Source organism: Novosphingobium sp. (assembly GCF_037133355.1).
Classification (GTDB): domain Bacteria; phylum Pseudomonadota; class Alphaproteobacteria; order Sphingomonadales; family Sphingomonadaceae; genus Novosphingobium.
Genome location: NZ_JBAXOI010000002.1, coordinates 57,147 through 170,779 on the forward strand (window position 1 = coordinate 57,147; position 113,633 = coordinate 170,779).

108 protein-coding genes (2 of these 108 cut by a window edge) are annotated in these 113,633 nt (G+C 64.9%); 48 read left to right on the plus strand and 60 right to left on the minus strand.

The genetic code is table 11. The annotated features are described in order from the left end of the window. Positions 1 to 669: the 5' end (the start) of a TonB-dependent receptor plug domain-containing protein gene (locus WCL10_RS02505; RefSeq protein WP_336894044.1), read on the minus strand. The gene continues 1,737 nt to the left of window position 1, outside the view; only the first 669 of its 2,406 coding nucleotides appear in the window; the start codon lies at positions 667 to 669; its stop codon lies off the left edge, out of view. 369 nt (positions 670 to 1,038) lie between these two features. Next, positions 1,039 to 1,710, minus strand: coding sequence for a TetR/AcrR family transcriptional regulator (locus tag WCL10_RS02510; protein WP_336894045.1), 672 nt, complete (start codon positions 1,708 to 1,710; stop codon positions 1,039 to 1,041). 172 nt (positions 1,711 to 1,882) lie between these two features. Between WCL10_RS02510 and WCL10_RS02515 the strand changes: the two genes are divergently transcribed. The 4 genes from WCL10_RS02515 to WCL10_RS02530 all read left to right on the plus strand — a co-directional run bounded on the left by WCL10_RS02515 (position 1,883) and on the right by WCL10_RS02530 (position 7,003). Then, on the plus strand, positions 1,883 to 2,629 hold the full coding sequence (locus WCL10_RS02515; RefSeq protein ID WP_336894046.1) for a glucose 1-dehydrogenase: 747 nt from the start codon (positions 1,883 to 1,885) through the stop codon (positions 2,627 to 2,629). Positions 2,630 to 2,779: 150 nt separating this feature from the next. Beyond that, a complete protein-coding gene (locus WCL10_RS02520) occupies positions 2,780 to 3,439 on the plus strand; it encodes a TetR/AcrR family transcriptional regulator (RefSeq protein ID WP_336894047.1) in 660 nt (219 codons plus the stop codon). Positions 3,440 to 3,657: 218 nt separating this feature from the next. Continuing rightward, a complete protein-coding gene (locus WCL10_RS02525; RefSeq protein ID WP_336894048.1) occupies positions 3,658 to 5,295 on the plus strand; it encodes an NAD(P)/FAD-dependent oxidoreductase in 1,638 nt (545 codons plus the stop codon). 46 nt (positions 5,296 to 5,341) lie between these two features. Continuing rightward, positions 5,342 to 7,003 carry a class I adenylate-forming enzyme family protein gene (locus WCL10_RS02530; RefSeq protein ID WP_336894049.1) on the plus strand — a complete coding sequence of 554 codons (1,662 nt, stop codon included), beginning with the start codon at positions 5,342 to 5,344 and terminating at the stop codon, positions 7,001 to 7,003. On the opposite strand, the gene WCL10_RS02535 is transcribed toward WCL10_RS02530, so the two are convergent. The 8 genes from WCL10_RS02535 to WCL10_RS02570 form a co-directional block, all read right to left on the minus strand. Further along, complete coding sequence (locus tag WCL10_RS02535; RefSeq protein ID WP_336894050.1) at positions 7,004 to 7,654, minus strand: TetR/AcrR family transcriptional regulator; 651 nt, start codon at positions 7,652 to 7,654, stop codon at positions 7,004 to 7,006. Between the two features lie 55 nt (positions 7,655 to 7,709). Beyond that, entirely contained in the window at positions 7,710 to 8,810 is a 1,101-nt protein-coding gene (gene ribB / locus WCL10_RS02540; RefSeq protein WP_336894051.1) for a 3,4-dihydroxy-2-butanone-4-phosphate synthase, read from the minus strand. 1 nt (position 8,811) lies between these two features. After that, positions 8,812 to 9,597 (minus strand): DUF2889 domain-containing protein, encoded by a 786-nt coding sequence (locus WCL10_RS02545; RefSeq protein ID WP_336894052.1) that lies wholly within the window; start codon positions 9,595 to 9,597, stop codon positions 8,812 to 8,814. Between the two features lie 7 nt (positions 9,598 to 9,604). Then, a complete protein-coding gene (locus tag WCL10_RS02550) occupies positions 9,605 to 10,135 on the minus strand; it encodes a flavin reductase family protein (RefSeq protein ID WP_336894053.1) in 531 nt (176 codons plus the stop codon). Position 10,136: 1 nt separating this feature from the next. Then, positions 10,137 to 10,907, minus strand: coding sequence for an enoyl-CoA hydratase-related protein (locus tag WCL10_RS02555; protein WP_336894054.1), 771 nt, complete (start codon positions 10,905 to 10,907; stop codon positions 10,137 to 10,139). Between the two features lie 2 nt (positions 10,908 to 10,909). Beyond that, positions 10,910 to 11,746 (minus strand): enoyl-CoA hydratase-related protein, encoded by an 837-nt coding sequence (locus tag WCL10_RS02560; protein WP_336894055.1) that lies wholly within the window; start codon positions 11,744 to 11,746, stop codon positions 10,910 to 10,912. A 5-nt stretch (positions 11,747 to 11,751) separates the two neighbouring features. Further along, on the minus strand, positions 11,752 to 12,213 hold the full coding sequence (locus WCL10_RS02565; protein ID WP_336894056.1) for a nuclear transport factor 2 family protein: 462 nt from the start codon (positions 12,211 to 12,213) through the stop codon (positions 11,752 to 11,754). An 84-nt stretch (positions 12,214 to 12,297) separates the two neighbouring features. Further along, a complete protein-coding gene (locus WCL10_RS02570; RefSeq protein WP_336894057.1) occupies positions 12,298 to 12,813 on the minus strand; it encodes a nuclear transport factor 2 family protein in 516 nt (171 codons plus the stop codon). A 98-nt stretch (positions 12,814 to 12,911) separates the two neighbouring features. Between WCL10_RS02570 and WCL10_RS02575 the strand changes: the two genes are divergently transcribed. Beyond that, positions 12,912 to 13,571: a carboxymuconolactone decarboxylase family protein gene (locus WCL10_RS02575; RefSeq protein ID WP_336894058.1), complete on the plus strand. Its 660-nt coding sequence runs from the start codon at positions 12,912 to 12,914 to the stop codon at positions 13,569 to 13,571. On the opposite strand, the gene WCL10_RS02580 is transcribed toward WCL10_RS02575, so the two are convergent. The 4 genes from WCL10_RS02580 to WCL10_RS02595 form a co-directional block, all read right to left on the minus strand. Beyond that, complete coding sequence (locus WCL10_RS02580) at positions 13,572 to 14,831, minus strand: cytochrome P450 (RefSeq protein WP_336894059.1); 1,260 nt, start codon at positions 14,829 to 14,831, stop codon at positions 13,572 to 13,574. An 18-nt stretch (positions 14,832 to 14,849) separates the two neighbouring features. Beyond that, positions 14,850 to 15,935, minus strand: a complete 1,086-nt coding sequence (locus WCL10_RS02585; RefSeq protein ID WP_336894060.1) for a zinc-binding dehydrogenase — start codon at positions 15,933 to 15,935, stop codon at positions 14,850 to 14,852. Positions 15,936 to 16,014: 79 nt separating this feature from the next. After that, a complete protein-coding gene (locus WCL10_RS02590) occupies positions 16,015 to 17,115 on the minus strand; it encodes an LLM class flavin-dependent oxidoreductase (protein WP_336894061.1) in 1,101 nt (366 codons plus the stop codon). A 44-nt stretch (positions 17,116 to 17,159) separates the two neighbouring features. Continuing rightward, positions 17,160 to 18,314, minus strand: coding sequence for an LLM class flavin-dependent oxidoreductase (locus tag WCL10_RS02595; RefSeq protein WP_336894062.1), 1,155 nt, complete (start codon positions 18,312 to 18,314; stop codon positions 17,160 to 17,162). Between the two features lie 164 nt (positions 18,315 to 18,478). On the opposite strand from WCL10_RS02595, the gene WCL10_RS02600 reads away from it, so the two are divergent. After that, entirely contained in the window at positions 18,479 to 18,847 is a 369-nt protein-coding gene (locus WCL10_RS02600; RefSeq protein WP_336894063.1) for a VOC family protein, read from the plus strand. A gap of 99 nt (positions 18,848 to 18,946) precedes the next feature. On the opposite strand, the gene WCL10_RS02605 is transcribed toward WCL10_RS02600, so the two are convergent. Together WCL10_RS02605 and WCL10_RS02610 are read right to left on the minus strand one after the other, a co-directional pair. Further along, entirely contained in the window at positions 18,947 to 21,388 is a 2,442-nt protein-coding gene (locus WCL10_RS02605; protein WP_336894064.1) for a TonB-dependent receptor, read from the minus strand. 111 nt (positions 21,389 to 21,499) lie between these two features. Next, on the minus strand, positions 21,500 to 22,624 hold the full coding sequence (locus tag WCL10_RS02610; protein ID WP_336894065.1) for an LLM class flavin-dependent oxidoreductase: 1,125 nt from the start codon (positions 22,622 to 22,624) through the stop codon (positions 21,500 to 21,502). A gap of 243 nt (positions 22,625 to 22,867) precedes the next feature. On the opposite strand from WCL10_RS02610, the gene WCL10_RS02615 reads away from it, so the two are divergent. Next, complete coding sequence (locus WCL10_RS02615) at positions 22,868 to 23,470, plus strand: TetR family transcriptional regulator (RefSeq protein WP_336894066.1); 603 nt, start codon at positions 22,868 to 22,870, stop codon at positions 23,468 to 23,470. Here the strand turns inward: WCL10_RS02615 and WCL10_RS02620 are convergent. Then, positions 23,467 to 23,889, minus strand: a complete 423-nt coding sequence (locus WCL10_RS02620) for a nuclear transport factor 2 family protein (RefSeq protein WP_336894067.1) — start codon at positions 23,887 to 23,889, stop codon at positions 23,467 to 23,469. The genes WCL10_RS02615 and WCL10_RS02620 overlap by 4 nt on opposite strands. A 176-nt stretch (positions 23,890 to 24,065) precedes the next feature. Between WCL10_RS02620 and WCL10_RS02625 the strand changes: the two genes are divergently transcribed. Continuing rightward, positions 24,066 to 24,812, plus strand: coding sequence for a glucose 1-dehydrogenase (locus WCL10_RS02625; protein ID WP_336894068.1), 747 nt, complete (start codon positions 24,066 to 24,068; stop codon positions 24,810 to 24,812). 247 nt (positions 24,813 to 25,059) lie between these two features. Here the strand turns inward: WCL10_RS02625 and rlmJ are convergent, their stop codons facing one another. From rlmJ to WCL10_RS02640, 3 genes are all read right to left on the minus strand, one after another. Then, on the minus strand, positions 25,060 to 25,890 hold the full coding sequence (rlmJ, locus tag WCL10_RS02630) for a 23S rRNA (adenine(2030)-N(6))-methyltransferase RlmJ (RefSeq protein ID WP_336894069.1): 831 nt from the start codon (positions 25,888 to 25,890) through the stop codon (positions 25,060 to 25,062). 457 nt (positions 25,891 to 26,347) lie between these two features. Continuing rightward, complete coding sequence (locus WCL10_RS02635) at positions 26,348 to 27,643, minus strand: glycoside hydrolase family 130 protein (protein ID WP_336894070.1); 1,296 nt, start codon at positions 27,641 to 27,643, stop codon at positions 26,348 to 26,350. Then, positions 27,640 to 29,901 (minus strand): glycosyltransferase family 4 protein, encoded by a 2,262-nt coding sequence (locus WCL10_RS02640; RefSeq protein ID WP_336894071.1) that lies wholly within the window; start codon positions 29,899 to 29,901, stop codon positions 27,640 to 27,642. Before WCL10_RS02640 ends, WCL10_RS02635 begins: the two co-directional genes overlap by 4 nt. Before the next feature lie 338 nt (positions 29,902 to 30,239). Here WCL10_RS02640 and WCL10_RS02645 point away from each other — a divergent pair, with 338 nt between their 5' ends. The 6 genes from WCL10_RS02645 (at position 30,240) to WCL10_RS02670 (ending at position 37,386) form a co-directional block, all read left to right on the plus strand. Beyond that, positions 30,240 to 30,650: a glycine zipper 2TM domain-containing protein gene (locus WCL10_RS02645; protein ID WP_336894072.1), complete on the plus strand. Its 411-nt coding sequence runs from the start codon at positions 30,240 to 30,242 to the stop codon at positions 30,648 to 30,650. A gap of 83 nt (positions 30,651 to 30,733) precedes the next feature. Next, on the plus strand, positions 30,734 to 30,898 hold the full coding sequence (locus WCL10_RS02650; RefSeq protein ID WP_336894073.1) for a DUF3309 family protein: 165 nt from the start codon (positions 30,734 to 30,736) through the stop codon (positions 30,896 to 30,898). 61 nt (positions 30,899 to 30,959) lie between these two features. Beyond that, a complete protein-coding gene (locus WCL10_RS02655; RefSeq protein WP_336894074.1) occupies positions 30,960 to 31,691 on the plus strand; it encodes a hypothetical protein in 732 nt (243 codons plus the stop codon). A gap of 170 nt (positions 31,692 to 31,861) precedes the next feature. After that, positions 31,862 to 32,542 (plus strand): hypothetical protein, encoded by a 681-nt coding sequence (locus WCL10_RS02660; RefSeq protein WP_336894075.1) that lies wholly within the window; start codon positions 31,862 to 31,864, stop codon positions 32,540 to 32,542. A gap of 151 nt (positions 32,543 to 32,693) precedes the next feature. Beyond that, entirely contained in the window at positions 32,694 to 32,885 is a 192-nt protein-coding gene (locus tag WCL10_RS02665) for a Thivi_2564 family membrane protein (protein WP_336894076.1), read from the plus strand. Between the two features lie 223 nt (positions 32,886 to 33,108). Next, complete coding sequence (locus tag WCL10_RS02670) at positions 33,109 to 37,386, plus strand: CheR family methyltransferase (RefSeq protein WP_336894077.1); 4,278 nt, start codon at positions 33,109 to 33,111, stop codon at positions 37,384 to 37,386. Between the two features lie 68 nt (positions 37,387 to 37,454). On the opposite strand, the gene WCL10_RS02675 is transcribed toward WCL10_RS02670, so the two are convergent. Both WCL10_RS02675 and WCL10_RS02680 read right to left on the minus strand, forming a co-directional pair. Beyond that, positions 37,455 to 38,579, minus strand: a complete 1,125-nt coding sequence (locus WCL10_RS02675) for an OmpA family protein (protein WP_336894078.1) — start codon at positions 38,577 to 38,579, stop codon at positions 37,455 to 37,457. Between the two features lie 388 nt (positions 38,580 to 38,967). Further along, positions 38,968 to 40,383 (minus strand): SLC5 family protein, encoded by a 1,416-nt coding sequence (locus WCL10_RS02680; protein ID WP_336894079.1) that lies wholly within the window; start codon positions 40,381 to 40,383, stop codon positions 38,968 to 38,970. Positions 40,384 to 40,450: 67 nt separating this feature from the next. Here WCL10_RS02680 and WCL10_RS02685 point away from each other — a divergent pair, with 67 nt between their 5' ends. From WCL10_RS02685 to WCL10_RS02720, 8 genes are all read left to right on the plus strand, one after another. After that, a complete protein-coding gene (locus WCL10_RS02685) occupies positions 40,451 to 42,337 on the plus strand; it encodes a beta-galactosidase (RefSeq protein ID WP_336894080.1) in 1,887 nt (628 codons plus the stop codon). Positions 42,338 to 42,498: 161 nt separating this feature from the next. Beyond that, the gene (locus tag WCL10_RS02690; protein ID WP_067905954.1) at positions 42,499 to 42,774 is read left to right on the plus strand and encodes an HU family DNA-binding protein; all 276 of its coding nucleotides are present in this window, start codon (positions 42,499 to 42,501) and stop codon (positions 42,772 to 42,774) included. An 82-nt stretch (positions 42,775 to 42,856) separates the two neighbouring features. Continuing rightward, a complete protein-coding gene (locus tag WCL10_RS02695) occupies positions 42,857 to 43,123 on the plus strand; it encodes a hypothetical protein (protein ID WP_336894081.1) in 267 nt (88 codons plus the stop codon). 65 nt (positions 43,124 to 43,188) lie between these two features. Then, positions 43,189 to 43,968: an enoyl-CoA hydratase gene (locus WCL10_RS02700; protein WP_336894082.1), complete on the plus strand. Its 780-nt coding sequence runs from the start codon at positions 43,189 to 43,191 to the stop codon at positions 43,966 to 43,968. A 75-nt stretch (positions 43,969 to 44,043) separates the two neighbouring features. After that, on the plus strand, positions 44,044 to 44,610 hold the full coding sequence (locus WCL10_RS02705; protein WP_336894083.1) for a helix-turn-helix domain-containing protein: 567 nt from the start codon (positions 44,044 to 44,046) through the stop codon (positions 44,608 to 44,610). Between the two features lie 32 nt (positions 44,611 to 44,642). Further along, on the plus strand, positions 44,643 to 45,119 hold the full coding sequence (locus tag WCL10_RS02710) for a DUF2147 domain-containing protein (protein WP_336894084.1): 477 nt from the start codon (positions 44,643 to 44,645) through the stop codon (positions 45,117 to 45,119). Between the two features lie 10 nt (positions 45,120 to 45,129). Next, complete coding sequence (locus WCL10_RS02715) at positions 45,130 to 45,252, plus strand: hypothetical protein (protein WP_336894085.1); 123 nt, start codon at positions 45,130 to 45,132, stop codon at positions 45,250 to 45,252. Positions 45,253 to 45,257: 5 nt separating this feature from the next. After that, positions 45,258 to 45,782 carry a hypothetical protein gene (locus WCL10_RS02720; protein WP_336894086.1) on the plus strand — a complete coding sequence of 175 codons (525 nt, stop codon included), beginning with the start codon at positions 45,258 to 45,260 and terminating at the stop codon, positions 45,780 to 45,782. A gap of 23 nt (positions 45,783 to 45,805) precedes the next feature. On the opposite strand, the gene WCL10_RS02725 is transcribed toward WCL10_RS02720, so the two are convergent. The 3 genes from WCL10_RS02725 to WCL10_RS02735 form a co-directional block, all read right to left on the minus strand. After that, entirely contained in the window at positions 45,806 to 47,836 is a 2,031-nt protein-coding gene (locus tag WCL10_RS02725; RefSeq protein WP_336894087.1) for an NADPH-dependent 2,4-dienoyl-CoA reductase, read from the minus strand. A 14-nt stretch (positions 47,837 to 47,850) separates the two neighbouring features. Next, a complete protein-coding gene (locus WCL10_RS02730) occupies positions 47,851 to 48,648 on the minus strand; it encodes an enoyl-CoA hydratase/isomerase family protein (protein ID WP_336894088.1) in 798 nt (265 codons plus the stop codon). 97 nt (positions 48,649 to 48,745) lie between these two features. Continuing rightward, positions 48,746 to 49,360: a TetR/AcrR family transcriptional regulator gene (locus WCL10_RS02735; RefSeq protein WP_336894089.1), complete on the minus strand. Its 615-nt coding sequence runs from the start codon at positions 49,358 to 49,360 to the stop codon at positions 48,746 to 48,748. 58 nt (positions 49,361 to 49,418) lie between these two features. Here WCL10_RS02735 and WCL10_RS02740 point away from each other — a divergent pair, with 58 nt between their 5' ends. The 3 genes from WCL10_RS02740 (at position 49,419) to WCL10_RS02750 (ending at position 54,267) form a co-directional block, all read left to right on the plus strand. Next, entirely contained in the window at positions 49,419 to 51,773 is a 2,355-nt protein-coding gene (locus tag WCL10_RS02740; protein ID WP_336894090.1) for a CoA transferase, read from the plus strand. Then, entirely contained in the window at positions 51,770 to 53,278 is a 1,509-nt protein-coding gene (locus WCL10_RS02745; RefSeq protein WP_336894091.1) for an acetyl-CoA acetyltransferase, read from the plus strand. The genes WCL10_RS02740 and WCL10_RS02745 overlap by 4 nt, the downstream gene beginning before the upstream one ends. A 206-nt stretch (positions 53,279 to 53,484) precedes the next feature. Next, a complete protein-coding gene (locus WCL10_RS02750) occupies positions 53,485 to 54,267 on the plus strand; it encodes an SDR family oxidoreductase (protein WP_336894092.1) in 783 nt (260 codons plus the stop codon). A gap of 151 nt (positions 54,268 to 54,418) precedes the next feature. Here WCL10_RS02750 and WCL10_RS02755 read toward each other — a convergent pair whose 3' ends face one another. The 9 genes from WCL10_RS02755 to WCL10_RS02795 form a co-directional block, all read right to left on the minus strand. Next, entirely contained in the window at positions 54,419 to 55,189 is a 771-nt protein-coding gene (locus WCL10_RS02755; RefSeq protein ID WP_336894093.1) for a helix-turn-helix transcriptional regulator, read from the minus strand. 137 nt (positions 55,190 to 55,326) lie between these two features. Then, positions 55,327 to 56,535, minus strand: a complete 1,209-nt coding sequence (locus WCL10_RS02760) for an acyl-CoA dehydrogenase family protein (protein WP_336894094.1) — start codon at positions 56,533 to 56,535, stop codon at positions 55,327 to 55,329. After that, on the minus strand, positions 56,535 to 57,275 hold the full coding sequence (locus WCL10_RS02765) for a ThuA domain-containing protein (RefSeq protein WP_336894095.1): 741 nt from the start codon (positions 57,273 to 57,275) through the stop codon (positions 56,535 to 56,537). Before WCL10_RS02765 ends, WCL10_RS02760 begins: the two co-directional genes overlap by 1 nt. A 22-nt stretch (positions 57,276 to 57,297) precedes the next feature. Beyond that, entirely contained in the window at positions 57,298 to 58,329 is a 1,032-nt protein-coding gene (locus WCL10_RS02770; RefSeq protein ID WP_336894096.1) for an acyl-CoA dehydrogenase family protein, read from the minus strand. After that, positions 58,326 to 59,567, minus strand: a complete 1,242-nt coding sequence (locus tag WCL10_RS02775; protein ID WP_336894097.1) for a cytochrome P450 — start codon at positions 59,565 to 59,567, stop codon at positions 58,326 to 58,328. Before WCL10_RS02775 ends, WCL10_RS02770 begins: the two co-directional genes overlap by 4 nt. Before the next feature lie 97 nt (positions 59,568 to 59,664). Beyond that, the gene (locus WCL10_RS02780; protein WP_336894098.1) at positions 59,665 to 60,408 is read right to left on the minus strand and encodes an SDR family oxidoreductase; all 744 of its coding nucleotides are present in this window, start codon (positions 60,406 to 60,408) and stop codon (positions 59,665 to 59,667) included. Next, complete coding sequence (locus tag WCL10_RS02785) at positions 60,405 to 60,770, minus strand: limonene-1,2-epoxide hydrolase family protein (RefSeq protein ID WP_336894099.1); 366 nt, start codon at positions 60,768 to 60,770, stop codon at positions 60,405 to 60,407. Before WCL10_RS02785 ends, WCL10_RS02780 begins: the two co-directional genes overlap by 4 nt. Continuing rightward, positions 60,767 to 61,552 (minus strand): ThuA domain-containing protein, encoded by a 786-nt coding sequence (locus WCL10_RS02790; protein ID WP_336894100.1) that lies wholly within the window; start codon positions 61,550 to 61,552, stop codon positions 60,767 to 60,769. The genes WCL10_RS02785 and WCL10_RS02790 overlap by 4 nt, the downstream gene beginning before the upstream one ends. A 2-nt stretch (positions 61,553 to 61,554) precedes the next feature. Continuing rightward, positions 61,555 to 62,574, minus strand: a complete 1,020-nt coding sequence (locus tag WCL10_RS02795) for an NADP-dependent oxidoreductase (protein WP_336894101.1) — start codon at positions 62,572 to 62,574, stop codon at positions 61,555 to 61,557. 133 nt (positions 62,575 to 62,707) lie between these two features. Between WCL10_RS02795 and WCL10_RS02800 the strand changes: the two genes are divergently transcribed. Beyond that, positions 62,708 to 64,237 carry a carotenoid oxygenase family protein gene (locus WCL10_RS02800; RefSeq protein WP_336894102.1) on the plus strand — a complete coding sequence of 510 codons (1,530 nt, stop codon included), beginning with the start codon at positions 62,708 to 62,710 and terminating at the stop codon, positions 64,235 to 64,237. A 20-nt stretch (positions 64,238 to 64,257) separates the two neighbouring features. Further along, a complete protein-coding gene (locus WCL10_RS02805) occupies positions 64,258 to 65,871 on the plus strand; it encodes an AMP-binding protein (protein WP_336894103.1) in 1,614 nt (537 codons plus the stop codon). 290 nt (positions 65,872 to 66,161) lie between these two features. On the opposite strand, the gene WCL10_RS02810 is transcribed toward WCL10_RS02805, so the two are convergent. From WCL10_RS02810 to WCL10_RS02820, 3 genes are read right to left on the minus strand one after another with little or no spacing between them, the layout of a single operon-like run. Beyond that, on the minus strand, positions 66,162 to 66,965 hold the full coding sequence (locus WCL10_RS02810; RefSeq protein WP_336894104.1) for an SDR family oxidoreductase: 804 nt from the start codon (positions 66,963 to 66,965) through the stop codon (positions 66,162 to 66,164). A 6-nt stretch (positions 66,966 to 66,971) separates the two neighbouring features. Then, a complete protein-coding gene (locus tag WCL10_RS02815) occupies positions 66,972 to 67,322 on the minus strand; it encodes a putative quinol monooxygenase (RefSeq protein WP_336894105.1) in 351 nt (116 codons plus the stop codon). Then, entirely contained in the window at positions 67,322 to 67,726 is a 405-nt protein-coding gene (locus tag WCL10_RS02820) for a nuclear transport factor 2 family protein (protein WP_336894106.1), read from the minus strand. The genes WCL10_RS02815 and WCL10_RS02820 overlap by 1 nt, the downstream gene beginning before the upstream one ends. 146 nt (positions 67,727 to 67,872) lie before the next feature. Between WCL10_RS02820 and WCL10_RS02825 the strand changes: the two genes are divergently transcribed. The 3 genes from WCL10_RS02825 (at position 67,873) to WCL10_RS02835 (ending at position 70,005) form a co-directional block, all read left to right on the plus strand. Further along, entirely contained in the window at positions 67,873 to 68,634 is a 762-nt protein-coding gene (locus WCL10_RS02825) for an SDR family oxidoreductase (RefSeq protein ID WP_336894107.1), read from the plus strand. Between the two features lie 16 nt (positions 68,635 to 68,650). Beyond that, on the plus strand, positions 68,651 to 69,076 hold the full coding sequence (locus WCL10_RS02830) for a nuclear transport factor 2 family protein (protein ID WP_336894108.1): 426 nt from the start codon (positions 68,651 to 68,653) through the stop codon (positions 69,074 to 69,076). Between the two features lie 143 nt (positions 69,077 to 69,219). Next, positions 69,220 to 70,005 carry an SDR family oxidoreductase gene (locus tag WCL10_RS02835; protein WP_336894109.1) on the plus strand — a complete coding sequence of 262 codons (786 nt, stop codon included), beginning with the start codon at positions 69,220 to 69,222 and terminating at the stop codon, positions 70,003 to 70,005. A 1-nt stretch (position 70,006) separates the two neighbouring features. Here WCL10_RS02835 and WCL10_RS02840 read toward each other — a convergent pair whose 3' ends face one another. Genes WCL10_RS02840 through WCL10_RS02855 form a run of 4 tightly spaced genes read right to left on the minus strand, consistent with a single transcriptional unit; the run spans position 70,007 to position 72,380 of the window. Further along, a complete protein-coding gene (locus WCL10_RS02840; protein WP_336894110.1) occupies positions 70,007 to 70,633 on the minus strand; it encodes an SDR family oxidoreductase in 627 nt (208 codons plus the stop codon). Then, positions 70,634 to 70,786: an NAD-dependent epimerase/dehydratase family protein gene (locus WCL10_RS02845; protein ID WP_336894111.1), complete on the minus strand. Its 153-nt coding sequence runs from the start codon at positions 70,784 to 70,786 to the stop codon at positions 70,634 to 70,636. It abuts the gene before it with no gap. Beyond that, the gene (locus tag WCL10_RS02850; RefSeq protein WP_336894112.1) at positions 70,783 to 71,601 is read right to left on the minus strand and encodes an SDR family oxidoreductase; all 819 of its coding nucleotides are present in this window, start codon (positions 71,599 to 71,601) and stop codon (positions 70,783 to 70,785) included. Before WCL10_RS02850 ends, WCL10_RS02845 begins: the two co-directional genes overlap by 4 nt. After that, positions 71,598 to 72,380, minus strand: coding sequence for an SDR family oxidoreductase (locus tag WCL10_RS02855; protein ID WP_336894113.1), 783 nt, complete (start codon positions 72,378 to 72,380; stop codon positions 71,598 to 71,600). The genes WCL10_RS02850 and WCL10_RS02855 overlap by 4 nt, the downstream gene beginning before the upstream one ends. A 262-nt stretch (positions 72,381 to 72,642) precedes the next feature. Here WCL10_RS02855 and WCL10_RS02860 point away from each other — a divergent pair, with 262 nt between their 5' ends. From WCL10_RS02860 to WCL10_RS02895, 8 genes are all read left to right on the plus strand, one after another. After that, complete coding sequence (locus tag WCL10_RS02860) at positions 72,643 to 73,458, plus strand: LuxR C-terminal-related transcriptional regulator (RefSeq protein WP_336894114.1); 816 nt, start codon at positions 72,643 to 72,645, stop codon at positions 73,456 to 73,458. Between the two features lie 246 nt (positions 73,459 to 73,704). Continuing rightward, positions 73,705 to 74,679, plus strand: coding sequence for a thiamine pyrophosphate-dependent dehydrogenase E1 component subunit alpha (locus WCL10_RS02865; RefSeq protein WP_336894115.1), 975 nt, complete (start codon positions 73,705 to 73,707; stop codon positions 74,677 to 74,679). Between the two features lie 20 nt (positions 74,680 to 74,699). Further along, complete coding sequence (locus tag WCL10_RS02870; RefSeq protein WP_336894116.1) at positions 74,700 to 75,713, plus strand: alpha-ketoacid dehydrogenase subunit beta; 1,014 nt, start codon at positions 74,700 to 74,702, stop codon at positions 75,711 to 75,713. Between the two features lie 11 nt (positions 75,714 to 75,724). After that, a complete protein-coding gene (locus tag WCL10_RS02875; RefSeq protein WP_336894117.1) occupies positions 75,725 to 77,170 on the plus strand; it encodes a dihydrolipoamide acetyltransferase family protein in 1,446 nt (481 codons plus the stop codon). A 61-nt stretch (positions 77,171 to 77,231) separates the two neighbouring features. Continuing rightward, positions 77,232 to 78,239, plus strand: a complete 1,008-nt coding sequence (locus tag WCL10_RS02880) for an NADP-dependent oxidoreductase (protein WP_336894118.1) — start codon at positions 77,232 to 77,234, stop codon at positions 78,237 to 78,239. Beyond that, entirely contained in the window at positions 78,236 to 78,769 is a 534-nt protein-coding gene (locus WCL10_RS02885; protein ID WP_336894119.1) for a VOC family protein, read from the plus strand. The genes WCL10_RS02880 and WCL10_RS02885 overlap by 4 nt, the downstream gene beginning before the upstream one ends. Positions 78,770 to 78,771: 2 nt before the next feature. Beyond that, the gene (locus WCL10_RS02890; RefSeq protein WP_336894120.1) at positions 78,772 to 79,125 is read left to right on the plus strand and encodes a Rieske (2Fe-2S) protein; all 354 of its coding nucleotides are present in this window, start codon (positions 78,772 to 78,774) and stop codon (positions 79,123 to 79,125) included. A gap of 84 nt (positions 79,126 to 79,209) precedes the next feature. Continuing rightward, positions 79,210 to 80,220, plus strand: coding sequence for an NADP-dependent oxidoreductase (locus tag WCL10_RS02895; protein ID WP_336894121.1), 1,011 nt, complete (start codon positions 79,210 to 79,212; stop codon positions 80,218 to 80,220). Between the two features lie 47 nt (positions 80,221 to 80,267). Here the strand turns inward: WCL10_RS02895 and WCL10_RS02900 are convergent, their stop codons facing one another. From WCL10_RS02900 to WCL10_RS02910, 3 genes are all read right to left on the minus strand, one after another. Continuing rightward, positions 80,268 to 80,948, minus strand: coding sequence for an SDR family NAD(P)-dependent oxidoreductase (locus WCL10_RS02900; protein ID WP_336894122.1), 681 nt, complete (start codon positions 80,946 to 80,948; stop codon positions 80,268 to 80,270). Between the two features lie 3 nt (positions 80,949 to 80,951). Next, positions 80,952 to 82,292 (minus strand): aromatic ring-hydroxylating dioxygenase subunit alpha, encoded by a 1,341-nt coding sequence (locus WCL10_RS02905; protein ID WP_336894123.1) that lies wholly within the window; start codon positions 82,290 to 82,292, stop codon positions 80,952 to 80,954. Positions 82,293 to 82,402: 110 nt separating this feature from the next. Continuing rightward, on the minus strand, positions 82,403 to 83,074 hold the full coding sequence (locus tag WCL10_RS02910; protein WP_336894124.1) for a TetR/AcrR family transcriptional regulator: 672 nt from the start codon (positions 83,072 to 83,074) through the stop codon (positions 82,403 to 82,405). A 164-nt stretch (positions 83,075 to 83,238) separates the two neighbouring features. Here WCL10_RS02910 and WCL10_RS02915 point away from each other — a divergent pair, with 164 nt between their 5' ends. Continuing rightward, on the plus strand, positions 83,239 to 84,561 hold the full coding sequence (locus WCL10_RS02915) for an aromatic ring-hydroxylating dioxygenase subunit alpha (RefSeq protein ID WP_336894125.1): 1,323 nt from the start codon (positions 83,239 to 83,241) through the stop codon (positions 84,559 to 84,561). Further along, positions 84,558 to 84,995 (plus strand): nuclear transport factor 2 family protein, encoded by a 438-nt coding sequence (locus WCL10_RS02920; protein ID WP_336894126.1) that lies wholly within the window; start codon positions 84,558 to 84,560, stop codon positions 84,993 to 84,995. The genes WCL10_RS02915 and WCL10_RS02920 overlap by 4 nt, the downstream gene beginning before the upstream one ends. Here WCL10_RS02920 and WCL10_RS02925 read toward each other — a convergent pair. Further along, positions 84,967 to 85,296, minus strand: coding sequence for a DUF1905 domain-containing protein (locus WCL10_RS02925; protein WP_336894127.1), 330 nt, complete (start codon positions 85,294 to 85,296; stop codon positions 84,967 to 84,969). The two genes, WCL10_RS02920 and WCL10_RS02925, sit on opposite strands and share 29 nt — an antisense overlap. 77 nt (positions 85,297 to 85,373) lie before the next feature. On the opposite strand from WCL10_RS02925, the gene WCL10_RS02930 reads away from it, so the two are divergent. Further along, on the plus strand, positions 85,374 to 86,519 hold the full coding sequence (locus tag WCL10_RS02930) for a M23 family metallopeptidase (RefSeq protein ID WP_336894128.1): 1,146 nt from the start codon (positions 85,374 to 85,376) through the stop codon (positions 86,517 to 86,519). Positions 86,520 to 86,540: 21 nt separating this feature from the next. Here WCL10_RS02930 and WCL10_RS02935 read toward each other — a convergent pair whose 3' ends face one another. From WCL10_RS02935 to WCL10_RS02960, 6 genes are all read right to left on the minus strand, one after another. After that, entirely contained in the window at positions 86,541 to 87,539 is a 999-nt protein-coding gene (locus WCL10_RS02935; RefSeq protein WP_336894129.1) for an NADP-dependent oxidoreductase, read from the minus strand. 91 nt (positions 87,540 to 87,630) lie between these two features. After that, complete coding sequence (locus tag WCL10_RS02940) at positions 87,631 to 88,578, minus strand: NmrA family NAD(P)-binding protein (RefSeq protein WP_336894130.1); 948 nt, start codon at positions 88,576 to 88,578, stop codon at positions 87,631 to 87,633. A 16-nt stretch (positions 88,579 to 88,594) separates the two neighbouring features. After that, entirely contained in the window at positions 88,595 to 90,220 is a 1,626-nt protein-coding gene (locus WCL10_RS02945) for an FAD-dependent oxidoreductase (RefSeq protein ID WP_336894131.1), read from the minus strand. 1 nt (position 90,221) lies between these two features. Further along, on the minus strand, positions 90,222 to 90,995 hold the full coding sequence (locus WCL10_RS02950) for an SDR family oxidoreductase (RefSeq protein WP_336894132.1): 774 nt from the start codon (positions 90,993 to 90,995) through the stop codon (positions 90,222 to 90,224). Next, positions 90,992 to 92,281 carry an aromatic ring-hydroxylating dioxygenase subunit alpha gene (locus tag WCL10_RS02955; protein ID WP_336894133.1) on the minus strand — a complete coding sequence of 430 codons (1,290 nt, stop codon included), beginning with the start codon at positions 92,279 to 92,281 and terminating at the stop codon, positions 90,992 to 90,994. Before WCL10_RS02955 ends, WCL10_RS02950 begins: the two co-directional genes overlap by 4 nt. Positions 92,282 to 92,309: 28 nt before the next feature. After that, positions 92,310 to 93,077: an SDR family oxidoreductase gene (locus tag WCL10_RS02960; protein ID WP_336894134.1), complete on the minus strand. Its 768-nt coding sequence runs from the start codon at positions 93,075 to 93,077 to the stop codon at positions 92,310 to 92,312. A gap of 89 nt (positions 93,078 to 93,166) precedes the next feature. Between WCL10_RS02960 and WCL10_RS02965 the strand changes: the two genes are divergently transcribed. The 3 genes from WCL10_RS02965 to WCL10_RS02975 all read left to right on the plus strand — a co-directional run bounded on the left by WCL10_RS02965 (position 93,167) and on the right by WCL10_RS02975 (position 95,280). Next, a complete protein-coding gene (locus WCL10_RS02965) occupies positions 93,167 to 93,628 on the plus strand; it encodes a nuclear transport factor 2 family protein (RefSeq protein WP_336894135.1) in 462 nt (153 codons plus the stop codon). A 120-nt stretch (positions 93,629 to 93,748) separates the two neighbouring features. Beyond that, entirely contained in the window at positions 93,749 to 94,489 is a 741-nt protein-coding gene (locus WCL10_RS02970; protein WP_336894368.1) for a glucose 1-dehydrogenase, read from the plus strand. Beyond that, positions 94,489 to 95,280: a TIM barrel protein gene (locus tag WCL10_RS02975; RefSeq protein WP_336894136.1), complete on the plus strand. Its 792-nt coding sequence runs from the start codon at positions 94,489 to 94,491 to the stop codon at positions 95,278 to 95,280. Before WCL10_RS02970 ends, WCL10_RS02975 begins: the two co-directional genes overlap by 1 nt. Positions 95,281 to 95,350: 70 nt before the next feature. Here the strand turns inward: WCL10_RS02975 and WCL10_RS02980 are convergent, their stop codons facing one another. The 5 genes from WCL10_RS02980 to WCL10_RS03000 all read right to left on the minus strand — a co-directional run bounded on the left by WCL10_RS02980 (position 95,351) and on the right by WCL10_RS03000 (position 100,589). Next, complete coding sequence (locus WCL10_RS02980; protein ID WP_336894137.1) at positions 95,351 to 96,949, minus strand: peptidase S10; 1,599 nt, start codon at positions 96,947 to 96,949, stop codon at positions 95,351 to 95,353. A gap of 224 nt (positions 96,950 to 97,173) precedes the next feature. Beyond that, positions 97,174 to 98,106 (minus strand): NmrA family NAD(P)-binding protein, encoded by a 933-nt coding sequence (locus WCL10_RS02985; RefSeq protein WP_336894138.1) that lies wholly within the window; start codon positions 98,104 to 98,106, stop codon positions 97,174 to 97,176. Between the two features lie 171 nt (positions 98,107 to 98,277). Then, positions 98,278 to 99,048 carry an SDR family oxidoreductase gene (locus tag WCL10_RS02990; protein ID WP_336894139.1) on the minus strand — a complete coding sequence of 257 codons (771 nt, stop codon included), beginning with the start codon at positions 99,046 to 99,048 and terminating at the stop codon, positions 98,278 to 98,280. Positions 99,049 to 99,051: 3 nt separating this feature from the next. Beyond that, the gene (locus WCL10_RS02995; RefSeq protein WP_336894140.1) at positions 99,052 to 100,200 is read right to left on the minus strand and encodes a thiolase family protein; all 1,149 of its coding nucleotides are present in this window, start codon (positions 100,198 to 100,200) and stop codon (positions 99,052 to 99,054) included. Beyond that, the gene (locus WCL10_RS03000) at positions 100,197 to 100,589 is read right to left on the minus strand and encodes an OB-fold domain-containing protein (RefSeq protein ID WP_336894141.1); all 393 of its coding nucleotides are present in this window, start codon (positions 100,587 to 100,589) and stop codon (positions 100,197 to 100,199) included. The genes WCL10_RS02995 and WCL10_RS03000 overlap by 4 nt, the downstream gene beginning before the upstream one ends. Before the next feature lie 195 nt (positions 100,590 to 100,784). On the opposite strand from WCL10_RS03000, the gene WCL10_RS03005 reads away from it, so the two are divergent. The 3 genes from WCL10_RS03005 (at position 100,785) to WCL10_RS03015 (ending at position 106,544) form a co-directional block, all read left to right on the plus strand. Beyond that, on the plus strand, positions 100,785 to 102,074 hold the full coding sequence (locus WCL10_RS03005) for an MFS transporter (RefSeq protein WP_336894142.1): 1,290 nt from the start codon (positions 100,785 to 100,787) through the stop codon (positions 102,072 to 102,074). Positions 102,075 to 102,120: 46 nt separating this feature from the next. Then, positions 102,121 to 103,695 (plus strand): aromatic ring-hydroxylating dioxygenase subunit alpha, encoded by a 1,575-nt coding sequence (locus WCL10_RS03010; RefSeq protein WP_336894143.1) that lies wholly within the window; start codon positions 102,121 to 102,123, stop codon positions 103,693 to 103,695. 338 nt (positions 103,696 to 104,033) lie between these two features. Next, entirely contained in the window at positions 104,034 to 106,544 is a 2,511-nt protein-coding gene (locus WCL10_RS03015) for a TonB-dependent receptor (RefSeq protein ID WP_336894144.1), read from the plus strand. A 161-nt stretch (positions 106,545 to 106,705) separates the two neighbouring features. On the opposite strand, the gene WCL10_RS03020 is transcribed toward WCL10_RS03015, so the two are convergent. After that, positions 106,706 to 108,859 carry a molybdopterin-dependent oxidoreductase gene (locus tag WCL10_RS03020; protein ID WP_336894145.1) on the minus strand — a complete coding sequence of 718 codons (2,154 nt, stop codon included), beginning with the start codon at positions 108,857 to 108,859 and terminating at the stop codon, positions 106,706 to 106,708. Between the two features lie 154 nt (positions 108,860 to 109,013). Between WCL10_RS03020 and WCL10_RS03025 the strand changes: the two genes are divergently transcribed. Then, positions 109,014 to 110,024 (plus strand): NADP-dependent oxidoreductase, encoded by a 1,011-nt coding sequence (locus WCL10_RS03025; protein ID WP_336894146.1) that lies wholly within the window; start codon positions 109,014 to 109,016, stop codon positions 110,022 to 110,024. Positions 110,025 to 110,043: 19 nt separating this feature from the next. On the opposite strand, the gene WCL10_RS03030 is transcribed toward WCL10_RS03025, so the two are convergent. From WCL10_RS03030 to WCL10_RS03040, 3 genes are all read right to left on the minus strand, one after another. Further along, positions 110,044 to 111,468 (minus strand): aromatic ring-hydroxylating dioxygenase subunit alpha, encoded by a 1,425-nt coding sequence (locus WCL10_RS03030; protein WP_336894147.1) that lies wholly within the window; start codon positions 111,466 to 111,468, stop codon positions 110,044 to 110,046. A gap of 268 nt (positions 111,469 to 111,736) precedes the next feature. Beyond that, positions 111,737 to 112,165, minus strand: coding sequence for a GFA family protein (locus WCL10_RS03035; RefSeq protein WP_336894148.1), 429 nt, complete (start codon positions 112,163 to 112,165; stop codon positions 111,737 to 111,739). A gap of 58 nt (positions 112,166 to 112,223) precedes the next feature. Next, positions 112,224 to 113,633 carry the 3' portion of a class I adenylate-forming enzyme family protein gene (locus tag WCL10_RS03040; RefSeq protein ID WP_336894149.1) on the minus strand. It continues 333 nt past the right edge of the window, so only the last 1,410 of its 1,743 coding nucleotides appear in the window; its start codon lies off the right edge, out of view; the stop codon is at positions 112,224 to 112,226.

A 113,633-nucleotide genomic window follows, 5' to 3' on the forward strand; every position in this document is an offset into this window, starting at 1 on the left:
GAACAGGTTGCGCTGATAGCCGTCGCGCTTTTCATAGAACCCGGCCACGCGGGCCAGCACCCTGTCACCCGCCAGCGGCACGTTGAGCGCGCCTTCCAGCTGGTAGGACTTGTAGTTGCCGATGCGACCGCTGAAGTACCCGCCGAAGTTCTCGTCCGGCTTGACCGACGTGAACAGCACGGCGCCGCCGGTGGAGTTGCGTCCGAAAAGGGTACCCTGCGGCCCCTTAAGCACCTGCACCGATTGCAAGTCGTAGAACGCCGAGGAACCACCGCCGACGCCGTCGAGCTGGATTTCGTTGAAATAGGGCAGCACGCCCGGGCGCGTATCGCTGAACGCATCGAGCGACTGGCCGCGCAGGGCATAGTTGAGCTGGTTGGAGTTGTACCCCGCGCGGATAATCAGGCCCGGGCTGGCAGCCTGGAGATCGGACTCGGTCACGATGGCCCGCTTGGCGAGGGCATCACCGCTGACGACCGAAATGGCCACCGGCGTGCGTTCCAACGCCTCGGCACGGCGCTGCGCGGTGACAATGATCTCGCCGGTTGGATTAGCTGTGGCCGCGTCCGCTGCTGCATTGGCAGGTGCGGACTGCGCCATGGCCGCGCCAGAATCCAGCATGGCAAGTGCGCTGGCGACGGTAGCAAGCATAGTGAACTTCCGAGACATCATACTCTCCCCCCAAGGGCGTCTGGCACAGGCGCAACGAGCCATTCCGCGGCCCGCGGTCATCCAGCATCAGACGATGTGCAAACTGAGAACTGCTTGATTTGCTGCCTGCCGCAGGCGGCCAGTTGCGGCCCCGTGCTATTCCCGATGCGGCGTCGGATTATGGGATATCGCCGGCCCCATCATTTTTCAACATTTTTGTTGATGAACTAGTGAACTTTTTTCGATCGCATCTTTGGGTTCGCATCAACTATCTATTTTTAAGACATAAATTCTCTTGATGAGGATTTTTCCTGTCTCGCAGACGCCCTCATTCCTGCCCGCTCCCGGGAATTCCGACTCGATCTAGTTAACCTGTAACGGCTGGAATCAGTAGGGCGATTCGAGTCCAGCAAGGATCATCTCGGCATAGGTCTTGCCGATTTCCTCCGCGCTTACCTCGTGCGGCCCGGGACGAAACCAGCGGTGGGTCCAGCCGATGATGCCGAAAATGCCATAGGCAACGACGCGCGCGGATCCGACATTGCGGAAGCTCTTGTCGGCATAGCCCTCCTCGATGATCGAGATCACCGCGTCGGTTGTTTGCCGATTGAACTCGCGCATTTCGCGTGACCAGGCCGCGCGCGACTCGTCAACGTGGCTCAGATTCTCGCGGATGTAGATGTAGAAAAGCGGGTAATGCTCGCCGTACGAGGACATCAGCGCGCAGATCAATTCGCGCAACTTGCGGCGTGGGCTCATCGCGCTTGAGCAAATTTTACGCGTTAATTCAACATTTTGTTCGACAACTGAATAGACCACCTCGTCGAACAGGGCCTCCTTGGAACGCACGTAGTAGTAGAGCGAAGCGCGGTCGATGCCGAGCTCTTCCGCAACATCCTTGAGCGTCGCGCGTTGCAAGCCGACCCGGTTGAATACCCGCGCCGCCGCCGACGCAATCTCGAGCCGGCGCGCCTTGTAGGCCTCACTCGATTCAGTACCCGCCGCAACCCTGCGCTTGCCAAAGGCGCTGTATTTGCGTGCCCTGGTCTTCTCCGGCAAATTACCCCCCTTCGCTCTGCTCCGGCCATCCGTGCGTGAATGGAGTCCATTCTTCAACACATTTGTTGAAATCTCATACCGCCTGCGATAAATCAACACCGGTGAGGAAAATCTATCCGGCGCGTCTCGCCACCGACGAACACGGGAGCCGGTCGATCAGGGGAACTTTGAAATGGCACGGCTGAACGGGAAGATCGCAGTTATCACGGGCGCCTCGCAAGGCATGGGAACGGCGCACGCGCGGGCGTTTGTCGCGGAAGGCGCCAAGGTCGTACTCACCGATCTCAATGCGACGGCAGGCGAAGCACTCGCCGAGGAGCTGGGAGCTGCCGCGATCTTCGTGGAGCACGATGTTGCCGATGCGGCAGGCTGGGCCCGCGTTGTCGCCGCCGCCGAGGCGCGCTTCGGTCCGATCAACGTGCTGGTCAACAACGCCGGGATCATTGGTCCCGTGGCAAAGACCGAAGAGCTCTCGCAAGCCGATTTTCTCAAGGTCTGCGCGGTCAACCAGCTCGGCGTATTCCTCGGCATGCAGGCGGTCCTGCCGGCAATGGTTGCCCAGGGCGGCGGATCGATTGTCAACATTTCGTCGATTTCAGGCATCGTCGCGATCGTCGGGACACCGAACCTCGCATACGCCGGCAGCAAGTTCGCGGTGCGCGGAATGACCAAGCAAGTCGCGGTGGAATACGGCTCGCAGGGCATCCGTGCGAACTCGGTCCACCCCGGTTACGTGAAGACACCGATGATGGTCGCCGCCACCGACGAGGACGGCGGCGGCGCGTCGGCAGCGATCCCCATCGGCCGGTTCGCGGAATCCGACGAGATCTCGCCGCTGGTGGTTTTCCTCGCTTCGGACGAAGCGAGCTTCATCACCGGCATGGAGCATGTGATCGACGGCGGCATGACCGCCTGCTGAGCAGAGCAGGCAAAGTGCTTGACGGACTTTCTTCCCGGCTGGCCTGGATGCCGCTTCGCCGATCTGGTTGACCCTGACCGCCATCCCCGGCAGTGGTAGGCCGCTGGCCTGGGAACAAGCCGCGTCAGCATAGGCACCACGATGAGGCCCATGCGCAGGAAAGACCACACTGCCTCGCTTGAGATCAATCCGATCAAGGCCGAGATCGACGAGGTCAAGCGCAGGCGCATTCTCGAAGAGGCTGTGCGGCAGTTCTTCGAAAAGGGCTATGAGGCCACGTCGCTGGAATCCATCGCCGAAGGGCTCGGTGTGACCAAGCAGTTCATCTACTCGCGGTTTCGCAGCAAGGCGGAACTGCTGGTTCACGTGTGCAAGGCCGGTGCAACCGCCGCCGACGAAACGGTTGCGTTCAGCGCCACGCTGGCGGGCGAACCGGCCAGCCGCCTCGCGCAGATCATCCGCTACTTCGTCCGGCTGCAGATCGCGCATCGCCGCGAAGTGGCGCTGTATTTCCGGGAAGCGAAGAGCCTGCCGGCCGAGGAGGCCTTGACCATCGACGCCTCGAAACAGCACTTCCACCGGATGCTGCGCGCGCTATTGAAGGAAGGGGCGGTCAGCGGGCAGTTTGAGATTGCCGATCCCTCGCTGGCGGCCTCGGCCCTAGGCGGCATGGCTTCCTGGGCCTTCACGTGGTTCACGCCCGAGGGGCGCTGGGATGCCGAATCTGTAGCGAATGAGCTCGCCCGCCTCGCGCTCAGGACCGTCGGGGTGCGAAATCCCGAACCCTACGTCATGGGCAGTGCCGCCTGACCGGTCTCACGCGCTGCAGAGTGGCATTGGCCACCTGAATCCGCACTAGCGCCCTGATTCCGAAAAGCTTGTCGCTCCTCGCGGCTTGCCGCGGCGCGCCGTTGCGCGGCGCGTCGCAGGGCTTTGCATTAGAATATTCTTGACAGAATATATATATTCGTTTGAGTATATTTGTACTCCGACGGCGTTGCCGAGCGGCAGGATCCGGAAGGTGAATCATGGTAACTGGCGAAAGCAAGCCCGACTTCGATGCCGTCGTGATCGGCGCCGGCGTAACCGGAATCTATCAGACCCATCTGCTCGAACAGAGCGGCCTGACCGTCTGCGGCATCGAGGCGGGGGCCGATGTTGGCGGCACGTGGTACTGGAACCGCTATCCCGGATGCCGGCTCGATACCGAGAGCTATGCCTATGGCTACTTTGCGCTCAAGGGCATCATTCCGGAGTGGGACTGGCAGGAGCGCTTCGCCTCGCAGCCGGAAATGCTGCGTTATGCCAACCGCGCCGCCGACGCGATGGACGTCCGCAAGCTCTATCGGTTCAATACCAAGGTGGTCGCCGCGCATTATCAGGATGCGGGCAATGTCTGGAACGTCACGCTCGATGATGGCAATCTGCTCAGCTGCCGCCATCTGATTTCGGCCACGGGCCCGCTGTCAGCCACGAGAATGCCGGACATCAAGGGCATCGACGCGTTTCAGGGCGAGGCCTTCCACTCGTCGCGCTGGCCTGTCGATGCGGACGGCCTGCCGCGCGACATAGATTTCACAGGCAAGCGGGTCGGGATCATCGGAACCGGCGCGACAGGCGTCCAGATCATCCCGATTGTCGCGGAGAGCGCGGGCGAACTCTTCGTGTTCCAGCGCTCGCCCAACTGGTGCACGCCGCTGGGCAACACGCCGATCAGCAAGGACGAGATGGCCGTCATCCGCAAACGCTATCCCAACATCCTGGAATACGTGAAGGTCACTGACACGGCGTTCCCCTATCACCGTGACCATCGCAAGGCGATCGATGTGTCCGCCGAGGAGCGCGAGGCCTTTTTCGAGGAGCTCTACAACCAGCCCGGCTACGGCATCTGGCTCAGCGGCTTCCGCGACTTGCTGGTCAACAAGGAATCGAACAGGTTTCTCGCCGATTTCGTTGCCGGCAAGATCCGCCAGCGGGTCAAGGACCAGCGCGTGGCCGAGAAGCTGATCCCGACCGATCACCCCTTCGGCGGCAAGCGCGTGCCGATGGAGACAAACTACTATGAGGCCTACAACAAGGCCAACGTCCACCTAGTCGATATCCGCGAAGCGCCGATCGAGGAGATCACCGCGAGCGGCATTCGCACGGCCGACGCGTTCCACGCACTCGACGTGATCATTTTCGCGACAGGCTTCGATGCTGTAACCGGTTCGCTCGACCGGATCGACATTCGCGGGAAGGGCGGAAAGCGGCTCAAGGACGCCTGGGCCGATGGGCCGACGACGTTCCTCGGCCTTCAGGCGCGCGGCTTTCCCAATTTCTACACGCTGGTCGGCCCGCACAACGGATCGGCCTTCTGCAATGTTGGCGTGTGCGGCGGGCTGCAGGCCGAATGGGTCACCCAAATGCTGGTGTACCTCACCGCCAAAGGCCTCAGCTTTGCCGAACCTTCGCAGGCTGCGGAAGACGAATGGACGGAATCGATCTACCGCGATTTCGCCCGGACACTGCTGGCCGAGGCCAATGCCTGGTGGGTCAAGACGACGACGAAGCCGGACGGGTCGGTCGTGCGCCGCACGCTGGTTCACGTCGGCGGCGGCCCCGAATATCGCAAGCGCTGCGAACAGGTGGCCTACCACGATTACGAAGGCTTCGAACTGGCCTGATATCAATCAACATTAACGTTGACAGCTGCGCCCACGCGCTTCATTCATGGTCGCGGCAAGCGATGACGGGGAGAGTTTCGCCTTGATATTCAGCGAGTGGTCCGAGGTTGCGCCACTGCCGGATCTGCTGATCCGCAGCGCGGTGCGCCATCCTGACCGGCATGCGCTGGTCATGCCTGACCTGACCCTGAACTATGCCGAACTGCGGGATGCCTCGATCGAGATCGCTCGGGGCATCATCGGGCTGGGCCTGCCCCCGCGCGCGCATGTCGGCATTCTCGCCAACAACAGCCGCGAGCTGGTGACTTCGCTATTCGGGGCCGCGCTGGCCAATTGCGTGGCGGTGCCGCTCAATGCCCGCCACAAGAGCCGCGAGCTGGGCTTCATCATCGAGAACGCCGATCTCGCGCTGATCCTGACGACGGCGGCAGACACGCGCTTTGTCGATTTTCGGTCGGTGCTGGCGGAGGCCCTGCCCTCGCTTGGAACACGTGTGCCCGGCGCGCGCCTCTCGCTGACCGAGGCGCCCCTCCTGCGCGGCGTCGTGGTGCTCGAAGGCGATGCGCCCGCAGGTTTTCTTTCGCGCGCGGACTTCACCGCAGCCGCGCAGGAAGTCCCCGTCAGCGCGGTCGACGCCGCCCGGCGCGCGACCCGCCTGCGCGATACGGCCTTCATCATCTACACATCGGGCACCACCGCCAATCCCAAGGGCTGCCTGCTCTGCCACGAGGCCGTTACACGCGGTCCGGTGGAGCGCGCCAGCAGCCGCTTTCGCGCGCGCGAGCATGACGTGACGTGGGGGGGCGGCCCGCTGTTCCATATCGGCTCGCTCGCTCCGTTCATCGGCGTGATCGGCACTGGCGGGACTTACGTGACCGATGTGTTCTTTGATGCCGGGCGCGCGCTTGATCTGATGGAACAGGAAAAGGTTTCCGTCGCCTGGCCCTGGTTCCCCGCCATATTGCAGCCGCTGCTCGATCATCCCGCATTCGATCCGGGTCGCCTTGCGACTTTGCGCAAGGTCTTGCTGATTGCGCCGCCCGCGCTGGTGAACCGCGTCCAGCAGACATTTCCCAAAGCCGAATTCATGCAGGCCTGCGGCATGACCGAGACCGCCGGGATCTTCGCCCTGTGCGCCCCCGACGAAACGCCCGAGCAGCGCGCCATCAGTCAGGGCAAGCCCGTCCCCGGCATTGCGGTGAAGATCATCGAGCTCGAAAGCGGCGCGGAAGCCGCACCCGATGTCGTGGGCGAGATTCTCGTCCGGGGCTATTGCGTAATGGAGGGCTACTACCGCGCGGCCGAGAAGACGGCCGAGGCGTTGGACGCGGAAGGATGGCTGCATACAGGCGATCTCTATGCGCGCGCTGCGGACGGGCAACTCACCTTCCATGGCCGTGCCAAGGACATGCTTAAGGTCGGCGGAGAGAACGTCGCGGCGATCGAAGTGGAAGCCTATCTGTGCAGCCACCCAGCGGTAAAACTGGCCGAGGTGGTCGGACGTCCCGATCCGCGGCTCGACGAGGTTCCGGTCGCATTTGTCGAGCTTCGCCCCGGAAAGTCCGCCGGCGAACAGGAACTGATCGACTTCTGCCAAGGCCGCATTGCGAGCTACAAGGTGCCGCGCGCGGTGTTTTTCATGAACGATGGCGAATGGCCGATGTCCGCCACCAAGGTCGACAAGCGGGCCCTGCGCGCGAGGCTCTAGTCAGCGCTTCTCCATGCCGCTGAAGAAGATCTCGCAGAAGGCGTTCGAAATCTCCGGCGCCGAATGCGCGCCGCCCGGCTGGTACCAGCGGTGCGTCCAATTGAGCATGCCGAACACGGCATTGGCGGCCACCGAGACGGCGATGTCATCGCGCATCTCGCCCTTCTTGATGAGCTCGCTGATCAGACTGAGGACGATCTTCTCGAACGTGCGGGTCTTGGCCACGATGCGCTGCGCCCAGGCGCTCTTCTCGCTGGTTACCCGGCTCATCTCTTCCTGAATGTAGACGTACATATGCGGGTAATACTGGTCGTACGCAGACATGAGCTGCGTGATGACCGCGCGGAGCTTTTCCCGGGGCTCAAGCGCCTCATCGGCAAAGATCGCCTCGCAGGCCGCGATATTGGCTTCAACCCCGACGCGCAAGCATTCGCGAAACAGCTCTTCCTTGCTGCCGAAATAGTAATAGACCGTAGCCCGATCGAGCCCGGCCTTGTGGCCGATCTCGGCAAGAGTGGTTGCCTTGAAACCGTGCGTCTTGAATTGCCGGCCGGCAATTTCAACGAGTTCTGCGCGCTTTGCCAGATAATCGGAACTGCCCTCTTCAAGAGCCGACTGCCGTCTTTTGGAAATATTGCTCGTGGTTGCCATGCCCCGAGGCCTATCGACCTCGCGCTTGGCTGACAAGGTTGATCGGTTCACCGGATCAGGCTCCAACAATGGCTCGGCGATCGACGATCTCGAGGCCAAATCCCTCCAGTGCCGCCATCTTCCTGCTGCTCGACGTCAGCAGTGCCATCCGACCGACGCCAAGATCCTTCAGGATCTGCGCCCCGATGCCGTAATCGCGCTCGCTCGACATGCGCGCATATTCCTCGCGGCCACCAAGGACCCGGCGCGAGATGGACGCCCGGTCCGGATCCTGGACAAACACCGCAACAGCGGGGCCGTCGTGCTGTGCCATCTGGCGCAGGGCTGCCGGCACATAGTCCGGATGCGCATTGCGATAACCCAGCAAGTCGGCGGTCAGATCGAACTGGTGGACGCGAACCAACGTGTCCGCTTCGGGCGTAATCGCTCCGCGCACCAGCGCCACATGCTCGCCATGATCCACCAGATCGCGGTAGACATGGATCGTGAAGCTGTCTCCGTAGTGGCTGTCGAACGGTCCGCTGGCGACCCGCTCGACCAGCGTCTCGGTTCGCCTGCGCCAGGCTATGAGATCGGCGATCGTGCCGATCTTCATGCCATGCTCGGAGGCGAAAGGGACAAGGTCGGGCAGGCGTGCCATCGTCCCGTCGGCGTTCATCACTTCGCAGATCACGCCAGCCGGGATCAGGCCGGCGAGACGAGAGATATCGACCGCCGCTTCGGTATGACCGGCGCGCACCAGCACGCCGCCGTCGCGCGCGATCAGCGGGAACACATGCCCGGGCGAGACGAGATCACGCGGCCCGCACTGCGCATTGATCGCCACCGAAATCGTGCGGGCGCGGTCAAATGCGGAAATGCCGGTCGTCACGCCCTCACGCGCCTCGATCGAGACGGTGAAGGCCGTTCCATGCCCCGAACGGTTGTCGCTCGACATGGGCGAAAGCTCAAGATCGCGGGCACGCTGCGCTGTGATCGCGAGGCAGATCAGGCCGCGCGCATGGATCGCCATCTGATTGATCCGCTCGGGCGTCGCGAACTGCGCCGGGACAATGATGTCACCTTCGTTCTCGCGGTCGTCCGCATCGACCAGGATGAAGGGGCGACCGTTGCGGGCTTCGTCGATGATTTCGTCGATAGTGGCAATCGCGGCCATCTCAGGCTCCTTGGTTCGCAAGTTCGGGGGCGGCGTACCGCATGGGAGGAAGACCGCCGCTGAAATCGCGAACATAGCCTGTGTTGTCGTGCGCGGTTTCGAATGCAGCTCCGCTGTAGCTGAAGCACGCGCCGAACCGGGAGGGTTCCTCGGCGACGCGGCGCGGGCTTTGACTGTCGACCAAATAGGCCCGCCCACGCGCGACAAAGACGGCCATCTGGGCCATGCGCCACAGGTCGGCCTCGTCTGGTGGAATTGCCGCCTGAACCCAGCGGATGAACCCGCCGAACAGGACCTGTCCGCGATGGTCTGCCGGCTCGACAATGATCTCGTCCCGCAGAACCCACGCCAGCACAGGTTTGCCATGCACATGCAGCACCAGCCGCTGCTCGCCCGATGCATCCCGATCCGTGAGGGCAATCTCGACGATGCCGCTATGCTCATGTTGCGCCAGCCAGTTCAGGCCCAGCCGTGCCAGTTCAACAAGATGTGTACACTGCCCGCCGCGCTCCTCGGCAGATAGTGCCAGCGTGGCAAGAGGGCGGCCGATCAGCGCGCGCAGCGCCGCGACCGCACCCGGACAGCTGGTCTTGGGAAAGCGGTCCATACGGGCCGCGGCATTGGTGATGGCATGACCATCGACGGTGAGAGAGACAACCATGTCGTGATAGTCGTCAAGCAGCGCCACATCGATCCCGTCCGCCCGCCGCGTGAACGTGATCCGGCGCCGGTAGACGCCGGTCCCGTAAGCGGGATTGGGCGGATAGTGGATGAGGTTGGCAGACATGCGGCCGTCAGCTTGCGGCAGCGAACCGGCCGTACGCACCCTTGAAGAACAGGAGAGGCCCCACCGCGCGCTCGACCGCCAGCGTTTCGACCCGGCCCAGCACGATGGTGTGGTCACCGGCATCGATCTCGTCGGCAATGGCGCATTCGATATGCGCCACGACACCGTCCAGCAGCGGCAGGCCACGCCGCGAGAGGCGGTGCGAGGTGCCTTCGAACTTGTCACCCCCGCGCGAGGCGAACCGGCGGCACAGATCGATCTGGTCGTCGGCCAGCACATTGACGCAGAAATAGCCGCCGGCGCGAACCAGCGGCCAGCTGCTGGATCCGCGATCGGGGAAGAAGGCTACCAGTGGCGGATCAAGCGAGACCGATGTGAAGCTGCCCACCACCAGACCCGCAGCTTCGCCATCATGGCTAACCCCGGTGATGACGCAGACCCCGGTCGGATAGTTGCCGAGGACGGAGCGGAAGTGGCCCGGATCAATCTCGACCCGGATATCGGTGTCGCCCGCTTCTGTCGCGCCATCCCCCTCCATGTCAGCGGCCCGTCCACACCGGCTTGCGGCGCTCTGCCCCCGCCAGTTCGCCCTCGCGCTTGTCGTGGCTTTCGGCGTACTGCTCGATTTCCTCGAAGCGCGTCATCAGCGCGATTTCGAGCGGATGGCCCAGACGGCCAAGCGCGGCGGCCTTTGCCGCCTGATTGGCGAGCGGCGAGGCTGCGGCGACCTTGCCCGCCCACTTCTGGGCCGTGGCTGCCAGATCGGCAAACGGGACGACCTCGTTGACGAGGCCAAAGCGCTCGGCGACATCGGCCTTGATCCGCTCGCCGGTCAGGATCATCGCCATCGCGATATGGTGGGGCAGCTGCCGCATGGCGCGGTGCACGACCCCGCATTCGCCGATGATGCCGACCTTGGTCTCTGGCAGGCCGAATTGGGCGGTTTCGGCCGCGACGATGATGTCCGCGCACATGGCCAGTTCGAAGCCGCCGCCGACACAGAAGCCCTGCACCGCCGCAATCAGCGGCTTCTTCAGCGTCACCAGCGGTCCGCCGATCCCGGTCAAGCCGCCGGCGAGCGCCATGCGCGTCTTGCGCTCCGCGCCGCCCGTGACGTCGGCCCCGATGCAAAAACCCTTCTCGCCTTCGGCCGAGAGGATCGCGCACCAGATATCCGGATCGGCGTTGATCGTGTTCCACGCGTCCAGCAGGAGGTCATCCATTTCCTGCGTGATCGCGTTGAGACCCTGCGGGCGGTTGAGGTGGACATGCGCGACATGCCCCTCGATGGTGAATTCGACGTCTGCCATGATTACTCCTTGGGCGCGACGAGCGGGCTCGTCGGCGCGACTTTGAACTGCTGGATGACGGCCTTGAGGCCCTGTTCCTTCATGCGCTGCCGGATCTCGAGTACGGCCGGAGCCATGTGGAGCAGCGCATCAATCTCAGCGATGCCGGACAAGGCCTGACGGAACCCCGCCGCCTCGGTGGCGCGGTTGATCGAGAGCTTCTTGAGCCGCAGCACTTCCGGCGGGGTCATGGCGATCCGCTGCGCCAGCGATCGCACCGCCGGAATGAGCTCTGCAGCAGGGACGCAGTGGTTTGCCCAGCCCCAGGTCACCGCGGTCGGTCCGTCGATCCAGTTGCCGGGCACGAACGCAAATTCCTTCGCACGCTTGGGGCCGACCAGACTGACCCAGGTCGGAGCGATGAAACCGCCGCCGATGGGGATTGTCGGCTCGCCGATGCGCACGTCGTCGGCGACAACGGTGATATCGGTGAACACGCACATCTGAGCCGCAGCGGCGAGGCAGAAGCCGTGCACCGCCGCGATCACCGGCTTGGGATGGTCCCACATCAGCAGCCAACGCTCGACATTGGCGCGAAGGCGGGCCTGATCGGCCATCGGGTCAGCAGGCCCGCTATCCCCTGCCCCATAGCTGCCAAGGTCCATCCCGGCGCAGAACCCCTTGCCCTCGCCGCGGATGGCGATCACCTGTCCGCCCTCGTGCTTCAGCCTTCCGAGCGCATCGGCAAACTCATCGAGCAACTGCGGCGACAAGGCATTGGCCGCCTCGGGCCGATCGAGCACGATCCAGCTGAGCGCCTCCTCGTGCTCGATCCGGATCGTGGCATAGTCGCTCGCCATTGCGGTTACTCGACGCGCCCAATGGGGTTCGCGGCCCGCACGTGGTAGTCCGTCGCCATCGTGGTCTTCAGAATGCGCTGCTTGAACTTCCACTGGCCGTCCCGCTTGACGATAACGTCATGGTACTGGCCGTAGAGAACACCGTCCGGGCGTTCCTTGGTGTAGCGGTGGATGGCGAGCACCGCCGCGCGCAGCGTCACCTCGGTGTCGCTGATCCAGTCGATCACGATGTTCGAGACGTGGTGCGAGGTCGCGCGGAAGAAGGTGCCGATGCCGTCGAGCGTCTTGGCGTAAGCCTCGATCCCGGTCGCACCGAAATTCGGGGCGTAGCTGACTTCGCAGTCCTCGACGAACAGCTCGATCATCTTCTCGGGCATGTTCATGTCGAGGTAGTAAGCGTAGTCGAACACGATCCGCTCGATCGCGCGTTCCTCCACGATCCGGTTCAGTGCGCTTGCTACATCCACGACATCTCTCCTTTTTTATTCAGTAGGTTGAGCCTGACAACCCGGCCTCTGCCAGCATTTATTCGGCGGGCCATGCCAGCCCGCTCAACCATCTCGTCGCCTTGGAAAATCGGATGGCAGCGGCTCGGCGCCGGGCCAGCGGACGTTGAGGGCGCTCGTCAACGAGGCCTCGACGCCGGACCAGGGCGCCATGTGAACGACCTTCATGGCGCGGACGGCAAGCCGCCATTCCCCATCCTCGCGCTCGTAGCGGTCGATGTAGCGGACTGCTCCGAAGTAAGTCGCTTCGCCGAGCCCAAGTTCGAGATGGGCGCAGACGAGGCCGTCCGCCGCATCGGGTCCGTCAAAACGGATATGCACATGGTGCGGTGTATGGACGGTTTGGCCCATTCCGGCCCGCGCCGCCTTCAGGACCGCGACGATCCCGTCGCGCCCATCGGCATCTTCGAAACCCGAGGCTTCAAAACGTGCCGATCGGGTGAAGCACTGCGCCAGCGCGGCATAGTCGTCATCATCGGCCGCAAGGAAGTAGCCCGCGACCAGATCCTGAATCGCCGCCCTGTCCTCCAGTATCCTGATGCGCTCTTCCAGCGACGGCACGGCCCGACTCCCCAACTCTCCCGACCGATATGGGCAAGCCTGAAAGTCCAGTCAACACATAAGTTGACAGATTCAATTCGGATCGGCAAAGTCTTGGCATGACGGACATTTCCATCGCCGTACTGCGCGAAGAAGCCGATGTTTTGACTGCCGCGATCGCCAACGGCGAACCGCTCGATCCGCTGGGGGCTGCGCTCGTCACGCTCGCTGTGGCGGCCTCCGTAACAGCTCTGGAACGGTCTGCCGTTGCTGCCGCGATCACGCAGTGTTTCGATGCCGGCGCATCACCCGCGCAAGTGCAGGAAGTTCTCGCGCTGACCTCCGGCCTTGGCGTTCACACCCTGATGGTCACAGCCACTCAAGTCCTTGAAGTGGCCAGTGCACGGGGCCTGATCGATGCCGAGGCGACGCTCGATGCCGACCGGCAGGCGCTCTGGGATCGTCACGTCGGAACCGACCCATTCTGGACCGGATTTTCCGCCGAACTGCCTGGTTTCCTCGAAGCGATGTTGCGGCTTTCACCCGATCTCTTCACCGGCTTCTTTGACTACTGCGCGATCCCATGGCGCAGCGGCACCGTCCGTGCCCGGATCAAGGAGTTAGCGGCGATGGCCTGCGATGCCGCGCCGAGCCACCGGTTCCGCCCCGGCTTTCGCGTGCACCTCAAGAATGCCATCGCGCTGGGGGTCGGTCGACGCGCAATCCTGCAGACACTCGACATCGCCGCCGCGGCGCCGGAGCACAGCGGCACCGATTGATCACCCGGCCTGGGGGACGTCCCAGACGAGCGGTACATCATGCACCGCGACAACGGTCCCGGGCTGATAAATTGGCTTTGCCCCTTCTGCGAGACGGAATTCCGGAATTCGCTTGAGCCATTCCTGCAGGGTCACGGTCGCCTCAAGCCGAGCCAGATGCAGCCCGGCGCAGCGATGCGGCCCGGCGGCAAAGGTGGTGTGCGTGATGTTCTTGCGCTCCCAATCGAGCTCCCAAGGATTATCGTTCTCTTCCTCGTCGAGCCCGCCCAGCGCCGTCGGAAGCAGCACCATATCGCCCGCCTTGAGCGTGATGCCGCGGTAGACCTGATCCTTGGCCACCATCCGCGCATCGGAAACCACCGGGAACCGCCGGAACAGTTCCTCCACCCCGCGCCGCAGCTTCAGTTCATCGTCCCGCACTTCGGCCACCTTTTCTGGGTGGCGGGCGAGATAGATCATGAAGAAGCTAAGGAAATTGACCACCGTATCGAGCCCGCCGAGCAGGAGCAGCGCGACAAGGCCGACCGCCTTGTCGTGCGAAATCCGCTCGCCATCGATCGTGCCGTTGACCATGACCGTGATCAGGTCATCGCCGGTCCCGCCGATCCGCTCGCGGATCACCGGTTCGACATAGGCGAAGAAGCCCTGATTGGCAGCATCGAGCAGCGCGGCGACTTCTTCCGGGGAGTTGCCTTGCGGCCGGGTCATGTCATCTGACAACTTGACCAGCATCGGCACGTCTTCCATCGGCAGGCCGGCCATCGCCATGAACACCCGCACCGGGAAGATGGCGGCGAAATCACGCGCGAAATCGCACTTGCCCAGCGGCACCAGCGGCTCGATCAGGTCGATCGCGGCCTGACGCACATTTTCCTCGATCAGGCGGATCCGCGCTGGATTGAGTCCCGTGTCGAGCAGCTTGCGATAGGGCGTGTGTTCGGGCGGATCCATGCGGGTCGGCACCATCAGATACTTCTCGCCCGCTTCCTTGGGCAGGAAGATGACCTCGCTCGAGAACCGGGTCGGGTCTTCGTAGACCTCGCGGATCACGCTGCCGCGCGTGGCAATCCAGTGCCCGCCGGTCAGCGGGGTCCAGACCAGATCGGGCACGTCCGGGCCCTGGATGCGCTTCCAGGCCTCGTGAAAGCCATCCTCGATGCCATCGAGCGCATACATGTCGATGTCGCGGACGAGCGCCTCGGGAACATGGGCCGGGCGGGCGGCACGAACCCGATTATCGGCAACAGCTGCTTGCGTCATGGAATGTCCTTCCGTGCGTCAGTTGATTTCGGGATCGATGATGGCCTTGATCACCGCGCCGGCTGCCGTCGCCTCGAGTGCTTCCAGCGCCCCGGCAACGCCGAACCGGTGGCTGACGATTTCGGCCAGCGGATATTCTCCATTGAGCCGCGCCGCGAGGTGCAAGGCCTGGTGGAAATGCTTGGGCTTGGCGAAGGTCGCTCCGGCGATTGTCAGGTTCTTGATCGTGAGGTCGCGCGGGGAAATCGGCTGCGTGCCGATGGCCCCCCACAGGCCAAGGATGATGTAGCGGCCATGATTGCCGGCGATGTCGACGCCTTCGGGGAAAGCCGGCAAGGCGCCTGCAGCCTCGACCACGATGTCCGGCCCGTTGGGCGCGACCCGGTCGTAGATCTGCCGGCGGCGCTCCTCGGGGCTGTCCTTCAGCGAGACGGTCGCGGTCGCGCCCAGCGAGCGGGCGATCGCGAGGCGGTTCTCATGCATGTCAACCGCGATCACTTCCCGCGCGCCCGAAAGCTTCGCAAGGAGGATGGCGGAGAGGCCGACGGGGCCGGCCCCTTGCACCACCACGGTATCGCCCATGCGGACCGGGCCGCAGCGGTCGAAACCGCGCAGCGCCGTCGGCAGCGCGCAGCCCAGTGCGATCACCGCATCGACCGAGGCGCCATCGGGAAGCCGGAAGAAGGCAAGGCCATTGGGCAGCCATGCAAAATCAGCGTAGCTGCCCCAGTTGGGCTTCGCCGCATGTTCAAAGAAGGTGGAATTGTCGCAAGGGGTCTCGTCGAGCACCGTGCAACTGTGGCAGCGATGGCAGAGCGCGATCGGCGCCCAGTAGACGAGGTCGCCCGGCTTCAAGGCAACCCCGGCATAGTCGGTGGTCACGCCGGCGCCGAGCTTCTCGATCCGGCCAACGCCTTCGTGGCCGAGAATGATCGGAAAGGGCATGACACCGGCTTCACCGGACATGATGTGGACGTCGCTGCCGCAGACGCCGCCCGCCACGATGCGCACCAGCGCGCCGCCCGGCTCGGGATCGTAGACCTCGACATCCCAGGTCTCGACCCGATTGGGTTCGACCAGCACGCATGCTCTTGCCTTGCTCATCGCTCTATCCTCTCAGCAGCCCGGTGATGGCAGTCGCGATGCGCCTTGAGACCATGCGGCTGCCATCCCGGGATCATTCTCAATTGGGCATGCGGACCTTGGGGCAGACCTCGGTCGCCAGTCGGCGCAGTGATTCCTCCCAGGGCTTGGGATCGTCGATGCTGTCATGCTGGTTGGCCACGATCTGCCCCCAGCCTCCGACAGTATCGGCCAGCTTCTCCAATTTCTCGATCACCGTTTCGGGCGAACCGCACAGGATCACATGCTCGACGAGGAAATCCTCGTCGATCGCATCGGGCGTGATGTCGATCCCGCTGTCGTGAATGATCCCGTCGAACAGTCCGAACTTGACGTAGATCTCCTTGAGATACTTGTGCCAGGTCTGCATCATACCGGTCTTGCGCACGAGCCGCTTTGCCTCGGCGTCGGTGTCGGCGATGAAGATGTCCCGGCACACGCGGTAACGCTTGCGGTCGGGCGTGTGGCCCTTCGAGATCATGGCTTCCGCCCAGGTATCCCAGTGCGCGCGCATCTGCGGGGTGCCGCCGAAGAACGAGATCGGCGAATAGTCGCGCTCGCCCGCAAACTTCATCGAGGATGACTTCATCGACAAGCCGGTTACCGCCAGCTCCAGCGCCGCACGCCCACCGTAGGGGCCGTTGTTGGCGATTTCGACATTGTATTCGGGCATCGTATCCGGGCCCGGGAAACCGGCCTGGAAATACTCGCCCTTCTCGACGAACGGCTTGCCCTCCCACACGCGCTCCATGAGAGCCAGCGCCTCGATCTGCATCGGCGGCAACGGCCCGATGTTCTGGAACCCGTGCAGGATCGCATCGGTATGGTGCCCGCCCGGTGCAACGCCCAAGAAGTAACGGCCTTGCATCACCTGACTGAGCCAGCCGATGCGGACCGCAAGCGTTGCCGGGTTATGGTAAGGCAGCAAGTGCGCCATCGGCGCGAAGCGGATCTGCTTGGTGGTGTGCGCGCAGGCGGCGATGATCGCTTCGGGCATAGGGATGTTTTCCCAGCCGAGCGTATAGTGCTCGCCGATCATGTAGTCGGCAAATCCGGCGTCGTCGGCGATCCGTGCGATATCCACAGCCCAGTCGAACACCTGGCGCGGGGTGCGGCTAGGGGGATTGTAAGGTGTCATGAAGATACCGCACTGCATCGCCATCTCATCTCTCCAAAGCTTATTTATTATATTCAAATAAAACGATCTTAAACGAAAACACCTTCCTCGTTCTTGGTCGAGAAGCGGGGCGCCACCTTGCTGATGAACTTTTCCAGCTCCTCCTGATTTTCTTCAGGTTCCAGATGCCCCTGGCCGAACATCAGGAACAGCTCGTCAAAGCCCAACCGGTCGTGCGCTTCGCCGATGCGGTCGGCGATCTCGTCGGCCGAGCCGATCAGGACGTTCGGCGGGCGCTGGCCCATCGGGATGAACCATTCATCCCAGAACCACATGTGCTCTTCCATGAGCTTGGCCGCGCGGTCCTTGTCGTCGGTGAGCATGAGGAAGCCGCCCCAGGCCGATGCCTGGGTATTGGTGACCTCGCGGCCGACCTTGGCGGCCGAGGCGATGTAGCGCTTGTTTAGCGACTCGCAGAAGTCGAGATTGTCCGAGAGGACAATCAGCTTGCCGCCTTCTTCCGCCCAGAAATCGATGGTGCGGCCCGAAGCGGCGAAACCACCGTAGATAGGGGGATGCGGCTCCTGGAAGCATTTCGGCGCGATGCCGATCTGGCGGACGATACCGTCCGCGTCCTGCCCCTTGCCATACTTGGCGTAGGCGGGGTGGCCGGCGGAACCGCCGTTCGGAGGGAACTCCCAGTTGTCGCCCTTATGGCTGAACACGTCGCTGGTCCACGCCTTCTTGATGACGCGAACGCCTTCTTCAAACAAGGAGCGATTGCGCGCATCCTGTTGATCTCGGGCCTTTACATTGTCCGGCGTGGTAGCGCTGATGCCTTCCTTGGCAGCGTAGCTGTCGACCCAGCGGGCATGGTAGCCGCGGGTGAAACCGCAGTACATGCGGCCCTTCAGCATGTGATCCAGCGTGGCGATTTCCTCGGCGACGCGCACCGGATTGTGGGTGGTCATGGTGTAGCCCATGATCCCGGCCTTGAGCCGCTTGCTGTTCTGCCCGACGAACAGGCTGAACATCCCCGGATGATTGTTCGCCTCGAAACCCTCGATCTGGAGGTGATGCTCGGGCTGGCAGTAGCCGTAGTAGCCGAGGTCATCGGCCAGGCGGACATAGCCGCGAACCTCTTCAAGAAACCGCTGGTACAGATCGTTGCGCTGACCGGCCATGCCAGCCTCGATTTCGTGACGCCGCCCCACCACACCGGTCTGCATCAAGTGGAATTTCATCGCCTCGATCCCTGTCCATCTTTATCAACACAAACGTTGATAGGGGGTCGAATCAGACCTTGTCAATGGCGATCAGGGCTCCGGGAGGCGTTAAATCAACCTTTTCGTTGATTGACCACCCTGCGGGCTTGCCGCGATGAAATCGCACGTGCAAACAGCCGCTTATGGAAATCTCCGGAATCGATCACGTCGTCGTCAGGGTGGCCGATCTCGATCGTTCCATCAGGTTCTACCGCGATGTTCTGGGCTGCACGCTGGATTGGCGCCGCGACGAGATCGGGCTTGCTCATCTGCGTGTGGGCACCGCGTTTATCGACCTTCTCGCCGGGCAGCCGATGCCTGCAGATGCCGTCCCCAATATGGACCACCTTTGCCTCACCGTGGCGAACTTCGATGCGGACGAAGTGCGGCGCCAACTCGAGTGCCATGGCGTAGCGGTCGGCCCTGTCGCCGAGCGGTACGGCGCGTCCGGCTGGGGCCAGTCGCTCTATCTCAGCGATCCCGATGGCAACGGGCTGGAGCTGAGAGGCTAGAACAGAAAATGCCGCGATCTGGGCGCGGCATTTCCTGATCCGGTAGCCGGGCGGACGAGCCGTGAGGGACGACTCCTCCGCCCGCGGCGGTGCATCCGGTCAGAACTTGACCGAAAGCTCCGCCCCGAACGTGCGCGGCTCGCCCGGGTAGGCAGTGTTCACGCCATTGGAAGCGCCAAGCGCGTAACCCGACACATAGTAGGTGTTCTTGGTCAGGTTGCGCACATAGACCGCGGCCGAGACTCGGCTTTCCATGATCTCTTTCCAGTTCAGGCGCATAGCCAGCGTGGAGTACCCGTCCAGCTGCGTACCCGGAGTGGAGGTGCCGTTGGTGTTCGAGAAGAAGAAGCTCGACTGCTTGTAGAAATCGGTCCGCAGGCTGACCTTGCCGATCTTCTCAGGCACCGGGAACTTGATTTCCGCATTGACCGAGCCGGCCCACTTCGGCGCATCCGGATAGGAATCGACCTGGAGGCTGCCGACGAACGGGATCGGCACGGTCCGCTGCGTGTACTTCGCATCGGTGTAGGCAAGGTTGAAGCCGACATCGAGCCACGAGGTCAGCCCGAAGAAGCCGTCGACTTCGACGCCCTGGGTCTCGGCCTTGGGCACGTTGACGGTGAAGCCGGCCGGCGCGCCGCCGACGATCGCATAAAGTGCGCGCTGGGCGTCCTTCACGATAACCTTGTAGGCGGCGATGTTGAACTGCACCGGCACCGAGGAAATGCGGCCGTTGAACTTGTAGCCCAACTCGAAGTCGTGAACCTTCTCGTTCTTGAACAGGTTCGCCGCCTTGCCCGTAAGCGGGTCGGTGAACGGGGCCACCGTACCGTTGAGGTTCCCCGCGCGGAAGCTGCCGCGCTGGTTGAAATAGACCATGTTGTTGGAGTCGATCTGGTACTGCAGGCTCGCCGTCCAGGCCGGTGCCGAAAGCTTGGTGCTCTGGTCAGCCGCCGGTGAGTTCGGATCGACGCCAAAGACGTTGCCTTCGGCCTGACGAATGCCGACGGTTTCCCACGTGTAGCGCCCGCCGAGCGTTGCCGTGAGCTTGTCGGTCAGCTGGTAGCTGAGCTGGGCAAAGATCGCCTTGGAGGTCTGCCGGTTGCGATAGGCGTAGGAGATGTCGGCAATGCCGCCGGGGACGACATCGGCGCCGATGTTGATCGGAATGATCTCGTAGCGCTTCTGGTTCGAATAGAACGCACCGACGGTGTAGTTGAGCTTTCCGTCCACAGCCGTGCCCTGCAGCTGCAATTCATCGCTGTAGGTCTCTGACCGGAAAGTCTGCCCGCCCGGCACGCCCGTGGCATTGATCCCGGCCAGCTTGAACAGCCACAGCGAACCGAACGGGCCGCCGCCGAGATTGCCCGATGTGAACGAGAAGCCCTTCATGTAGCTGAAGATGTTCTTGATCTTGGCGTGATCACCGACCTCGACCTCGGTCGTGTTGGACACGAACGTGTTGTTCGCCTTGTGCGGCAGATCGTACTGCAGGAAGATCTTGTAAGGGTTGGCGCGCGAGAATTTGGTGTAGCCCTCGACGGCGCCCGGGAAGAATCCGGGCCCTGCCGGCCCGTCATTGGCGCCGTAGATCGCGGCAAGCGTGTTGGACAGCGGCGTGCCGGTGGTGTTGGTGATATGGTTGGTGCCATCGCTGATGAACTGCGACGTGGGATCACCCGGGGTCGCGAGCCGCGAATAGTAGTTGAAGATCCCGCCGACGCCTTCCGTGCCGCGCACGCGGTCATGCTGTAAGATCGTGACGTTCTTGATAGTGTCGGTCGGCGTGAACAGGATCGTCAAGCGGCCCGAACGGCTGTTCTTGTCGCCCAGCGTGTTGCCGGTGTTGATGTTGGTGACGTAGCCGTTGCCGCGCGTGATATCGCCCGCGATGCGGATAGCCAGCTTGTCCTTGATGATCGGCAGGTCGACAGCAGCCTGCACCTGGCCGAACTCGCGCGAGGCGCCGCGTGCGATCACATAGCCGGCAAACTCGTTGCCCGGCATCGGCGTCGTGTAGAGCACCGCGCCGCCCGTGGCATTGCGGCCGAACAGCGTCCCCTGCGGCCCCTTCAGGACCTGAACCGAGGCCAGATCGAAGAAGGCGGTTGCCGTGTTGCCGGGGTTGTAGGGCGCTTCGTTGAGGTACGGCAGCACGGCAGGGCTCGTGCCCGAGAACGGGTCGAGCGACTGCCCGCGCATGCTGTAGCTGAGCTGGTTGGAGTTCTGCCCGTTCTTGACCTGCAGCCCGGGGACAAGCGAGCTGATATCCTGCTCGCTGGCGATGTTGCGGGTTTGAAGGGCTTCGGCATTGTAGGCAACGACCGAGACAGGAACCTTGGACAGTTTCTCCTCGCGCCGCTGAGCGGTCACAACGATGTCCTGCGTAGCCGCCTCATCGACCGCCTGCGCTTGCGCAGCCTGAGCCAGAACCGGAGTGGCCAGGGTGGCCAGCACCACCGCAACCGCACTTGCGCTGCCCCGCAGCAACGCACCGTTCCGCAAGCCAAACTCGCGGGCGCTCTTCCAAGAACCGTCCATTTCCCATCTCCCAATGTTTTATTATCGAAGCATCGCAATTTCTTCGCACCTTCCGCGCAAAATCTGCGCGGAAGGTGTATCTCTTATCTCAGTCAATCAGTTCCGTGATAATCATGCTGCAATAAGTGTCTCGCCAGGAACTTTCACCCGCGGCGCGACTTCCTTTGAAAGTAGCTCGAGCGACTTGAACCAGGCCGACGGATCGTCGTAGTAGTCGTGCGCTTCGACCTGCAGCGTGCCCCAGCCGCCGGTCTGCTCGAAAAGGTGGCTGAGTTTGTCGACGATCGTATCGGGCGAGCCCACGACGAAAACATGGTCGGTCAGGAACTCGAGATCGATGTCGAGCGAGTCCACGCCGAAATCGCGGGCGAAGCCATCCATCATGCCGAAGCGGCGCCAGATCGGGATCAGATAGCGATTGAAGCAGTAGCCGATCGGGCCCTCCATCACGAGGCGCTTGGCCTCGGCATCGGTGTCCGCGCAGAACACCGTCTGCGAGACCGCGTGGCGCTGGCGATTGGGGGTGAAGCCGGCCTTGATGTTGGCCTCGGAGTAGATCTCCCAATGGCGCTTGAGCGCATCGAGGCCGGAATAGATCGACACCGGCTTGAAGTTGCGCTCGCCGGCAAGCTTCATCGAGGGGGAGTTGGCGCTGAAGCCGGTGACCGCAAATTCGGGGAAACCGCCGCCGTAGGGCGCATAGTTGGCGAGGAGGTGCTGTTCGTCTTCCTCGGTCTCGGCCGGCTCTTCGTGCGGAAAGCCCGCGCTCCAGTACTTGCCTTCATGGAAGAACGGTTCGCGCTTCCAGATCTTCTCCATGATGAAGAGCGATTCCCGCACCATCTCATTGAGGTGGGTCGTCTCGGCATCCTTGATGCCATGAATGTACGACGCCAGCGGATAAGCACCCGCGCCGATCCCCATGAAATAACGGCCTTCAAGGATCTGGGAGAGCCAGCCCACCATCATCGCCAGCTTGGCCGGGTGTTGATGCGGCAGGATGTGCGCCATCGGGGCAAACTTGATCGTCTCGGTCTGCAGAGCGGCAGCGGCCATGATCAGTTCCGGGTTGGGAATGTTTTCCCAGATCTGCGAGGCGTGCTCGGAGATCATCATCGAGGTGAAACCGATCTTGTCGCAATGAACCGCGCTGTCGACGCCCCACTGGAACGTCTGCCGCGCCGTACGGCCCGGGCGCATGTAGGGGTGAAAGATCAGGCCAGTTTCCATTGTCATTGCAACTCTCCCTTCGGCCCTTGATTAAGCCATGTGGCTTAAATGCGCTTCACCCGTCTTTTCGTCAACCCCATTCAACACATCCGTTGACCAAAATCAACACTCTCGTTGATTGAAGCGAAAATGCCCGACGCTACACCCGGGCTTGACGCTCACCCGAAGCTATCCCAATTGGCGCGCATGACCCGTGCGGCCCCGAAATCTCTTGTTCCAGCCGGAATTCCTGCATCTCAGGGCGCGAAAGTGGCGCTCATCCTTGCGGGCGAAGTGCTGATTGCGCGCAACGGCATCGAAGGCGCATCGCTGCGGGAAATCGCAGCCCAGGCCGGGCAGAAAAATCACCACGCGGTCCAGTACCACTTCGGATCGCGCGACTCGCTGGTGCAGGCGATCTTCGATTACCGGATGGACCAGATGGAGGCGACGCGCGGCGCCATGCTTGCGGCGGCCGAAGCGACAGGGGCCTTGTCCGATCTCAGGACCATCGCCGATATCATCTATCGCCCCCAGATCGAGCTGATCGACGAATTCGGCGACTACTCCTACGCCGGCTTCCTGAGCGCGTACCTGCTGCGCTATCAGGGCAGCCGCTTTGGCCAGTTTGGCGAGCGTGTCGCACCCAACCTTGCCCGGACCCTGGCCCTGCTCCGAGCCTGCCTCGGCGATTTGCCGGAAGCGGTGGCACAGCGGCGCCTGGTGACGGCAAGCTTCATGTTCCTCAACATCCTCGTCATTCACACGCGCGATGTCAGCGACGACGGCGAGCGCTTCGAGGATGCTGTAAGCGACACGCTGGGGCAGATCGTGGCGGCCCTTGGCGCGCCTTTCTCGGCTGCCGCAGGCTAACCGCCGAAGAAGGTCTCCTTGGCGTGCTGCGTGTCCATGTACTCGCGCACTTCGAAGACCTTGCCGTCCATGACGGTCACCAGAAAATGATACTGGGGTGAGTAGGTCCGCCCGTCTGCAAGCTCTGCAAACCCCACTGCTTCAACCGCCACCCGGTCGCCCTCGCCGATCATGGAGACCGGCGTGATGGCAAGGCTGCCCGATTTGTAGATGGCCTTTGCGCCTTCGACCAAAGGCCCGAAGCTTGCCTTGTCATAGCGGCCCGACATGCCCTCCAGCCTGCCCGAAACCCACCAGCTGCCACCATCTGCCATCGCATCGAGCAGTGCGGGCACATCGCCGCTCGAGAATATCTCGAAGAACCTGGCGACGATTGCCTTGTTCTCCGCCGCAGCGCCGCTGGTGATTTCATCTGCCATCGCCTTGTCTCCCGATGCAGCATGGCGCCGCAGTACCGCATTTCTAGCGCGTCCACGGTCCCGTTGTAAACGCTAGTGTTGACTACGTCACGACGGTCCAGCATGAGTGCTGACGACGAGGCTGGGCGTATCGCCGATCGAGCCGAGACCCACCTGACAAAGCCGGAGAGACTGCAATGGGTAAACTGGATGGCCGCACCGCAATCATCACCGGTGCGTCGCGCGGCATGGGCTCCTCACATGCGCGGCGCTTTGTGGCGGAGGGCGCGAAAGTCGTGCTCACGGATCTTCGTTCGGACACCGGGAACGCACTCGCGCAGGAACTGGGGCCGAACGCACTCTTCGTCGAGCATGACGTGACAAGTGCGGCCGACTGGGCGCGGGTTGTCACCGCGGCGGAGGACTTCTTCGGCCCGATCAACATCCTGGTGAACAACGCCGGAATCCTTGGCGTGATGGCCAAGACCGCAGACGTCAGCGAAGCGGATTACCGGAAGGTCTGCGAAGTGAACCAGCACTCGGTCTACCTTGGGATGCACGCAGTCATCCCCTCGATGCTCAAGGGCGGTCGCGGCTCGATCGTGAACATTTCCTCGATCGCGGGTCTTGTGGCCAACTACGGCTTCCCCAGCCTTGCCTATGTCGCCAGCAAGTTCGCCGTGCGCGGGATGACCAAGGCTGCCGCCATCGAATATGGCCCCGACAACATCCGCGTGAACTCGGTCCACCCCGGCTTCATCATGACCCCGATGATGGTCGAGGCCACCGACGAAGGCGGCGGCGAAGCGCTCCTGCAGATCCCGCTACGCCGGATTGCGGAGCCCGAAGAAGTCTCGAACCTCGTGCTGTTCCTGGCTTGCGATGAATCCAGTTACATCACCGGCGCAGAGCACGTGATCGATGCTGGCATGACGGCACAGTAGTGATACGCAGAGTTTCAGAGGGATTCCCTTACCGTCTGGATTGCGTTCGAACCAGACTATGGTTCCGTTCAGCGCGCGGATACGGCCGGGGTTGGGGCTTTGTTGCCGTTCCCCGGTAGACCTTGAGCACAAGCAACGATGGTCACCAGCCAACCTCCGGCAGCGAGCGAATCTCTCGAGATGCGTTGTTTGCGACCCGAAGCGCGACAATTCCCTCTTCGGGAGAAGGGGGCGATGAGGGTTTACTTCAGTTGCCCAACCAACCGGTCATGATCTCGCCCCTGTGCCCCTCCGGCGCCAGCGCGGCGCGCAGGGCTTCCAGCAGAGGGGGCAGCCCTTCCGTGAAGGCGTAGGGCGGGTTGACGATAAAAAGGCCCGCTCCGTTATAGATGCCGGGCTGATCGGCATCGTACAACCAATGCTCCACCAGCAGCAATTTCGGGATGCCGAGCCCCCGTAACTGCTCCTTCCACCGCACATGCGTCGCGCGGTCTTTCAGTGGATACCAGATCACCGTCACGCCATGCGCCCATTTGCGGTGAGCGGCGGCGAGGGTGCCTGTGATGCGGGCACGCTCGTCCGGCTGCTCGTATGGCGGGTCGACCACCACCACGCCGCGAGGCGTGCGGGGCGGCAGCATCGCCAGCCAAAGTTCGTAAGCGTCGCGCTCATGCACGGCAGCGGATGTGCCGCGCATCGCGCCGCGCAGGGCATAGGCGTCCTGGGCATGTTTTTCGTTCAGGATCAGAAAATCCTGCGAGCGCAGAAGCTGCGCCAGAATCCGCGGCGAGCCGGGGTAGAAGTGCGGCTCGGCCTCGACATTCACCGCTTGTACTGCGGCGCGGTAGTCGTTCAGCAAGGGGTTCGAGTCGGCAAAGGCCCGCAGCACGCCTTGCGTGGCCTCACCGGTGCGCCTGGCCTCCTCGCCGCCAAGGTCGTACAGCCCGCAGCCCGCATGGGTGTCGATCAGGGTCAGCGCGCCTTGTTTTTGCTGCAAGGCGCGCACGAGGGCGATCAGCAGGCTGTGCTTCACGACATCGGCGCTATTGCCAGCATGGAAGGAATGGCGATAATTCATTGAGATTCAAAGTCCTGACGATCAGCCTTCTTTACGCGTTGCTGGGCGCGGCTGCCGAGCGCGCGGCGATTGAAGAAGCCAGCCAAGTGCCAGTATAAAGTCGGGGGGAAACCTACAACGCACTTCTGCGCAAGGCCTGAGGCCTGCGTTTGCGATCGTCACCAAAGGCTCAAGACGCAAGGTTTCGGGCACACACGACCTTTCAGAAGCCGCACAGGTTTACGGCGCCTACAAAGCCGGCGTCCATCAGCAAGTTCGAAGGCCTGATAGCCCCGCGCTCTCGCGAGACGCTGAAATGCCATGACGTGACCAACAGGCAAGTCGCACCAAACGCACGGGGGCATCGGCCGGTTCTGATCGGGCGCGATCTTGGCCGGCTGGCGTCGATCACCGCGCCGCATGACCTGAAAGTCCAGCGGTTGGACCTTGCAGACGCGGCCTCTGTTCTTCCTGCAACTCAGCCGGGAGATTGCATCAGTATCCCCACCAGCTTGTCGACCTTGACCGTGGCGATGGTCGAGAACGTGTCGGAAATGGCATAGGGCAGCACGATGCGATCTCCGAACTTCATCGCGCCGCAGGAATAGACGACATTGGGCACATAGCCCTCCCGCTCCGACCGTTCCGGCTGCACGAGCGGCACGCGGGCGCGGCCGATCACGCGTGAGGGGTCCTCCTTGTCGAGCAGGACCGCGCCGATCGAATAGCGCCGGATCGGCCCCACGCCGTGGGTGAACAGCAGCCAGCCCTCGTCCAGTTCGATGGGCGATCCGCAATTGCCGATCTGGACGAATTCCCACGGATATTCCGGGCGCAGGATCGGCGTACCCAGGCCCCATTCCAGCAGATCGTCCGAATAGATCAGATGCAGGCTTTCGTTGTCGTAGCGGGCGATCATCGCAAAGCGCCCGCCGATCTTGCGCGGGAAAAGGGCCATGCCTTTGTTGACCGCCGCCGCGCCTTTCAGGGGCATCAGCCGGAACGACTGGAAATCCCTGGTTTCAATCAGTTCGGAGCGGATCGCGCGCCCGCTGTAGGCGGTGTAGGTGGCGAAATAGGTGGTGCGCCCGCGATCCCTGAACGCGACGAAGCGTGCATCCTCGATGCCGTTGGACTGCGCTTCGGTGATCGGGAAGATCACGCGCTGCGAGATATTGGTGTCGGCCGCAAAGGCCAGATCGACGCTGTCACCGATGCGCCGGGAAATGTGCGGCAAGCAGGCCAGGCGGACCGGCGGCTCGATGCTGATCTCGCCTTCGCCGCTGATCGTGCCGCGCCGGAATGTGAGCGAGGATATGTGCCCCTCGCCCACCGCGCGCAGCGACAGGATGAAGCGCAGGCTGCCCGGCTCCACCCCGCTCTGATCGGGGTGTGGCACGATGCTGGGATTGAACAGCGCCGCCGCCTCGAAGCTGTATTCGTGCAGGAAATACGCCCCGACAAGGCTGCGCTGCGTTGCCGAGAACGCCGCATGACCGGCAAAGACCAGTTCCATCTCGGCGGCGCGCTGCTCGAATATCTCCAGCAGGTTGCGCTGCGGATCGTTGAAATTGTCGAGCACACTGGCGAGCACCGCCTGCGCCTCTGTCTCGTCCAGCGCCAGAACCCTGTCGACGATGTGATTGGCGCGCGTTGTGTCGACCGGGTTGTAGTCGCGCGGCTCGATCGCGGGGCGGAACGCGCGCACGATCACGCGCGACGGATCGGGCCGCAAGTAGAGCGGATGGCGGTTGAAGAACGGGCTCTGGTTCATGTCTGGTAGTCCGCGCCGACGGCATTGGGCCAGACCGGCGCTGCGGCGGTGACCGGCGCTTCGATGAACGGGCCGGTGGACCTCTTTTCGAAGCGGTGCATGTCGGCCAGTCCAAGCAGGTAGGACAGCACTGATTCCGCGCCCCGATTCTCGTTGGCGCGATCGCGGTGCAGGCCATCGCGGCAGCTTCCTGTGGCCGGATCGACCAGCGCCACGCCGAGGTCGTTGGCGCCGCCGAACCAGGCGAATGCACGCACCGCCTCGTCTTGCCAGAAAGGTCCGGGATCGACTGTGCTGGCGGCAAGGCACGCGGCAATGGTGGCGCAGGCTTCGAGCGGCTGCTGGTCGAAGTGCTGCGGCTCGCGCGCGGCGAGCAGGAAGCCATCCGAGCCCACGGGGCGGAAATGGCCGCCGGGCGCGGTCTGCCGGGCGATCAGCCAGCGCAAGGCAGCGAGCCCCGCATCCACCAGATCGCGCGCCGCGCAGTCCCGCCCGGTCGTGATCAGCGCCTCGCACAGCCGCGCGTTGTCGTAGGTCAGCCGGCTCTCGAACCAGACCCAGTCCTCGCTGCGGCAGGCCTGCAGCAGGCCCGTCAGCCGTTCGGCGAGCACGAGGCCGATGTGGCGTGCTTTGCGATCATGCGGGCGGCGGGCGCTGTAGCCGTGAAGACCCAGCAGCGTGAACGCCCAGGCGCGCGGCGAGGTGAAGCCTTCGACCGCCTCGAGCGCGCGGGCGAACAGATCGGCCGCCCAGAGAGCAAGGTCCTGATCGGCGCCTTCAGAAGCATAGGTGCCCAGCGCCCACAACGTTCTGCCATGGCTGTCCTCGGAGCCAAGTTCCTCCAGCCAGCGGCGGTCAAAGCTCATGAAATTGCGGAAGCGGCCGCGATCCGGGTTCCAGCCATGCTGGATGAAAGCGGCAAAGCGCAGCGGCTGGATAGCCGGCGCCCCGGCCAGGCGCACGCTGCCCAGTCCACTGCACACCAGCAGCGCACGGGCGTTGTCATCGATGCAATAGCCGTGATTGCGATCGGGAATGCCGCCGACCGCATGCTGAAACAGGCCGGTATCATCGCACATCGCCGCAAGGTGGGTGAGCGGCAGGGCAGGCATCGCCGGGCCTGGCCTGCGGCATGCCGCGCGAAACGCCACGTGGTAACGCAGCGCGGTGTTGGTCCAGGTGGTTGGCCGGCTCGAGCGGTAGGCGCCCCGCCCCATGGCAAGGCGAGCTGTCTCGTCGGTCAGGAGGTCCGCCACTGCCCCGCCAAGCGCGGCGGGATCGTTGAAGGGCACCAGCACCCCGGAACCGTCGGCAAGCAGTTCAGCCGCATGCCAGTAGGGCGTCGAGACGACCGGGCGGCCAAGGCCATGCGAGTAGGCCAGCGTGCCCGAGGTCATCTGCGCCTCGACGAGGTAGGGCGTCACATAGACATCGCACATGGCGATATGCTCGAGCAGTTCCGGTCGCTCGGCAAAGCGGTTGAGGAACACCACGTGGCCATCGAGCCCAAGCTCATGGGCGCGCGCGATGAGGCTCTCGCGGTAGGCCTCGCCCTCCGCGCGCAGCAACGCGGGATGCGTTGCGCCCATCACGACATAGACCGCGTCGGGCGCAGCGGCGAGCACTGCGGGCATCGCCTCGATCATGACCTCGATGCCCTTGTTCGGGCTGATGAGGCCGAAAGTCAGGATGACCCGATGACCGGCAAAGCCGAGCTTGCGCTTGGCATCGAGCGCATTGACCAGCGGCAGATCCGGAATGCCGTGGGGTATCACCACGATCCGCACAGGATCGGCACCATATGTGTCGATGAGGATAGCGCGAGCCTTGCGGGCCATGACGACGACCCGGGCCGAAGCGGCGAGAATGGCCATCATGACCGCGCGCTGGGCCTCGCTCGGCTGGTCGAGCACGGTGTGCAGGGTGGTGACGAGCGGAATGCGCAGAGCCGCGATCAGGCCCAGCAGATAGTTGCCTGCCTCCCCTCCGAAGATCCCGAACTCGTGCTGGAGCGAGACGACGTCATAGCCGGCCTCGTTGATGTATTCGGCCGCCGTCAGGTAGGCGCCGGCATCCTCTTGCGGAACCCCCCGGCGCACTGGCGGGGCATAGTCGCAAGGGCCGCCCGGATCGCACATCGCCACGATCGCGGTATCGGACACATCGTCCTGATGGCGCATGGCGAGTTCGAGATCGGTGGTGAACGTGGCGATGCCGCAGCGCCGGGGCAGCGCATTGCCGATGAAGACGATCCGCATGGGGGCAGTCCGGAGGTTGTCCTAAAGCTTCCCTTTCGGCTGGCGTGGGGCGGCGGCGTAGAACCTGAAGAGCGGGACGGTCTGGTCGGTCACAGCGGCGGTGTTCCTGGTGCGGGAGGCATGACCCGACTGGCCGCTGGCGGGCGCGGTGTCTGCCCTCGGAAACTACGCTGACGCGCGGCATGGCATCCGCCCCGGTCCGGCGCCGCTGATGCGCCGGGCTGGGTAGTTTCCGATCCTGTCGCGTTTCCCCAGCTCTTCTAGGGTCGAACTGCCCCATGTGGCGTCCGGTCGTCGCATCCCGCACGGCCTGGCTCTTTTCGCAAAGAAGACAGCCAATGCGTACAATCCTTCTCGGCCTTGCCGCCACCAGCCTTCTGGCCGGATGTGCGGACTACGGCGGCCGCGAGCCCATGCAGTCGCAGTGGAGCGGCTACGATTACAACCGCCCCGACCCCAGCTACGGCGGGTATGAAGCCGATCGCTACTACCGCCAGGACCCCGGTCGCTATCGCGAACGGCGCATGGACAGCAGCGAGCGGATCTACCGTGGACATGACGGGCGCTACTACTGCCGCCGTTCCGATGGAACCACCGGCCTCATCGTCGGCGCCGTCGCTGGCGGCGTGCTTGGCAATGTGATCGCCCCGGGCGGTTCCGAAGCGCTTGGCACGGTACTCGGCGCGGTAGTCGGCGGCGTGGCAGGCCGCCAGATCGACCGAGGGCGCAACAACGTGCGCTGCCGCTGAGGCTCAAGCAGTACCCCCATCCCAGCCGCGCCGGTTCCGGTTCCTGACAAGGACCGACCGGCCAGCATACACCGGAGTTCTTCATGTCCCTGGGTCTGATACTCGTGATCGTGCTGGTCGTCTTTCTGCTCGGCGGCTTCAGCGGACGCATCGGCGGCTATGGCTATGGTTATGGCCATGGCGGGATCGGCGCGATCGGCATCATCCTGATCGTGCTGGTGATCCTCATGCTGACCGGCCGGATCTAGCATCCGCGGGCAGGAGCGGCCCGCATCGCAATACCCAAGTCATCACCAAAGGAGCCGTTTCATGCGCTCGTTCATTACCATGGCCGCGCTAGTCGCCGCCGCATTGCCGCTAGCTCCTGCCTCGGCGCAGACCATGCGCGGCTACACTTCCGTTGCGACACGGCTCTATGCCGGACCGCTGCGCGATTATCCCACGGTCCGCTATGTGCGCCGCGGCGTTCGGGTCGGTGTTCACGGCTGCTTGCGCGATTGGAGCTGGTGCGATGTCACCTACCGCTCAAATCGCGGCTGGATCGCGGGCAATGCGCTGCGGATCAGCCACGATGGGCGCCGCCAGGGCCTTTCCGCCGATTTGGGCATTGGCGTGATCTCGTTCTCGTTCGGATCCTACTGGGACAACAACTATCGCGGCCGCACCTTCTACAACGAGCGTCCGCGCTGGCAGACGCAGTATGAGAACGGCTACCGCCCGGAATGGGGCGACCGGGATCAGGGTCCGCGCCAGGGCCCATCCGGCGATCAGGGCCAGTACCGCGACCGCCGCGGGCCCGGAGTACAGCCGGGGCAGGATCTGAGAGTAGGCGACCACCGCGTCCCGGCACAAGGCGGCCAGATCCGGCGCATTCCGGCAACGGGCGGCACCGTCCGCGTAGTCACACCGAACCGCCCGCCCGCCAAGGTGCGGGTCAAGGTTCCCGCCAGGAAGGCCCAGCCCGGCAACAACGGATTCGGCAAGAAAGCCCGGGGCGGCGAGAAGGCTCACGGCAAGCCCGCCGGGCGTCAACACCCTTGAAGAGCTGCGTCCCGGCCCGATCAGCCCTTCCCCCCCTGCAGATCGGGTCAGGACACGCAGGGACGTGCCGAAACTCCAGCCTCGGCGGAGTTTCGGCACGGTCTTGCACATCGCCACCCCACAAGCCGACTGCCATCGGCTTCGACATTTTCGGAACCGGAGCTCGCCGCATGCGCTTCACCTTGATCACGGCCGCGTTTGTTGCCGCCGCAGTGCCGCTTGCACCCCTTGCAGCACAACCAATGCAGGCCATTGCCGCCAGCGCAACGCATCTCCTGGCCGGGCCGCTCAGCGACTACCCCAGCGTGCGTACCATCAGCCGCGGCGCCAAGGTTTTGGTCCACGGCTGCCTGCGTGACTGGAGTTGGTGCGATGTAACCTATCGCTCCGACCGCGGCTGGATCGCCGCAGATACGCTCCGGGTCAACCACCGCAAGCGCCGCCTCGCCGTCGCGGCCGACCTTGGCATCGACGTCACCACGTTCACGTTCGAACCGTACTGGAGCAGCCATTATCGCGGCCGCCGCTTCTACACTCAGCGTCAGTTCTGGCAGGACCGCTATGACCGCGACTATCGTCCGGAATGGGGCGGAGAGAGCCCGCGCGAGGAAAGCACCAGCAGTCTGCATCGATGGTCGCCAGGTGCGGCCGGCCCGGGTGAGGCGGGACAGGATGAGGGCGGACCGGGTCAACCCGAGGTCATGGTCGCTCCCTATGCTTTTCCCGAGCACACTGCGGAACAGGTTCGCAGCAATGGCCGCAAGGCCGATCCCGGCGGGCAACCGGCGGGCAACGCCAGGCAGGATGCCTCACAGGATCGCGGCCAGGCCGCGCGCAATCCAGACCATTGAACAACGTCCCGGCTCCATCAAAGCCGCCCCCGCATAATCGTACCAGGACCTGAGGGAAAACGCCGGAATTCCTGCTCCGGCAGAACTCCGGCGCGGTCTTGCCAACCATCACGGGCGTCACGGCCCGATCCTTCCGCAAGAGTATCACATCATGTCGCTGGTCAATCTTATCGTCATTCTCATCGTCGTCGGGGTCGTTCTCTGGCTGATCAACACCTACCTGCCGATGGACGGCAAGATCAAATCCATCCTCAACGGGGTCGTGGTGATCGCGGTGGTGCTGTGGCTGTTCCGGGTGTTCGGCGTGCTGTCCTCGCTTGATGCCATTCATCTCGGCAAATGAACTGCGGGGGGGCTCGCAGCGCCTTGCAGCGGGGCCATTCGCCATGGGGTGAGTGCCGGCGAACTGTGCTAGGCATCGCCTTCACGAGAGGGCAGCACATGACGCAGACACTCCATGGCGAGGCCGCCCGGCGCAGGAGGTTCCGCACCTCGACCACGCGGTGGTAAGCCCGCCGCGCGAGGCAACCGGACCATCGCAAAGGAAAGACCTGCCGCCACGGCCGGTGCTGCCGATCGTTGCGATCGGCGCGTCGGCCGGCGGTCTGGAGGCAACATCGCGCCTGTTCGACGTGCTGCCGGCAATAACCGGCTGCGCGTTCATCGTCGTCCAGCATCTCGATCCGCACCACGAAAGCCTCATGGTCGCGCTGCTCGCCGAACATACCGCGATGCCGGTGGTCGAGGCGGCGCATGGCTGTCCGCTGGCGGCGGATCATGTCTATGTCATTCCCCCTGGCCGCTACCTTTCGGTGCGAGCCGGCACTTTGCGGCTCTCTGCGCCCGAGGCGGGGCACGGCGCGCGACTGCCGTTTGACTGGCTGCTCCGCTCGCTCGCTTCCTCGTGCGGGCGGCAAAGCGCGGCGGTGATCCTTTCGGGAACCGGCGGCGATGGCAGCCACGGAATTGCGGCGCTGCATGCGGCTGGCGGCCTCATCCTTGCCCAGTCAACCGCCGAGGCCGAGCATCCTGGCATGCCGCAGGCCGCACTCGATACCGCGCTGGTAGATGCGGCGCTGACGCTTGCCGCCATGCCCTCCGCCATCACCGACTTTGCCGCGCGGGTCACTCGCCCGGGCTTTGTGCCGGGCCCCGGCCCAGCCGCCCTGCTGGACACGGCCGGCGGCCTCGCCGCGATCCTTGCCGCGCTCCGGCACACCTCGGGCCAGGATTTCAGCCACTACAAGCCGGGCACGATCACCCGGCGGATCGCTAGGCGCATGGCGCTGCTGGCCATGACCGCGGGCGACATGGCCGCCTATGCCGAGCGGCTGCGCGGCGATCCGGCCGAATGCGCGCTGCTGGCAAGCGACCTCCTCATCAATGTCACCAGTTTCTTCCGCGATCCCAAAGTCTTCGAAAATCTCGAAGACACGATCCTGCCCGGGCTTGTCGAACGGTTGAGCGCGGGGCAGGCCCTGCGCATCTGGGTTGCGGGGTGCAGCACCGGCGAGGAAGCCTATTCGATCGCGATGATCTGCCACGATGCGCTGGCAGGCGTGCGGCGCGATATCAAGCTGCAGATTTTCGCCTCGGACCTCGATCCCGATGCCATCGCCGCCGCGCGCGACGGGCTCTATTCGCACGATGTCGCCGCCACCGTCCCGCCGGAACGGCTGGCGCGCTATTTCATCGAAGAGGAAACCGGCTACCGCGTGGTGCCCGCGCTGCGCAGCCATGTGGTGTTTTCGGTGCAGGATGTGCTCACCGACCCGCCGTTTTCGCGGCTCGATCTGATCTCCTGCCGCAACCTGCTGATCTATCTCGACAGCGCCGCGCAGGCCCGGGTGATTGCGCTGTTCCATTTCGCGCTCAGGGAAGGCGGCATTCTCCTGCTCGGCACGGCGGAGACCATCGGCAAGCCCGACGGCCGGTTCGAGCCCTTGGCGGGCGCCGAGTGCTGCTATCGCCATGTCGCCAGGACCCGGCCGGGCGAGGCCGGCTTTCCCTTCAGCTTTGACGGGAAGCTGCCCCTTCTCAACGCGGCGAGGCGCGAAGCTCCCACGGTGCGGCGCAGTCTGGCCGAGACCTGCGAACGCGCGGTGCTGGCCGGCCATGCGCCCGCCGCAGTGCTGATCAACCGACAGCACGAATGCCTGTTCTCGATGGGGCCGACGCATCGTTTTCTGAGGATCACGCCCGGCTATCCCACGCAAGACCTGCTCGCAATGGCGTCGCCGTCGCTACGCACACGGCTTCGTCTGGCGATCAACCGGGTCAGCCCTGCTACGCAGAAAGTCGACGGCGGCCTTGCCCGGCTGACCATCGACGGGGTCGTGGTTCATTTCCGCATCACCGCCGAACGCCTGGTCGAGGCGGGGGAGGAGCTTGTTCTGGTGTGCTTTGCAGAACAGCCGCCGGGTAGCGCGGATGCCCCGGCCGGGCTTGCGCCGGAACAGATTGACCGGCTGGCGGAACTGGAGCGGGAGCTTGAAGAAGCGCAGGCCGAGCTGCAAGCCTCGATCCACGACCGCGACATCGCCAATCAGGAGCAGAAGGCGATCAATGAGGAAGCCTTGTCGGTCAACGAGGAGTTTCAGTCGACCAACGAGGAACTGCTCACCTCGAAGGAAGAGCTGCAGTCGCTCAACGAGGAACTGACCGCGCTCAACGGCCAGTTGCAGGAAACGCTCGACCGTCAGCGGCTTGCCTCGGACGATCTCCAGAACGTGCTGTTCAGCACCAATGTCGGCACGATGTTTCTCGATGCGGCGCTCAGGATCCGCTTCTTCACTCCGGCCATCAGCCCGCTCTACAATGTGATTGCGGGCGATATCGGGCGGCAGCTCGCCGATCTCAGGCCGATCGCCGACGATCCCGAACTGCTGGCGGATGCCCAGCGCGTGCTGGGCAACGAGGCGACGATCGAGCGCGAGGTCCGCGCACCCGGCGACACCTGGTTCGTCCGCCGCATCTTCCCCTACCGCGCGCACGACAGCCGGATCGAGGGGGTGGTGATCACCTTTGCCGACATCACGGATCGCAAGCGCACGACCTCGGCGCTGGAGGAAGCCAAGCTCGAAGCCGAGCGCGCCAATGCCGCCAAGTCCCGCTTCCTCGCCGCCGCCAGCCACGATCTGCGTCAGCCGCTGCAGGCGCTGGCGCTGCTAAAGGATTTTCTGGCGCCCAGCGTAACCGGCGTACGGGCAGCCGAACTCATGGCGCGCTTCGACAAGACGCTGGGCGCGCTTTCGGGCATGCTCGACGTGCTGCTCAACATCAGCCAGATCGAGGCTGGCGCGGTCAGGCCGGAACTGACGCAGTTCCCGGTGGCCGATGTGCTGGAGAAGCTGCACGGCGAATTTGTCGCGCTGGCGGAGGCGCGGGATCTTTCGCTACGGTTCATGCCTTGCGCGGCCTGGGTGGAAAGCGATCCGCGTCTGCTTGAGCAGATGATCCGTAACCTTCTCGGCAATGCGGTGAAATACACCCGGACCGGGCGCATCCTGCTCGGCTGCCGGCGCCGCGGCAATGATCTCAGGATCGAGGTGTGGGATACCGGCATCGGCATCGAGACGGCCCAGCTCGAGCGAATCTTCGAGGAATTCCACCAGGTCGACAATCCCGCGCGCGAAAGCGGGTTGGGGCTGGGGCTGGGGCTGTCGATCGTCCGGCGGCTCGGGCGGTTGCTGCACCACAAGGTCGATGTCAGCTCGGTGCCGGGGCAAGGCTCGATGTTCGCGATCACTGTGCCCTGCCGCAAGGGCGCAACGCATTTGCCGCCGGCGCCGACGCCCGATCCTGTGCCCGAACCCGAACCCGTGGCCCGCCCCTCGGTCATCATGGTGGTCGAGGATGATCCCGATCTGCTCGATCTCGTGGCGCAATTGCTGCGAGAGAACGGCCATATGGTAAGCTGCGCGCCCGATGCGGCGGAAGCCCTGCGGCTTGTCACCGGGGGCGCGATCCGGCCGGACATCCTCCTCACCGACTACAATTTGCCGTCGGGCCAGAGCGGAGTGGATCTGCTCCTGGCCCTTCGCGCACGCTTGCAGCGGCCGCTGCCCGCGATCGTGCTGACCGGCGACATTTCCACCTCGGCGCTGGCGATGATTGCCGAGGCCGACTGCGTCCATCTCAGGAAGCCGGTCGTGCCCGCCGTCCTGCTGCGCGCACTCGATGCGCTCTGCCCGGCAGCGCCGGCGCCCGCCCCGGCCATGCCGCCGGGCCGCGCGCCGCAGGCGCCGCCGGTGATCTATGTGGTCGACGACGAGCCGCATGTCTGCGCCTCGATCCGCGATCTCCTCACCGCGCACGGCCGCGATGTCGAGGATTTCGGCAGCGCGGAAGAGTTCCTGGCGGTCTACCGCGCGGGGCGCCCGGGCTGCCTGCTGGTCGATGCGCATCTGCCCGGCCTCAGCGGTATCGGTCTGCTGGGCGAACTGCGGGCGCGCGGCGATCACTTCCCGGTCATCCTCATCACCGGCGATGGCGACATCGGCCTTGCGGTCTCGGCAATGCGGGCGGGCGCGTGCGATTTCATCACCAAGCCCGTGGGGCGCGACGCGCTCCTGGACAGCATCGACCGCGCCACCGAGCAATCGCACAACACCCACATCGCCGATGTCGCGCAGGCCGAGGCGGCGGTGTGCTACGCCGCGCTTACTGCACGGCAATTGGAAGTGATGGACATGGTTCTTGCCGGGCAGCCCAGCAAGAACATCGCGGCCGATCTGGGCATAAGCCAGCGCACGGTCGAAAACCACCGCGCCGAGATCATGCATCGGATGGGGGTGCGCTCGCTGCCCGAACTCGCGCGCAAGGTGCTGATGGTCGAAACCTGAACAGAAATGGGGCCGGCTTTCGCCGGCCCCATTGCCTTGGCCTCAATGGCACAAGGCGTTTCCCGCGATCAGATGCCCGAACCCGGACCGTAGCTGATTTCCACGCGGCGGTTCTGCACTTCGCGCACACCGTCAGCCGTGGGGACCCGCTGGTTGGTTTCGCCATAGGCCTGGCTGGAGATCGCCCCGGCTGAGACGCCATGGCCGGTCAGGTAGACCTGCACCGCAGAGTCGCGGCGCGATGACAGGCCGAGGTTGTAGCCTGGCGAACCCGAACTGTCGGTATGGCCGGCGAGCATGATGCCGACATTGGCGCAATTGCCATAGGCCTGGACCGCATTGTCGAGAACGCTGGCCGCCTCGGGCGAGATGTCCGACATGTCCCAATCGAAGAACACGATGAACGGGCCGCGGTTGCAGACCGGTGCAGGCGGCGGGGGCGGGGGCGGAGGAGGCGGCGGGGGCGGGGGCGGAGGAGGCGGCGGCGGGGGCGGCGGGGCAGCCTCGGGCTCAGGTTCCGGCGCGGCCGGACCACCGAAATTGAAGGTCAGCGTTGCCAGCAGGGCATGCGAGCGCAGGTGTGCCGACCGCGAAGTGCCATTATCGGCGATGAACTTATCCGCGCCGTCGGGACGGAAATAGCGGTACTTCACCCCCAGATCGACATTGCGGCCGATCGGCATGGTCAGGCCTGCCAGCGCCTGCCAGGCAAAGCCATGGGCGTGATCCTGCAGCCGCACTGCGCCTGCGAGGTCCTCGGTCAGACTGGTGGAGGCATAGCCCGCGCCGGCACCGACGTAGGCTTTGATCCCGCCCCAGTGACCAAGCCCGATCAGCGCATTGCCCATCGCGGCATAAGTGCTGGTCCGGCCCGAAAGGCCGTTGTCACTGGTGAAGGTGCCATTGGGCAGCGGGGTGCCGACCGGGCGCGACTGATCGCGCAACTGCGAGCGGGCATAGAAGCCTTCGGCCTCGAGGCGGAAATGACCGAAGTCATACCCCAGCGCGCCGCCCGCTTCCCAGCCGGTCTTGAAGCGGTCGGTGTGCTCATAGCCACCCGCGCTGAACACGTCCGAGTGCTCCTGCTTGAGCACGCCGCCTTCGAGCGTGATGTAGGGGCCGGCGTCACTCGCATGGGCACTTGCGCCCAGCGCGCTTGAAGCCAGCAACAGGCTGACGAGAATTTTCCTCATGAGATATCCGTTCTTTTGGTCAAGCCGCAGGATGCGGCCAGTTGGTAAGAGGGGTGGGAAACAGAAGGGAGGCAGGCTCCGTTGGGGCACGGGAGGCCCCTCGCCGGGGCTACCGCGCGTCAAGGTGCCACTGGGAAAGGCAAGCCGACGGTTGCACGCAACCGCCGGCTCGAAGTCAGATGCCGCAGGACACAGGTCCGTCGCAAAACCTGGCCGTGGCGATCGACCCTTCAAGGCGAAGGGAGGAGGGTTATCGCCGGCATCGCCGTTTCAGCTAGGCCGCTTGCCCGAACCGTCACAGCCTCGGAAACTACCCATGCCGGGCGCAAGGCTGCGGTGCGGAGCGGCAACCGCCCGCATCGGGGAAGAAAGCCGCGGGGGCTCCCGCTCAGCCGGGCACGCTTCTCGGCAACAGACGATTGACGCCCAGCGCCACGGCCACGCAGGCCACCAGCGTCACCAGCATCGCGTCGATGTAGTGAAACCAGACAGGCAGGAACGCTGGCGGCGCGAACGAGAGCCAGCCGTAGAACCCGACGCCGAACAGGATCGCGATGCTGGCGGCCTCGGCCTTCACACCCTTGAAAAGAAGGCCGACGATGAAGGCCGACAGGATCGGCATCGAGGTGAGCCCGTTCAGCTGCTGCAGCAGGTTGATGATGCTCTTCGCGTTCTCGAACAGCGGCACGAGCGCGACGCCGATCACCGCCATCGCCACCGTGGCGCGCAACGCGATCTTCCAGTGGTCGGTGATGGGCGCGATGAAGCGGTCGTGGAAGTCGAGAGAATACAGCGCCACCGCGCCGTTGAGGATCGCGGCGGTATGCGCGATCACAGCCGCCGCCATGAGCGCGGCAAACGAGCCGATAAGCCACGAGGGCAGGACATGCGCGACGATCCGCCCGTAGGCGGCATCGCCCAGCGGTCCGAACAGCTTGAAGGCCACCACCCCCGGCACCACCACGATCAGCGGAATGACAAGGATGCGCACCGCCGCCGCTGCCAGCACCCCGCGCTGCGCCTCGCGCACGGTGGGTGCGGTCATCGCTTTCTGGGTGATGTTCTGATTGGTCGACCAGTAGAAGATCTGGATGAACACCATCCCGGTAAACAGCGTGTGGAACGGGATCGGCGAGGTGTTCGAGCCGACCAGGGTCAGCCGTTCGGCCGGGATGCCGCTGAGGTCCCAGCCGATCGCGTTCATCGCCAGCACCACCACGAGCAGCGCGATGGCAAGCACCCCGATCCCGGCAAAGGTATCCATCACCGCCACCGCGCGCAGGCCGCCAAGAATCGTGTAGAGCGCGGCAATCGCCGCCATCGGTGCGGCAAAGACCAGCAGCGACCCTTGCCAGCCAAGCATGGTCGCGAGGAACAGGCTGCCTGAATAGAGCGCTGCGGGAATGTAGATCAGCACCGAGCCGACAAGGAAGATCGCCGCCACCAGCACACGCACGCTGCCGCCCTGGTAGCGCCGGTCGAGCAGTTCGGTGACAGTGGTGCAGCCGTGCCGATAGTAGACCGGCACGAACACGCCCGCGAGGATCAGCAGCCCGACAAAGCCCGCCAGTTCCCACCACGCCAGCAGCAGCATCTGGTTGCCGTTGTTGCCGACGAGCTGCTCGGTCGAAAGATTGGTGAGTGTGATCGAGCCCGCGACATAGAGCCACGAAAGCCCGCCGCCCGCCAGAAACACATCGCGCCCTGAGCCGTCATGCGCCGCATGCGCACTCTTCACCTTGGCCCACGTGGCATAGCCGATCAGTGCGCTGATCAGCAGCGCCACACAAAGCTGGACGATCAACCGGTCTCTCCCTTAGCCTCTGCCGGGCCATGACCCATCCATATCGCAATCAGCCGAGGTGCAAACCATGAAACTCGGTGTCTGCTATTATCCCGAGCACTGGCCCGAGGCTTGCTGGCCCGATGATGCCCGGCGCATGGCCGGCATGGGCATCTCGCATGTCCGCATCGGCGAGTTCGCGTGGAGCCGGATCGAGCCTGATCCCGGCCGCTTCGCCTGGGACTGGCTCGACCGCGCAGTAGCTGTGCTGGCCGAGGCCGGGCTGAAGATCGTGATGGGCACGCCCACCGCCACCCCGCCCAAGTGGCTGGTGGACCGGATGCCCGACATGCTGGCACGCGATGCCATGGACCGCCCGCGGCGGTTCGGTTCGCGGCGGCACTACTGCTTCAGCCACGAAGGCTACGCGCGCGAATGCGACCGCATCGTGGCGGCAATCGCCGAGCGCTATGGCACGCATCCTGCCGTCACCGCATGGCAAACCGACAACGAATACGGCTGCCATGATACCGCGATCAGCTGGTCCCCCGCCGCGCTCGCCGCCTTTAGCCGCTGGCTCGCTGCGAAGTATGGCAAGGTAGAGGCGCTCAATACGGCCTGGGGCAATGTGTTCTGGTCGATGGAATACCGCAGTTTCGACGAGATCGACCTGCCGAACCTCACCGTGACCGTGCCCAATCCGGCGCACGAGCTCGATTTCCGGCGTTTCTCGTCCGATCAGGTGGTCGCCTTCAATCGCCGGCAGGTGGACATCCTGCGCCGCCTTTCACCGGGCCGCGACGTGGTCCACAATTTCATGGGCTTCTTCACCCAGTTCGATCACCACGCGGTGGGCGCCGATCTCGATGTCGCGAGCTGGGATTCCTACCCGCTCGGCTTTCTCGAACAGTTCTGGTTCAGCTCCGAGGACAAGCGCGCCTATGCGAGGGCGGGACACCCCGACATCGCCGCCTTCCACCACGATCTCTATCGCGGCTGCCAGCGCGAGGGCCGCTGGTGGGTGATGGAGCAGCAGCCGGGGCCGGTGAACTGGGCGCGCTACAATCCGGCGCCGCTGCCCGGCATGGTCCGCCTGTGGACCCTGGAAGCCATGGCCCACGGTGCCGAACTCGTGAGCTATTTCCGCTGGCGGCAGGTACCTTTCGCACAGGAACAGATGCACGCCGGCCTCCTGCGCCCTGACAGCACCGAGGCGGAGGGCGCAGACGAAGTGCGGCAAGCGGCGCGAGAGATCGCAGCGTTGCCGCCGCCGGGCGAGCCGCCGCGCCGCACTGCGCTGGTGTTCGACTATGCCAGCGACTGGGTCACCGGGATCATGCCGCAAGGGCAAGGCTTTTCGGCGCTGCGCATCGCGTTCGAATACTATTCTGCGATGCGCGGCATGGGGCTCGATATCGACATCGTCTCGCCCCGCGCCGCGCTGGATGGCTATGCGCTGATCGTCATTCCCTGCCAGCCGATCATCGACGCCGCGCTGGTCGAGCAGCTCGCGGCCAGCGAGGCGCATATCGTGATCGGCGCCGGCTCAGGAGGCAAGACCGCCGATTTTGCGATCCCCGGCGATCTCGCTCCTGGTCCGCTGCAACAGCTTTTGCCGCTGCGGGTCACCCGGGTCGAGACCTTGCGCGGCCAGCCGTGCGAATGGATCGAAACAGTCGAGACCGCCATTCCCGAAGTCTGCCCCGGCGGCTATGCCCATGGCCGCCTGCGCTATCTTGCGCGCTATCCTGCACCGCGTGAGCGCGAGGCGCTGCTGCGCGAGGCGGCGACGGCTGCGGGCCTTGATCCGCTTGCCCTGCCCGAAGGACTGCGGGTGCGCCGTAGCGGGAACCTCGTCTTCGTATTCAACCATGCCGCGCATGAGCAGGCCCTGCCAGAAGGCCTCCTTGGACGGCAGCTGATCGGCGGCACGGTGCTCGCGGCGGCGGGCGTCGCCACCGGGACTCGGCCCTGACCGGACAATCCAGCCTGCGCATGCATGGACTGCTAGCTGGCGCAAGCACGACATCGCTCCGCTTTGGCGTGTATTTTCCGGCGGATTCTGCATGCGGGAAGGCTGGACGCGGCTCCCGCGTCAAGCTAACCGACCCGTCCAACCGTTGGAGACCGAAGATCATGAATACTGCTGAACTCGCCGAAGCCGTTGCCGCCAGCGCGGGCCTGACCAAGGCCGATGCCAAGAAGCTGGTCGACACCGTGTTCGCGGCGATCGCCGATGCGGCTGCCAAGGGCGAGGAAGTCTCGCTGAGCGCCTTCGGGAAGTTCAAGGTCAAGGAAAGCCCGGCCCGCGAAGGCCGCAACCCCTCGACCGGCGCGACCATCCAGATCGCCGCTTCGCGCAAGCTGACCTTTGCCGCTGCGAAGTCGGTCAAGGACAAGCTGAACGGCTGAGCCTTGCAGGCAATTTGAGGCGCGGCGCGCGGGAAGCAGCCCTTCCCGCGCGCCGCTCTCGTTTTGGGGACCCGAAAAGCCGATGGATTTCGATGACCAGATGCGCCGCTATTTCGGCACGGCCGACCTCGCCTCGCTGACGCCGGCGCAGCTGGCCGGCGGGCAGGAGCGGCTTGCCGTCGAATTCGGGCTCGAAACCGATCCCGGCCGGCGCTTTGCCATGTGGGCGCTGATGTATATCATGGGCTGCGCGCCCGATCTCGACGTTGCGTTCAAGGACGCGGCAGAGCAAAACGCCGCGCGCGATTTCATGGACCTCTTTGGCGGCCAGAGCGAGGCTCCCCAATAAGCAGAGGTGCGCCCGCGGCCGGGTCCGTGCTCTGCTGCGCGTTACCCTCTGGAAGGATCCCCGGCATGAGCGAACTCATCCTTGTCGACGTGAGCGAAGGCGTGGCGACTGCCACGCTCAACCGGCCCGAGGCGATGAACGCGCTGTCCAAGGCCCTGCGCGCCCGCCTTGCCGAAGTGATGACCGCACTTGATGCCGACGATGCCGTTCGTGCCGTGGTGCTGACGGGCGCGGGCACGCGCGCCTTCACCGCAGGGCTCGATCTCAAGGAACTGGGGGCAGAAGCCGGAGCATTGGGCGCCGCCAATGCGGAAGGGGCGTCGGAGAATCCGGTCAAGGCGATCGAGCTCTGCTCTAAGCCCGTCATCGGCGCGATCAACGGCGTGGCGATCACCGGCGGCTTCGAAGTCGCGCTCGCTTGCGATGTCCTCATCGCCTCCACCAATGCGCGCTTTGCCGATACGCACGCCCGCGTCGGCGTCTATCCCGGCTGGGGCCTCTCGCAGAAACTCCCACGCCTGATCGGGATCAGCCGCGCCAAGGAGCTGTCATTCACCGGCAACTTCCTCGATGCCGCCACAGCCGAGCGCTGGGGCCTCGTCAACCGGGTGGTGGCGCCCGAAGAGTTGCTGCCTGCAGCACAGCAACTTGCCCGCGACATGGCATCGATCGAACCCACATTCCTGCGCAATTACAAAGCGTTGATCGACGATGGCTATGCCCTGCCGTTCGGCGAGGGCATGGCGCTTGAGGCACAGCGCTCCTCCGCCGCCAATTCGGCGGTCAAGCCGGAAGAGGTCGAGGCCCGCCGCCTCGCCGTCCAGGCGCGCGGCCGCAGCCAGTAGAGCCGATCTCAGGCCCCCATCAGCCCGCGCATCTGCGGTCTTGACTCGGAAGTTAGCGATCGCTAACAAAACGGCATGTCTGAAGCTGTCCGTGGAAAGGCCAAGGAGGCCATCCTCTCCCAAGCGCTGCGCCTGTTCGCCTCGCGCGGGGTGGAGGCGGTCAGCGTTCGCGACATTGCCGCATCGACCGGATACTCCAACCCGGCGCTCTTTCGCCATTTCGCCAGCAAGGAAGCCCTGGCGGAGGCCTTGTTCGAACAATGCTACGCCAGTCTGGTCGAAGCGTTCGAAGGCGCAGGCGACTTGCCGTTTCGTGACTGGTTGGAAGCGGCCTTGTGTGAAATCGCACGTTCACCGGAAGGCGTGCTGTTCGTTCTCGACAATCTCAAGCGCTATTGGGGCACATTGCCCGCCAACCTCAAGCAGCGAGCCTTGCCGGTGCTCGCCGCCGCGCTGGTCGAGCGCGAGAAAGCGCGCGGCACTTTCAGGGCAGACGTGGAACCTGCGCTGATCAGCACCATTGTCTTCGGCACGCTCGGCCAGATCGCGCGCTCGGCGCACTTTTATGAATCGAACCTCGATCCGCCTGCCCTCGCAGCGCGCCTCGCCGCGCTGTTGATGGAGGGGCTGTCGCCTCACTGAAGCCAATCACTTTAGAACCTGGAGATTTTGCGATGAACAATCGAACGCTATCACTTTGCCTGGCGCTGGCTGCCCTCGCCAGTGCGCCTGCCGTTGCCGCCCCCCAGGCCCCGCAGGGCCAATGGATCTGGGATGACGGCCGGGTCGGCGTGGAATTCCATCCCTGCGGCGCCGCGCTTTGCGGCCGGATCGTGTGGCTCAAGGCCGAAAGCCAGCCGGGTGCGGCCCCGGTGCTGGATAGCAAGAACCCCAGCGAGGCGCTTCGCCGCCGCCGGGTCTGCGGGATCGACTACATCACCGGCGTCACGCTGGGCGCGTCGGGCAAGTGGAAAGGCGGCCGGGTCTATGATTTCAACTCGGGCGGCACCTATGACCTCGACATCGATGTGATCGAACCGGCCCGCGTCACCATGCGCGGGTACAAGGGCTTTCGGTTGCTGGGCGCGACGCTCAAGCTGATCCGCCCACCCCGCGACTTGCCGCGCTGCGCACCGGCTTCGGCAAGCTGAGCCGGTGTCCATGGCCCATCTGATTGGCGGGATGATCAACATCGCGCTGTTCACCCTTCCGGTGCCCCTGCTGGCCTGGCTCGACCGGCCCAAGGCGCCGGCCGAGCCTCTCGCCGGACAAGTCGGGAGCTGACGACAATGTACGCCGGTCATTTTGCCACCGCACTGGCCTTGAAGGCCGCCCGTCCAAGCGTGCCGACGTGGACAGTGCTGCTCGGGTCAGGACTGCTCGACGTGGCGTTCGGCGCGCTGGTCATCGCCGGCGTGGAAGGCGGAGCGCCGGACTATGCCCAGTCCCACCGCCTGCTCATTCCATGGTCGCACTCGCTGCTCGGGGCGGTGGTACTGGCCGGGCTTTATGCCCTCGCGCTGCGCAAGCGCGCGCCCGGTGCGGGGCCAGTGCTGTTTGCGGCTGTGCTGTCGCACTGGCTGCTCGATCTTGCGGTTCATCCGGCTGACATGCAGCTTTGGCCGGGTGACGCCCGGGCTTACGGCTTTGTCCGCCTGTTCGGCCCGGTCTCAGGCTGGTTCGAAACCGCACTCGTCCTTGCAGCGCTCGGCTACTATGCTTGGCGCGCCCGTCACAGCGCGGCGTTTGGCCGTCACTGGGCGGGCGCCTGCACCGTCGTTGCCGCCTTGTGGATGCTCGGCCTCGCGGCGTAACCGCGAGGCCGCAGCATGCGCTGTCAGACCGCCACCGCCAGTTCGGTCGCCTGCAGAATCGCCCGCTTGGCATCGAGCTCTGCGGCCTCATAGGCCCCGCCGATCAGCTGCGGCGTGAGACCCCGCGCGACCAGCTCGTCATAGAGACCGCGCGCCGGTTCTTGCCCGGCACAGACGATTACCGTGTCCACCGCCAGCAGACGAGGCTCGCCTTCCACGCGGATGTGCAGGCCCGCATCGTCGATCCGGTCATATTCCACCCCGCCCAGCATCTGCACGCCGCGCCGCTGCAAGGTGATCCGGTGCGTCCAGCCTGTCGTGCGCCCCAGCCCCTTGCCCACCGCGCTCGTCTTGCGCTGAAGCAGCCAGACTTCGCGCCCGCTGGAGGCCACCTCGGGCACAACCCCGGTCACCCCGCCGCGCGGATGGTTCTTGAAGTCGATGCCCCATTCCTTGGCGAAGACATCGATATCGAGCGAGCCCGGCGTTCCGGCATGAGTGATCAGTTCCGCGACATCGAAGCCGATCCCGCCCGCACCCATGATCGCGACGGTCTGGCCCACCTCGGCCTTGCCGGTGATCACATCGACATAGCGCACCGCCTTGGGGTGATCGATGCCCTCGATCTCGGGCTTGCGCGGCGTGATCCCGGTCGCGATCACGATCTCGTCAAAGGCGCCTGCCGCCAGCATGTCGGCATTGACGCGGGTGGCGAGCTTCAATTCGATCCCGTTCACCTCGATCATCCGCCCGAAGTAGCGGATCGTCTCGTCGAACTCTTCCTTGCCCGGGATCTTGCGCGCGAGGTTGAACTGCCCGCCGATTTCGTCCGCCGCGTCGAACAGCGTGACCTTGTGCCCGCGCCCGGAAGCAATGGTGGCATAGGCAAGCCCCGCCGGCCCCGCACCGACCACTGCGATGCGCCGCGCTGTAGCCGCCGGCTCCACCGTGATCTCCGTCTCGCGGCAGGCGCGGGCGTTGACGAGGCAGCTGGTCAGCTGACCGGTGAAGGTATGATCGAGGCAGGCCTGGTTGCAGGCGATGCAGGTGTTGATCTCGTCCTCGCGGCCTTCCCATGCTTTCTTGACGAGATCCGCATCGGCCAGCATCGGCCGCGCCATCGAAATGAGGTCGGCATCCCCGCGCGCGAGCACTTCCTCGGCGACATGCGGCATGTTGATCCGGTTGCTGGTGATGAGCGGGATCGAAACCGCCTCGCGCAGCTTGCCCGTCACCCCGGCAAAGGCCGCGCGCGGCACCATGGTCGCGATTGTCGGCACCTGGCTTTCGTGCCAGCAGAAGTGCGTGCTGATCACGTCCGCGCCATTGGCTTCAAGCGCCTTGGCGAGGCTGGTCACTTCCTCCCAGGCGAGCCCGCCTTCCAGCATGTCCATCGCGGAAATGCGGAAGATCAGCATCTTGTTCTCACCCAAGGCAGCCCGCGCGCGCTTCACCACCTCGACGGCAAAGCGCATGCGGTTTTCCCACGAGCCGCCCCAGCGGTCGGTGCGCTGGTTGGTCTTCTCGACCAGGAACGTCGAAATCAGATAGCCCGCCGAGCCGATGATCTCGACCCCGTCATAGCCCGCCTCCGCCGCCAGCGCGGCGCAATTGGCAAAGGCGGCGATCTGTTCCTCGATCCCCGCCTCGTCGAGCTCGACCGGAGCTGACCGGGCAAGGCGTGAGCGCACCGGCGAAGGCCCCACCGGCTCGCGCACATTGGCGATCGAGCCCGAATGGAGGATCTGCATGCAGATCTTGACCTCGGGATCGGCAGCATGGACCGCATCGGTCACCGCGCGGTGCATCGGAACTTCGCTCGGCTCGCTCAGCTTCGCGCCGCGCCCGCCGCTCTCGTGCGGAGTGATGCCGCCAGTGATGATCATGCCGACGCCGCCCTTGACGCGCTCGACGAAGTAGGCCGAAAGCCGCTCCGCAGCATTGGGCAGATCTTCCAGCCCAGAATGCATCGAGCCCATGATGATGCGGTTCTTGAGCTGGTGACCGCGAATCGTCAGCGGCGAGAACATCAGTGGATACTTGGGATGCGTCATGGCGTGCGGTCCGTTCAGTCTGGATTGTATTTCGGGCGGCGCTTTTCGAGGAATGCGCGCATGCCCTCGGCGAAATTGGGGCTGGCGGCGGTCATCAGCTGGTTGCGGTTCTCGATCGCCATCGCGGCTTCCAGGCTCGGCGCATCGACCGCAAGGTTCAGCCCTTCCTTGGTCATGCGCAGCCCCATCGGCGAGGCCGCGAGCAAGTCGTCGACATATGGCTGCGCTGCGGTCTCAAGCTGGTCATCTGGCACCACCTCGCTCACCAGCCCCGTCGCCAGCGCGCGCGGTGCATGGATGAAGCGGCCCGTCAGCATCAGTTCCGAAGCCACCGAAGTGCCGACAAGGCGCGGCAGGAAATAACTCACCCCCATGTCGCACGACGACAGCCCGAGCTTGATGAAAGCCGCGTTCATCTTCGCGCTTTCGCCCGCGATGCGGATGTCCGCCGCCAGCGCAAAGGCAAAGCCCCCGCCGCAAGCCGCACCCTGCACCAGCGCGACAATCGGCTGCGGGCAACGCCGCATCTTCACGTAGACGTCAGCCAGATGTCCCTGAAAGCCGAAGCCCCCGCCAAACGGATCGGGCCGGTTCGCACTCTGCCGGTCCTTGATATCAAGCCCCGCGCAGAATGCCCGCCCCGCGCCGCGCATCACCACCACGCGCGTCTCGCGGTCATTATAGAGCGCGCCGAAGTAATGGCTAAGCTCGTCGACCATCTCTAGCGAGATCGCGTTGAGCATGTCGGGCCGGTTGAGCGTCAGCCAGTCCGCCGCGCCGCGCTTCTCTACCGTGATCGTGCGATAGGTCATGCCGTCCCGCTCCCCAATCGCGCTTCTGCGAGCGCACCCCCTGTTTCTGTCACGCCGCGCCGCGCCGCAAACCTGCCCATATTGACAGCGCGCGCCTTCATGCCGCGATCCCTCCGATCAGCATGTCCGCGACCCGCGCTGCATAGGCCGTGATCGCCGCCTCGCTCATCGCCTCGCCGGGTGCGATCCGCCCGGCATGTGTCTCCATCGCCGAGAGCAGCATGTCCGAAGCGAGCGCCGTGCTCACGCCTTCGCGCAGCTGCCCCCGCGTCCGGGCTCGGCGCAGGATAGCAATGGCCTGCGCGGTCAGCGCGCCCAGCACGGGGCCGATCCTTTCGGCAAGCTCCGGATACCCCGCCAGATCGCGCCGCAGGTGCCGCGCGACGCCGCCGCCTGTCTCGAGATAGCGCGCAAGAACAAGCGCGCCGAAGGCGGTCAGATCGGCGCGCAAATCCCCGGTGTCGATCTTTGCCAATCCCTGCCAGCGCTGCTCGATCATCGCCGAAAGCAGGTCTTCCCCACTCGTCCAGCGCGCATAGAGCGTGGACTTGCCGATCCCTGCCGCCCGCGCCACCGCATCGAGGCTGAAGCCCGCCCACCCCCCGGCGCCATAGACCTGCGCCGCCGCCGCGAGGATGCGCGCCTCGAACTCCGGATTGCGCGGCCGCCCGCGCGCTCGCGGAAGTTCTGAATCGATCGCAGGGCGTTGCATGCCCCTTGTCTATCCTTTATGGACGGTGTTCGTCCAATAATAATATGGGGTGCCGGGAGTGCAGCAAGAGGCCGTCGATCGCCCGCTTTCCGGCCTTGTGGTCATTGACCTCGTCGCCAGCCCGCTCGCTGGAATCGGGCGAATCCTGCGGGAACTCGGCGCGGAAGTGATCCGCCTCGAAGTCGAAGGGCGCGGCGCCTGCCCGGCTCATGATCCCCGGGGCGAACTCTCGTACTGGACCGCCAATCTCGGCAAGCGGATCGAGCGCGCCGACCGCGCTGCGCTCCTCGATCACCTCGCCCGTGCCGATCTCGTCCTCGAAGACCTCTCCGCCGATCCCGCCCCGCAATTCAGCCTCGACTGGGACGCACTGCGCGCCGCCAACCCCGCGCTCGTCCATATGACGGCCACGGGCTTCGGCCTTGGCAACGCGTTCTCGCACTGGCAGTGGACCGACGGCGTCCTTCACGCGCTCACCACCGAACTCTCGCGCTCGGGCATCAAGGGCCGCAGCCCCCTGCTCCCGCCGGGCGAGATCGCGCTGCAATGCGCCGTGGCGCAAGGCGCCTTCGTCGCCATGGCGGCGCTCACCCAGGCGCTCGGCAGCGGCACCGGCGGCCACGTCGACTATGCCGCGCTTGATGGCGCGATGCAGGCGCTCGATCCCGCCTTCGGCATTTCCGGCAGCGCCACCCATGGCCGCCCGATCAGCCAGCTGCCCCCCGGCCGCCCGCCCAAGGGCGTGCAGTATCCGATCATCCCGGTGGCCGATGGCTATGTCCGCCTCTGTGTCCTCGCCCCGCGCCAGTGGCAGGGCATGCACGCGATGATGGGCGCACCCGCCGAATTCGCCGGCCCCGAATTCCGCGACGTGATGGTCCGCTTCAAGAGCAAGGAACTGCTCGCCGCGATGAGCGCCTTCCTGGCAGACAAGACCCGCGCCGAGATCGAGGCGCTCGGGCAGCAGCACGGCGTCCCCCTCGCCGGGCTAAACACCCTCGCCGATTGCCTCGCCGCCGACCACATCCGTGCGCGCGGCACCTTTGCCGAAGCAGAGCTTCCCGGCGGCCGCCGCGTGCCCTTCCCCGATGGCATGATGGTAATCGATGGCAGGCGAATGGGCCCCATACACGCCAGCGCCTCCGTCGCTCGTCCCGAAGCGCCTGCCAAGGCCATGCCCAGACTCCCGCTCGAAGGCCTCAAGGTGCTCGATCTCGGAGTAATCGTCGTCGGCGCGGAGACCGGGCGCCTGCTCGCTGATCTCGGCGCCGATGTGGTGAAGATCGAATCGGCCGCCTTCCCCGATGGCTCGCGCCAGACCTTGCTCAAGATCGGCCTGTCCAGCAGCATCGGCGCGGGCCACCGCAACAAGCGCAGCCTCGGGCTCAACCTGAAGGCCGAGGACGGCAAGGCGCTGTTGCGCCGCATGGTGGCCGAAGCGGATGTCATGCTCTCCAACTTCAAGCCCGGCACGCTGGAATCGCTCGGCCTCGGCTACGAAGATCTGGCCAGGATCAACCCCCGCCTTATCGCGGTCGAATCGAGCGCGTTTGGCCGCACCGGCCCATGGTCGAAGCGTATGGGTTATGGCCCGCTGGTCCGCGCCGCCGCCGGGCTCACCGCCAAGTGGCGCTACCCGGACGATCCGGAAAGCTTCTCGGATTCGGTCACGATCTACCCCGATCACGTCTGCGGCCGCATCGGCGCAAGCGCGGTCATGGCGCTCCTCGCCCGCCGGTCGCGCACCGGGCGCGGCGGCCATGTCGATGTTTCGCAGGCCGAAGTCATGCTCGCCCATCTTGCCACAGAGGTCGCCGGTACCGCGATTGGCCTCCCTGGCATCGAAGAGGCGCCCGATGCGCCTTGGGGGGTCTTTGCCGCCAAGGGCGAGGACGAATGGTGCGTCGTGACCGTGCGCGATGATGCCGATTGGCAGCGCCTCGCCGGGGTGATCGGCACCTCCGCCGCCCCTGCCCGCACCCGCGCCGAACGCCTCGCCAACAAGGCTGAAATCGAAGCCCACTTCGCCGCTTGGCTGGCCGAACAGGACGCCGAGGAAGCCGCGCAAACCCTGCAGGGCGCCGGCGTCCCCGCCGCCCGCATGCTCCGCGCCGCCGATCAGCCGGGCCACCCCTACTTCACCGCGCGCGGACTGTTTCGCAGCGAGCTGCACGATCTGCTCCCCGAACCCATGACCGCCGAACGCCGCCCCGCGATCTGGGACATGATCCCTGATGCCCCTGCGCATCCAGCCCCGCTCATGTGCCAGGATACCTACGCCGTCATGCACGACTGGCTCGGAATGGACGAAGCCACGTGCGCCTCGCTCGAAGCGGAAGGCGTTCTCGAAACCGTGCCGGAGAAGATCCGCGAGATGGTCGCCACCAAATCCTATCTGGAGACTGCCCGATGAACATGATGACCGATCCCGAACGCATCCCCGTCATCATCGGCGTCGGCCAGCTCAACGACCGGCCCGAAAGCCCCGAACTCGGCCTTGATCCGCCGGGACTGATGGCCGCCGCGCTGCGCCTTGCCGAAGCCGATGCGGGCGGGAACCTCCTCGCCGATCTCGATAGCCTCGCCATCGTCGACCAGATCAGCTTCCGCCACCTCGGCAACCTCTGCGACCGGGTCGCGGATGCCATCGGTGCGAGCCCCGCCGTCAACTATCAGTCCGAAGCCCCCCACGGCGACACGCCGATCCGCCTGCTCAACGAAGCCGCCAACCGCATCGGCGCGGGCGAGGTTAGGCTCGCCGCCGTCGTCGGCGCCGAAGCCTTGCGCACCGCCGCCGGCCTCGCCGCACTTGCCGCCAAGGGTGAGGACAAGAGCTACAATGCCGTGCGCGCCGCCTCGACCCGCCGAGATCCCACTTACGCGCAGCAGCATGGCCTTTCCGCCCCCGTCGATGTCTATCCGATCTACGAGAACGCCGGCCGCGCCGCCTACGGGCAGACCCTGGGCGAAGCACAGGCCGAAAGCGGCGCGATCTGGTCGGGCATGAGCCATGTCGCCGCCGCCAATGAAGGTGCGTGGATCAGGAAGGCTGTTTCGGCAGAGGATATCCTCACTCCGGGTCCGTCCAATCGGCCGCTCGCTTTCCCCTATACCAAGCTCACCGTTGCCAATTCATCGGTGAACCAGGGCGCAGGCTTCCTCGTTGCCAGCCTGGCCGAAGCGCGGCGGCGCGGCATTCCCGAGGAGCGACTGATCTACGTCGGCATGGGCGCGGCGGCCAAGGAAGACCCCAGCATCCTGCGCCGCGACCGCTATGACCGCTCCTCCAGCATGGACACCGCGATCCGCCGCACGCTCGAACTCAACCGCATGACCGGCGCGGATTTCGACCATGTCGAGCTCTACAGCTGCTTCCCCTGCGTCCCCAAGATGGCCCGCCGGGTGCTCGGCTGGCCGGTTGAGAAGCCCGCAACGGTGTTCGGCGGCCTGACGTTCGGCGGCGGTCCCATCGCCAACTACATGAGCCACGCGGTCGTCTCGATGGTGGAGCGCCTGCGCGGCGGCGATGGCAAGACCGGTTTCCTGTTCGCCAACGGCGGCTACGCCACCGACAACCACTGCATCGTGGTGTCGCGCGAACCCGTGGCTGCAGCCCACTTCCCGCAGGACTTCAACTATCAGGCCGAAGCCGATGCGGCACGCGGGCCGGTGCCCGAACTCGACAAGGACTATGTGGGGCCCGCGAAGGTCGAGAGCTACACCGTGTTCCACAACCGCGAGGGCGTGCCTTCCAGCGGTGTTGTCGTGGCGCGCACGCCGGAGGGCAAGCGCACTCTGTGCCACATCGACGTGGGCGATGCCGCGATGCTGGCGTTCTTCATGGACGGCGCGGCAGAACCAGTGGGCGCCGAAGGCGCGATCGCGTTGGCTGGCGAACGGCGGGTTTGGATGCGGTAAGACTGCCGCCTCCACCCGTTGCCCTCGCCCCAAACTTCGTCATTGCGAGCGAAGCGAAGCAATCCAGAGCGTGCCGCACAGCCGCTCTGGATTTGTTTCGTCGCTGCGCTCCTCGCAAAGACGAAGGGAGAGGCTCGCTCAAATTTACCAGTGGGGCGTCGCCACCGTGCGTTCTAGGGTCGCGCCACGACATCTGGGAGAGAGACATGAGCGGACGGTTCGCAGGCAAGGTGGCGCTGATCACCGGGGGCACTTCGGGCATCGGGGCGGGCACAGTGCGGCGCCTTGCCAGCGAGGGCGCGAAAGTCGTCTTCACCGGCTCCAAGGCCGAAGCCGCTGCTGCGCTCTGCGCCGAAACCGGCGCGCAGTTCGTCGCCCACCGGGTCGAGGAAGCGGCTGCCTGGGATGCGCTGATGGCCGGGATCAAGGCTGAGCATGGCCGGCTCGACATTGCCTTTGCCAACGCCGGGATCGAGACCGGCGACAGCAGCGTCGAGGATATCACCATGGAGGCCTGGGAGCGGATCATGGGGGTCAACCTCACCGGCGTGATGTTGACCATTCAGCACACGATCCGCGCAATGCGCGCCAATCCGGACGGGCCGGCGGGTTCGATCATCGTCAATTCGTCGATGAACGCATACCGGCCGATGGCCAACTACGTTGCCTATTCCACCAGCAAGGCTGCACTCATCGCGCTGATCAAGTCCTCCGCGCTGCACTGCGCCAACCAGAAGACGAAGATTCGCGTCAATTCGATCCACCCCGGCGTCGTCGAGACCGAGATGATCCGGAACGTCATCGAGCGTTCGCCCGACAGCGCCGCCGCCCGCGCGCAGTTCGAAGGCATGGCCCCCATTGGCCGAATGGCGCAAGTCGAGGAAGTCGCCGCCCTCGTCGCCTTCCTTGCCTCGGACGAGGCGGGCTTTATCTCGGGCTCTGAATACGGGATCGACGGCGCGAGCACGGCGGGGATGATGGGGGTGTAGCCCCTTCCCGCAACTTCGATCACCCAGCCGAACCTCGTCATCCCCGCGAAGGCGGGGATCAAGAGCAACTATGCGCTGCGCCCGCTCTGGATCCCCGCCTTCGCGGGGATGACGAATGGGTGGTTGGGGCTTGGGTGGGGTGGGCCCGCCCTCAGGCCGCCGCCCCGAGATACCCCAGCTGCCCCGCCTTGAACACGGCCTGGCTGCGGTTCACCGCGTTCAACTTCTCGCCCGCGCGCTGGATGTGATAGCGCACCGTCGCGTGGCTCAGCGCGAGGATCAGGCTGATTTCCTTGTCGGTCTTGCCGATTGCGGCCCAGCGCAGGCATTCGACCTCGCGCTTCGAAAGGCGGCAGTCGCTCGGGATCCACTGCTGCGTGCGCATCGTGCTGACATAGCTCGCCACGAAGCGGCGGGTCAGGGCACCGAGGAAATCGCCGTGTTCGGCAAACACGTTCGACAAGTCGTCGATAGTCTTGTCCGCCGGCACGAAGCTCGCTGCGGCGATCTGGCCGAACGAGAGGTGCGAGGGGATCACGATCATCGAGCGTGCCTTGCTGAACTTGTGGAACTCCGAAAAGTTCAGATCCTCAAGGTAGTTGTTGCGCGAGACGGTGAAGGCGCCGTGCGCATTGCACCAGAAGGGCTCGCTCTCGTAGCGGCTGGCGCGCGGGAAAGGCGAGGACAACGCCAGCGTGCCGTTCTCCCACCAGCGCTCGCCATCGGCAGTCCAGCCGAAAATGTCCGCGTTGATGATCTTGCCATCGGCATCGAGCATCTGCTCCTTCGACGAAATGTCGGGGCAGACCGCAATGCGCAGGTCCAGCTTGAGTGCAATGTCTCTGATGGCGATTGCGGCCGGCCGCACGTCTTCAACGGCCCGAATCGTCACCTGCTCGAAGGTGGAGTTCGCCCAGTCCATGCTGCATCCTCTGACCGCTGCCGGTTGCTCCGGCATACGGTTCGATTCGGATGCTAACCCAGAGAGTGCCGTAGCGGAAGCCCCATCCGAAACGGATTGCAGATGGGGCTTCCGGGCAACAGTATCAGCGGATCAAACTAAAGCCCCAGCACCTGCTTGGCGATGATCGTCTTCTGCACTTCGTCCGAACCGCCGAAGATCGTGTAGGCCCGTCCATTGAGGTACGAAGGCATCGAAAGCTGAGCCGCGCGGCTGCCGACAAACTCGGGCGCCTCGTTGCCATAGAGCGGGCGTGTGACCGGCAGTTGCAGACCGTCGTAGCCAAACAGGTCGACCGCAAGCTCGTCGATCGCCTGCCTGAGGTTCGAGCTCGTCAGCTTGACCAGCGAGGTCTGCGGTCCCGCCGGGCGGCCCTTGGCGAGTTCGGCAAGGATGCGCAGCTCGGTAACCTCAAAGGCCTGCGCTTCCAGCCGCAGCCGCGCTAGGCGCTGCGAGATGTTCGGATCGTGGATCATCGTGCCGTTGGTGCCGGAGGCTTCCTCCTTGGCCCAGCGCTCGATCCGGTCGAGCTTGGCGAGCAGCGCCGGTGCCGCGCACGATCCGCCACGCTCGTTCTCGAGCAGGAACTTGGCGATCGTCCAGCCCTGCCCTTCTTCGCCGATCAGGTTGTCGGCAGGGGTTTCGGCATTGTCGAAGAACGTTGCGTTGACTTCGTGGTCGTTCGCCATCGTCACGATGGGCGAGACGCTGACCCCCGGCTGCTCCATCGGAACGAGCAGGAAGCTGATGCCGCGCTGCTTCTGCACGGAGGGATCGGTGCGCACCAGCGCGAAGATCCAGTTGGCATGGTGGGCGTGGGTGGTCCAGATCTTGGAGCCGTTGACCACGTACTTGTCGCCGATGCGCTCGGCGCGCGTCTTCACCGCGGCAAGGTCAGACCCCGCGCCCGGTTCGGAATAGCCCTGGCACCAATAGTCCTCGCCCGAAATGATGCGCGGCAGGAAGCGGGCCTTCTGTTCAGGCGTGCCGAAGCGGCAGATCACCGGGCCGACGAGGCGCAGGCCCAGGATCGGCAGCGAAGGCGCGCCGGCAATCGCGCATTCCTTCTCGAAAATGTACTTCTGCGTCGGGCTGAAGCCCGGCCCGCCGTCCTCGACCGGCCATGATGTGGCGAGCCACCCCTTTTCAGCGAGGATCGTCTGCCATTCACGGGTGATATCCGGCTCGGTGAACACGCTCGGCGTATTCGCCGCGCCCTCGCGCAGGCGGGCGTTGAGCTTTTCATCGAGGAAAGCACGCACTTCCTTCTGGAAGGCGAGGTCCTCGGGGGAGAAATCCATATCCATCAGGCGATCTCACTCATGGCCCAGCGAATGCCGCGACGAAGGGTCTCGTAATAGACCGGATAGTTCCAGCTGCAACGTTCGGGATGTACCCAAAAGGGCATTAATTCAACGAGATCGTAATGGCTGCGGCAGTGGCCGAGCGTGTTGTAGAGCACTCCGCCCTTGCCGTGATCGCGCAAGTAAAGGATCGGCACGACGACGTTGTCGTAGTTCGCCTCGATGAAGCCCGTCGCCTCGCCATCGAAGCGCGTCTGCATCAGGACCTTGATCGGCGCCTTCTCCTTCATGATGTAGAGCTCGTCGATCACATCGAAGTCCTCAAGGCCCTGCGTGAGCGCATGGGTCTTGTCGACCACCTCGACGCGGAACGGCCCGATCGGCGGATGCGCCTTGAACTGGGTGCCGAGCACTTCCATCACGTCGTCGCGCTCTTCGGGGCAATCGACCCCGCCTTCGACGAACTTCAGGATCGAATTGGTGCCATGAAGCGCCAGCCAGCGCCCGCCGCGATCGAGGAATTCCTTGATCTTCACCGTCTCTTCCGGCGTCGGCAGCACGGTGCAGGTATAGGTCACGAGGAACTGGCACTGCTCCAGCCGCTCGGTGTTGGAGAAGTCCATCGCCACGGTGGTGCGGATCTCGGGATGCTCGGCTAGAAGCTTGAGCACCTCGAGCCGGGCAAAGTCGATATCGTGGTATTTGCCGGCAGCCACGAAATGGGCATCGATCCGCTTGGTCATTCCTTGCACTCCAATGGCCGGCTCACGCGGCCTGCGCGTAAGACAGAATATCGCTCGCCGGATCGCCGAACAGCTTCGACAGCAGCACTATGCGCTTGAGCCCGTGGCCAACGCCCAGCTCGTCGCTCATGCCCATGCCACCGTGCAGCTGCACCGCCTGATGGCCGACCCAGATCGCGTTTTCGGCGACATGCGCCTTGATCGCCGCCATCGGCGCGGCCGGCTGCAGCAGCGCGCGAAGTATGGCCGACTGCACGCTTTCGACCCGCGCATAGGCATCCACCATGCGGTGCTGCAGCACTTGGAAGCGGCCAAGCGGCTGGCCGAACTGTTCGCGCGTCTTGAGGTAATCGAGCGTATCGGCAAACAGGCGCTGGGCAATCCCGGTCATCTCAGCCGCCGCCATCAGCCGCGCCTCATCGATCACCGCGCCGAGATCCGCTGCGAGCGGGCCTTCCGCTACCGCATCGTGGAAGGTCACGATGGCCGCCACGCCGCCATCCGCTACCGGGTAGGGCCGTACTTCGACTTCTGCCGCCTTGGCATCGACCACATAAAGGCCGGTCTTGCCGTCGTCCTCCGCGCTCACCACGAAGATATCCGCCGCGCCGCCGCCCAGAACGAACTGCTTGGTGCCCGAAAGCTTGCCGGCACGCATCTTGACGCCCTGCGCGTCCAGCACAAAACGGCGTCCCGGCTCGGCAAAGGCAAACGCGGCCACGGTCTCGCCCGCGATCACGCCTTCCAGATGTGTGCTTCCCGCCAGCAGCCGCGCCGGAAGAAAGCCGCATTCGAGCCAGGGCTCTACCGCCTGTGCGTAGCCCAGCGCCTGCGCCACCACGGCGAGATCGGCCGCTGACCCCTCCATGCCGCCATCCGCCTCGGCAGCGGCAAGGCCGATCAGCCCGAGCTCGGCGAGTTCCTTCCAACGGGCGCGGTCGATCCCGCCCGGAGCGCTGCGCGCCGCGCGCCGCGCCGCCACGTCCTGGCCTTGGCAGAAGCGCTCGACCGCCGCCTTGAACAGCTCCTGGTTCTCGTCGAGATCGAAGTTCATGCAGCGGCCTTCTTGAAGGTAATCGGCACCGAAACGAACCCGCGCAGCAGCAGGTTGGGCGAAACGCGCAGTTCGGCCCCGTCCTTGATGCGGATGTCGTCGAGGCGGCGCAGCAGCTCGGTGAAGGCGACGGACATTTCCTTGCGGCTGAGCATGTTGCCCACGCACATGTGGATGCCTTTGCCGAACGCGAGATGGGTGCGTGCGTTGGCGCGCTCCACGTCGAAGGCATCGGGGTTCGGATACTTCGCCGGATCGCGGTTTGCCGCCGCGTAGCGCAGCATGACCATCTCGCCCGCTTTGAAGCTCTGCCCGCCAAGCTCGGTATCGCGCATCACAAGGCGCCACATGCCCGCAGTCGGCGTATCGAGCCGCAGCACTTCCTCGATCATGTTGCCCACCAGCGCCGGATTGGCGCGGACCTTGGCCTGCTGCTCGGGGTTCTGCGCAAGGTGCACGATGCCGCCGGCCAGCGCATGGGTGGTCGTCTCGTTGCCAGCCACCATCAGCTGCTGGGCGATCGAGAGAATCTCGGCATCATTGAGCGGAGTTTCGCCATCGAGCCGGGCATTGACCACATCGGAAAGCAGGTCGTCAGTCGGCTGCTCGCGGCGCGCGTCGATCTTGACCTTGAGCTTGCGCTGGAAGTCGACGATCTCGTGCGCGCACTCGATCTCGCGTTCGCGCGGGATCATGTGGCCGAGCCGGTCAGCAAAGGCGTCGGACCAGCGCTTGACGTCCGCGCGCTCGGCGGGCGAGAAGCCCAATTGCTCGCAGATCACCTGCACCGGCAGCCCCACGCTGAACGCGGTGACGAAGTCGCACTCGCCGTCATCGACGAAACCGTCGATCAGCGCCGTCACCTTCTCGCGGATCCCGGATTCCAGCGCGTTCACGCGCGGCATCGAGAAGGCGAGGTTGACGAGCTTGCGGAAACGCGTGTGAACCGGCGGGTCGGCAGTCAGCAGAGTGTTCATCTGCGGCCAGCCCTGCGCGAGAATCCCGCTGACTTCGGGATCTTCCGCCAAGGCGCCCGAAAGCACTCCGCTGAAATCGTTCGAGAAAATATCAGGCTGGCCTGCCGCTTCCGAGCACATGTCGTAGCTCATCACGACCTTGGTTCCGGTCTCCGGCAGCAGAACCACAGGCTCGTTGGCATGGGCCCACTGGTATAGCGGGAACGGGTTCTGCATCACTTCCGGATCGAGCAGTGACTTGGCGCTGGTCATTTCATTCATGGCGGTTCCCACTCGTTTCACCTGCGATGTGGCACCGTCAAATCACCCGTGCCACGCGCGAAAATGCTAGGTTGGCATGCCTCGAAGTACAGGCCTCTCAACTATGTACCATCACTCCGCCATCGACCATGATCCCCTGACCGGTGATGAAGCGTGCATCGTCGGTCGCGAGGAACACCATGACATCGGAAACGTCCTCCGGCTGCCCGACGCGGCCAAGCGCCGAGCGGCCCGCGTAGTAGTCCTTAGCCCCCGGCGTGTCCTCGAACAGGCCCCTTGTCATGCCGGTCGCGATGGCGCCGGGCTGCACGCAATTGACGGTGATGCCCTGCGGCCCCAGTTCCATCGCCAGCGCCCGCGTCAGCCCGAGGATCGCGTGCTTGGACGTGGTGTAGGCCACCAGCCCCGCATCGCCATAGCGCGACATGATCGAACCCACATTGACCACCCGGCCCGCGCGCGAGGCCGCGAGCATGGGCAGCAGAGCGCGGGTCAGCTTCATCACTGCCGTCACGTTGATGCCGAGCGCCGAATCCCAGTCTGCCTCGGTCATTTCGGTGAAAGGCCCGTTCGGGCAGACCCCGGCGTTGTTGATGAGGATGTCGCACCCGCCGAGCAGGCTTTGCGCCGCTCCGGCAATCGCAGCAAAAGCGTCGGGATCGGCAAGATCGGCCGTCAGCGTATGGGTCCCGACGAGCCCCTCGCCCACCCGGTCGACGCCCAGCACCGACACGCCTTCCGCGATGAGCCGCGCCGCCGCTGCCGCGCCCATGCCAGAAGCCGCACCCGTCACGACCGCGGTGCGGCCTGAAAGGTCCTTCCCGCGGGCAATCTCCATCATGCGAACTCCCGCTGGAATTCGAGCATGTCGAAATAGTCGCGCCAATGCGCGATCTTGCCCTCGGCGTTGATCTCGAACGTGCCCGAGACACGGATCGCGCGCCAACGGCCGCCGATGAGGAACTTGTCGGTCCGCTCGGTCAGCACCACGTTGCCGTTTGCGGCGATGTGGTGGACGATCCACTCGGTGCCCTCGATCGGCGGGAAGCCCGCCATCAGCGCCTGACACCCGGCAATGCCCACGGCAGGCTCCATCGGAATGTTATGCCAGACCACGTCCTCGGCCATCATGCCGAAAGCGGCGGGCGCATCGCCCCTGTTCCATGCGGCGATGAAGGCTTCGACAATCTCCTGCGGGCTCATGTGCTGCTCCGGCTTTGCGCCGTCCAGTCCAGCGCATTGGCGATCACGCGGCGGACGGCAGGGTTTGCGTAGGTGTGGGGCCCATCGCCGAACTGGCAATAGACGATCCGGGCTGGGCCGATCGCCTTGGTCCAGGCGACAAGGTTGCTGCCGGGCGGGTGAGGCCAGTCCGCATTGTCGAACATCCGGCCCGCGACGGCATGGGCGGCGGAATAGAAGTTCTCGGCCACGAAGGTGTGGCTGGAACGGATCAGCGGGGTAACATCGTCCTCGAACACCTCGCCGAGGTAGAGCTCGTCATTGACCGGGAACGCGCTTGGCACGCCTTCCAGCACCGGATGCTCGGCCACCAGTTCGGCGGTGTAGTCCACTTCGTGGCGATAGCCTGAGTCGAGCTTCGCCTCCCCGCGCAACGGCCCGGGCTGGTAGAGGAACCGCCCGCCGAGCCATTCGCTCCACTGCGGCCATTCGGTCCAGCCGGCGATGGCATGGTGCATCATCACCGCGCCCCGCCCGCTCGCAAAGCGCCGCTCCAGTGCCGCCTTGTAGGCATCGGATGGCGGTGCGGTCTTCACCGTCCCGTCGGCAAAAGTATAGCCCGGCATGTCGTAGAACAGCATGGCATCCGCCGTATCGGCCGCCCCTGCTGCGATCCGCTCCTCCGCCTCGGGGTGGACGTAGTGGGTGATGTCCCAGTCGCCAAGGCTCGCGAGGAAAGCCGCAAACGGCTCCTCCTCGTAAGGATGGCCACCCGAGACGACGAGGAGCGTGCGCGCGGCCACGATCAGCTCAGCTTCAGGATCATCTTGCCGTCGTTCGCGCCGCTGAACAGGCGCATGAACGCAGGCAGGGCCTGATCGATGCCTTCATCGACATGCTCGTCGAACACCAGCTTGCCCTCGCTGACCCAGCCCGCCATCGCGGCGATGCCCTCGCCGAAGCGCGGCACATAGTCGGCCACGAGCAGCCCGGTCATCGAGGCGCGCTTGACAATCAGCTGCCAGACATTGCGCGCGCCGGTCTTTTCGCCCGCATTGTTGTACTCGCTGATGAGGCCGCACAACCCGATCCGCGCATACATCGCCAGGTTGTTGAGCCCGGCATCGAGGATATCGCCGCCAACGTTCTCGAAGATCACGTTGACACCCCCGGGCGCCACCGCCGCGAGTTCGGCCGAGAGCTGGTCCACGCTCTTGCCGCGGTAGTCGATGGCGACGTCGAAGCCGTAGCGCTCGACCAGCCGCTTGCACTTCTCCGGGCCGCCGGCGATGCCGATGACTTTGCTCGCACCCTTGATCTTGGCGATCTGGCCGACGAGCGAACCCACCGCGCCCGCGGCGCCGGTCACCAGCACGACATCGCCCGGCTGCGGCTTGCACACCTCAAGATACCCGAAATATGCCGTCATCCCGACTGCGCCGAGCACCGAGAGGAAGTTTGTCGGCGAAGGCACGATGATGGGATCGATCGGCGCGCTGAAGCCGCCGGCTTGCGAGACCGAGTATTCCTCGATGGCATTGAGCCCCGAAACCCACTGCCCCACCGGGAAGCCGTCCGCCTTGCTCGCCACCACTTCGCCCACAGTCGAGGCGCGCACCGGCGTGCCGAGCGGGATCGGCGGCATATAGCTCGGCGCATCGTCCATCCAGCCGCGCATGGCGGGATCGAGCGAGGCATAGTGGTTGCGGATCAGGAACTGGCCATCGGTCAACTCGGGCAGCGGCTCGGACACGAGGTTGAAATCTTCGGCCACGGGCATGCCATCGGGGCGGCGGACAAGCAGGAAACGGCGGTTTTCGGTCACGAACGGAGCTCCTGGATCGGATGGGCGCGCGGGGTGCGGCGCAGCCCTCATCGATAAGCGAACCTAGACCCCGCCGCCACCAAGACGACTGTCATTTTTGCCGGGCGGCTGGGGCCTTGCGGCACTCCCCTTTTTGGCAGGTGAAGCGCCGCGCCATCCTTCCCACAGTGCGCCGCAGGCCGCCGACCAGCGCGGCGATGAGGATACACAGGCCATGGCTGAGCCGTTCTTTGATCACCCCTACCTTTCCGGGCATCACGCACCGATCCGGTTCGAGGCAGATGCGCCTGACCTTATCATCGAGGGCAAGCTGCCCGACGACCTTGCCGGGATCTTCTACCGCAACGGCCCCGATCCGCTCTACCCTCCGCGCGAGGGCGACTACCACTGGTTCGACGGCGACGGCATGGTCTTCGCCTTTGCCTTCGAAGACGGCCGCGTCTCGATGCGCAACCGCTGGGTGAAGACCGAGAAGTTCGAGCTCGAGAAGGCCGCCGGTCGCCGCCTCTTCGGCATTTTCGGCAATCCGATGACTTCGGACCCCAGCGTCCAGGGCAAGCGCTACAACACCGGCAACACCAATATCATCCTCCACGGCGGCCAGCTGCTCGCGCTGATGGAAGGCGCGCCGCCCGTCGCGCTCGATCCGCGCAAGCTGGATACGCTGCATGAGGAAACCTATGGCGGTCTCGTCACCTCCAGCTTCTCGGCGCATCCCAAGATCGATTACAAGACGCGCGAGATGTTCAACACCGGCGCTGCCATCTACGGCATGATGGGACCGGCTGAAATGCGCTACGACGTGGTCGCTGCAGACGGGACGCTGCGCAAGACCGAGATCATCCCGATGCCGCACTTCAGCCTGATGCACACCTTCCTGCTGACGGAGAACTGGGCGGTCTTCCCGTTCATTCCCATCGACACCGACCTCAAGCGCTTCGCCGCCGGTGGCCCGATGACCGCGTGGGTCAACAACCGCCCGACCAAGTTCGCGGTCATGCCGCGCGAGGGCGGAGCGGCGGACATCAAGTGGTTCGAATTCGAGCCGCGCCACATGTTCCACGAACTCAATGTCTGGGAAGAAGACGGCAAGATCATCGCGGACGTTGCCGCCGCCAACGGCACGGCCTTGTTTCCCGACGAGACCGGCGCGCGGCGTACCCATCTCGATACCCAGCAGAGCCTGCGCCGATGGACCATCGACCCCACCGGCAACACGAGCTGGATCAAGGAGGAGGTCCTCAACTGCCGCGACATCCAGTTCCCGCGCCCCGACGACCGCCTGATGACAAGGAAGTCGCGCCACAGCTTCGCCAACATCAACCTCAAATCCCGCGACGGGCGCGTCGAGGGCATGGACGCGGTACTGCGCTACGACACCCAGACCGGCGAGGAAGACATCTGGCACTTCGGCGCGGGCGCGGCAGCGGGCGAACTCGTCTTCGCACCGCGCCTTGGCAGCACCGATGAGGCCGACGGCTACGCCATGACTCTTGTCCACCCGGCGAACAGCGGCACCAGCGAGCTGGCGATCTTCGCCGCCAAGGACATCGCCGCCGGACCGATCGCGCGCGTTCTCATCCCCTTCCGCGTGCCGAGCGGCTTCCACTGCAATTTCTACGCAGAGGATAACCCGCTCTACCAGCAGGCAATCACGAACTGACGTCCGACCGAAAATCGCACATGGCCAAGATCCCTGCGCACCTTGCCGCCTATGCTGCCGACGGCAGCTGGAGCAATATGACCATCGGCGATTACGCGCGCCGGTGGGCCGAGAGCGATCCTGACAAGGTGGTCTATCTCGGCGACCCCGCCGCGCCGACTTATGCCAGCCTGCTGGCGGACGGCGAGGCGCTCGCCCGCGCTCTCCGTGATCTGGGCCTCGGTACCGGCGACGTGATCAGCTTTCAGGTGCCCAACTGGATCGAAGCCTCGGTGATAAACCTCGCCGCCAATCTCGGCGGCTTCGTGATCAATCCGATCGTGCCGATCTACCGCGATGCCGAAGTGATCCAGATGCTGGGTGATTGCGGCGCCAGGGCCTTCTTCGTCGCCGAAACTTTCCGGGGCTACGATTTCGCCGCGATGGTGGACCGGGTGCGCCCGCACCTGCCGCAACTGCAGCATATCATCTTCGTGCGGCCTGCGGAACGCACGCCCGACTACGCGGCGCTGGTGGAGCATGGCCGCAGTCTCGCCGCGCCGCTCCCCAAAGTCGACCCCGACGCGCTCAAGCTCATTCTCTACACCTCGGGCACCACCGGGCGGCCCAAAGGCGTGCTTCATTCGCACAACACGCTCGACCGGGTCGCGCAGTTCGGCAAGCGCTACAGCGGCGTGCCGAACGATGTCACACTGATGCCTTCGCCGGTCACGCATATCAGCGGCTTTTCGGGCGGGCTGGAAAAGCCCTTCGCTGTCGGCAGTCAGGTCGTGCTGATGGAAGCTTGGAAAGCAGCCGAGGCGGTCGCGCTGATCGACCGCTACGGCGTCACTTCCACCGTCGCCGCAACGCCGTTCCTGCAGGAATTGTGCGATGCCGCCGATGCCGCCGGCTCCAAGCTCCCCACCTTCCGCCGCTTTGCCTGCGGCGGCGCTGCGGTGCCGTCGGAACTCGTCCATACCGCCAACCGCCGACTGGCCCATCCTTGTGCCTACCGGGTCTATGGCAGCTCCGAAGTGCCGCTGGCGACGCCGGGCATCCTCCCCGAAGTCAGCCTTGAAGAGGCCGCCGAGACCGATGGCGCCGCGCTCGACTACGAACTGCGCCTTGTCGACGACGACGGCAACGAAGTGCCCCATGGCACCGACGGCGAGATTCTTGTGCGCGGTCCCGCGATGTTCCTGGGCTATGCCGATCCCCAGCAGACCCGCGAGTCCCTTACCGACGACGGCTTCTTCCGCACCGGCGACATCGGCCGCATCACCCCCTCGAGCGCGCTGGTGATTACAGGGCGCAAGAAGGACCTCATTATCCGCGGCGGCGAGAACATCAGCGCCAAGGAAATCGAGGACGTGCTCCACTTGCACCCCGCGATCAAGGAAGCCGCCGTCGTCTCGATGCCGCACCTGCGGCTGGGCGAAGGCATCTGCGCCTATCTGATCCCGATGGGCGAGGAGCAGCCCGACATGGCCGCGCTTTCGGCCTTCGTCAGCGAGGCGGGGCTGGCGAAGCAGAAGTGCCCCGAACGCATCGAATGGGTGGAAGCCTTCCCGCGCACCGCATCGGGCAAGATCCGCAAGGATATGCTGCGCAGCATGATCAAGGCGCAGATGGAGGCGGAGAAGGCGACATAGGCGCCCGCTATCTGCCACCCACGCAGTAGACACGCCCTCCCCCCAGAACCAACGTCACCCAGGGCTTGACCGGGGGTTGGGCTTTCCTTCGAAGCGCGACGCTAGACCAAAGAAGCCTGACCCCGGATCAAGTCCGGGGTGACGAATTGGGGAAATCCAACCTTCGTCAATCAACCCCTGCTCGTCGTTGCGAGCGTAGCGAAGCAATCCAGAGCGGTTGTGCGCGGGGCTCTGGATGTTTCGCTACGCTGGCAATGACGAAACCTATTCGCCGCGTCAGGGCGTAAAGCTCAACTCTGCGTCTGCAATGCGGCCATCGCCGCGCCAACCGCCGCCTGGATTTCGCCCGGGCGCGGGTTGCGCCGCAGGGTCAGGCCGCCGTTGATCTGCAGGTTCTGGCCCGACATGAAGCAATCGTCGCTGACCACGAACAGCGCGGCCTTGGCGATATCCTCCGAGGTGCCGACACGGCCCAGCGGGTATTCCTTCACGAAAGCATCGGCGAGGCCGGGTACCGCGAACGACTGCTCGGTCATAGGGCTCAGGGTGAAGCCGGGCGAAAGCACGTTGGCGCGGATGCCCTGCGGGCCATACTGGTTGGCGACGCAGCGGATCAGCGCTTCTGACCCCGCCTTGGTCGCGATGTAGGCGGCATGGTCATCGATCACGCACTGCGTGGTGGCCGATGAAATCTGGATCAGCGAACCACCATGCGGCATCGCGCGCACGAAGGCGCTGAGGAAGTAGTGCACGCCCTTCAGCTGCAGCGCGATGATCTGGTCGAGCTCTTCCTCGGTGATCTCGTGGAGCCCTTTGAGCAGGCCCCAGCCGGTCGCGTTAATGGCGATGTCGACCTTGCCGTGGCGCTCCAGCACGGTCGTCGCCAGCGCTTCGACATCGGCCTTTTTCGAAAGATCGCACAGCGCCCAGTCACCCGCGATCACGCCGGCGAAGCGCTTGAGCTCATCGGCCTTGCGCCCTGCAACCACCACCTTGGCGCCTGCATCGGCAAGCGTGCGGGCGATGTGCTGGCCCATGTTGCCCGAACCCGCCGCGCCGATCACCACGGCAACCTTGCCCGAAAGATTGGTCATGGCCTGTCAGTCCTCTGCAGTCAGGAAGGTTGCGGTGGCCACGCCGTCAGGACCGTAGACAGGCTCCGACAGGTCGCAGCGATACTTGCGGGTGCTGGCGCCCAGAATGGTGAAGCTGCCAAGGTGCGCGCCCATCTTGAAGTAGGGTTCGGCGAGCAGGTGCGCAGCGAGATCCTCGGCGGTCTCCCACTCCTCGAACACGTGAATGCGCCCAGGATTATGCGGATCAAGGCTCCACGCGTAGTGGCGGCACCCCTTCTCCGCGAGCGCCATGTCAATCAGCGGCTGCGCATCCTTGAGCACTTCGTCGCGCACTTCCGGCGCAAAATCGATCTCACCAGCAACAACGACGATCATTACGAATACCCCTTCAGAACTGAAAAGCTGCGGCTCTGGTAAAGCCAGGCACCGCCGCGCTTGACGTACGTGTCCTCGTAGTGGCCGATGCTGCGGCGCAGGTTGCCTTCGAGGTCCTCGAGCGTCTCGTTGGTGTAGACGCGGCCGGTAGCCGTATCGCCGTCGATGACGATGGCGCCGGTCTGGTAGAAGAAGCCGACGAAAGCGAAGGTCGACATCGCGCCGGTCCACAGGCCGACAATGGATTCCTTGCCGTTCACGGTGTGCCCCGCCAGATCCCAGACGGCATCGTCCGCCCAGAGCGCACCCCAGTCAGTCGCGTCGCGCCGGAACACGGCATCGGCGTAGTTGTCATGCAGCGCGCGGATCGCGAGCTGATCCTCGAGTGGTCCGGTGATAGCCATATTCTCTCCCAATCGGGGGGAGCGTAAGGCGATTCCGCAGGCTCAGAAACTATCAATTCCGCGCGCTGTCAGGGCACGAGTTTTGGCTATTCTGGCACGACAAAAGCCCGGGTTCACCGGGCGATGAACCGTGGATGGAGAGCGCGATGGATCTGGGTCTCAAGGGCAAGAAAGTCATCATGAACGGCGGGGCCCGCGGGATCGGCCTCGAGATCCTGAAGATCCTCACAACCGAAGGCGCCGATGTCGCGTTCTTCTCGCGCGATCAGGCCAAAATCGACGCCGCGCTTGCCGAGCTCGCCGGCAACGAAGGCAAGGCGCATGGCGATGCCTTCGACATGACCGGCAATCTCGAAGGCTATGTCGCCTGGCTCAACGGTGCGGTCGAAAAGCTTGGCGGCTGCGACATCTTCATCAACATGGCCAGCGTCTCGGGCGCCGGCGCCACGCAGGATTGGCAGAAGTGCCTCGACGTGGACATCATGGCCGCGGTCAAGGGCATCGAGACGCTGACCCCGGCGCTCGAAGCCTCGGGCGCAGGCTCGATCATCGTGATGTCGTCCACCGCCGCGGTCGAGACCTTCATCATGCCACAGGCCTACAACGCAATCAAAGCCGCGCTGATCACCTATGCCTCGCAGCTTTCCCAGGCGCTCGCGCCCAAGGGCATCCGCGTCAACACCGTCTCGCCCGGCCCGATCGAATTCCCCGGCGGCAGCTGGGAGATGATCCAGGGCGCGATGCCGGACTTCTACAAGGGCATCAAGGCGCAGATCCCGATGGGCCGCCTCGGCGCACCGGACGAAGTGGCCCGTGCGGTCGTGTTCATCGCGAGCCCGGCGTCGTGCTACACAACCGGCGTCAATCTCGTGATCGACGGCGGCTTCACCAAGCGCGTGCAGTTCTGATCGGCGGGACCTGACAATGGCAAAAACTCCGCTCGAACTCGCCCACACCATGCTTGCCTGCATCGACGCGGGCGACTGGCCGGGGGTACTGGCGATCACTTCGCCCGATTACGTAGTCCACGAACCGCCTGAGCTTCCCTTCGGCGGCGATTGGAAAGGGCAGAATGCGCTGATCCGCCTGTTCCCGCATGTCTGGAGCTACTGGGACGACGTGGTGGTCGACCGCCTTGGCATCCTGACAGATGAAAACTACTTCTGCCTCCAGCTGCGCATGACGATGACCTCCAAGCTCACCGGCAACCGCATCAGCACCTCGCTCGCCGAGACGACCCGCTGCGTTGATGGCCTGATGGTGGAGTATACGATCCACTATCACGATACGGCGCTGGTCGCCCGCGAAGCCGGCCCGCCGCGCCCGGGTGCGGTGAAGCTGGGAGAGTGATCACTGGGTCTCGTCTTTGCGAGCGTAGCGAAGCAATCCAGAGCGCCGCGCACTGCCGCTCTGGATTGCTTCGTCGCTACGCTCCTCGCAATGACGATGGTGTTTTGGATTTGTGCGTTCAGACGCAGAATGGATGAACTAACATGGACCGTCTGAAGGGCAAGGTCGCCATCGTTACCGGCGCCGCCAAGGGCCTCGGCGCGGCGGACGCGCGGCTGTTCGTAGCCGAAGGCGCAACTGTGATTCTCACCGACGTGGACGATGCCGCAGGCAGCGCGCTCGCCGCCGAGCTTGGCGCCGCGGCGGAATACAAGCGCCTCGACGTGACGAGCGAAGCGGAGTGGGAAGCGCTGATTGCCGACATCGTCGCGCGGCACGGCCGGCTCGATGTGCTGGTGAACAATGCCGGCATTGTCGAGTTTGGCGATCCAGAGACACTAACCGAGCCGAACTACCGCAAGATCATGGCCGTCAGCCTCGACGGCGTGGTTTTCGGCACCAAGCACGCCATCCCGGCCATGGCGGCAAACGGGGGCGGCTCGATCGTCAACATGGCCTCGATCGCGGCGATCCAGGGCGAACCCACCTTCGCCGCCTACAGCGCGGCCAAGGGCGCGATCGACGCATACACCCGCGCTACAGCGGCCTATTCGATCAAGAACGGGCGCGGGGTGCGGGCGAATTCGGTGCTCCCTGCCGGGATCGACACGCCGATGGTGCAGAGCCTTGGCGGCAAGCTCGCCGCCCTTGGCGCAGCCGCCCCGGTGCACGATGCCGCGACCGCGACGAACCGCCTTGGCGAGCCGGTCGATGTGGCGAACCTCGTGCTGTTCCTCGCTTCGGACGAGAGCCGCTTCATCACCGGGCAAAGCCACGTGATAGACGACGGCGCATCGGTGATCGCCGGGAGCACGGTGTCCAGAAGCTGAGCTAGACCTGGCTGAAGCCCCCGTCGATCACCAGTTCGCTGCACGTGACGAAGCTCGCCGCCTCGCTGCAGAGGTAGACCACGCCGCCGCCCATTTCGGCGGGGCGGGCCTGCCTGCCGATCGGGTGGCGTGCTTCCATCGCCGCTTGCGCTACTTCGCGCGAAGGCGCGGCGCCCATTTCGACGTAGCGGTCCATGATCGAGCCGAGCATGGCGGTATCAACGCCGCCGGGGTGCACCGAATTGACGCGGATGTTGTAGCCCAGCGCGGCGAATTCGGCGCCGAGGCATTTCGAGAGCATCTTCACCGCCGCCTTGCTGGTGCAATAGGCCGCATTGAACGCCGCGCCGCGCAGGCCGCCGATGCTGGAGAAATTGACCACCGACGCCCCGCCCGGCCGCGCCTTTCCACCCGCCAGCAGCAGCGGCAGCAACACCTGCGTGCCGATGATGATCGAATCGACATTGACCGCATTGACCCGGTGAAACTCGCTCAGCGGTGTCTCGTCGAACTTGGTGACGATGGAGATGCCCGCGTTGTTCACCAGCGCGTCCAGCCGCCCATAGTCGCGCCTGATCAGCGCCGCGAGCGCCTGCCAGTCAGCCTCGCTGGTCACGTCGTGCTGCATTTAGACGTCCGCGCCTTCGATCTCGGCGGAGGCGGCCATATCAGTGGCAATCACGGTCGCATGCGCGGCCTTCAGCGCCTTGACCAGCTCGCGGCCGATCCCGCCCGCAGCCCCCGTCACCACGGCGATCACGTTGTCCAGCGCGATTGTCATTGCGCGGTCCATCCCCCGTCGATAACCAATTCGGCGCCGGTCATGTAGCTGCTATCGCTGCTGGCGAGAAAGAACACGGCGGCGGCGAGTTCGGAAGGGTCGGCCAGGCGACCGATCGGCGTGTTGGCGGCCATGCCGTCGATCAGGTCCTGCACTTTTTCGGCCGCCCCCGCATCGACCCAGCGCTGGAAGCCGGCATGGAGCAGCGGCGTCAACACGAAGCCCGGGTGCAGCGAATTGGCGCGGATCGGCATCTTTTTCTGCGCAAACTCCAGCGCGATGCTCTTGGTGAACAACCGCACTGCGCCCTTGCTGGCGTTGTAGGCCGAAACCTCGCTAAGCCCCACGAGGCCCATGATCGAACTGACGTTGATGATCGAGGCCCCGCCCTTCACATCCGCTCCGCTCGCCGCCAGCAGCGACACGAACTGGCGCGTGCCAAGAAACACTCCGTCGACATTGACCGCCATGATCCGCCGCCAGGCCTCGAGGCTGATGGTCTCGACCGGCCCGGTTAGGTCGGTCCCGGCATTATTGACGAGGATATGGAGCGCGCCGTGGCGCTCCTCCACGGCCCGCGCCGCGCGGACCCAGTCGTCCTCGCTCGTCACGTTCGCGCAGATATAATTGGCGGCTTGCCCCAGCCGGGCAAGTGTCTCGGTGACAGTGGTGCTATTCTCTGCGTCGAGGTCCGAAAGGACAACTTCGGCGCCCTCGGCAAGAAGCCGCTCGGCACAGGCAAGGCCGATGCCCCGGAGCCCGCCCGAAATGAATGCGACGCGGCCCTGCAGCCGCTGCGCTCCCAGATCGCTCATACCCCCATCATCCCTGCTGTCGTGGCGCCGTCGATCGCGATCTCGGCGCCTGAAATGAACCCGGCCTCATCCGATGCGAGATAGGCGACAAGGCCCGAAATCTCCTCGAGCTGCGCCATACGCCCCATCGGCGCCATACCTTCGTAAATCGCGCGCGTAGCGGCGGGATCGGGCTGCGCGTTCATGATCTGCTGGATCAGCGGGGTCTCGACCACGCCGGGCAGGATCGCATTGACGCGGATCTTGTAGCCCTTCTGCCCGCAGTGCACCGCCGCCGACTTGGCCAGCGCACATACCGCCGCCTTGGTCACCGAATAGGTAACGTAATTGCCGAGAGGGCGCGTGGCGTTCATCGACGAGTTGATGATGATCGAGCCGATCGGCCCTTCGGGATTGCGCTTCATTGCGGCAATCGCGTTCTGCACCGTGAGCATCACGCCGGTCTGGTTGATCGCGACCACGTTGTCCCAGCCCTCGATGCCCACGTCCTCGATGCTGGCATCGCCGCTTTCGGTCCCGGCATTGGCAAAGGCAATGTCGAGCCGCCCGTGCGCCGCGAGCAGGTCCTCGATCAGCGCGGGCCAGGTAGCCGCATCCTGGACGCGGTGCTTGCGGAAGGTTGCGCCGGTTTCAGCGCAGAGCGCGGCGGCCTCGGCCTCCTTCGATCCGGTGAAGACCACCTTCGCCCCTTCGGCCACGAGCCGCCGCACGCTCGCCGCGCCGATGCCGGTGGTGCCGCCGGTGACCAGCGCCACCTTGCCTTCGAGTCGCCGTGTCAATGTTCTCTCCCAGCCTGTTTTCGCGCGCGCGCCTTGCGGCTTGGTGGAACGGTCTGCGCCGCAGCGCAACCTGTGCTTTTCGCAAGGTGACGCAGCGGGAGTGCCACCGCCGTCGGCCGCGCCCTCGGGCCCACCCCGGTCACTCATCCCCGGCAAACCGCCCGCGCCGGAATGACACAGCTTGATTACCGGCAGTACTGCCGGTATTGTGCCTGAACACGATCCGGCGCTGCAAAGACGCCAGGCGAAGCGGGAGATAAGCATGGCGCGGAGTCTGGAATTGGCGACAGGCAAACCGGGGTCGGCCATCCGCCCCATATCTGCCGAAACGGTCAATCTGGTGCGTATCAGGACCCGCGAGGACGTGCGCCGCGCCGCCGAGGCGCTGCATCAGCTGGCGATGGACGCGGGCATGCGCGCCGCACCAGCACACGATATTGCCGACAAGCGCACTCCGGTGGACCACGAGGGCAATATCCTCGCCAGCGATGTGTTTGGCTGGAACGCCGAGAAAGCCTGGTGGCGCAATTCGCGCATCGCGCTTGATTCGCCGCTGACATCGGCCTGCCGCTTCACGGGCGAGCCGTTCTGGGTGAATGCGCAAGGCTTCCGCACGCGCGAACCCAACGGCTATCTCGCGGCGATCGACCTTGGCAATTTCGAGGCCCGGGCGATGACCCGCGCCGCCATCGTGGTCCCGGTGCATCTGCCGTTCGGCCAGATCGGTGCGGTCAGCTTCAATCCGCTCGACACTGCGATGACAGACCTTGAGGAGGCCTTTGCCAGCCACGGCGATGCCTTCGGGCTCTATGCCCGCACTTTCATCGCCAGTTATGTGCAGGTCATGGGCGCACGCCAGGCTCTGCCTCCGGGCTCGCGCCTGTCGAAGCGCGAAGTCGAGTGCCTGCGCTGGGCCGCGATCGGCAAGACCGACCTTGAAATCAGCATGATCATGAGCCGCAGCCGCCCGACGGTGCGCTTCCACATCCACAACGCCTCGACCAAGCTCAATGCGGTGAACCGCAGCCAGACCGTGTTCAAGGCGGCACAGCTCGGCTACATTTCGCTCGGAACTTGAGCGGTTTGTTCGCTCCCCTAGCGTTTTGTAGAGTCGGCAAGCGGCCCCCGCTGTGGCCTGAAGGGATCGTGGGGACTCGCGGCGGATTCGTCGTGCGCCCGGCGAGAGTGTGAACCGGACTGCTGAAGGGCGGAGACAACCAACGGGATGCAAGCGATGATCATCGGCAAGCCCTGCCCGGCAGTTCCGCACCGCCCGGAAATGACCACAACAACCATGACCTCCAACAACAAGGTGAGATGAAGGATGCAGTTGAGCCGTGAGGCGCTCTTGCGCGCCTATCGCCAGATGAAGCTGATCCGCGAGTTCGAGGAACGGCTCCACGTCGATATCCAGACCGGCGAGATCGCCGGCTTCACGCACCTTTACTGCGGGCAGGAAGCCGTCGCGGTCGGGGTGTGCGAGCACCTTTCGAGCGACGACAAGATCGTCTCCACCCACCGCGGCCACGGCCACTGCCTTGCCAAGGGCTGCGACGTTGACGGCATGATGGCCGAGATCTGGGGCAGCCGCGAGGGCCTGTGCAAAGGCAAGGGCGGTTCGATGCACATCGCCGATGTCGACAAGGGCATGCTGGGCGCCAACGGCATCGTCGGGGCGGGCGCACCGATTGCGGTGGGTGCAGGCATCGCGTGCAAGATCGATGGCAAGGGCCACGTCGCGATCACCTTCTCGGGCGACGGTGCGTGCAACCAGGGCACCACGTTCGAGGCGATGAACATGGCGGTCGTCACCAAGGCCGCCTGCATCTTCGTGTTTGAAAACAACCACTATTCAGAGCACACCGGCTTCGAATATGCGGTCGGGACCAACAAGGACATCGCCAGCCGCGCCGAAGCCTTCGGCATGAAGGTCTGGCGCGGTGACGGCACCGACTTCTTCTCGGTGTTCGAGACGATGCGCGAAGTGCTCGACTATGTCCGCGTCCCCGGCAACGGCCCGGCGGCGGTCGAGTTCGATACAGAGCGCTTCTTCGGCCACTTCGAGGGCGACCCGCAGCGCTATCGCGGGCCGGGTGAGCTCGATCGCATCCGCGAGACGCGCGATTGCCTCAAGAAATTCCGGGCCAGCGTGACCGAAGCCAAGCTGCTCTCCGGCGAGGATCTCGACGCGGTCGATGCAGACGTGATGGACGCTATCGAAACCGCCGTCGTCAAGGCCAAGGCGGCCGAGCGGCCCACCCCCGAGGACGTCCTTGCCGACGTCTACATCTCGTACTGAGCCCCGCAGGAGCGCGACCAATGGCAAAAATGATGTATCGCGAGGCGGTTCTCTCCACGATCGCCGAGGAAATGGAGCGCGACGAGAACGTCGTCGTGCTGGGTGAGGACATTGTGGGCGGCAACGGCACCGCTGGCGGCCCGGAAGCCATCGGCGGCATCTGGTCGACCTCGACCGGCCTCTACGGCAAATTCGGCGCGGACCGTGTGATCGACACCCCGATCTCGGAAAGCGCGATCATGGGCGCGGCAGCGGGCCTCGCGCTTGCCGGCAAGCGCCCGGTGGCCGAGCTGATGTTCGCCGACTTCATCGGCGTGTCGCTCGACCAGATCTGGAACCAGCTCGCCAAGTTCCGCTACATGTTTGGCGGCAAGACGCGCTGCCCGGCCGTGATCCGCATGGCATGGGGCGCGGGCTACAACGCCGCCGCACAGCACAGCCAGGCGGTCCACCAGATTCTCACCGGCATGCCTGGCCTTAAGGTCGTGATGCCCAGCACCCCGGCCGACGTGAAGGGCCTTTTGCGCACCGCGATCCGCGACGATGATCCGGTGATCTTCCTCGAGCACAAGGCGCTCTACGGCGTGAAGGGCGAGGTGTCTGACGACAAGGACTTCATGATCCCCTTCGGCCACGCCCGCCTCACCCGTGCCGGCCAGGACGTGACGATCGTCTCGACCGGCCTGCTGCTCGGCTTCTGCGAGGCAGTGGCAGACAAGCTCGCCGCCGAAGGCATCGGCTGCGACGTGATCGACCCGCGCACGACGAGCCCGCTCGACGAGGAAGCGATCCTCGATTCGGTCGAAGTGACCGGCCGCCTCGTGGTGGTCGACGAATCGAACCCGCGCTGCGGCTTTGCCGGCGACATCTGCGCGCTGGTTGCCGAAAAGGCCTTCGCCAGCCTCAAGGCCCCGCCGCTCAGCGTCACGCCGCCGCACACGCCTGTCCCGTTCGCGCGCGAGCTGGAAACCGCGTACCTGCCCTCGATCCCCAAGATCGAAGCGGCGGTGCGCAAGGTCCTCTCCTACCGCTAAGGAACGCCGTCATGGCTGATATCCGCCCGTTCTGCATGCCCAAGTGGGGCATCGAAATGACCGAGGGCACGGTTGCCGAATGGATGGTCCCGGAAGGCCAGGCCTTCACGCGCGGCCAGGTCCTCTGCCTGATCGAGACCGACAAGATCACCAACGAGGTCGAGGCCGAATACGACGCGGTGCTCAAGCGCGTCCTCGTTCCCGCCAGCGACCAACCGCATCCGGTCGGCGCGCTGCTCGGCGTGTTCGCCGATGCTGCGGCCACCGATGCCGAAGTCGACGCCTTCGTTGCCGCGTTCAAGCCCGCTGAAACGGGCGTCGCGGCCAAGGCGGGCAGCGCCGAGGCGTCTGCCCCCGCCGCCGCACCGGAGTCGGCTCCCGCCGCAGCCCCGGCCGCGCCGAAGAAAATCGTCACCAACCGCGCGATCAGCCCCGAGGCGCTGAAGCTCGCCGAGGCCGAAGGCGTCGATATCGAGCCGATCGCCGGTTCGGGCCGGAACGGGCGCATTACCTATCAGGACGTGGTGCAGGCCGTGCGCCCCGAACGTGCGCTAAGCCTCAAGGGCACGGTGGCCCTCACCGAAGAGACCCGCGCGATCTTCGCCTCGCCGCTCGCGCAGCGCCTTGCTGCGCAGCATGGCATCGATCTGTCGGGCGTTACCGGCACCGGCCCGCGCGGCCGTATCTCGAAGAAAGACGTGCTGGCCCTCGTCCCGGCTCCGGCCGAAACCGCCGCCGCGCCCGTGTTTGGCGCGCCGTTCGTGGCCGTCGCCAATCAACCGGTGATCCAGCCCTTCGACAAGGTGCGCAAGGTCGTTGCCCGCCGCCTGACCGAGGCCAAGCAGACCATCCCGCACTTCTACCTGCGCGTTTCCGTCGCGGTCGATGATCTGATGACCTTGCGCAAGACCGCCAATCTGGTTCTCGGCGCCAAGGCGTCGATCAACGACTATCTGGTCAAGGCCGTTGCCCTCGCGCTCGTCCGCCATCCGGACGTGAACGTGCAAGTCCACGGCGATGCGGTGCACAGCTTCCCCCATGCCGATGTCGCCATTGCGGTCGCGAGCCCCAAGGGCCTCGTCACGCCGGTGGTGCGGCAGGCGGACCGCTTGCACATCACGCAGATCGCCGCCGCCACCCGTGCGCTGATCGACAAGGCGCAGGCCGGCCGGCTCTCCTACGAGGACATGGACGGCGGCACCTTCAGCATCTCCAACCTGGGCATGATGGGGATCGAAGCCTTCGACGCGATCATCAACCCGCCGCAGGGTGCGATCCTCGCCGTTGGCGGGGTGAACCGCGTCGCGGTCGAGCTCGATGATGGCGACTTCGCCTTCGAAAGCCGCATCCAGCTCTCGCTCTCGGTCGACCACCGCGCCATCGACGGTGCCGCGGGCGCAGGCTTCCTGCAGACGCTGAAAGGCCTGATCGAGGATCCGGAGAGCCTGTTCCGCTAAGGCCGCCCCTAGCCTAATGGACAGCGCCACCGCTCGTGCAAACCGGCTAGGACCGCCCGTCATGGGAACCATTCGCCAGATCGTGCTCACCCGGCGCCCGCAAGGCGTGCCGGTCCCGGAAGACTTCGCGCTCGCTCCGGCGCCGATGCCCGAGATCGGGCCGGGCGACATCCTCGTGGCGATGCGCGTCGGCTCATGCGATCCGGCGATCCGCGGCTTCCTCGACGACCGGCCAAGCTACCTGCCGCCGGTCGCCATCGGCGCGCCGATCAACGGCATGTCGCTGGGCGAGGTCATCGCCTCGAACGATCTGGCCTGGCCGGTCGGCACATTCTTGCGCACCTTCGCCACCTGGTCCGATCACTACGTGATCCGGGGCGATGCGCTGGGGCTGGAACGCGTGGACGCAGCGCCTGGCGTGCCGCTGCAGCACTATATGGGCGCGCTGGGGCCGGTTGGGCTTACTGCATGGGTCGGGCTCATTGCCGTGGGGCGGGCGCAGGCGGGCGAGACTGTTGTGGTCAGCGCTGCGGCCGGCGCCACCGGCAGCACCGTGGTTCAGCTTGCCAAAGCGCGCGGCTGCCGTGTAATCGGCCTTGCCGGGGGGCCAGACAAGGCCGAAGTGGTGCGCCGCCTCGGCGCCGATGTCGCAATCGACTACCGCGCAGAGCCCGATCTTGCTGATGCAGTCAGGGCCGCCGCACCCGAGGGGATCGACGTCTATTTCGACAATGTCGGCGGCGAAACGCTCGATGCCCTGCTGCCACTCATGCGCCTCCACGGACGGATCGCGGTCTGCGGCATGGTCAGCCAGTACAATGATGCCGACAATCCGCCGGGCGTGAAGAACCTGTGGCAACTGGTGGTGAACCGCGTGACCATGCGCGGTTTCCTCACTTACGACCACGCCGACCGCCTGGCCGAAGCGCAGGCCGAGCTCGACGCGCTTTATGCCGCCGGCGCGTTGCGCCCGCTGGAGAATCTGCACGATGGGTTCGCGGCGCTGCCCGGCGCCTTCATCGATCTGATGGGCGGGCGCACCATCGGCAAGACCATGGTGCTGACATGACCCTTCCCATCCGGCAGGTCGCGTATTTCTGCGCCGATCCGCGCGCGGCAGCGGCGGCGCACAATGCCGCATTCGGATCGGGGCCGTTCTTCGTCGCCGACCATATTCCGCTCAAACGCTCGGTGCATCGCGGCACCGAGCGGCTGCTTGACCACACCTCGGCCTATGGCCAATGGGGTGAGGTGATGATCGAATTCGTCGGCCAGAACAATCCCGGCCCCTCCCCTTTCCATGATCTCTTTCCCGAAGGCTCGGGCCGTTACGGGCTCCACCACGTCGCGGTCTTCGTCGATGATGTCGATGCAGCGCTCGCGGATTTCGCAAGGCAAGGCGCTCCTTGCGCCATGCGCGCGGAAATGAACGACGGCTTTGTCTTCGCCTTTGCCGACACCAGCGCGACGCTGGGCCACATGACCGAACTCTATGCGCCGACGCCGAGCCTCACCGGCTTCTACGCGATGGTCGCCAAGGCCGCGCGCGATGGCTCAGCTGAAGAGCGCGCCAGAATTCACGCAATTTCAATGGGTTGACGATGAGCACGAGCTGGCATTCCCTGATTTCCGAAAGTGATTTCCCGGCCGAGGGCAAGCTCGCCGCCAAAGTGGCGGGCTGGTATGTGCTCGTCGTCCGCACCGATGACGGTTTCCACGCCATAAACGATCGCTGCACCCACCAGGCCGCGCTTCTTTCACCCGGCCGGATCCGGCGCGGCGCGGTGATGTGCCCGCTGCACGGTGCTCGGTTCGAACTCGCCAGCGGCAAGTGCCTTGGCGGCACCTACAACGATCTCAGGGTTTTCCCGCTCCGATTGGAAGGTGCCATGCTCGAGGTGTGCCTGCCCGATACTCCTCCGGGCCCGGGCGATACGCCGGTCGGGGGCAGCTAGAAGCCCCTGGAGCCCGGCCTCCCTTTTTGGAGAGGTGAGCCGGGCTGCGCGCAGGGCCACTCCGAGGGTCGAAGGGAATTGACCATGACCAAGAACCGCTTCTGGCAACTCGACGCGCACCCGCAAGGACAGGATTTTGCCAGCGCGCTGTCGCTGCGCGAAGAGGAGTTGGCCGCGCTTGGCGATGGCGAAGTCCGCATCGCCGCGCAGTGGTTCTCGATGGATGCGGGCACGCGGATGTGGATGGGCCCACGCACCGATGGCTACCAGCCGCCGCTGCCACTCGGCGGCAAGATGGTCGGCCTGGTGCTAGGCACGGTCTGCGAAAGCCGGAACCCTGCCTATGCTGTCGGCGCGATGGTCCGGGGGTTCGCCCAATGGGCAGACTACTCGGTAGTCACTCCGGCGCTCACCGGGCTTGATGTCGTCGATGCCGGTCTTACCGATCCGCGCGAGCATTTCGGGACCCTCGGCATGAACGCCTGGACTGCACTGATCGGTGTGCGTGATGTTGCCCGTATCCAGCCGGGCGAGTGGATCGCGGTATCGGCAGCCGCCGGCGCGACCGGGAGCATGGCCTGCCAGGTGGCGCGCAATCTCGGCGCGCGGGTTGTCGGTATTGCCGGCGGGCCGGACAAGTGCCGCTATCTCACCGAGGAACTCGGCGCAGAGATCGCCATCGACTACAAGGCGGACGACGTCGCCGCGCGCCTTGCCGCCGAAGTGCCTGGCGGTCTCAACGCCTACTTCGACAATGTCGGCGGGCCGATTCTAGATGCCGTGCTTCCCAACATGGCGCTGTTCGGCCGCGTGGCGGTCTGCGGCCTTGTCGCCGCCTATGACAATGATGCGCCGCTGCCGGGCCCGGAACGCTACGATCAGGTGCTGATGAAGCGCCTCAGGATCGAAGGCTTCTTCCTGCCCGACTACTTCGGCCGCACCGATGCCTACCTGCCGCCCTTGCGTGCATGGCTCGATGAAGGCCGGCTCGTCATGCGTTTCGATGAGACCGCAGGCCTCGAAAATGTGCTCGCCGCCTATGCCCGGATGCTGCGCGGCGGAGCCATCGGCAAGGTCGTCGTCAAGGTCGCCTAGGGCCGCGCACTGCCCCCTTCTCCTAGGAGAAGGGGGCGCGCACCGCCTTACCAGGCGTGGTTCTCGCCGTTCCACTTGAGGAAGTCGCCCGATGTTTCGAGCGTCCAGTCGGCCGCCACCTTGCGGATGCCGGCAGCGCTCTCCGACGGGGTAATCTCGGCATGGGGGCCGCCCATGTCGGTCTGCACCCAGCCCGGGTGGACAAGGCCGATGATCACGCCCTTGGCCTTCAGATCAATCGCCACCGAGCGCATCAGCCGGTTGAGTGCCGCCTTGGCCGAGGCATAGGCATACATGCCGCCCATCGGCCAGGTCGACGCGCCGAGCTGGCTGGTCACGTTGATCACCTTGCTGCCCTCGCCGAGGCGCGGCAGGAAGGCCTGCAGCACGCGCAGCGGGCCTTGCACCATGATCGAGAAAGCCTCGTTCCACGCCGCCCAATCCGCGCCTTCCAGTTCGTTCGCAATCGGCCCGGTCACGCCCGCCACGTTGTAGACAATGTCGATCGCCCCGTCGCCGCTCGCTGCCGCCGCAGCACGCACCGAAGCATCATCGGCGACATCGCATTCATGAATCGTCAGCAGCCCGCCAGAAGATGCGGCGAGCGCCTCGAGCGCCGGGCTCGCCTTTCGCGGCAGCGCCAGCACGTGGTCTCCGGCTGCAACATGCTGCGCAGCAATTTCAAGCCCGATACCCCGGGCAGCCCCGGTGATTGCAACAGTAGCCATGGCTTATCGTCTCCCCTCGATCCAATCGTTCAGCACTTCATGGAAGAAGCGCACGCGTGTTTCCTGCGCCGGCAGATAGGCATCGGTGTATCCGCGCGAATGCATGCCGGCCTGCATCGCCTCGGCCAGTTCCATGTCCTGGTAGACGATCTGGCCGGCGAGTTCGGGGATACCACGTCCACCGTCAAAGTCGCGCACTTCGCACACCTCCACCTCGCGCAGCGGCTTCTCCCCGGCCATGATCGATTGGCAGGTTTCCTGGCCCTCCACCGGGAAGGCCATGCACCACAAGTCGAAGTAGCATTTCTCCGGGTCGGTCGGATGCGGCTCGCTGCGGAAGAACACGAGGTTGTCCGGCAGGAAGCTGATCGTCACGTTGGGGAAGATCACCGTGTGCGGGCTGTCGGTGATCTGCTCGTCGTCCATATGCTCGTAGTGCACATAGCCGCGCTCGCGCCACAGCCGCCGCTTCGCCGCCTTGAGATCGTGCCAGCCCTGCAGCGCGAAATCCTCGTAAGTCGCATACTGCGCCGGATCGATGTCCCACTCCCTGAGGATCGACGCAAAGGGATGCTCGACCCCGTCGGGCAGCCTATCGCTCAGCGAAGGCCGCATCGGCTGCACCGTCCGCCCGTGCCCCGCAGGCCACATCTCGTGCCGCGCGGTATCGACGTCCTGATCGATCCATGGCGGCACCTGCGGGTGAGCGGTGCGGGTGTGGTAGCTTTCCGAGAAGTTGTCGGTCACGAACTTCCAGTTGGCGTTGATCGCGATCCGGTACCACGCCACACGCACCGCCGTGTCCATCGGATAGGCACGGTAAACCTCGGGCATGGGGTGCAGGTACTCGGCAAGCGTCGGCGCATCGGGGTCCATCGTATACCAGACGAAGCCGCCCCAGGTGTCGCAGCGCAGCTCGTTCAGCCGCAGCTTTCCGCAAGGATCACCTTGCGGAAAGTCGTGCCGATCCTGCGCATGCTGCAGCAGGCCGTCCTTGCCCCAACGCCAGCCATGATAGGGGCATGTGATCGTATCGATCGACGTGCTTTCGCCGACCATGCGCATGCCCCGGTGGCGGCAGGCGTTGTAGAAGGCGCGGATCGAGCCGTCGTCCTGGCGGATGCACAACACCGACTCCTTCATGAAGTTGTGCACCACCATGTCGCCCGGCTCGGGAATCTCGGCCGTGCGCCCGGCAACGTGCCAGATGCGCGTCCACAGCCGATCCCATTCGGCCTTGGCAAATTCGGGCGAGAAGTAGCGGTCTCCGGTGATGGCATCGCCGCGCAGATTGGCGGGATCGCGCCCGTCTAGCGGCTGGGTGGCATCTGCTGGCCGGTTCATGGCGCTCTCCTCGGGCGGCAGCGTGGTAGCTGTCATTGAGGCACACTTTGCGCCCCGTCTTGGCTCCGCGCCACCTGACATTTTGGAGAGATCGCGGCGCGGCGGCCGTGTCAGGTCCGGTAGAGCGAGGCTGCGAACTGCTCGATGATCTCGCCGATGGTCTGGGTACGCGTCTCGCCAAGCACGGTGCGCTGGATCAGCATGCCCATATGCGCCGCGATCACGAAATCGTTCGCCCGAAGCATCGCCTCCCACTGCTCCTCCCAGAACGGGAAGGTGCCGGTCATCTCGGAGAGCCACACCTCTTCATAGCGGCGCGCGGCCGGAACGAACATCTGTTCGAGCTCTGTCTCGGTGCGCGAGGCCACCGCAAGCTCAAGGTAAGCGGCATATTCGCGTGTCTGCACGCTGCGCCAATGCGCCGCCGTGGCAACCGCCACCACCTTGGCCGGGTCCAGCCCGGCGAGGTCCTTGAGATAGTCGCCGAGATAGAGCCGCATGCGTTTGTAGAACACGTGGTCGATAACCGCCGCGACGAGGTCGAGCCGGGTCGGGAAGTGGTGGTGCATCGCCCCGCGCGACGAGCCGGCGCGCTCGGCCACCGCCTGCGTAGTAAGGCCGGGATAGCCGCTCTCGACCAGGCAGTCGATCGCCGCCTCGACCAGCTTCAGGCGCGTACGCACGCTCTTGCGCTGCTGCCAGCTGGCGGGCGTGCCGGCAAGATCGGCCGGGCGCAGCGCCGCCAGCATCCTTTCGCCCGAAGCCGATCCGTTCTCGTCCATCCCCTCATCCTGCACAGGACAAAGCGGTTTTCCGCCTGATCAAAGTTCCAGTTTCCGTTATAGGGGGAAAGCCAGTAAACCGGCAACATTGTCGATTTTTGCGTGACTGGCTCCTGGCCGCGTCCGCGAACCGGCCAGACGGACCAATCAGGGGAACGTGCCGCATGACCGCCGAGCAACCCATTTCCCGCTATTCACCGGAATTCGACGTGGCCGTGCGCGGCGACACGATCACGGCCGATCGCTACATCACCCGCGAGTGGATGGACCTCGAGAACCGGAACCTCTGGCCCAAGGTCTGGCATCTGGGAGGTGTGCTTGCCGACCTGGAGGAGGAAGGCGACGTCATCCGCCACAATTTCGGCAAGGAATCAGTGATCATGGTCCGCCAGGCGGACGGCACGATCAAGGCGTTCTACAACACCTGCCCGCACCGCGGGAACCGCCTGATCGTGGGCGATGTGGGCGGGGCCCCGCGCATCACCTGCGGCTATCATGGCTGGCAGTTCGATCCCGATGGCACGCTCGTTCACGTTCAGGACCCGGACGACTTCGCCGGGGGAAGCCCCTGCGGCAAGGTGCGCCTGAGCGAGCTGCGCTGCCAGACCTGGGGCCCGTTCGTGTTCTGGTGCATGGATGACGACGTTCCGCCGCTGCTCGACTGGCTCGCCCCGCTGCCCGAGCGGCTTGCGGGCTACAAGCTCGACAACTGGGTGCGCGTGCTCAACGTCTCGGCCGATTGCCGGTTCAACTGGAAGATCATCCGCGACAATTTCAACGAGAGCTATCACCTCCCGACGATCCACCCGGAACTGGCGACATTCATCAATGACGGTCTGCCGACAACCTTGTTCGAGATGTATCCCAGCGGCCACAATTCGATGTGGATGGTCGGCCATCAGGCCACCACCCGCAAGGACTACGTCAGCGGCGACGTGCCTCCGGGGCTTTACGAGGCGGCGCAGGCCTGGGGCATCGATCCGATCGCATACCGCGGCCGCACCGGCGATATCCGCGAGGCGGTGATCAAGGCCAAGCGCGAGCACGGCGCGTCGCGCGGCTATGACTACAGCGGGATGACCGACCAGCAACTGGTCGACTATTTCCACTGCACGCTGTTCCCCAATCTCACCATCACCATGTCGCCCGAGCAGTGCCAGATCCTGCGCACCGAGCCGCACCCGACCGACCCCGAGCAGTGCATTTTCCAGCACTGGTGCCTCTATCCCCCAGCCGAGGGCATGGCCGAAGTCGAGACCCCGGTCGGCCCCGCTCCGCTGCGCCATGATGCGGTCCGCCACCATTCGGTCTATGGCGACGGCGTCTCGCTCGGCTTCGTCGCGGATCAGGACCTCTCGATCGGCACGACCCAGCAGCAGGGTCTCAATTCGCGCGGCTTCAAGGGCTTCATCCTGCCGGGTCAGGAAAAGCGCGTGCAGCGCTTCCACGAACTGCTGACCGACTACGTCACCGGCCAGCGCGCGTGACGGCGATCCCGGTCGAGGATCGGCTTGCGATCGAAGACCTCATGGTGGCCTATGCCCACGCGATCGACACGATGGGCGATCCCGCGGCCGTGCTTGCCCTGTTCACCGAGGATGCGGTCTACGATCTGTCCGGGATCGGCCTGCACACGCTGCACGGGCATGGCGAGATCCGTGCCTTCTGCGATACCGTCTTTGCGAACATGGCACATCAGGCCCACTATCTGAGCAACTTCGCGATTACCGCCTACGACGGCAATGCCGCGTCGGCCCGCGCCTATGTGAATGGCATGGGCGTCGGCAAGGATGGCAGCCGCGTATCCGCGCAAGGGCGCTATTATTTCGATCTTCTGCGCACCCCCGCCGGCTGGAAGGCCACGCGCTACAGCATGGATTTCCTCATGCCGCTCAGCGGGACACTGGACAACGCACGCTGACAGTGATGCGCACCTGCACCCGGTCGCCCAGCCCCACCCCTGCTGCCTTGCGCACCGCCACTTTCACCGGCAACAGATAGCCGCCATCGCGCGGGAACAGCGATGTGGTGAAGGCGGCACCGCTGATCGCGGCGGAAACCGGCACCACGCCCCAGCCGTAGCTTGCCTCACGGGCCGCATAGCGCAGTTCGCCGACCAGTTCGTCCGGCACAGCAACGAAGAGGAACGGCGCCGGCCCGCGCCATTCGATCACCGTTCCGGCAAAGGCGATTTCAGCGAGGGGCGATTGGTCGACGGCCATGGCTCAAGCCTATCACGGTGCACCGCGATCGAAAGCGTCCAGCATTGACCGGCCTTCCGATTGTGCGAACATGCTGCATGCGCATCACCACTCACCTGCTGGTCCTCGCGGCCTCATTGCTGCCCTTCGCCGCCGCTGCGCAGACTCATTCGGGCTTTCCAGTGAACGTAATTGTGCCCAAGGAGCCTTCGCCGGTCCAGGCTGGTGGCCGCACGCGGCTGGTCTACGAACTGCACATGACCAACTTCTATCCTGGCGCAATCGAGCTTGCGGGTATCGAAGTCGTCGATGGCGAAACCACGCTGGCGAGCTGGCGCGGCGCGGAGCTGAAGGCCATGCTGATGCCGGTCGGACCGGAGGCGGCGGCGGACAGCGTGCAAATGCTTGAAGGCGGCCGCACCGCCGTCGCCTTCATCGACCTGACGCTTGCACCCGGTGTTGCTGCGCCCCGGAGCCTCCGCCACCGCCTGCTGTTCTCGGTGAAGATCGGCGACGGCAAATTGATCGAGCGGACCGTCGAAGGCGTCGGCGTCGATATCCAGCCATCCCCGCTCCGGATCGCTCCGCCGCTGCGGGGCGGCCGCTGGGTCGCTGCCAACGGACTATTCGCAGCCGACCATCGCCGCTCGTTCAATGCGGTCGATGGCCGCGAACATCTGGCACAGCGGTTCGCCATCGATTGGGTCCTGCTCGGGCCCGACGGCCGTTTCTTTCGCAAGGACGCCTCGGCCAACGCCAATTTTCCGGGCTACGGCGCGGACGTGATCGCGGTTGCGAGCGGTGTCGTCTCGCACATCAAGGCCGATCTGCCCGACAATGCCGGCAACAACCCGCAAAGCGAACGCACGGTCACGCTGGAGAGCATCACCGGCAACGCGATCGTGCTCGACCTGGGCGGCGGGCGGTTTGCGCTCTACGCGCACTTGCAACCGGGCAGCATAAAGGTGGCGGTCGGTGACAGGGTCGAGGCCGGTCAAGTGCTGGCCCGGCTTGGCAACTCGGGCAATTCCGATGCGCCGCACCTGCACTTCCAGCTGATGGACGCCAATTCGCCGCTGGGCGCGGAAGGCATCCCCTACGAGCTTACCGCGTTTACCCAGACGGGTGTCCTCCCCGATCTCACCGCGCTCGATACCGGCAAGCCGTGGCAGCCTGCCGGCACCGAAAGCGTGGGGCATCGCGGGGAGTTCCCGGAGGATCGGGCTGTCGTCAGCTTCCCGTGAAGCTGGCGAATTGCTGCAGCGTCAGAGCTGCAGCAATTGCTTGCCCTTGTTCGATCCCGAAAACAGCCGCTGCAAGGTCGCGGGTGCATTCTCGAAGCCGTGCTGCACGTCTTCGCGGTAGGCGAGCTTGCCCTCGTTCACCCACTTGACCAGGCGGCGGCGGATCTCGGGGAACTCGCTGGCCCAGTCGAGCACGATAAAGCCCTGCATGCGCGCACGGCGGAACACGAGGTTGAAGTAGTTTTCGGGGCCGGCAGGCAGATTTCCCGTCTCGTAGCGGCTGATGCCGCCGCAGATGACCACGCGGGCGTTCGTTGCGATGCAGGCCAGCATGTCGTTGAGGATCTTGCCGCCGACATTGTCGAAGATCACGTTGATCCCGTTCGGCGCCAATTGCTTCAACTGCGCGCGCACCGGCCCCGCCTTGTAGTCGATGGCGTGGTCGTAGCCGGCTTCCTTCACCAGCCACTCGCACTTTTCCGGACCGCCTGCGATGCCGATCACGGTGCAGCCTGCAATCTTGGCCAACTGGCCGACGATCGAGCCCGTGGCCCCCGCCGCGCCCGAGACCACGACCGTGTCGCCCGCCACCGGCTCACCCACCTTGAACAGGCCGCAATACGCGGTCACGCCCGTGGTGCCGAGGATCGAGAGCATGGCCGTCGGCGGCAGTTCAGGCATCGCCGCGATCAGGCCCTCGCCGTCATGGACCAGGTATTCGCTCCAGCAGATCGAGCCCGACAGCACCGTGCCCACCGGGAACTTGCCGCCATTGCTTGCCACGACCTCGACGATCCCCGAACCGCGCATGACATCGCCAATCGCCATCGGCGCGACGTAGTCGGCGATGTTTTCCATCCAGCCCTTCTGCGCCGGATCGAACCCAAGGTAGAGCGTCTTCAGCAGCATCTGGCCCGGCCCGGGCTCGGGCAGGGTCGTCGCCACCAGCTTGAGGTCGTCATCATTGATGGGGCGGCCGCGTGGGTGTCCATTGAGCAGCCATTGGCGGGTTTCAGTCACACGTGGTCTCCCAGAAGCGTTGTTTCGAAGGCAAGACTAGCCGCAGCGCACCTCGCGCGGACCTACCGAATTGAATGAGCCCCAAAGGGCATCAGCGCGCCATGCCCGCCATGCGCGTGGCAAGCGCCGGATCGCGCGGATCGTTCCAGTCCTGCCGCGCCGCCCATTCGGCCAGGCTCGCCGGCTTGTGCTTGAAATGCAGCGCCATCTCCTCGGGCGAAACAACCAGCGGTGACTGTGCCTGCGCGTTGTACCACCGATAGAACGCGGCCATGCCGTCGTAGATCGAAAGCGGCTTCACTTCTGGCGAGCCCGTTACCAGCAGGCTCATCGCCGAGGCGAAGTCGTCGGGCGTCAGGCTCTTGAACGTGATCGCCTTGCCTGAAACTTCGCTCAGGATGGCCGCCACTTCGTCGCCCACCAATGCCTCCGGCCCGCCAACGCGGTAGCGCCCGCTCGGCAAGTCGGGGTTGGCGAGCGCCTCGACCATGAAGGCCGCCACGTCATCCAGGCAGATCCAGGAGATCTTGAGGTCGGGCTTGGCCGGATAGGCGAAGATGCCCTTGTTCACGATCCCCGGCTTGTTCCAGCTGCGGATCATGTTGTCCATGAACACGCGCGATTCGATGATCGCCCACTCGCATCCACTCGCCGCTATGGCCGCGATGATGTCGCGCCGACCGTCCATTGCCGGACTGCCGATATCCTCTTCGGCAATATGGCAGCTGGTGTGAAACACGATCCGCTTCACACCATTGGCCCGGCCAGCCGCCGCGATGTTCGCGCCCATTTTGCGCGCCAATTCGCGGTCAAAAACGAAGGGCAAGTGTGCGGCAATCGCGTCCATACCCGCCGCCGCAGCGATCATCGAGGCCTCGTCGTAGATATCCGCGGCCACCGTCTCGACGCCTGCGAACTCCGTGCCAGCCAGCGCTGCAGGGTTGCGCAGCGCCGCAACCGGGGTCATGCCCGCCGCGTTCAGGCGGGTCAGCAGCGGGTGTCCCTGGTCGCCTGTCGCGCCCAGAACCAGAATGCGCATCGTCGAAAATCCTTCCCTACTGGTTGGCCAGCCGCGCGGCCGCGCGCCCCGCAATGCAGCCGAACGTGAGCGCCGGCCCCAAAGTGCCGCCCGCCCCGGCATAGACGCTGCCCGTCGGGCAGGCGATGACGTTGCCCGCGCCGTAAAGTCCGGGGATCGGCTCGCCTTCCACATCCAGCACTTGCGCGCTCGCATTGGTCCGCGCCCCGCCATTGGTGCCGAGCGCGCCGAGCTTCAGCTGCACCGCGTGGAACGGCCCCTGGCTGAGCGGCCCCAAAGTCGCTGCCGCCCCGGGCCGTGAACGATCACCGTAGAAGTGATCGTACGCGCTCCCCCCGCGCCCGAAATCCGGGTCCTCGGCGCTTTCGGCATGGGCGTTGAAGCGCTCGACGGTCTGCAGCAATTGCGCAGCATCCACATCGATCTTGGCGGCAAGCTCCTCCAGTGTATCGCCGACGAACACCCAGTCGGGCAGCGTATCGAACGGCATCACCGGGCCGACCGGATAGCGCGCGCGATATTGCGCATCAAACACCAGCCACGCGGGATTGTTGGGATAGTCGTAAGTCGCCGGATCGAACTGGTGGAACGCGCCCGCCAGCGAGGAATAGTTGTTTGCCTCGTTGCAGAACCGCCGGCCCGCCCGGTTTACAAGCAGGCTGTGCGGCAGGGTGCGCTCGATCAGCACCGGCGCCGCACGCTGCTCGCCGCCCGGCCACTGCGCGCCGCCGATAGACAGTGTCGGCACCCACCACGCACTGGTCATGTTGCCCAGCCCCGCGCCGACAGACATGGCCAGCTTCAGCCCGTCGCCGGTGTTCGCCGGCGGTGAGGCCGGCATATCGAGCGGCCCGCGCAGGAAGGTCTTTTTGAGGCTCTGGTTCCACTCGAACCCGCCGGTCGCGAGAATGACTCCGCGTGCTGCGGTTATGCTGCGCTTCCCATCTGCGCCGGAAAACTCCGCGCCGACAACCCGGCCCTCCTCCACGAGCAGGCGCTCGGCCCGGAGGCCCAGCTGCGGCTCGATCCCCCGCGCAAGGCAGGCGGCCAGCAACCGCCCCACCATCGCCTGCCCGAACCCGCGCAGATCGGCCTCCGCCCGCCGCTTGAGTTCCGCCGGATCGACAAACCCGCTGCTTCCGCCCAGCGGCGTTTCGCGCAGCATCATCCGCTGGATCACGCCGTCGCTGAACACCTTCTCCGCCCAGGGCCCAAGTGTGGTGAAATCGAACAACTCGTTGTCGAGCGCCCGCCCGCCTTCGGCCTTGGCGCCGGGCCGGTCGAGGTAATAGTCCGGATAGCCCGGCAGGATGCTGACCTCGAGCGCGCCCGCTTCCTCCAGAAAGCCCAGCGCCTGCGGTGCCTCGCGAACGAATGCACCAAGCACATCGGCGTCCATCTCGCCGTGGTCGAGGCTGCCGAAATAGGCGAGCGCATCTTCCTCGCTGTCCGCCATGCCTGCCGCTTGCATGCGCGGGTTGTTCGCCGCCCAGATGATCCCGCCCGACACCGCCGCAGTGCCGCCCAGCCGCTCGCCCTTCTCGACGATCGTGACCGAAGCGCCCGCCGCATGGGCAGCGAGCGCCGCCGACATACCCGCCGCGCCCGCGCCGATGATCAGAACATCGGTGGCTTCGCTCACCTCAAAGGCCCCCGGCCACGAACAGGCACTGCCCCGTCACCCAGCCCGAAGCCGGCGAAACCAGATAGAGCGCCGCCGCCGCAATATCCTCCTCGCGGCCATAGCGCTGGAGCGGAATGGCGATCATCTCGCGCAGTGCCTCGCGCCGGGCCTCGTCCTCGGTGCGCATGCAAGCGTTGAAATTCTCGGTCGGGATCGGCCCGGGCGCCACGGCATTGACACGGATCTTCGGCGCCAGTTCGCGCGAAAGCGTCTGCGTCAGGCTGTTCACCCCGGCCTTGGCGGCGGCATAGGGTCCGTTCTTCACTTGCGGCCCGAACGCCGCGCGCGAGGAAGTGTTGAGGATCACACCGCCCGCCTCGCCCATGGCCTTGGCCGCCACGACCGCGCCCATCCACACCGCCTTGAGATTGAGATCGACTTGCGCGTCCCAGCTTTCCTCGGTGGTCTTGGTAAGATAGCGCGGATTGCCATCGGGAATGCCGCCGGCATTGCTCACCCAGATGCCGATTGGCCCGAGTTCCGCCGCTGCCCGCGCGGCGAGATTTTCGAGCGCCGCCATCGACGTCGCGTCGGTCGGCACCGCTAAAGCGCGCCGCCCGCGCGCCCGGATTTCCTCGGCCACCGCCTCGATATCTGCCGCCGTGCGCGCACCCAGCGCCACATCCGCTCCCGCCTCGGCAAGCGCAATCGCGATGGCCCGGCCAATGCCCTTGCCCGCGCCGGTGACGACAGCAACCTGTCCGTCGATGCGGAACCCATCAAGTATGCTCATGCGTTTTCGACCTGCCGTTCCATTTGCGCAACACGCGGGTCATTCGGATAGACCCACTCCTTGCCGATGACCTGCTCCACCGCGAGATGCGAGGGCACCCGATCCAGCCCGATCATCTTGTCGCAGGTCTGGTGAAAGCTGTAGATGCGCGCTTCCTGATAGCTCAGCGGCACGGACTTGAACCCGTCGCTTTCCATCGATTTCTGGATCGCCTCGCCGAACTGGGTGTCTTCCTGGATGATCGGGCTCATGTCGCGGCCGCCCTTGCCATCGGGCACGGTCCACAAGTCCGGCACCGGCCCGTCACCCCAGTCGAGCGCCATGGTGATGAGCTCGAGCCGCGTCGTGTTCAGCGAAGTCGGCCAGAAGATCAGCGGCGGAATGAAGAAGTTGGAGAGCGGCGAGACCCAGTTGGGGAACATCGTGTAGCTCTGCGTGGTGGTCCGGCCCAGTTCACCCACCGTCTCGATCGACTTCCATTCGGGCGGGTTGTCGATCGCGCGCACGTGCGCACGGTTGGTGTTTTTCGGCGCCGGCGCGATCATCCGGGCGTGGCCGTTGCCGTACATCGTGTTCACATTGCGCTTCGCATCGACCAGCGGCGCAACCGTTTCGGGGTGGATGAAGGGCACATGGTAGACTTCCATGTTGGCCTCCATCGCGACCTTCCAGTTGCACTTGAGATCAAATGACTGGCGCGCGGCGAGCTTCACCTTGTCGAACGCGAACTCTTCCCACTCGTCCCAGATCGGCCCCATCCACTCGCGCAGGGACATCGCATTGTCGTCGAGGTTCACGTAGATCAGCTTGCCGTACATCTCGCAGCGCACCGAAATCAGGCTGCGGCATGACTTGTCGAGGCCAGTGAAATCCTGTGCCTCGGGCACGCCGATCAGCTCGCCGTCCGTCTTGTAGGTCCAGTTGTGATAGCCGCACATCAATCGGGCACTGCGCCCGCGCTGCACGGTGACCACCGGTGCGCCGCGGTGGCGGCAGGTGTTGTAGAACGCGCGCACCACCCCATCCATGCCGTGGACGATGATCAGCGGCTGCCCGGCATTGTCCCACTGCATGAAGCAGCCCGGCTCGGGCACTTCATCGAGGTGCGCGGCAAACAGCCAGCTCTTCTTCCAGATGTACTGCTGCTCGAGGTCGTAATATTCCTGGCTCGTATAGCGCCCGGCAGGCATGTCCGGCAGATGCGGGAAGCCTTCGGGCGGCGCCGTGCGGGCCGCTTCCCATTCCATCAGCTGCTTGATCGTATCGACCGTCTGCTGATTCATCATCTGCCGATCCTTTCCATTTCGCAGGCGTTCAGGGGTTCCCCGCAATCACCGATCTTGCGTCGTCCACGCGGATCGCGGCGCCGTTGATGAACTTGCTCTCGTCAGAGGCGAGGAACACCACCGTGTAGGCAATGTCGTCGGGCTCGCCGAGCTTGACCAGCGGTCCGCCGCTCACGACCTCGGGATCACGCATCAGCGCGGCCTGCCGCCCCACTTCGATCACCATCGGGGTCAAGATACCGGCCGGATGGATCGAATTGCAGCGGATGTTGTAACCGCTCTTGGCGCAGTGCACCGCAACCGCGCGGGTCAGCCCCTCTACCGCGCCTTTCGCTGCGCAATAGGCCGCCACCGCGCTTTCGCCCTGAACCGAAGCGATCGAGGCCATGTTGACGATCGAGCCGCCGCCCGTCTCCTTCATCACCCGCACCGCATGCTGGCAGCCGAACCAGGTGCCGTCGGCGCTCACCGCCATGATGAAGCGATAGTCCTTCTCGGTCTGGGTCTCGATATCGCCGAGCTCGACGACGCCCGCATTGTTGACCAGAATGTCGAGCTTGCCGTGCCGCGCGACGACATCGTCGACCAGCGCCTTCCATTCTGCATCGTGGCGCACATCGAGATACTGAAACTCGGCCATCTCGCCCAGTTCGCCCGCGACGCGCTCGCCGTTTTCACGGTCCACATCGGTCAGGATCACCCGCGCGCCTTCGCGGACGAACATGCGCGCATCGGCCTCGCCGAGGCCCTTGGCCGCGCCGGTGATGATCGCCACTTTTCCTGCAAGCCTGCCCATCTCGCTGTGTTCCTCTCAATTATGCAAGTTCCCACCAATTCACCCCGGATGCTAGGCAGACGTTACTAGCAAAAGAGAGGGGTGAGGCCGTGGCGCTGACGACAGACGAGCTCCTGGCACGCGAGGAGATCCGCGATCTGCTCCACCGCTATTGCAAGGGCATAGATCGGCGCGACTGGGCGATGGTGCGCGCCTGCTTCGCCGATGATCATGTCCACAAGCACTCGACCATCGAGGGTTCGGCGGATGATTTTGTGCGGATGGCCAGCGCTGTGCTGAGCACCATCCCAACCACCCACCACACCGTCGGCAATGTCCACTTCGCTTTCGCCGAGGATGGCCTGAGCGTGGAAACCGAGGCCAACTTTGTCGCCTACCACCTGATCGAGGCTGGCCACACGGAAGGCACGCCGGTGCCGACAGGTGGCAAGGCGACCGACTGGATCGTTGCGGGGCGCTATTGCGACCGGTTCGAAAAGCGCGATGGGCGCTGGATCATCGTGCGACGGCAGGCATACCACGACTGGGAACGCGTCGATCCGGCGAACTGACTTTGCCGCCGTTCGTGTCGAGCGAAGTCGAGACACCTCGCGCCTGGTGTCTCGACTTCGCTCGACACGAGCGGGAGTGGGTTTGAAATCGAATAACAGGAACTTTTGGGAGAGAACTTGATGCGACTGAACGGCAAGACCGCCCTTATCACCGGCGGCTCCTCTGGCCTCGGCGCCGCCATGGCCAAGCGCTTTGTCGCCGAAGGGGCGTCGGTCGTGATTGGCGATATCGACGATGCGGGGGGTGAGGCGCTGGCCGCCGAACTCGGCGACAATGCACGCTACGTGCACCTCGACGTGACGCAGGAAGCCGATTGGGCCAGCGCCGTGGACGGCATCGAAACGCTCGACTGCGTGATCAACAATGCCGGCATCACCACCGCGGGCAATATCGAGCAGGTCACGCTCGCCCAGTTCCGCCACGAGTTCGAGATCGACGTCGTCGGCGTGTTCCTCGGCTGCAAGTATGCGGTGGCCAAAATGAAAGAGCACGGCGGCTCGATCATCAACATGTCCTCGCTTGCGGGCATCCGCGCCAACGCCGATCTCGTCGCCTACAACGGCGCCAAGGCCGCCGTCGCGCACATGACCAAGTCGATCGCGGCGCATTGCGGCAAGAGCGGCTATGGCATCCGCTGCAACTCGATCCACCCCGGCGTGATCCGCACCCCGATCCTCGACAAGGTCCTCGCGCAGGTCCCCAATCCGGACGAAGTCTACGCCGGCTGGGTCGCCGTCCACCCGATCGGCCGCATCGGCACGCCCGAGGAAATCGCCGCCATCGCGGTCTATCTCGCCTCCGACGAATCGACCTTCACCACCGGCGCCGAATTCCGCATCGACGGGGGAAGCTCGATCTGATGAACCCGATCAGCCTCGCCTCGGGCGTTGTCCCCGAATTCGGACCCGTGGAGACGATCCGCGCCGCTGCGTTCGGCGGTTTCGATCAGGTCGGCCTATGGGTCGACCCGGCGACCTGGACCGAAACCCTGACGCACGAGGCGCGCGCTGCACTGGCGGACACGGGCCTGCCGCTGCTCGATGTCGAAGTCATCTGGATCCAGCCCGGCAGCGACATGGGGCTGCACAAGAAGGTGATCGATGTGGGTGCGGAGCTGGGCGCGAAGAATGTGCTCTGCGTCTCCTCCGAACCGGACATGGCCGCAACCGCCGCGCACCTCAATGAGCTTTGCGTCCATGCCGAAGGCTCGGGGATGCGGGTTGCGCTGGAATTCGGCATCTTCACCGAGGTAAAAAACCTCGCCATGGCGCTTGGCGTGCTGGATCAGGTCGGCCACCCGCTGCGCGCTCTGCTGATCGACCCGATTCACGTCGACCGGTCGCTGACCCCGGTCGCCGATCTGGCAAAGGTGCCGCGCGAGTTGCTGCCCTACGCCCAGTTCTGCGACGCGCCCGCCAAGCGCCCCGATCCGACCGATTTTGCCGCAATCATCGAAGACGCCATCGACCTTCGCGAACAATGCGGCGAAGGCGCGCTGCCGCTGGCGGACATGTTCAAGGCGCTCCCGCCCGGCATCCCGCTCAGCATCGAACTGCGCTCAAAGGGGCTGCGGGATGGCTTTCCGGATCCAGGCGAACGCGCGAAAGCCGTGGCGGCTGCGACGCGGCGCTGGCTGGCGGGTCAGGGCTGACTGCCACCCCAAAACATCGTCACGGCGGGCGCATTGACGAATTTGTAGGGAAAGGCAGCCCGTTTGAGGCTCAACGCCCCTTCACAAACGCCGCCACATCATCGTGCAGCGCCCGCAGCGAATCCTCGTGCGCATAGACCATGTGGCCTGACGGATAGTACTTGAAGGAAATGTTCCCGCGCAGGCTCTCCGGGACCGGCAGATGCCGCATTTCGAAGCGCCCTTCGAAATAGGGTGTCGCGGTGTCGTAATAGCCGCCGAGCACCAGAACCTTGAGCGTCGGATTGGTCTTCAAGGTATAGGCAAGGTCCGGCAGCACGTTGAGAGCGCCCGAGACCGGACCGCTCGCGTTTGTTGGCTTGTGGCGCAAATCCCACTGCCCGACGTCGGCAAACAGCTTGAACGCCTTGCCGGCGCCATAACCGAGCTTCCCGCGCGCATAGTCGTTGAACGCCGAGACATAGGCAGAACTGATCGCGCTCGACTGCGGATCGTACTGCGCCTCGCGGCTCAGTACATCGAGGCTTGGCGCGGCAAAGCGGGTATCGAGCCGGCCCACGGTCAGCCCTGCCGCGTCCGCCACGTTGCGGTTGAACTGCCCCACATTCACGCGCAGGTTTGAGCGCAGCAGATAGTCGGCGGTCAGCCCGGTATAGCCCGCCAGCTTTTCGGCGATCGCCTTGCGTTCGGCTTCGGGCAGGTCATTGCCCTTGATAAGCGCCGCCGCATAGTCGCCGGTGGCAAAGCGCTCCACTTCGGCCAGGAACGGCTCCAGCTGGGCCGGACGTCCGCCGGGCAGCCGGTTGTGGTACCACGCCGTCGCGGCATATGTCGGCAGCGCTGCCACATAGGCGACATCGACGCCGGGATTGTACTGCGGCTCGTCGGCGTTGAAGTCGTAGTTCAGGATCTGCGAAAGCAGCATGATCCCGTTGAAATCGACCGCGTCCGAAGATTGCAACCTTGCCGCCAACGCAACCGCGCGGGGCGTGCCATAGCTTTCGCCGAAGAGATAGCGCGGCGAATTCCAGCGCTGGTACTTGCTGAGGAACTGCTTGATGAACTCGGCAAAGGCATAGACATCCTGATCGGTGCCGTAGAACGCCTTTTCCTTGTCTTTTCCCGCAATCCGGCTGAACCCCGCCCCCGGCGCATCGATGAACACGAGGTCTGCCACATCGAGGGGGCTGTCCGCATTGTCGACCACCTTGTAGGGTGCAGGGGCGGTGTGGCTGTCATCCGCCGTCACCACACGCCGCGGCCCGAACGCGCCCATGTGCAGCCACACGGTGGCCGACCCCGGCCCGCCGTTGAACACGAACATGATCGGGCGATCCGCCGCGAGCGCGCCTTTCTTGAAATAGGCGGTGTAGAACATCGAGGCTTCGGCCGGGGCCTCGTCGCCCGTGGCAGAGGCCTTGGGCTTTGCTGCGTCGTCCCAACCCTGGGGATGGACGACCAGCGTGCCCGCCACCGCCTTGTAGTCGATCCGTGCGCCCCGCACGGTGACCGAGCCTTCGCTCGCCACTTCCTCCGGCTCGAACAGTGCGGATGGCGGGGCCTTCGTGACCCCGACCGGTTTTGCCGCATCCGCCAGCTTTTCCGCCGCCACCGCTGCCGTGCTCAGCCCGAATGCCAGAGCCAGTGCCGAAATTCCGAGCAACCGCATGAAACGCCTCATTTGCAAACAAAAACCGTCGCGGTTGGTCGCACCGCGCCGGTTGATTGTCCAGCCTTGCGAATTGCAATCCAGAGGCTGCGCGAAGCCGCTCTGGATTGCTTCGCTCCGCTCGCAACGACGAGTTGCGGGAGGGACCGCCCCGCCCGTTCGTCATTGTGAGGAGCGAAGCGACGAAGCAATCCAGAGCAAGCTACGCTCCGCTTCGACGAAAACTACCCCGCCGAAGGTCGATGCGCCGTATCAGACCAGTCCTGCCGCGCGACCCACTGCGCCAGCGTTTCCAGCTCGATCCCCGGCAGGCGCTCCATCATCGCCTCGGTGTTCACTTCGAAGGGCTTGGTCGGCGCGTTGTTGTTGTAGTTGTAGAACGCCGCAATGCCTGCCGAGAAGGGCTTGCGCTCCTCCTCCGCCATCGAATCCCCCAGCGCGCCCACAAGCAGGTCGCCGAACTCTTCCGGAGTGCAGGGATCGTAATTGATCGTATGGCCGAAGTGGTCGGAAAGGATCTGCGCGACCTGCGGCGGCAGCAGGCGCTCCGGCCCGCCGATGTTCATCCAGGTGCCTTCCATGTCCGGCCGGTCCATCGCGTGGATCATGATCTTGGCGACGTCATCAAGGCTGATCCAGTTTGCGCCCAAGGTCGGCTTGTGCGGATAGACGTAGCGGTGCTCGTGCATGATGAACGGGCGTGCCCAGTTGGTGAGCAGGTTGTCCATGAACAGCACCGAGCCGAACACCGTCGCTGGCACGCCCGAGCGGAACAGCGCGTTGATGCCCGCCGTGTTGCCGGCATAAGTGAAGGCATCGCCCGGCTTGTCCGGGATCCAGCTCGAGGTGTTCCAGACAAAGCGCTTGGCGTCGACTTCCTTCGCCGCCTCGCCGATCCAGCCGGCCAGTTCGGCGCGGGAATCGCGCAGCTGCAGCGGGTGGTTGTAGAACACTGCGTCCGAGCCTTCGAGCGCCTTGGTGTAAGTCGACCGGTCATAGAGATCGATCACCCGTGTCTCGATATCGGCGTTGGTCGGCCCGAGATCGGGCTTTTCGTTGCGCGAGAGCGCGCGGACCGAGTGCCCTGCGGCGACAAGCTGGCGCACCTGAGCCAGCCCTTGCCGGCCGGTTGCGCCCACGACGGAAACCAGTGCCATTTCGCATCTCTCCTCTTCGGTGAAGCTGCCCGGCTCTCTCGTCCGGTGCGGCAAACTTGTGCTCTAACTCTCTTCGTCACCCCGGGCTTGACCCGGGGTCCCGCTACCTTCCCCCGTCGCGTCCGCGTCCAAGCGGGACCCCGGATCAAGTCCGGGGTGACGGGGTATTGTTCAGCTCCGGATTGCGCTGGCCCCGTCGACATTGAGGTCAGTGCCGCTGGTGAAGCTCGAATCCTCGCAGCTCAGAAACAGGATGGCCCGCGCCACTTCGTCCGGCTCGCCCACGCGGCCCATCGGGTGCGCGGAAGCCATCACCGCCTCGATCTGCTCCGGCGTCGCCCCGCCTGCATTGAGGTAGCGGTTGTACATCGGCGTGCGAATCGCGCCGGGATGCACAGCGTTGGCGCGGATCTTGAGGCCGCGCTCCGCGCAATCGAGCGCCACTGTCTTGGTGAGATGCGTGACGCCCGCCTTCGAGGCGCAATAAGCCGCCATGTTGCCCGACGCGCGCTGCGCGAGCATCGAACCGATGTTGACGATCGTCGCGTCCTCGCCCGATGCCGCCAGCGCCGGGAGCGCCGCACGGCAGCCGTAGAAGGACCCCGTCAGGTTGATGTCGATATGCCGGTGCCAGCTGTCGAGATCGACATCGACGGTGTTCCCCGGCTCGGAAATGCCGGCAATGTTGCACAGCGTCGTCAGCTTGCCGAAGCGCGCCAAGGTTGCAGCAACCGCCGCTTCCCACTGCGCCAGATCGCGCACATCAAGCTGCACCGCATCGGCGTTCGGCCCCAGCGTTGCGGCATGGGCCTTGGCCTTGTCCAGCTGCAGATCGCCCAGCATCACGCTGCCGCCTTCCGCCACGAACAGCGCCGCAACCGTGCCGCCGATCCCTTCCGCACCGCCCGAAATGAGCGCGACCTTGCCGGTCATCTTACCCATCAATCAGCGCTCCAGAATGCAAACACCGGACAGGCCCGGGGCGCCGTAGACGTGGCTGTAGGCTGCCATGGGCGAACCCGGCACCTGCCGCCCGCCGCCCCGGCCGCGCAGCTGCACGGTGTTTTCGTAGACCTGACGCAGCCCCGAAGCGCCGATCGGCTCGCCGCAGGCAAGGCAGCCGCCGTCGGTGTTGACCGGCAGGGTGCCGCCGATCTCGGTGCGGCCCTCGCGCAGCCACTGTTCCTGTTCACCATCCTTGCAGAAGCCGTTCTCGGCCATGTGCATGATTTCGGCGCCGGATTCGGTGTCCTGCAGCTGCGCGACCGAAATGTCTTCCGGCCCGATCCCGGCCTGCTCGAACGCGGCCTTGGAAGCCAGGATCGTGGGCTTGCCGCCATTGTCGATGTCGACCGAGGGCGCAAAAACCTCGAAAGAGCCCGGCGGACGCGTGCGCACCGCAACACTGGCGATCTTGATCGCGTCAGCGCCCAGTTCGCGCACTTTCTTGCCGCTCGCCAGGATCAGCGCCACCGCACCTTCGGCGGGCGAGCAGAACATGTACTTGGTCAGCGGATCGTTGACCATCGGCGCATTGAGGATCGTCTCGAGATCGACCGGCGAGCGTCGCCATGCGTGATCGGCATGGACCCCGTTGCGGAAAGCCTTCTCCGCCACACGGCCAAGCGTCTCGCGGCTGATCCCGTAAAGCTGCATGTAACGCTGGATCTTCAAGGCGAAGAACTGCGTCGTCAGCATCATGCCGGTCTGGCCGTACCATTCAGGCAGGCCGTAGTCCTTTGGCTTGGCATTGAACGCGCCGCGCGGGTGCTTGTCGAAGCCCACTGCGAGCGCCACGTCAAACTCGCCCGCCGCGATGGCGTTGCGCGCCGATGCCAATGCAGAGCCGCCGGTGGCACAGCCGTTGGCGACGTTGATGAACGGCAGGCCCGTCAGGCCCAACTCGTTGACCATGATGTCCGCGCTGCCCGCCGCAGCCGAACCGCCATAGGCGCAGCCCACATCGGTCCAGTCGATTCCGGCATCGGCCATCGCCTGACGCACGGCAAAAACGCCCTGATCGCGGCCCGAGCGGCCATCAGTGCGGCCGAAGGGGTGGATGCCCGCCCCGATGATATAGACGTCTTCCATCACGCTTTCTCCGGACGAAACGCATAAGTGGCGCGGGTCGCGTCAAACGGCGCGACCACGAATTCCATCGGCATGCCAAGCTTCAGATCCTCGAGCTTCGCTTCGACGATCCGCGTCTCGACGATCACCTCGCCGGGCAACTCGACATAACCGAGGAGGTAAGGCTGGAACGGCTCGGGCCCCTCGAAGGGTTCCTTGGGCTGGAAATCCTGCCGGGTCCACGACCACAGCGTACCCTTGCGCGAGAGCCGCACCGGTTCGACCCCCTCGGCCGCATCGCCGCTGGGGAACGGGAACACGAACTTGCCCGAAGGCAGGCGTCCGCCGATAAGTGCCGGCTCGGCGTCATTGGTCCACAAATTTGCCGCAATGGGCTCAAGCAGGTGCGCCATAATACCTTTCCTGCGTCTGGCGACCGCTGCCACAAGGCAGGTCATCGGTCCCGTCGTCGCCAGCATCGTGGCACCAATTGCCCGGAGCGACGATCATTGAAAATGGTAGGCAGCGGCGCAAGCGTCTCCCCCTTTGTGTTAGTCGCCCCCGGCGCTCGGAATGCCTAGCCCTAGACAAAACGAGGAGCGGGCGTCTTGGGAGAGCATCGCCACTACCGCCATTTCGTGCTGGCCGTGATCACCTTCGGCGGCATGCTCAATATAACCGACCGGCTGATCCTCTCGATCATGCTCGAGGATATCAAGCGCGCCTTTTCCCTGTCGGACACCGAGATCGGCCTGATCACCGGCTTCGCCTTCACCGTTTTCTACGTCGTCTGCGGCCTCCCCATCGCCTGGCTGGCCGACCGGATGAGCCGCCCGCTGATCATTGCGGTCTCGATCGCCTCGTGGAGCCTGATGACCGCACTGTGCGGCGCGGCGACCGGCTTCTGGACATTCTTCCTCGCACGCATGGGCGTGGGCATCGGCGAATCGGGCAGCGGCCCCGCAGGCACCTCGCTCCTCACGCAGACGTTCAAGGGCCATGAGCTTGGCCGCGCCATGGGCATCTATTTCCTCGGCCCGACCCTCGGCACCGCTGCAGGCCTGATCCTCGGCGGCGTGCTCGCCCATGCGGTCGGCTGGCGGATGACATTCTTTCTGCTCGGCGTGCCGGGGATGCTCTTCGCGCTTTTCGTCTTTTTCACCATCAAGGAACCCGGCGGCCGCCCCATCCCGCCCAAGGTCAGCCTCGCCGAAGGGCTTGCCGCGTGGCTTGTTGGCATTCGCGCGCTCTGTGCCAACCGCGTGTTCATGGCCGGCTCGATGGCCTTCGGGTGCATGATCGTCACCGGCTACGGCTTTGCCACCTGGCTGGCGGCGATCATGCTGCGCGGGTTTCATGTCACCACCGCCGATGTCGGCTTCTACCTCGGCCTCGCTTTCGTGCTTGGCGGCATTCCGGGCCCGCTGCTTGGCGGCTACCTCACCGACTGGCTGGTGCGCCGCGATGCCCGGTGGCGCGCGTGGCTACCCGCCATAGCCACCCTCGCGTGCCTGCCGCTCTACCTGGCCGCCCTGCTCAGCACGAACTTCTGGACCTTCCTCGGGCTCTTCTCCTGCGGCTACCTCGTGTTCCTCGTCGCGCAGGCGCCGACTGTCTCGCTGATCCAGCTCGCCGTGCGGCCCGACGAGCGCGCGATGGCGATGGCCGTCGCGATGATCTTCAACAACCTTATCGGGCAGGCCCTCGGGCTGTTCCTGATTGGGCTGGCGAGCACCAGCCTGACCCCGACGTTCGGGCCCCAGGCGCTCACCTGGGCGCTGATCGGCGTGAGCACGGCCTTCGCCATCCCCGCGGTCGTGTTCTACCTCCTCGCGGCGAGCGGCCTTGAGCGCGGTCCCCTCAAAATGATGAATGGCCCCGACTCTTCGCAGGCGTAGACTGCTCCAAACTGGACTGGCCATAAGTCCAAGGGAGAGCGGACAAATGGTGGAAACCAAGACCGGGCACGACCGTACAGCCGGCGTGACCTACCTCGATGTGATCAAGGCCGACACGGTTCCGCCGCCGCCGGTCTATATGGAGGAATCGCCCTATCCCGGCGGCGTCACCAAGGTCGCCACCCACCGCTACTGGACCAAGGAAGAGCACGAGCGCGAGGTCGAGCGGCTGTGGAAGCGCGTCTGGCAGATGGCCTGCCATGAGGACGATATTCCCAATGTCGGCGACACTCATGTCTACGAGATCGCCGGCCTCTCCTACATTGTCGTGCGCAATGCCCCGGGCGACGGCCCCGGCGCGGTCAAGGCCTTCCCCAACGCCTGCCTCCACCGCGGCCGCCAACTGTGCGAGGCGCACCGGCAGGGCCTCAAGGTGCTGCGCTGCCCGTTCCATGGCTGGTCATGGCACCTCGATGGCAAGCTCAAGGAAGTGCCCAGCCACTGGGATTTCCCGAGCGTGACCGAAGAGGAATACGCGCTCCCTGCCGTGTCGGTCGGCCACTGGGGCGGCTTCGTGTTCATCAACCCCGATCCGGACGCTGAACCGCTCGCCGCTTTCCTCGGCGATATCGACCGCCACTTCTCGCGCCCGTTCAAGACCCGTTACAAGGCCGCGCACATGGTCAAACGGCTGCCGTGCAACTGGAAAGTGGCGCAGGAAGCCTTCATGGAATCCTACCACGTCGTCGGCACCCATCCCGAACTCCTGCCGATGTTCCTTGATACGGGCTCGAAGTACGATGTCTGGCCCAACGTCTCGCGCGCCATGTCCGCATCGGGCCCGCCGAGCGCGCACACCGATCTCGATGCGCCCGATCCGAGCGCGTTCCCCGAAGGCCAGGCCTTCACCAGCTTCCGCCATCCGCTTTCCGACCACGTCTACCGCCGCATCGAGGAAAACCGGGTCGAGGTGACTCGCCCCGACGGCAAGACCGGCCTGTTCGACATGAATGCGAACCATCTCGAAGGCGAAGTCGTCAACGCCGATCCACACATGTGCAACTGGATCGCCGGCAAGATCGCGCCCGGCGATGAGAACATGCCCACGCGCTTTGCCGGGGCCTCATCACAGGATTTCCGCGCCGATGCCGCACGCGACCGGCGCGACCTGATGCGTTCGCAGTGGGGTGATGCGATCGATGCGGTGAGCGACGCCGACATGATCGACGCGATCTTCTACTCGGTATTCCCCAACCTGCACCCCTGGGCAGACTTCAACCCGATTTTCTATCGCTTCCGCCCCGACGGGAACAACCCGGAGCAATCGCTGCACGAAGTCATGTACATGCTTCCCGTGCCCGATGGCGAGGAGCGCCCGGCGCCCGCCAAGTGCACCTTCCTCGATCTCGAGGACGACTACACCAAGGCGACCGAGTTTGGCAGCTATCTCAACAAGATCTTCAATCAGGACGGGCTCAACCACGCCGCCGTGCAGAAGGGCCTGCACAATCACCCCAAGGGCGAGGTGATTTTCGCCAGCTATCAGGAAAGCAAGATCCGCGATTTCCACAACAAGCTCAACCGCTGGCTGGATAGCGAAACCCCGCCGAAAAGCTGCTGACCCCCCAGGCCCCCTCCCGCGCAGTCTGCGCCCGTCGAAGGACCGTGGAGGGGGCACACAGGGTGGTGACACCGGCCGCAGCCGGGTGCGGCGATAACCGCCACGGAATCCGTGCGTTTTTGCGGCAACACCGTGCGTAAAAACCGGCACAGCGCCCACCATTTTGATAGTTGCTGTTCGCCCCCCACCCCCTAGCCTATCTCTCGGGATTGTCTGCGAATAATTTCGTAAAAACAACGAGATAAGTGCGGACCTTAGCTGGGAGGATTGCTATGGGGTTGAGGAATTCGGCGTCGGTATTTCGCGTCGCGCTGTGCGCGAGCGTTGCGGCCACATCATTGGCATTGCCGCAGATCGCGCGCGCCGCAGCGGCTGACGCGGCTGCCGCAGCCGAAGCGCCTGCGACCACCGAGGAAATCACCGTGTTCGCCCGGCGCGACGCGGAATCGCTTCAGAACGTGCCGCTGACGATCACCGCGATCAGCGCCAACACGCTCGCCAAGTACAACGTCACCAAGCCCGCCGACATCGTCAGCCGCATCCCCACGCTCAACGTGCAGATCGGCGGTTCGGGTGCAGGCGCGCAGATCAGCTTGCGCGGTGTTGGCTCGTCCAACATCTCCGCCGCATTCGACAGCGCCGTGGCGCTCGATTTCGACGGCGTGCAGGTTTCCACCAACCGCCTGCTCCAGGCCGGTTTTGCCGATCCCGCGCAGATCGACGTGCTCAAGGGCCCGCAGTCGCTCTACTTCGGCAAGAGCGCTTCGGCGGGCGTGCTGCAGATCCGCACCGCAGACCCCACCAAGACCTGGCAGTATGGTGCCACCGGCTCCTATGAATTCGAAGAGAAGGGCTACCTGGTCGGTGGCTACATCTCGGGTCCGCTGAGCGACACGTTCGGCATTCGCGTTGCCGGTCAGTACAACGACGTAAAGGAATACGCGAAGATCAACCCGACGACTCCGGCCAAGCTGCGCAACCGCGGCCTGACCGACTTTGTCGGCCGCGTAACGCTGCAGTGGGAGCCAACGACGGACTTCACCGCCAACCTCAAGGCGACCTATACCCGCAACACCAACGACGGCGCGATCGGCACCGCCGACGTGTCCTGCGGCAAGAACGGCCGCGCGGATGAGGTCGTGCTGTTCAGCTTCCTCGGGCCCGCCGCGATTGCCATTCCGTCGAACGCGGACTGCAATCCATTCGACAAGTATTTCACCACCTCCGATCCCTCGGCGGCGCTGGTGGGCAAGTTCCCCGAAGGCAGCGGCGGCGCCAATGGCAAGTACCCCGGCCATCCCTTCGGCCAGACGGACTTGTTCTTCACGCGCCTCAAGATGGATGCGAAGCTCGGCGACAACCTGAAGCTGGTTTCGACCACGGGTTACATGAACCTCAAGGCGATCGACTTCGACTCCTACAGCTATCTCGGCGTCGGCAAGGCGTTCCGTCCCGCTGGTCTTCCGCTGGTTACGACCGGAATTCCGGGACTCGCACCGTTCTCGGCCGGTGCGCTTGATGCCATCAACACCGTGGGTTCAGCGCAAGGCGTCGGCGGCAGCGACCCGGTCAACAAGACCGCACAGTTCACGCAGGAACTGCGCCTGGTCAGCAGCTTCGATGGCCCGCTCAATTTCACGCTGGGCGCCTTCTATGAAAGCCGCGTCATCAAGTTCGACACCTCACAGCAGGCTTTCAACGCCTCGCTGCTGTTCCCCGATCCGGTGACCGGCAATACCTTCGACTACTTCAAGAAGCACCGCACGAAGACGAATACCTACTCGGTGTTCGGCAGCGCGAGCTACGACATCACCGAACAGCTCGAGCTGACCGGCGGTGTGCGCTACACGAAGGAAGACAAGGTCAACACGATCAAGATTCCGTACATGCACCAGTTCCTGTCGACCGTGTTCGGCTTTGTGCCCAGCGGCTTCGCCACCCCTCCGATCAATTTCAAGGATTCCAACTGGTCGCCGGAAGTGACGCTGCGCTATAAGGTCACCCCCGACTTCAACGTCTATGCCGCGTTCAAGACCGGTTATAAGTCAGGCGGCATCGACAACAGCGCGCTGCCGTCGAGCAATCTTGCCAAGTTCCTCAATCCCGCGACCTTCCAGGAAGCCGCCAATGGCCTGATCTTCAAGTCGGAAACCAGCAAGGGCGGCGAAATCGGCTTCAAGTCGCAGCTGGCGAACCGCACGATCACGCTGAACGCGACAGCCTACTACTACGTGTTCAACAACCTGCAGGTGCAGAACTTCAACGCGACGACGATCCAGTTCGTCACCACCAACGCCGGCCAGCTGACCACCAAGGGCTTCGACGTCGATTTCAGCTGGCGGCCGCCGGTTGACGGCCTGCGGTTCTCGGGCTCGCTCGCCTACACCGATGCGAAGTTCACCAGGGACTTCTTCACCGGCACCGGCCCGGACGGCAAGCTCGGCACGGCCGACGATCCGAACATCAACGGCCGCCGCGCCGCACGTGCACCGGAGTTCGCCGGCAACATCGCGTTCGACTACACCGCGCCGCTCAGCGACGCGCTGGAACTCGGCCTCTCGGGCAACCTCGCCTACAGCGGCAAGTACTACACCAGGCAGGAAAACGTCGCCGACTACCAGCAGCCGGCCTATGCCACTATCGACGCCTCGATCTCGGTCGGTGCGCCTGATGGCAAGTGGAAGCTGGCGCTCGTCGGCAACAACATCACCGACAAGATCTATGTCAACACCTCGGGCGGCCGTCCGTTCCTCGCCGGGGCCAACAATGGTCTCCCGGTCGGAGACGACGAAGTCTTCACCGTCAACCGCGGCCGACAGGTCTTCATCCAGGGCACGGTGAAGTTCTGATTTCCAGCCACGGCTGAATGCCAACAGGAAAGGCCGTCCCGGGAAACCGGGGCGGCCTTTCCTTTTGGGGCTCTGTCACGGTCGTTGACGTTGGCGCACGTAAGCTCTGGATCCCCGCCTGCGCGGGGATCCAGAGCGGCTACGCCGGCCTTGCAGGTAAATCAGGCCGCGACCACCCGGACCGGGATCGCGCTCTGCAGCACCATGCCGGTGATCGGATCGGCGTCATCCTCGTCATCGATCAGGCGGTTGGTCGATGAACCCACGCTCATCACATCGTCCTTGCCGGCATCGTCATTGCCCCACGCGTGCGACATCGAGATCACCCCGCGGCGCACCTTGTCGCTCGCGCTCGCCACAGCATGGATCGATGCAACGCGCGAGGCGATCTCGATCACCGCACCGTCCTCGACGCCGAGCTCGGCCAGGTCCTCGGGATTGAAGTAGGCCGGGTTGGTCGGCATCTTCTTCTTGAGGAACTCGGAGATATGCCCGTTGCTGTTGTAGCGGTGCTTCGAACGGCGCGAGATAAGGCGGAAGTCGAAGCCATCCGCCTCGGGCCGTGCTTCGGCATAACCCGCAAATGCTGCAGGCATGCTGCCCGCACCAAGCTGGAACCGGTTTGCAGCATCAGGGTCTGCCGGCTCGATCACCGCGTGCTTGTCCGGGTAGTAGACCGCCCCGCCCGGCGTCGCGCTGGCATTCGAAGCCGCGCGCGCCTCGCTTGGGCGCACAAGGCAGCCGTGCGAGACGAGGTCGAGCATGGTCATCTTGTCCGGCACTGCGTCCATCGAGCAGTGCCCACCGGGTAGCTTCAGCTCAAGCCCGAGATGCTTGGCGATCCACCACAGCATCTCATACTCGTCCATCGTATCGCCGGGCGCGGGCACCATCGCTTCGGCATAGTGCGCGTAAGGCTCCTCGCAGAACGGCTGCGAGACATTGTTGATGTCCTCCCGCTCGAGGCACATGCTGGGGGCGAGGATCACATCCGCCCGCTTGGCGCTGGCCGACATATAGGGATCGACCTGAACGAACATGTCCAGCGTTTCCAGCGCCTTGCGCACCTTGCGCTGATTGGGGAAAGCAATCTCGGGATTGCCGCCGATCGAGATCAGCACCTTGATCTGGCCCTCGCCGGGGGTGAGGATCTCGTCCGCCAGCACCGGGCAGGGCATTTCCTGGCCCAACTTCCCGATCCCCCGGATGCGCGACTGGGCAAAGCCTTCGCCGAACATCGGCATCGGCGGCGCGACCTGCGCCTTCTTCGGCCCTGCGGCAAACGGCATGAACACCATCGGGTTCGCGACCTTGTCGCCCGCCTGGTTGAACCGCGCGCAAACGATATTGAGCGCCGTCACCAGATACTCGGTCAGCACGCCGCGCCCGGCCATTTCCGGCCCGGTTCCGGTCACCACACGGCCCTTCGCCGCCTTGGCGAACATGCGCGCCGCCGCAACCACGTCATCCGCGCTGATCCCGGCGCGTTCGCCTGCGAGCTCGGGCGTGAAGTCCTTCACCGCCTCGGCCAGTTCATCGAACCCGTCGACATAGGCGGACACGAAGTTGCGGTCGTAGAGGCCTTCCTTGATGATCACGTGCAGCATGCCGCCCAGGAGCGCCGGATCCTCGCCCGGCTTCACCTGCAGGTAGAGATCGGCAAGATTGCCGGTATCGCTCTGGCGCGGATCGGCAACGATCACTTTCAGCCCCCGCGCCTTGGCATCGCGCAGGCGGCGTGAGGGCGAGAAGGGCGGGACGCCGCCACCGGGCGTGTAATGCGAGACGAGCGGGTTGTTGCCGACGAACATGACGACGTCGGACTCTTCGAAATTGTTGCCGCCGCCCATCCACTGGCCATAACGCGCCGTAGTGAAGACCTTCGCGGGCTGGTCCACCGTCACGCTGGTATAGTAGTTGCGCGTGCCGATCGCCTCGGCCAGCGCGTAGGAGGTGCCCAGCACCGCGCTGTTCTGGAAGGCATTGGTGCCGCAATAAAGCGCCACGCTGTGCGGCCCATATTGCGCGATGGTTTCCTTGATTTTCGCCGCCACCAGCTTCAGTGCCTCGGCGGTCGAGGTCTCGACGAACTCGCCGCCCCTCTGGCCATCCTTCCTCACAAGCGGGCGCAAGTGCCGCTCGGGCAGGTTGTGCATTTCGGGCATCTGGCGGCCCTTCACGCAGGTATAGCCATTGAACAGCGGGTTGTCGGGGTCGCCCCGCACCGCCGTGACCTTGTCGCCCTCGACATCGACCAGCATGGCGCAGCTAGCGTGGCAGAAGCGGCAGAAGGTACGCAGGGTCTTGTCGGCCAAGATTCATCTCCCCAATTTTTTGATAGCGGAAGCTATCGGCATTCCAGTCTCCGGCACACTGATGAAAGAGAGGGTGGGCCGCTCATTTCCGCCAGTGGCCTTGGGGGCAAAACCCGGGCTTGATGCGCCTCCAGCCCCCGCCGGAGGACGCACGATGAGCACCGAAAACCGCCACTGGATCCTCGCCGAGCGCCCCGTCGGCAACGGCTATGCCGAAGCGTTCGGCCTGCGCGAAGAGCCGGTTCCCGTGGCTGGCGAGGGGCAGATCGTGATCGCCAACAAAGTGCTCTCGATGGACAGCGGCACGCGGATGTACATGACCGACCGCGAGGACAGCTACCAGCCGGGCACGCCGCTGGGCGAGAAGCTGATCGGCACCGTACTGGGCGTGGTGACCGAAAGCCGCCACCCCGGCTATGCGGTGGGCGACCGCGTGCGCTGCTACGGCCAATGGGCGGATTTTTCGCTGGTCGAGCCCGACATGACCTACTGCACCAAGCTCGACGACACCCACGCCGATCTCAAGCAATATGTCGGCATTTTCGGCGCCAATGGCTGGACCGCCTATGTCGGCGTGGTTGAAACCGGCGCAGCCAGGCCGGGCGAGACGTTCGTCGTATCGGCGGCGGCGGGCTGCACCGGGCTCATGGCCGGGCAGATCGCCAAGGCAATTGGCTGCCGGGTGATCGGCATAGCCGGCGGCGCGGCCAAGTGCGCGCTGCTGACCGGCGAGTACGGCTTCGATGAGGCAATCGACTACAAGGCAACCAATGTCGAAGCGGAACTGGCACGGCTCTGCCCCGAGGGGATCAACCTCTATTTCGACAATGTCGGCGGTGCGATCCTCGATGCGGCGCTGGGCAACATGGCGCTGTTCGGGCGCGTCGCGGTCTGCGGCCTGATCACCAACTACACCGCGCAAGGGCCGGTGCCCGGGCCCTACCGCTTCGATCAGGTGCTGATGAAGCGTCTGCGCATCGAAGGCTTCTTTTCGCCAGACTTCTACGCGCTCGAGGCCGAGTTCAACCCGATCCTTGCGCGCTGGCAGGCCGCAGGGCAGCTGAAACTGCCCTTCGAGGTGAGCCACGGACTGGAAGCGACGCCGGCGGCCTTTACCAAGCTCTTCACGGGCGCCAACATCGGCAAGGTGGTGGTGGAGCTCTAGAGGGCCCCACCGCCCCTGATCAAATCCTGGGCAGCTCGCCCGAAATGTACTTGTCCATGGTCGTGTGGAACTGGCGGATGCGCGTTTCCTGATAGTGGCCAAGCTCCAGCCGCTTGTTCTTGGACGCTTTCATGCCCGCCTGAACGTGCGGCAGGTTTTCCATGTCCTGATCGAACACCCCGGCCAGCGCCGCACCGATGAGGTGCGAGGCATAGGTGAAGGGCTGGTCATCGGGGATCATGAACATCTCGGGGCCGCGGGCAGGCTTCTCGCCCTTCTGCGCGCGCATCAGGATGCGCACTTCCATGAGGCAATGGTCGGCATCGCCCCAGGGCCGCCAGCGATAGACGATGTTGGGCACGAAGCCGCCCCATGGGCTCCAGTTGGGGAAGATGTTGTAGGTCAGGTTGTCGAGCATCTCGCTGTCCGAGGCCTGCGAGTAGTCATGCCCGTTCATCGCTGCGAAGCCTTCGCGGTTGGCCTCGGCCAGGACCTTGCGCGCGAGCAGCGGATCAGCGGGATCGAAGCCCTTGAGATCGGTCGGTTCAGCCGCGTTGCGGCGGCCGCGGCCATCGCCGGCGCCGAGGAACTCGGCCAGCTTGTCGATCACATAGAGCTGGTCCTTGCCCTTGAGGTGGGGCGAGAGCGTGCCGTTGGGCGTGATCGCCCGGTTCATGTGATCGCCATAGAGATCGTAGCGCGTGTTGGCGTCGGCGGTGAAGGGCAGGATCTGCGGGTGCGTGACGACCGAGTGCCAGGCTTCCATGAAAGCCTCGGCCACGGCCTTCCAGTTGGCGGGCACGATCCGCGCGACCCAGGCACCGGTGGTGCATTCATCGAGCCGCCAGTTGTCGTAGTGCTCGACACCGGGGCCGACCCAATCGCGGAAGCTCGGCAGGTCATGGTTCTCGGTGACGAGAATGAAGCCCTGCCACCGGTCCACCTTCAGTTCCGGCAGCGAGAGGTCCTTGTCCTCGAGATGCTTGAAATCCCAGGCGCAGGGCACTTCCTTGAGGCTGCCGTCGTTGTTCCAGGTGAAGCCGTGGAACGGGCAGCGCAGGTTGATCGAGCGCCCGCTCTCCAGCTTCAGCTTGCGCCCGCGGTGGAGGCACACATTATAGAACGCGCGCACGCTGTCATCGGGCTGGCGGATCAGCAGGAACGACTTTTCGTTGATCTCGTAGACGACCGTGTCGCCGGGATCGGGCATGTCCTCCTCGCGTGCGGCGAACTGCCACACGTTGGGCCACATCTTCTCGTCCTCCAGCGCCTTGAACGCCGGGCTGGTGTAACGGGCAGGATCGAGCGGTTCGTCGCCCAGATCCTGGTTCGATTCCATCACGAGGTAATCGGGCGCAGGGCGCGTATCGACCGCAAGCATGTCGGTGTAGGTCACCCCGGGGCAGCGGTCCGGGCGGTCGATCTGGGGGTCAATATCAGCCATGACGGGTCCTGGTTCTCTATGGGGGCGGAGCTTGTGTGAATATGGCGGGGCGGGCCTCACAAAACTCGCGGGGTTTTAAGTTCGGAACATAATGCCAGCCTCGCCCCTGCCAACAAGCTGACGCATTGGATAGGAACGTACAATTGCGATCGGCGCGCCAAGGGCAGAGCGGAAAATCGCTCTGGCTTGGTAGCATTTCGACATGGCGTCGTCACGCAACGCCGGGATTGTGAGGGAAGCCCTTCCCGCATGCGGGAAGGGCTTGGCCCTACTGCTTTTCCAGTTTGGCGACGCCTTCGGGAATCACGACCCAGTCCTGCGCGCTCGACGTCCAGAAATGCACCGTCGGCTTGAGGTCCTTGGGCTCGTCAAGCGTCCCCGCCTTGATGAAGATCATCCCCTGCGCCATGCCGTCGGGTGTCTCGGTGAACACGGGCGAGCCGCACTTGGGGCAGAACTTCCGGTAGACCGCCCGGCCCGCCTCGCTGCCATCCTCGTAGGTCGTCAGCTCGCCCGAACGCTCCAGCGCCGCGAACGGCACCGCCACGAGCACCGAGAGCGCAGAACCCGCCTGCCGCTGGCAATGGCGGCAATGGCACACGCCGGTCAGAAGCGGTGGCCATGCCGTTTCATAACGCACCGCCCCGCACAGGCACCCGCCAGTGCGCCGCTCGCCTGCCGATGCTTCGTCCGTCATGTTCTGCTCTCCCTCATGTCTTGCGGCCACATTGGCATGTCTGGCCGCTGCGCCATCCTCACGATTCTGCCAGCATCGCGCGCAGTTCGCGCTTCAGGATCTTGCCATTGGCGTTGCGCGGCAGGGTCTGGTCGCTGAACAAGATGCGCACCGGCACCTTGAAGCCTGCGAGCCGTGCTGCAACGAAAGCCTTGAGCTCGGCCTCTTCTGCCGACGCGCCGGGCGCGAGATAGACCACTGCCGCCGGCTCCTCGCCCAGCGTGCGGTGCGGCACGCCGACCAGCGCCGCATCGGTCACGGCGGGATGCTCGTAGAGCACGTTCTCGACCTCGATCGAATAGATGTTCTCGCCGCCCCGAATGATCACGTCCTTGGCGCGGTCGACGATGGTGCAGAAGCCTTCGTCGTCCAGCCGCGCAAGATCCCCTGTGCGCACCCAGCCATCGACGAAAGTCTGCGCGGTCGCCTCGGGCCGGTTCCAGTAGCCCGCCACGATCATCGGCCCGCTCGCCCAGAGCTCGCCCACCGTGCCCGCCGGCAGGACCGTCACCCCGTCATCGGCGCGGATTTCGAGCGAAGCAACAGGAGCCGGCGGCCCGCAGCTGGAGGGCCGGTTGAGATAGTCCTCGGCCATGTGGTGCGTAACTGTGGCCGAAGTCTCGGTCATGCCCCAGCCATTGCCGGGCAGCGCGCCGAACGTATGCCAGATCGCCGAGACCAGTTCCGGCGCGGAAGGCGCACCGCCATAGGCGATGGCTTCAAGGCTGGAGAGATCGAAGCGCCCGCGCTCGGGATGCTCGATCAGCTGCCATGCGATGAAGGGCACGCCGCCGGTCATTGTCACACGCTCGGCCTCGATCAGACGCATGGCTTCCAGCGTATCCCACTTGTGCATCATCACGATCCGGCTGCCGCCCGCGAGCGAGCCCATCAAGGTCGCCGAAAAGGCCGTGGCGTGGAAGAACGGCACCGCCAGCAGGATCACGCGCGGCCGCGGCTCGGGCAGCCCCTCGCCGCGCCGCCGGGCCGACTGGGCCCCGCTCCAAGCGCTGGTCATGATATTGGTGACAAGGTTGCGATGCGTGCCGAGTGCGCCCTTGGGCCGCCCGGTCGTCCCGCTGGTGTAGAAGATGCCTGCGGGATCGTCGCTGGCGATGGCCACGTCCGGAAGCTCGGCATCGGGCAGGTCCGGCCACGACGGCGGCGCGCCGATCACATCCTCCAGTCGCTCAGCCCCGTCAGCCGTGCCGCGCGAGACGAGCACGCTCTCCAGCGGCGGCGTCACCGGACAGGACGCGACGCGCGCCCAGCGTTCGGCATCGGCGATCAGAACCTTGGTCCCGCTGTCTTCCAGGGCAAAGGCCAGTTCCTCGCCCGTCCACCAGGCGTTGAGCGGGACAATGATCGCCCCCAGCGCCGCGACGGCCATGAAGGCGACCGGCCATTCCGGCAGGTTGCGCATGGCAAG

Coding starts and splice junctions, on each gene's coding strand:
- WCL10_RS02515 (WP_336894046.1), top strand. CDS start 1,883: ATGGCACGGCTGAACGGGAAGATCGCAGTTATCACGGGCGCCTCGCAA.
- WCL10_RS02520 (WP_336894047.1), top strand. CDS start 2,780: ATGCGCAGGAAAGACCACACTGCCTCGCTTGAGATCAATCCGATCAAG.
- WCL10_RS02525 (WP_336894048.1), top strand. CDS start 3,658: ATGGTAACTGGCGAAAGCAAGCCCGACTTCGATGCCGTCGTGATCGGC.
- WCL10_RS02530 (WP_336894049.1), top strand. CDS start 5,342: ATGGTCGCGGCAAGCGATGACGGGGAGAGTTTCGCCTTGATATTCAGC.
- WCL10_RS02535 (WP_336894050.1), bottom strand. CDS start 7,654: ATGGCAACCACGAGCAATATTTCCAAAAGACGGCAGTCGGCTCTTGAA.
- ribB (WP_336894051.1), bottom strand. CDS start 8,810: ATGGCCGCGATTGCCACTATCGACGAAATCATCGACGAAGCCCGCAAC.
- WCL10_RS02545 (WP_336894052.1), bottom strand. CDS start 9,597: ATGTCTGCCAACCTCATCCACTATCCGCCCAATCCCGCTTACGGGACC.
- WCL10_RS02550 (WP_336894053.1), bottom strand. CDS start 10,135: ATGGAGGGGGATGGCGCGACAGAAGCGGGCGACACCGATATCCGGGTC.
- WCL10_RS02555 (WP_336894054.1), bottom strand. CDS start 10,907: ATGGCAGACGTCGAATTCACCATCGAGGGGCATGTCGCGCATGTCCAC.
- WCL10_RS02560 (WP_336894055.1), bottom strand. CDS start 11,746: ATGGCGAGCGACTATGCCACGATCCGGATCGAGCACGAGGAGGCGCTC.
- WCL10_RS02575 (WP_336894058.1), top strand. CDS start 12,912: ATGACGGACATTTCCATCGCCGTACTGCGCGAAGAAGCCGATGTTTTG.
- WCL10_RS02580 (WP_336894059.1), bottom strand. CDS start 14,831: ATGACGCAAGCAGCTGTTGCCGATAATCGGGTTCGTGCCGCCCGCCCG.
- WCL10_RS02585 (WP_336894060.1), bottom strand. CDS start 15,935: ATGAGCAAGGCAAGAGCATGCGTGCTGGTCGAACCCAATCGGGTCGAG.
- WCL10_RS02590 (WP_336894061.1), bottom strand. CDS start 17,115: ATGGCGATGCAGTGCGGTATCTTCATGACACCTTACAATCCCCCTAGC.
- WCL10_RS02595 (WP_336894062.1), bottom strand. CDS start 18,314: ATGAAATTCCACTTGATGCAGACCGGTGTGGTGGGGCGGCGTCACGAA.
- WCL10_RS02600 (WP_336894063.1), top strand. CDS start 18,479: ATGGAAATCTCCGGAATCGATCACGTCGTCGTCAGGGTGGCCGATCTC.
- WCL10_RS02605 (WP_336894064.1), bottom strand. CDS start 21,388: ATGGACGGTTCTTGGAAGAGCGCCCGCGAGTTTGGCTTGCGGAACGGT.
- WCL10_RS02610 (WP_336894065.1), bottom strand. CDS start 22,624: ATGACAATGGAAACTGGCCTGATCTTTCACCCCTACATGCGCCCGGGC.
- WCL10_RS02620 (WP_336894067.1), bottom strand. CDS start 23,889: ATGGCAGATGAAATCACCAGCGGCGCTGCGGCGGAGAACAAGGCAATC.
- WCL10_RS02625 (WP_336894068.1), top strand. CDS start 24,066: ATGGGTAAACTGGATGGCCGCACCGCAATCATCACCGGTGCGTCGCGC.
- rlmJ (WP_336894069.1), bottom strand. CDS start 25,890: ATGAATTATCGCCATTCCTTCCATGCTGGCAATAGCGCCGATGTCGTG.
- WCL10_RS02635 (WP_336894070.1), bottom strand. CDS start 27,643: ATGAACCAGAGCCCGTTCTTCAACCGCCATCCGCTCTACTTGCGGCCC.
- WCL10_RS02640 (WP_336894071.1), bottom strand. CDS start 29,901: ATGCGGATCGTCTTCATCGGCAATGCGCTGCCCCGGCGCTGCGGCATC.
- WCL10_RS02645 (WP_336894072.1), top strand. CDS start 30,240: ATGCGTACAATCCTTCTCGGCCTTGCCGCCACCAGCCTTCTGGCCGGA.
- WCL10_RS02650 (WP_336894073.1), top strand. CDS start 30,734: ATGTCCCTGGGTCTGATACTCGTGATCGTGCTGGTCGTCTTTCTGCTC.
- WCL10_RS02655 (WP_336894074.1), top strand. CDS start 30,960: ATGCGCTCGTTCATTACCATGGCCGCGCTAGTCGCCGCCGCATTGCCG.
- WCL10_RS02660 (WP_336894075.1), top strand. CDS start 31,862: ATGCGCTTCACCTTGATCACGGCCGCGTTTGTTGCCGCCGCAGTGCCG.
- WCL10_RS02665 (WP_336894076.1), top strand. CDS start 32,694: ATGTCGCTGGTCAATCTTATCGTCATTCTCATCGTCGTCGGGGTCGTT.
- WCL10_RS02675 (WP_336894078.1), bottom strand. CDS start 38,579: ATGAGGAAAATTCTCGTCAGCCTGTTGCTGGCTTCAAGCGCGCTGGGC.
- WCL10_RS02685 (WP_336894080.1), top strand. CDS start 40,451: ATGAAACTCGGTGTCTGCTATTATCCCGAGCACTGGCCCGAGGCTTGC.
- WCL10_RS02690 (WP_067905954.1), top strand. CDS start 42,499: ATGAATACTGCTGAACTCGCCGAAGCCGTTGCCGCCAGCGCGGGCCTG.
- WCL10_RS02695 (WP_336894081.1), top strand. CDS start 42,857: ATGGATTTCGATGACCAGATGCGCCGCTATTTCGGCACGGCCGACCTC.
- WCL10_RS02700 (WP_336894082.1), top strand. CDS start 43,189: ATGAGCGAACTCATCCTTGTCGACGTGAGCGAAGGCGTGGCGACTGCC.
- WCL10_RS02705 (WP_336894083.1), top strand. CDS start 44,044: ATGTCTGAAGCTGTCCGTGGAAAGGCCAAGGAGGCCATCCTCTCCCAA.
- WCL10_RS02710 (WP_336894084.1), top strand. CDS start 44,643: ATGAACAATCGAACGCTATCACTTTGCCTGGCGCTGGCTGCCCTCGCC.
- WCL10_RS02715 (WP_336894085.1), top strand. CDS start 45,130: ATGGCCCATCTGATTGGCGGGATGATCAACATCGCGCTGTTCACCCTT.
- WCL10_RS02720 (WP_336894086.1), top strand. CDS start 45,258: ATGTACGCCGGTCATTTTGCCACCGCACTGGCCTTGAAGGCCGCCCGT.
- WCL10_RS02725 (WP_336894087.1), bottom strand. CDS start 47,836: ATGACGCATCCCAAGTATCCACTGATGTTCTCGCCGCTGACGATTCGC.
- WCL10_RS02730 (WP_336894088.1), bottom strand. CDS start 48,648: ATGACCTATCGCACGATCACGGTAGAGAAGCGCGGCGCGGCGGACTGG.
- WCL10_RS02735 (WP_336894089.1), bottom strand. CDS start 49,360: ATGCAACGCCCTGCGATCGATTCAGAACTTCCGCGAGCGCGCGGGCGG.
- WCL10_RS02745 (WP_336894091.1), top strand. CDS start 51,770: ATGAACATGATGACCGATCCCGAACGCATCCCCGTCATCATCGGCGTC.
- WCL10_RS02750 (WP_336894092.1), top strand. CDS start 53,485: ATGAGCGGACGGTTCGCAGGCAAGGTGGCGCTGATCACCGGGGGCACT.
- WCL10_RS02755 (WP_336894093.1), bottom strand. CDS start 55,189: ATGGACTGGGCGAACTCCACCTTCGAGCAGGTGACGATTCGGGCCGTT.
- WCL10_RS02760 (WP_336894094.1), bottom strand. CDS start 56,535: ATGGATATGGATTTCTCCCCCGAGGACCTCGCCTTCCAGAAGGAAGTG.
- WCL10_RS02765 (WP_336894095.1), bottom strand. CDS start 57,275: ATGACCAAGCGGATCGATGCCCATTTCGTGGCTGCCGGCAAATACCAC.
- WCL10_RS02770 (WP_336894096.1), bottom strand. CDS start 58,329: ATGAACTTCGATCTCGACGAGAACCAGGAGCTGTTCAAGGCGGCGGTC.
- WCL10_RS02775 (WP_336894097.1), bottom strand. CDS start 59,567: ATGAATGAAATGACCAGCGCCAAGTCACTGCTCGATCCGGAAGTGATG.
- WCL10_RS02780 (WP_336894098.1), bottom strand. CDS start 60,408: ATGATGGAGATTGCCCGCGGGAAGGACCTTTCAGGCCGCACCGCGGTC.
- WCL10_RS02785 (WP_336894099.1), bottom strand. CDS start 60,770: ATGAGCCCGCAGGAGATTGTCGAAGCCTTCATCGCCGCATGGAACAGG.
- WCL10_RS02805 (WP_336894103.1), top strand. CDS start 64,258: ATGGCCAAGATCCCTGCGCACCTTGCCGCCTATGCTGCCGACGGCAGC.
- WCL10_RS02810 (WP_336894104.1), bottom strand. CDS start 66,965: ATGACCAATCTTTCGGGCAAGGTTGCCGTGGTGATCGGCGCGGCGGGT.
- WCL10_RS02815 (WP_336894105.1), bottom strand. CDS start 67,322: ATGATCGTCGTTGTTGCTGGTGAGATCGATTTTGCGCCGGAAGTGCGC.
- WCL10_RS02820 (WP_336894106.1), bottom strand. CDS start 67,726: ATGGCTATCACCGGACCACTCGAGGATCAGCTCGCGATCCGCGCGCTG.
- WCL10_RS02825 (WP_336894107.1), top strand. CDS start 67,873: ATGGATCTGGGTCTCAAGGGCAAGAAAGTCATCATGAACGGCGGGGCC.
- WCL10_RS02830 (WP_336894108.1), top strand. CDS start 68,651: ATGGCAAAAACTCCGCTCGAACTCGCCCACACCATGCTTGCCTGCATC.
- WCL10_RS02835 (WP_336894109.1), top strand. CDS start 69,220: ATGGACCGTCTGAAGGGCAAGGTCGCCATCGTTACCGGCGCCGCCAAG.
- WCL10_RS02840 (WP_336894110.1), bottom strand. CDS start 70,633: ATGCAGCACGACGTGACCAGCGAGGCTGACTGGCAGGCGCTCGCGGCG.
- WCL10_RS02845 (WP_336894111.1), bottom strand. CDS start 70,786: ATGACAATCGCGCTGGACAACGTGATCGCCGTGGTGACGGGGGCTGCG.
- WCL10_RS02850 (WP_336894112.1), bottom strand. CDS start 71,601: ATGAGCGATCTGGGAGCGCAGCGGCTGCAGGGCCGCGTCGCATTCATT.
- WCL10_RS02860 (WP_336894114.1), top strand. CDS start 72,643: ATGGCGCGGAGTCTGGAATTGGCGACAGGCAAACCGGGGTCGGCCATC.
- WCL10_RS02865 (WP_336894115.1), top strand. CDS start 73,705: ATGCAGTTGAGCCGTGAGGCGCTCTTGCGCGCCTATCGCCAGATGAAG.
- WCL10_RS02870 (WP_336894116.1), top strand. CDS start 74,700: ATGGCAAAAATGATGTATCGCGAGGCGGTTCTCTCCACGATCGCCGAG.
- WCL10_RS02875 (WP_336894117.1), top strand. CDS start 75,725: ATGGCTGATATCCGCCCGTTCTGCATGCCCAAGTGGGGCATCGAAATG.
- WCL10_RS02880 (WP_336894118.1), top strand. CDS start 77,232: ATGGGAACCATTCGCCAGATCGTGCTCACCCGGCGCCCGCAAGGCGTG.
- WCL10_RS02885 (WP_336894119.1), top strand. CDS start 78,236: ATGACCCTTCCCATCCGGCAGGTCGCGTATTTCTGCGCCGATCCGCGC.
- WCL10_RS02890 (WP_336894120.1), top strand. CDS start 78,772: ATGAGCACGAGCTGGCATTCCCTGATTTCCGAAAGTGATTTCCCGGCC.
- WCL10_RS02895 (WP_336894121.1), top strand. CDS start 79,210: ATGACCAAGAACCGCTTCTGGCAACTCGACGCGCACCCGCAAGGACAG.
- WCL10_RS02900 (WP_336894122.1), bottom strand. CDS start 80,948: ATGGCTACTGTTGCAATCACCGGGGCTGCCCGGGGTATCGGGCTTGAA.
- WCL10_RS02905 (WP_336894123.1), bottom strand. CDS start 82,292: ATGAACCGGCCAGCAGATGCCACCCAGCCGCTAGACGGGCGCGATCCC.
- WCL10_RS02910 (WP_336894124.1), bottom strand. CDS start 83,074: ATGGACGAGAACGGATCGGCTTCGGGCGAAAGGATGCTGGCGGCGCTG.
- WCL10_RS02915 (WP_336894125.1), top strand. CDS start 83,239: ATGACCGCCGAGCAACCCATTTCCCGCTATTCACCGGAATTCGACGTG.
- WCL10_RS02925 (WP_336894127.1), bottom strand. CDS start 85,296: ATGGCCGTCGACCAATCGCCCCTCGCTGAAATCGCCTTTGCCGGAACG.
- WCL10_RS02930 (WP_336894128.1), top strand. CDS start 85,374: ATGCGCATCACCACTCACCTGCTGGTCCTCGCGGCCTCATTGCTGCCC.
- WCL10_RS02940 (WP_336894130.1), bottom strand. CDS start 88,578: ATGCGCATTCTGGTTCTGGGCGCGACAGGCGACCAGGGACACCCGCTG.
- WCL10_RS02950 (WP_336894132.1), bottom strand. CDS start 90,995: ATGAGCATACTTGATGGGTTCCGCATCGACGGACAGGTTGCTGTCGTC.
- WCL10_RS02955 (WP_336894133.1), bottom strand. CDS start 92,281: ATGATGAATCAGCAGACGGTCGATACGATCAAGCAGCTGATGGAATGG.
- WCL10_RS02960 (WP_336894134.1), bottom strand. CDS start 93,077: ATGGGCAGGCTTGCAGGAAAAGTGGCGATCATCACCGGCGCGGCCAAG.
- WCL10_RS02970 (WP_336894368.1), top strand. CDS start 93,749: ATGCGACTGAACGGCAAGACCGCCCTTATCACCGGCGGCTCCTCTGGC.
- WCL10_RS02975 (WP_336894136.1), top strand. CDS start 94,489: ATGAACCCGATCAGCCTCGCCTCGGGCGTTGTCCCCGAATTCGGACCC.
- WCL10_RS02980 (WP_336894137.1), bottom strand. CDS start 96,949: ATGCGGTTGCTCGGAATTTCGGCACTGGCTCTGGCATTCGGGCTGAGC.
- WCL10_RS02985 (WP_336894138.1), bottom strand. CDS start 98,106: ATGGCACTGGTTTCCGTCGTGGGCGCAACCGGCCGGCAAGGGCTGGCT.
- WCL10_RS02990 (WP_336894139.1), bottom strand. CDS start 99,048: ATGGGTAAGATGACCGGCAAGGTCGCGCTCATTTCGGGCGGTGCGGAA.
- WCL10_RS03000 (WP_336894141.1), bottom strand. CDS start 100,589: ATGGCGCACCTGCTTGAGCCCATTGCGGCAAATTTGTGGACCAATGAC.
- WCL10_RS03010 (WP_336894143.1), top strand. CDS start 102,121: ATGGTGGAAACCAAGACCGGGCACGACCGTACAGCCGGCGTGACCTAC.
- WCL10_RS03025 (WP_336894146.1), top strand. CDS start 109,014: ATGAGCACCGAAAACCGCCACTGGATCCTCGCCGAGCGCCCCGTCGGC.
- WCL10_RS03030 (WP_336894147.1), bottom strand. CDS start 111,468: ATGGCTGATATTGACCCCCAGATCGACCGCCCGGACCGCTGCCCCGGG.
- WCL10_RS03035 (WP_336894148.1), bottom strand. CDS start 112,165: ATGACGGACGAAGCATCGGCAGGCGAGCGGCGCACTGGCGGGTGCCTG.